General features: G+C 55.0%; 103 protein-coding genes and 3 pseudogenes (1 of these 106 only partly in view). 41 read left to right on the top strand and 65 right to left on the bottom strand.

What is annotated here, in order from left to right; genetic code table 11:
- Positions 1 to 69: 69 nt before the first annotated feature.
- The 20 genes and pseudogenes from ACZ500_RS04485 to ACZ500_RS04390 form a co-directional block, all read right to left on the bottom strand.
- Entirely contained in the window at positions 70 to 1,068 is a 999-nt protein-coding gene (locus tag ACZ500_RS04485; RefSeq protein WP_464231333.1) for a helix-turn-helix domain-containing protein, read from the bottom strand.
- A 502-nt stretch (positions 1,069 to 1,570) separates the two neighbouring features.
- On the bottom strand, positions 1,571 to 2,215 hold the full coding sequence (locus ACZ500_RS04480) for a class I SAM-dependent methyltransferase (RefSeq protein ID WP_464231332.1): 645 nt from the start codon (positions 2,213 to 2,215) through the stop codon (positions 1,571 to 1,573).
- Positions 2,216 to 2,233: 18 nt separating this feature from the next.
- The gene (locus ACZ500_RS04475; RefSeq protein ID WP_464231331.1) at positions 2,234 to 3,985 is read right to left on the bottom strand and encodes an ABC transporter ATP-binding protein; all 1,752 of its coding nucleotides are present in this window, start codon (positions 3,983 to 3,985) and stop codon (positions 2,234 to 2,236) included.
- A complete protein-coding gene (locus tag ACZ500_RS04470) occupies positions 3,982 to 5,796 on the bottom strand; it encodes an ABC transporter ATP-binding protein (protein WP_464231330.1) in 1,815 nt (604 codons plus the stop codon). Before ACZ500_RS04470 ends, ACZ500_RS04475 begins: the two co-directional genes overlap by 4 nt.
- A 32-nt stretch (positions 5,797 to 5,828) precedes the next feature.
- Positions 5,829 to 7,919, bottom strand: coding sequence for a TonB-dependent receptor (locus ACZ500_RS04465; protein WP_464231329.1), 2,091 nt, complete (start codon positions 7,917 to 7,919; stop codon positions 5,829 to 5,831).
- A 123-nt stretch (positions 7,920 to 8,042) separates the two neighbouring features.
- Positions 8,043 to 9,002 (bottom strand): helix-turn-helix transcriptional regulator, encoded by a 960-nt coding sequence (locus ACZ500_RS04460; protein WP_464231328.1) that lies wholly within the window; start codon positions 9,000 to 9,002, stop codon positions 8,043 to 8,045.
- A gap of 250 nt (positions 9,003 to 9,252) precedes the next feature.
- A complete protein-coding gene (locus ACZ500_RS04455) occupies positions 9,253 to 9,561 on the bottom strand; it encodes an isoamylase early set domain-containing protein (protein WP_464231327.1) in 309 nt (102 codons plus the stop codon).
- Positions 9,562 to 9,593: 32 nt separating this feature from the next.
- Positions 9,594 to 10,481 (bottom strand): DUF4198 domain-containing protein, encoded by an 888-nt coding sequence (locus ACZ500_RS04450; protein WP_464231326.1) that lies wholly within the window; start codon positions 10,479 to 10,481, stop codon positions 9,594 to 9,596.
- A gap of 29 nt (positions 10,482 to 10,510) precedes the next feature.
- Positions 10,511 to 10,960 (bottom strand): flavodoxin, encoded by a 450-nt coding sequence (locus ACZ500_RS04445; RefSeq protein ID WP_464232993.1) that lies wholly within the window; start codon positions 10,958 to 10,960, stop codon positions 10,511 to 10,513.
- Between the two features lie 412 nt (positions 10,961 to 11,372).
- Complete coding sequence (locus ACZ500_RS04440; protein ID WP_464231325.1) at positions 11,373 to 12,098, bottom strand: transglutaminase-like domain-containing protein; 726 nt, start codon at positions 12,096 to 12,098, stop codon at positions 11,373 to 11,375.
- Between the two features lie 380 nt (positions 12,099 to 12,478).
- Entirely contained in the window at positions 12,479 to 14,458 is a 1,980-nt protein-coding gene (locus ACZ500_RS04435) for a hybrid sensor histidine kinase/response regulator (protein WP_464231324.1), read from the bottom strand.
- 794 nt (positions 14,459 to 15,252) lie between these two features.
- Positions 15,253 to 17,106, bottom strand: a complete 1,854-nt coding sequence (locus ACZ500_RS04430; protein ID WP_464231323.1) for a heavy metal translocating P-type ATPase — start codon at positions 17,104 to 17,106, stop codon at positions 15,253 to 15,255.
- 104 nt (positions 17,107 to 17,210) lie between these two features.
- A pseudogene (locus ACZ500_RS04425) lies at positions 17,211 to 17,549 on the bottom strand (YnfA family protein).
- Positions 17,550 to 17,637: 88 nt separating this feature from the next.
- Entirely contained in the window at positions 17,638 to 18,117 is a 480-nt protein-coding gene (locus ACZ500_RS04420; protein ID WP_464231322.1) for a hypothetical protein, read from the bottom strand.
- A 19-nt stretch (positions 18,118 to 18,136) separates the two neighbouring features.
- On the bottom strand, positions 18,137 to 19,444 hold the full coding sequence (locus ACZ500_RS04415) for a vWA domain-containing protein (RefSeq protein ID WP_464231321.1): 1,308 nt from the start codon (positions 19,442 to 19,444) through the stop codon (positions 18,137 to 18,139).
- Positions 19,441 to 20,424, bottom strand: a complete 984-nt coding sequence (locus tag ACZ500_RS04410) for a MoxR family ATPase (protein WP_464231320.1) — start codon at positions 20,422 to 20,424, stop codon at positions 19,441 to 19,443. Before ACZ500_RS04410 ends, ACZ500_RS04415 begins: the two co-directional genes overlap by 4 nt.
- Before the next feature lie 537 nt (positions 20,425 to 20,961).
- Positions 20,962 to 21,225: a nickel-binding protein gene (locus tag ACZ500_RS04405; protein ID WP_464231319.1), complete on the bottom strand. Its 264-nt coding sequence runs from the start codon at positions 21,223 to 21,225 to the stop codon at positions 20,962 to 20,964.
- Positions 21,226 to 21,500: 275 nt separating this feature from the next.
- Complete coding sequence (feoB, locus tag ACZ500_RS04400) at positions 21,501 to 23,693, bottom strand: ferrous iron transport protein B (RefSeq protein ID WP_464231318.1); 2,193 nt, start codon at positions 23,691 to 23,693, stop codon at positions 21,501 to 21,503.
- Between the two features lie 4 nt (positions 23,694 to 23,697).
- Entirely contained in the window at positions 23,698 to 23,931 is a 234-nt protein-coding gene (locus ACZ500_RS04395) for a FeoA family protein (RefSeq protein WP_464231317.1), read from the bottom strand.
- 147 nt (positions 23,932 to 24,078) lie between these two features.
- Positions 24,079 to 24,378 (bottom strand): hypothetical protein, encoded by a 300-nt coding sequence (locus tag ACZ500_RS04390; RefSeq protein ID WP_464231316.1) that lies wholly within the window; start codon positions 24,376 to 24,378, stop codon positions 24,079 to 24,081.
- 138 nt (positions 24,379 to 24,516) lie between these two features.
- Between ACZ500_RS04390 and ACZ500_RS04385 the strand changes: the two genes are divergently transcribed.
- The gene (locus ACZ500_RS04385; RefSeq protein ID WP_464231315.1) at positions 24,517 to 24,726 is read left to right on the top strand and encodes a hypothetical protein; all 210 of its coding nucleotides are present in this window, start codon (positions 24,517 to 24,519) and stop codon (positions 24,724 to 24,726) included.
- Positions 24,727 to 24,817: 91 nt separating this feature from the next.
- On the opposite strand, the gene ACZ500_RS04380 is transcribed toward ACZ500_RS04385, so the two are convergent.
- The 26 genes from ACZ500_RS04380 to ACZ500_RS04255 all read right to left on the bottom strand — a co-directional run bounded on the left by ACZ500_RS04380 (position 24,818) and on the right by ACZ500_RS04255 (position 45,692).
- On the bottom strand, positions 24,818 to 25,126 hold the full coding sequence (locus ACZ500_RS04380; RefSeq protein WP_464231314.1) for an isoamylase early set domain-containing protein: 309 nt from the start codon (positions 25,124 to 25,126) through the stop codon (positions 24,818 to 24,820).
- 193 nt (positions 25,127 to 25,319) lie between these two features.
- Positions 25,320 to 25,538: a FeoA family protein gene (locus tag ACZ500_RS04375; RefSeq protein WP_464231313.1), complete on the bottom strand. Its 219-nt coding sequence runs from the start codon at positions 25,536 to 25,538 to the stop codon at positions 25,320 to 25,322.
- An 82-nt stretch (positions 25,539 to 25,620) separates the two neighbouring features.
- Complete coding sequence (locus ACZ500_RS04370; protein WP_464231312.1) at positions 25,621 to 25,824, bottom strand: hypothetical protein; 204 nt, start codon at positions 25,822 to 25,824, stop codon at positions 25,621 to 25,623.
- Positions 25,825 to 25,837: 13 nt separating this feature from the next.
- Positions 25,838 to 26,557 carry a FeoA family protein gene (locus tag ACZ500_RS04365; protein ID WP_464231311.1) on the bottom strand — a complete coding sequence of 240 codons (720 nt, stop codon included), beginning with the start codon at positions 26,555 to 26,557 and terminating at the stop codon, positions 25,838 to 25,840.
- 53 nt (positions 26,558 to 26,610) lie between these two features.
- A complete protein-coding gene (locus ACZ500_RS04360; protein WP_464231310.1) occupies positions 26,611 to 28,740 on the bottom strand; it encodes a heavy metal translocating P-type ATPase in 2,130 nt (709 codons plus the stop codon).
- 357 nt (positions 28,741 to 29,097) lie between these two features.
- Complete coding sequence (locus ACZ500_RS04355; protein ID WP_464231309.1) at positions 29,098 to 29,244, bottom strand: hypothetical protein; 147 nt, start codon at positions 29,242 to 29,244, stop codon at positions 29,098 to 29,100.
- 4 nt (positions 29,245 to 29,248) lie between these two features.
- Positions 29,249 to 29,452: a hypothetical protein gene (locus ACZ500_RS04350; protein ID WP_464231308.1), complete on the bottom strand. Its 204-nt coding sequence runs from the start codon at positions 29,450 to 29,452 to the stop codon at positions 29,249 to 29,251.
- A 10-nt stretch (positions 29,453 to 29,462) separates the two neighbouring features.
- On the bottom strand, positions 29,463 to 29,831 hold the full coding sequence (locus ACZ500_RS04345) for a YtxH domain-containing protein (protein WP_464231307.1): 369 nt from the start codon (positions 29,829 to 29,831) through the stop codon (positions 29,463 to 29,465).
- Between the two features lie 167 nt (positions 29,832 to 29,998).
- Entirely contained in the window at positions 29,999 to 30,406 is a 408-nt protein-coding gene (locus tag ACZ500_RS04340; protein WP_464231306.1) for a hypothetical protein, read from the bottom strand.
- A gap of 42 nt (positions 30,407 to 30,448) precedes the next feature.
- Positions 30,449 to 30,748 (bottom strand): hypothetical protein, encoded by a 300-nt coding sequence (locus ACZ500_RS04335; RefSeq protein ID WP_464231305.1) that lies wholly within the window; start codon positions 30,746 to 30,748, stop codon positions 30,449 to 30,451.
- A gap of 937 nt (positions 30,749 to 31,685) precedes the next feature.
- Positions 31,686 to 32,030, bottom strand: a complete 345-nt coding sequence (locus ACZ500_RS04330; RefSeq protein ID WP_464231304.1) for a hypothetical protein — start codon at positions 32,028 to 32,030, stop codon at positions 31,686 to 31,688.
- Positions 32,031 to 34,295 carry a heavy metal translocating P-type ATPase gene (locus ACZ500_RS04325; RefSeq protein ID WP_464231303.1) on the bottom strand — a complete coding sequence of 755 codons (2,265 nt, stop codon included), beginning with the start codon at positions 34,293 to 34,295 and terminating at the stop codon, positions 32,031 to 32,033.
- 55 nt (positions 34,296 to 34,350) lie between these two features.
- The gene (locus ACZ500_RS04320) at positions 34,351 to 35,265 is read right to left on the bottom strand and encodes an ABC transporter substrate-binding protein (protein WP_464231302.1); all 915 of its coding nucleotides are present in this window, start codon (positions 35,263 to 35,265) and stop codon (positions 34,351 to 34,353) included.
- Positions 35,255 to 36,046: an ATP-binding cassette domain-containing protein gene (locus ACZ500_RS04315; protein WP_464231301.1), complete on the bottom strand. Its 792-nt coding sequence runs from the start codon at positions 36,044 to 36,046 to the stop codon at positions 35,255 to 35,257. The genes ACZ500_RS04320 and ACZ500_RS04315 overlap by 11 nt, the downstream gene beginning before the upstream one ends.
- Position 36,047: 1 nt before the next feature.
- Positions 36,048 to 36,743, bottom strand: a complete 696-nt coding sequence (locus ACZ500_RS04310) for a GTP-binding protein (protein ID WP_464231300.1) — start codon at positions 36,741 to 36,743, stop codon at positions 36,048 to 36,050.
- A gap of 25 nt (positions 36,744 to 36,768) precedes the next feature.
- The gene (locus ACZ500_RS04305; RefSeq protein ID WP_464231299.1) at positions 36,769 to 37,509 is read right to left on the bottom strand and encodes an ABC transporter ATP-binding protein; all 741 of its coding nucleotides are present in this window, start codon (positions 37,507 to 37,509) and stop codon (positions 36,769 to 36,771) included.
- Positions 37,510 to 37,511: 2 nt separating this feature from the next.
- Positions 37,512 to 38,204: an ABC transporter permease gene (locus ACZ500_RS04300; RefSeq protein ID WP_464231298.1), complete on the bottom strand. Its 693-nt coding sequence runs from the start codon at positions 38,202 to 38,204 to the stop codon at positions 37,512 to 37,514.
- A gap of 79 nt (positions 38,205 to 38,283) precedes the next feature.
- Entirely contained in the window at positions 38,284 to 39,318 is a 1,035-nt protein-coding gene (locus tag ACZ500_RS04295) for an ABC transporter substrate-binding protein (RefSeq protein ID WP_464231297.1), read from the bottom strand.
- A 36-nt stretch (positions 39,319 to 39,354) separates the two neighbouring features.
- Complete coding sequence (locus tag ACZ500_RS04290; RefSeq protein WP_464231296.1) at positions 39,355 to 40,095, bottom strand: hypothetical protein; 741 nt, start codon at positions 40,093 to 40,095, stop codon at positions 39,355 to 39,357.
- Between the two features lie 147 nt (positions 40,096 to 40,242).
- Positions 40,243 to 41,103, bottom strand: a complete 861-nt coding sequence (locus ACZ500_RS04285; RefSeq protein WP_464231295.1) for a sensor histidine kinase — start codon at positions 41,101 to 41,103, stop codon at positions 40,243 to 40,245.
- A 555-nt stretch (positions 41,104 to 41,658) separates the two neighbouring features.
- Positions 41,659 to 42,030 carry a peptidylprolyl isomerase gene (locus ACZ500_RS04280; RefSeq protein ID WP_464231294.1) on the bottom strand — a complete coding sequence of 124 codons (372 nt, stop codon included), beginning with the start codon at positions 42,028 to 42,030 and terminating at the stop codon, positions 41,659 to 41,661.
- A 14-nt stretch (positions 42,031 to 42,044) separates the two neighbouring features.
- Positions 42,045 to 42,209, bottom strand: a complete 165-nt coding sequence (locus ACZ500_RS04275; RefSeq protein WP_464230172.1) for a hypothetical protein — start codon at positions 42,207 to 42,209, stop codon at positions 42,045 to 42,047.
- Positions 42,210 to 42,357: 148 nt separating this feature from the next.
- Positions 42,358 to 42,897, bottom strand: a complete 540-nt coding sequence (locus ACZ500_RS04270) for a hypothetical protein (RefSeq protein WP_464231293.1) — start codon at positions 42,895 to 42,897, stop codon at positions 42,358 to 42,360.
- A 108-nt stretch (positions 42,898 to 43,005) separates the two neighbouring features.
- On the bottom strand, positions 43,006 to 44,256 hold the full coding sequence (locus tag ACZ500_RS04265) for a DUF2325 domain-containing protein (RefSeq protein WP_464231292.1): 1,251 nt from the start codon (positions 44,254 to 44,256) through the stop codon (positions 43,006 to 43,008).
- Positions 44,257 to 44,860: 604 nt separating this feature from the next.
- On the bottom strand, positions 44,861 to 45,094 hold the full coding sequence (locus ACZ500_RS04260; RefSeq protein ID WP_464231291.1) for a hypothetical protein: 234 nt from the start codon (positions 45,092 to 45,094) through the stop codon (positions 44,861 to 44,863).
- Between the two features lie 259 nt (positions 45,095 to 45,353).
- Positions 45,354 to 45,692 carry a hypothetical protein gene (locus ACZ500_RS04255; protein ID WP_464231290.1) on the bottom strand — a complete coding sequence of 113 codons (339 nt, stop codon included), beginning with the start codon at positions 45,690 to 45,692 and terminating at the stop codon, positions 45,354 to 45,356.
- A 60-nt stretch (positions 45,693 to 45,752) separates the two neighbouring features.
- Here ACZ500_RS04255 and ACZ500_RS04250 point away from each other — a divergent pair, with 60 nt between their 5' ends.
- Both ACZ500_RS04250 and ACZ500_RS04245 read left to right on the top strand, forming a co-directional pair.
- A complete protein-coding gene (locus ACZ500_RS04250; protein ID WP_464231289.1) occupies positions 45,753 to 46,655 on the top strand; it encodes a PIG-L deacetylase family protein in 903 nt (300 codons plus the stop codon).
- 31 nt (positions 46,656 to 46,686) lie between these two features.
- Entirely contained in the window at positions 46,687 to 47,844 is a 1,158-nt protein-coding gene (locus ACZ500_RS04245; RefSeq protein WP_464231288.1) for a stealth conserved region 3 domain-containing protein, read from the top strand.
- Between the two features lie 250 nt (positions 47,845 to 48,094).
- Here ACZ500_RS04245 and ACZ500_RS04240 read toward each other — a convergent pair whose 3' ends face one another.
- From ACZ500_RS04240 to ACZ500_RS04195, 10 genes are all read right to left on the bottom strand, one after another.
- A complete protein-coding gene (locus tag ACZ500_RS04240) occupies positions 48,095 to 48,742 on the bottom strand; it encodes a hypothetical protein (RefSeq protein ID WP_464231287.1) in 648 nt (215 codons plus the stop codon).
- Between the two features lie 161 nt (positions 48,743 to 48,903).
- Positions 48,904 to 49,908, bottom strand: a complete 1,005-nt coding sequence (locus ACZ500_RS04235) for a uroporphyrinogen decarboxylase family protein (protein WP_464231286.1) — start codon at positions 49,906 to 49,908, stop codon at positions 48,904 to 48,906.
- A 25-nt stretch (positions 49,909 to 49,933) separates the two neighbouring features.
- Positions 49,934 to 51,082 (bottom strand): thiolase family protein, encoded by a 1,149-nt coding sequence (locus ACZ500_RS04230; protein WP_464231285.1) that lies wholly within the window; start codon positions 51,080 to 51,082, stop codon positions 49,934 to 49,936.
- Positions 51,079 to 51,495 (bottom strand): Zn-ribbon domain-containing OB-fold protein, encoded by a 417-nt coding sequence (locus ACZ500_RS04225; protein WP_464231284.1) that lies wholly within the window; start codon positions 51,493 to 51,495, stop codon positions 51,079 to 51,081. Before ACZ500_RS04225 ends, ACZ500_RS04230 begins: the two co-directional genes overlap by 4 nt.
- Before the next feature lie 23 nt (positions 51,496 to 51,518).
- On the bottom strand, positions 51,519 to 52,094 hold the full coding sequence (locus ACZ500_RS04220) for a TetR/AcrR family transcriptional regulator (RefSeq protein ID WP_464231283.1): 576 nt from the start codon (positions 52,092 to 52,094) through the stop codon (positions 51,519 to 51,521).
- Between the two features lie 244 nt (positions 52,095 to 52,338).
- Positions 52,339 to 53,940: an AMP-binding protein gene (locus tag ACZ500_RS04215; RefSeq protein WP_464231282.1), complete on the bottom strand. Its 1,602-nt coding sequence runs from the start codon at positions 53,938 to 53,940 to the stop codon at positions 52,339 to 52,341.
- A 66-nt stretch (positions 53,941 to 54,006) separates the two neighbouring features.
- Complete coding sequence (locus tag ACZ500_RS04210) at positions 54,007 to 56,058, bottom strand: hydantoinase B/oxoprolinase family protein (RefSeq protein ID WP_464231281.1); 2,052 nt, start codon at positions 56,056 to 56,058, stop codon at positions 54,007 to 54,009.
- 18 nt (positions 56,059 to 56,076) lie between these two features.
- Positions 56,077 to 58,266: a hydantoinase/oxoprolinase family protein gene (locus ACZ500_RS04205; RefSeq protein WP_464231280.1), complete on the bottom strand. Its 2,190-nt coding sequence runs from the start codon at positions 58,264 to 58,266 to the stop codon at positions 56,077 to 56,079.
- On the bottom strand, positions 58,263 to 58,610 hold the full coding sequence (locus ACZ500_RS04200; RefSeq protein WP_464231279.1) for an acetone carboxylase subunit gamma: 348 nt from the start codon (positions 58,608 to 58,610) through the stop codon (positions 58,263 to 58,265). The genes ACZ500_RS04205 and ACZ500_RS04200 overlap by 4 nt, the downstream gene beginning before the upstream one ends.
- Positions 58,607 to 60,577 carry a hydantoinase/oxoprolinase family protein gene (locus ACZ500_RS04195; protein WP_464232992.1) on the bottom strand — a complete coding sequence of 657 codons (1,971 nt, stop codon included), beginning with the start codon at positions 60,575 to 60,577 and terminating at the stop codon, positions 58,607 to 58,609. Before ACZ500_RS04195 ends, ACZ500_RS04200 begins: the two co-directional genes overlap by 4 nt.
- 567 nt (positions 60,578 to 61,144) lie before the next feature.
- Here ACZ500_RS04195 and ACZ500_RS04190 point away from each other — a divergent pair.
- Complete coding sequence (locus ACZ500_RS04190) at positions 61,145 to 61,387, top strand: hypothetical protein (RefSeq protein ID WP_464231278.1); 243 nt, start codon at positions 61,145 to 61,147, stop codon at positions 61,385 to 61,387.
- A gap of 22 nt (positions 61,388 to 61,409) precedes the next feature.
- Here ACZ500_RS04190 and ACZ500_RS04185 read toward each other — a convergent pair whose 3' ends face one another.
- The 6 genes from ACZ500_RS04185 to ACZ500_RS04160 form a co-directional block, all read right to left on the bottom strand.
- The gene (locus ACZ500_RS04185; RefSeq protein ID WP_464231277.1) at positions 61,410 to 62,777 is read right to left on the bottom strand and encodes a biotin carboxyl carrier protein; all 1,368 of its coding nucleotides are present in this window, start codon (positions 62,775 to 62,777) and stop codon (positions 61,410 to 61,412) included.
- Between the two features lie 150 nt (positions 62,778 to 62,927).
- Positions 62,928 to 64,253, bottom strand: coding sequence for a phenylacetate--CoA ligase family protein (locus ACZ500_RS04180; RefSeq protein WP_464231276.1), 1,326 nt, complete (start codon positions 64,251 to 64,253; stop codon positions 62,928 to 62,930).
- A 65-nt stretch (positions 64,254 to 64,318) separates the two neighbouring features.
- Complete coding sequence (locus tag ACZ500_RS04175; RefSeq protein ID WP_464231275.1) at positions 64,319 to 65,548, bottom strand: Tm-1-like ATP-binding domain-containing protein; 1,230 nt, start codon at positions 65,546 to 65,548, stop codon at positions 64,319 to 64,321.
- A 21-nt stretch (positions 65,549 to 65,569) separates the two neighbouring features.
- Positions 65,570 to 66,172 (bottom strand): helix-turn-helix domain-containing protein, encoded by a 603-nt coding sequence (locus tag ACZ500_RS04170; RefSeq protein WP_464231274.1) that lies wholly within the window; start codon positions 66,170 to 66,172, stop codon positions 65,570 to 65,572.
- Between the two features lie 100 nt (positions 66,173 to 66,272).
- Positions 66,273 to 67,952 carry a PEP-utilizing enzyme gene (locus tag ACZ500_RS04165; protein ID WP_464231273.1) on the bottom strand — a complete coding sequence of 560 codons (1,680 nt, stop codon included), beginning with the start codon at positions 67,950 to 67,952 and terminating at the stop codon, positions 66,273 to 66,275.
- Positions 67,953 to 68,018: 66 nt separating this feature from the next.
- A complete protein-coding gene (locus tag ACZ500_RS04160; RefSeq protein ID WP_464231272.1) occupies positions 68,019 to 69,038 on the bottom strand; it encodes a PEP/pyruvate-binding domain-containing protein in 1,020 nt (339 codons plus the stop codon).
- A 1,124-nt stretch (positions 69,039 to 70,162) separates the two neighbouring features.
- Between ACZ500_RS04160 and ACZ500_RS04155 the strand changes: the two genes are divergently transcribed.
- The 8 genes and pseudogenes from ACZ500_RS04155 to ACZ500_RS04120 all read left to right on the top strand — a co-directional run bounded on the left by ACZ500_RS04155 (position 70,163) and on the right by ACZ500_RS04120 (position 77,777).
- A complete protein-coding gene (locus tag ACZ500_RS04155; protein ID WP_464231271.1) occupies positions 70,163 to 71,317 on the top strand; it encodes a thiolase family protein in 1,155 nt (384 codons plus the stop codon).
- 8 nt (positions 71,318 to 71,325) lie between these two features.
- Positions 71,326 to 71,736 (top strand): Zn-ribbon domain-containing OB-fold protein, encoded by a 411-nt coding sequence (locus tag ACZ500_RS04150; protein ID WP_464231270.1) that lies wholly within the window; start codon positions 71,326 to 71,328, stop codon positions 71,734 to 71,736.
- Between the two features lie 57 nt (positions 71,737 to 71,793).
- Positions 71,794 to 73,221, top strand: a complete 1,428-nt coding sequence (locus ACZ500_RS04145) for an MFS transporter (protein WP_464231269.1) — start codon at positions 71,794 to 71,796, stop codon at positions 73,219 to 73,221.
- Between the two features lie 205 nt (positions 73,222 to 73,426).
- Entirely contained in the window at positions 73,427 to 74,302 is an 876-nt protein-coding gene (locus ACZ500_RS04140; protein ID WP_464231268.1) for a Druantia anti-phage system protein DruA, read from the top strand.
- Positions 74,295 to 74,510 (top strand): annotated as a pseudogene (locus ACZ500_RS04135) (DUF6444 domain-containing protein); the annotation flags it as partial. The gene ACZ500_RS04140 and the pseudogene ACZ500_RS04135, both read left to right, overlap by 8 nt.
- 364 nt (positions 74,511 to 74,874) lie before the next feature.
- Positions 74,875 to 75,261, top strand: a complete 387-nt coding sequence (locus tag ACZ500_RS04130) for an IS66 family transposase (protein ID WP_464231267.1) — start codon at positions 74,875 to 74,877, stop codon at positions 75,259 to 75,261.
- A gap of 19 nt (positions 75,262 to 75,280) precedes the next feature.
- Positions 75,281 to 75,679: an IS66 family transposase gene (locus ACZ500_RS04125; RefSeq protein WP_464231266.1), complete on the top strand. Its 399-nt coding sequence runs from the start codon at positions 75,281 to 75,283 to the stop codon at positions 75,677 to 75,679.
- Between the two features lie 565 nt (positions 75,680 to 76,244).
- Entirely contained in the window at positions 76,245 to 77,777 is a 1,533-nt protein-coding gene (locus ACZ500_RS04120) for a GNAT family N-acetyltransferase (protein ID WP_464231265.1), read from the top strand.
- 30 nt (positions 77,778 to 77,807) lie between these two features.
- On the opposite strand, the gene ACZ500_RS04115 is transcribed toward ACZ500_RS04120, so the two are convergent.
- A complete protein-coding gene (locus tag ACZ500_RS04115; RefSeq protein WP_464231264.1) occupies positions 77,808 to 79,235 on the bottom strand; it encodes an MFS transporter in 1,428 nt (475 codons plus the stop codon).
- Between the two features lie 132 nt (positions 79,236 to 79,367).
- On the opposite strand from ACZ500_RS04115, the gene ACZ500_RS04110 reads away from it, so the two are divergent.
- The 3 genes from ACZ500_RS04110 (at position 79,368) to ACZ500_RS04100 (ending at position 83,528) form a co-directional block, all read left to right on the top strand.
- Positions 79,368 to 80,540, top strand: coding sequence for an acyltransferase family protein (locus ACZ500_RS04110; protein WP_464231263.1), 1,173 nt, complete (start codon positions 79,368 to 79,370; stop codon positions 80,538 to 80,540).
- A gap of 772 nt (positions 80,541 to 81,312) precedes the next feature.
- Positions 81,313 to 83,307: an ABC transporter substrate-binding protein gene (locus ACZ500_RS04105; RefSeq protein ID WP_464231262.1), complete on the top strand. Its 1,995-nt coding sequence runs from the start codon at positions 81,313 to 81,315 to the stop codon at positions 83,305 to 83,307.
- 11 nt (positions 83,308 to 83,318) lie between these two features.
- The gene (locus ACZ500_RS04100; RefSeq protein ID WP_464231261.1) at positions 83,319 to 83,528 is read left to right on the top strand and encodes an STAS domain-containing protein; all 210 of its coding nucleotides are present in this window, start codon (positions 83,319 to 83,321) and stop codon (positions 83,526 to 83,528) included.
- On the opposite strand, the gene ACZ500_RS04095 is transcribed toward ACZ500_RS04100, so the two are convergent.
- Positions 83,511 to 84,236, bottom strand: a complete 726-nt coding sequence (locus tag ACZ500_RS04095) for a hypothetical protein (RefSeq protein ID WP_464231260.1) — start codon at positions 84,234 to 84,236, stop codon at positions 83,511 to 83,513. The genes ACZ500_RS04100 and ACZ500_RS04095 overlap by 18 nt on opposite strands.
- A gap of 197 nt (positions 84,237 to 84,433) precedes the next feature.
- Between ACZ500_RS04095 and ACZ500_RS04090 the strand changes: the two genes are divergently transcribed.
- The 14 genes and pseudogenes from ACZ500_RS04090 (at position 84,434) to ACZ500_RS04025 (ending at position 95,035) form a co-directional block, all read left to right on the top strand.
- Complete coding sequence (locus ACZ500_RS04090) at positions 84,434 to 85,309, top strand: Druantia anti-phage system protein DruA (protein ID WP_464231259.1); 876 nt, start codon at positions 84,434 to 84,436, stop codon at positions 85,307 to 85,309.
- Entirely contained in the window at positions 85,302 to 85,961 is a 660-nt protein-coding gene (locus tag ACZ500_RS04085) for a DUF6444 domain-containing protein (RefSeq protein ID WP_464231258.1), read from the top strand. Before ACZ500_RS04090 ends, ACZ500_RS04085 begins: the two co-directional genes overlap by 8 nt.
- The gene (gene tnpC / locus ACZ500_RS04080) at positions 85,882 to 86,703 is read left to right on the top strand and encodes an IS66 family transposase (RefSeq protein WP_464231257.1); all 822 of its coding nucleotides are present in this window, start codon (positions 85,882 to 85,884) and stop codon (positions 86,701 to 86,703) included. Before ACZ500_RS04085 ends, tnpC begins: the two co-directional genes overlap by 80 nt.
- 195 nt (positions 86,704 to 86,898) lie before the next feature.
- On the top strand, positions 86,899 to 87,249 hold the full coding sequence (locus tag ACZ500_RS04075; RefSeq protein WP_464231256.1) for a hypothetical protein: 351 nt from the start codon (positions 86,899 to 86,901) through the stop codon (positions 87,247 to 87,249).
- A gap of 52 nt (positions 87,250 to 87,301) precedes the next feature.
- A pseudogene (locus ACZ500_RS04070) lies at positions 87,302 to 87,949 on the top strand (transposase); the annotation flags it as partial.
- 92 nt (positions 87,950 to 88,041) lie between these two features.
- Positions 88,042 to 88,629, top strand: coding sequence for a hypothetical protein (locus tag ACZ500_RS04065; protein WP_464231255.1), 588 nt, complete (start codon positions 88,042 to 88,044; stop codon positions 88,627 to 88,629).
- Positions 88,630 to 88,726: 97 nt separating this feature from the next.
- Complete coding sequence (locus ACZ500_RS04060; RefSeq protein WP_464231254.1) at positions 88,727 to 89,500, top strand: FkbM family methyltransferase; 774 nt, start codon at positions 88,727 to 88,729, stop codon at positions 89,498 to 89,500.
- Between the two features lie 86 nt (positions 89,501 to 89,586).
- Positions 89,587 to 90,006 (top strand): VOC family protein, encoded by a 420-nt coding sequence (locus tag ACZ500_RS04055; protein ID WP_464231253.1) that lies wholly within the window; start codon positions 89,587 to 89,589, stop codon positions 90,004 to 90,006.
- A 176-nt stretch (positions 90,007 to 90,182) separates the two neighbouring features.
- A complete protein-coding gene (locus ACZ500_RS04050) occupies positions 90,183 to 91,841 on the top strand; it encodes an amidohydrolase family protein (protein WP_464231252.1) in 1,659 nt (552 codons plus the stop codon).
- On the top strand, positions 91,819 to 92,754 hold the full coding sequence (locus ACZ500_RS04045) for a hypothetical protein (RefSeq protein WP_464231251.1): 936 nt from the start codon (positions 91,819 to 91,821) through the stop codon (positions 92,752 to 92,754). The genes ACZ500_RS04050 and ACZ500_RS04045 overlap by 23 nt, the downstream gene beginning before the upstream one ends.
- A 229-nt stretch (positions 92,755 to 92,983) precedes the next feature.
- Positions 92,984 to 93,868 (top strand): restriction endonuclease, encoded by an 885-nt coding sequence (locus ACZ500_RS04040; RefSeq protein WP_464231250.1) that lies wholly within the window; start codon positions 92,984 to 92,986, stop codon positions 93,866 to 93,868.
- 209 nt (positions 93,869 to 94,077) lie between these two features.
- Positions 94,078 to 94,386 (top strand): HigA family addiction module antitoxin, encoded by a 309-nt coding sequence (locus ACZ500_RS04035; protein WP_464231249.1) that lies wholly within the window; start codon positions 94,078 to 94,080, stop codon positions 94,384 to 94,386.
- Between the two features lie 156 nt (positions 94,387 to 94,542).
- Positions 94,543 to 94,854: a BrnT family toxin gene (locus tag ACZ500_RS04030; protein ID WP_464232991.1), complete on the top strand. Its 312-nt coding sequence runs from the start codon at positions 94,543 to 94,545 to the stop codon at positions 94,852 to 94,854.
- A complete protein-coding gene (locus ACZ500_RS04025) occupies positions 94,808 to 95,035 on the top strand; it encodes a hypothetical protein (RefSeq protein WP_291319741.1) in 228 nt (75 codons plus the stop codon). The genes ACZ500_RS04030 and ACZ500_RS04025 overlap by 47 nt, the downstream gene beginning before the upstream one ends.
- Positions 95,036 to 95,265: 230 nt before the next feature.
- On the opposite strand, the gene ACZ500_RS04020 is transcribed toward ACZ500_RS04025, so the two are convergent.
- A complete protein-coding gene (locus ACZ500_RS04020) occupies positions 95,266 to 98,385 on the bottom strand; it encodes a sigma 54-interacting transcriptional regulator (protein WP_464231248.1) in 3,120 nt (1,039 codons plus the stop codon).
- Positions 98,386 to 98,742: 357 nt separating this feature from the next.
- Between ACZ500_RS04020 and ACZ500_RS04015 the strand changes: the two genes are divergently transcribed.
- The 12 genes from ACZ500_RS04015 to ACZ500_RS03960 all read left to right on the top strand — a co-directional run.
- Positions 98,743 to 99,777: a PEP/pyruvate-binding domain-containing protein gene (locus ACZ500_RS04015; protein WP_464231247.1), complete on the top strand. Its 1,035-nt coding sequence runs from the start codon at positions 98,743 to 98,745 to the stop codon at positions 99,775 to 99,777.
- Between the two features lie 75 nt (positions 99,778 to 99,852).
- A complete protein-coding gene (locus ACZ500_RS04010; protein ID WP_464231246.1) occupies positions 99,853 to 101,568 on the top strand; it encodes a PEP-utilizing enzyme in 1,716 nt (571 codons plus the stop codon).
- 320 nt (positions 101,569 to 101,888) lie between these two features.
- Positions 101,889 to 102,404, top strand: coding sequence for a response regulator (locus ACZ500_RS04005; protein WP_464231245.1), 516 nt, complete (start codon positions 101,889 to 101,891; stop codon positions 102,402 to 102,404).
- 93 nt (positions 102,405 to 102,497) lie between these two features.
- Positions 102,498 to 103,487 carry an electron transfer flavoprotein subunit alpha/FixB family protein gene (locus ACZ500_RS04000; RefSeq protein ID WP_464231244.1) on the top strand — a complete coding sequence of 330 codons (990 nt, stop codon included), beginning with the start codon at positions 102,498 to 102,500 and terminating at the stop codon, positions 103,485 to 103,487.
- Complete coding sequence (locus ACZ500_RS03995; RefSeq protein ID WP_464231243.1) at positions 103,484 to 104,278, top strand: electron transfer flavoprotein subunit beta/FixA family protein; 795 nt, start codon at positions 103,484 to 103,486, stop codon at positions 104,276 to 104,278. Before ACZ500_RS04000 ends, ACZ500_RS03995 begins: the two co-directional genes overlap by 4 nt.
- Positions 104,279 to 104,515: 237 nt before the next feature.
- Positions 104,516 to 104,647: a hypothetical protein gene (locus tag ACZ500_RS03990; RefSeq protein ID WP_464231242.1), complete on the top strand. Its 132-nt coding sequence runs from the start codon at positions 104,516 to 104,518 to the stop codon at positions 104,645 to 104,647.
- A 121-nt stretch (positions 104,648 to 104,768) separates the two neighbouring features.
- On the top strand, positions 104,769 to 106,406 hold the full coding sequence (locus ACZ500_RS03985) for a phytoene desaturase family protein (protein WP_464231241.1): 1,638 nt from the start codon (positions 104,769 to 104,771) through the stop codon (positions 106,404 to 106,406).
- 53 nt (positions 106,407 to 106,459) lie between these two features.
- Complete coding sequence (locus tag ACZ500_RS03980; RefSeq protein ID WP_464231240.1) at positions 106,460 to 107,269, top strand: SDR family NAD(P)-dependent oxidoreductase; 810 nt, start codon at positions 106,460 to 106,462, stop codon at positions 107,267 to 107,269.
- 392 nt (positions 107,270 to 107,661) lie between these two features.
- On the top strand, positions 107,662 to 108,771 hold the full coding sequence (locus ACZ500_RS03975) for an NAD(P)/FAD-dependent oxidoreductase (protein ID WP_464231239.1): 1,110 nt from the start codon (positions 107,662 to 107,664) through the stop codon (positions 108,769 to 108,771).
- Positions 108,772 to 109,450: 679 nt separating this feature from the next.
- A complete protein-coding gene (locus tag ACZ500_RS03970) occupies positions 109,451 to 113,194 on the top strand; it encodes a hypothetical protein (protein WP_464231238.1) in 3,744 nt (1,247 codons plus the stop codon).
- 175 nt (positions 113,195 to 113,369) lie between these two features.
- Positions 113,370 to 114,479 (top strand): HlyD family secretion protein, encoded by a 1,110-nt coding sequence (locus ACZ500_RS03965; protein ID WP_464231237.1) that lies wholly within the window; start codon positions 113,370 to 113,372, stop codon positions 114,477 to 114,479.
- Between the two features lie 4 nt (positions 114,480 to 114,483).
- Positions 114,484 to 115,343, top strand: the start of a protein-coding gene (locus ACZ500_RS03960; protein WP_464231236.1) for an ATP-binding cassette domain-containing protein. It continues 1,099 nt past the right edge of the window; the window shows 860 of its 1,959 coding nt (coding positions 1–860); the start codon lies at positions 114,484 to 114,486; its stop codon lies beyond the right edge, outside the window.

The raw sequence follows: 115,343 nt of genomic DNA, 5'->3' as shown, positions 1-115,343 counted from the left end.
GGAAGGACTCAGTGCGGAATGGCATTTCCTGACTTCTGATAATTTCCAACGACGGGGGAATCGGCCCTATTACCATCTGGAAAACGCTTTTCGCAGATAGTTGCCAGGGGTGATGCCATGATAGCGCTTGAAAGATCTGGCAAAGTGGCTGAGGCTTGAGTAGCCGACTGAATATGCGACTTCTGTCACATTCATTCTCCCTTCATCCAGAAGGGATTTTGCTTGATTAAGGCGCAATTCACGAAGATATTCAAAAATAGTGGTTCCATAGAGTTCACGGAAACAAAAATTCAATTTGGGATGCGGGAGGCCGACCATTCTGGCCAGTTCCAATAGCCGTGGTGGGGATTCAAGATCACGACATATAATCTCCCTTGCATGATGTACACGCTCAATGTCATCGGGCCGCAATGCGAATGTCTTCTGAAATCCTTTATTGCTTGATAACGACTGCTCCAGTTTACAGGCAATCAATTCATATGCCTTGCCTTCCAGATATAATTGTCTGGTCAGTCCGTGATACGGGCAATGCATGATCTGATGCAGCACTGCTTGCATCAAAGGGGTGATTACATCCGTGTACCGGTATGTTCCACTCGGAGAACCGGAAGCGATATCACCAAAGTCGTCAGGTATCCGGTCCAGCTCTCTTTCCAGCAGGGTGTTGAAGAAGTGGGGCGCCATCTGCAGATGAATGGTAATGACGGGATCTTTGGTTGCCGCCTTTCCCCAGATATTTGAAGCCGGACGGTAGTACAGACTGGTCTGCCCGCTATCCGAGAACCAGTCATCGCTTGCGTATTGCATCCTGTTTCTTATACTTCCGGAGATGGCGAAACCCAGTCCGATCACAGACGAACGGGATTCCCTGTCTATAACAAGCGGCTCTCGAAGCCTGAAATCCGTGATAACAATCTCAAAGCCGGTGCCAAGCCGCGTCTTTTGAATTGACCCGGCACCAATCTCTTTCGGCAGATCCCAAAACAGCTCCAAAGGCGTTTCCTGGTTGGTGGACCTCTCTGTTAGATCCAGGTCCTCAAAAATTTCTGCCATCTTCTTTGCTGACATTTTTGGCTTCGTATCGACCTCGATGGTCGGTCAATTCTATCTTGGCGATCATGGTTTTTTTCGAACAGGCAAGACGACCTTGGTGGGGGCCCCGGATTATTCCGAAAACAAAATGTTGATCATGGTCCCCCCTCATACACAACACCGCCATAATCTTGTGGGTTATCCTGAGACAAAAAAAAGGCGTAACTCAGGATAATAGCTGCGATCCAAGTTACGCCTTCACTTTCTCCCACTTATTCGCCGGATGGGAACCCGTAAGGCATCCCTTCGGGGATTGAATCTACTAAAGACTTTAGGAGCTTCTAACAAGTTATAAATGTGCTGTCAAGATGTTTTGTTCGGAAGCAGGATGGCAAGTTGGGCGAATGAAGAATAAGAGCAGGCAGAATAAAGACAAATATTTGAGCTCAAATCCCTGTCATCATCAGCTTCGTTTTTTGGGGACACCGGTAAAAATTTGATAAAGTTCTCTAGAATCCATGGTTGACCGGCAGATGATTCATAATTGTTTTCTTCCCTTTACACACACGACATGGGTTTCCTTTTCAATAAGCCTCGATTCCTCGACCAGAAAGCCTGCCGTTTCCAGCAAGTTGGCAACATCATGCGGACTCACGACACGGTTCTCTTTGGGCGGCATGCCGAATCTCCTCAAATAGCGCATCCCCATGGCGAGCTTTGACCAGAAGGGCATACCGAAAGAGGTGGCGTCTGCCAGCAGGATGCGTCCGCCGGGTTTGAGGACCCGCCCACCTTCGGTCAATGCCTTCACCGGCTCCCTGAGGATATGAATGACGTTCCCCAAAAACAGGGCATCAAAAAGGCTATCTGCGAAAGAGGTATGATAGCAGTCTTGCATCTGCACGATCGTATTGCCAAATGGAGACAACCTCAGCCTTGTCATATCAAGCATTCTAAGAGCGCCATCCGCGGCCGTCAGGTGGCGTGCCTTTCCGGCAATGACCTCGGAAAACTGTCCGGTCCCGCAGCCCAGTTCCAGGACGTGGTCGGTCTCCTGCAATTGGTTCAATAGCCAGGCCTTTGTCTCCCTCTGGGCTTCCTCACCGACCACGTAGGCCGTCCCCGCATCATATGTGGCTGCCGTATCGGCCCAGTATTCGAACTCTTTCTTGATTTTCGCCATTTCCCTCCCCGCACTCATTCAGAATTGCCACTGCCGCACTTCCTGCTGCTCACTCCACATGCTGTGATACAGTCCCCGGGCGCTCATCAAGGTCTCATGGGTCCCTTGTTCTACAATCGAACCGTTATCCAAAACCACGATATTGTCCGCGCCTGCAACGGTGTTGAGCCGATGGGCGATCACCACAACGGTCTTGAGAGTCACCAATTCGTTTATGGCTTCCTGAATGTGTAACTCGTTTTCGGGGTCAAGCGATGCAGTGGCCTCGTCAAGGAGGACTATAGGGGCGTCCTTTAATATAGCGCGGGCAATGGATATGCGTTGCTTTTCGCCGCCCGACAGGGTGGAACCGCCTTCACCGACGATGGTCTCATAGCCGTTGGGAAATTGCTCTATGAATTCATGGCACCGTGCCTTTTTCGCCGCCTGGATGATCTCATCCATCGAGGCCTCTTTTTTGCCGACTCTGATATTGTTGATGATGGTATCGTTGAACAGATAGACATCCTGAAAGACCATGGATACCGAAGCGAGGACATTCTCGGGATGATAGTCCCTGATATCGGTTCCTCCCAGCAGGATGGCCCCTTCGGTTACGTCCCAGAAGCGTGCGATGAGCCGGGTCATGGTGGTCTTGCCCGAACCGGAAGGCCCTACAAAGGCATTCAGCGACCGCTCTGGAATAACGATGCTGATGTTTTTCAGCACATCGGTACCATGGTCATGATAACGGAAGCGCACGTTCCGGAACTCGATGTCAAAACGTTCCGGCTTGATGCGAGGATGAGTCCCGCTAAGAACCGGGGTTTTCCTTAAATTCTCGAGCCGCTCAACGCCGATCTGCTGATAGTTGAGCTCTCCCAGAAACACCAGGGCCTGAATCAGGGGCTCGTACACCCGGATTCCGAGAATCAGGAACATGATATAAACGGGAAGGGATATGGTTCCTGCAAAGAGAAAGGTCAGCCCGAACAGGATGATCAGCGTTAATCCGCCGTGAAGGATAAAGCCGGACAGGAGGATGGTCGGACCGGCGCCTGCTTCAAGCTTGATGCTCAGGGACTTCAGATTCCGAAATGCCTTTTCCATACGTTCGAATTTGGTTCCGGTCATATTGAACGCCTTGATGAGGCGCATTCCCTGCAGATACTCGAGCATCCGGGACCCCGAGTCGATACGCGCCTTCTGATGCCTTTTCCCGAAATGAGTAATGATCGCCCTTGAGATGAAGGTGAACGGTATGGCAACGGGGATGACAAGGGCCGATACAAGGGCCATCCGCCAGTTCTGGGTGGCAAGGACGATCAAAAGAAACAAGGGCATTGCAGCCGCCCCGGCGATCTGGGGCACGATATGACTTAACAGAAACTCGACATTGGCGTAATCGTTGATAAGGTATGATCCGATATTGCCGGGGTCGCGTGAATTGAAAAACCCCATGGAGAGATTTCGCAGGTGATCGCCAATGGCCAGGCGGCCCTCGGCACAGATGTTGTAACTCTCATGATAGACTTCATTATAAGACCTCCGGCTCACCAAAAACAAGACCAACAGGGCGACAAAGAGGGCACCCGTCAGGCCTGTCAGGGCGACAAGATCAAGGGGGGCACCAGGGTGCTGCAACGGTTTGAAAAGCACCCATATCACGGCCAGGAGAATGCCGTACGGCGCACCCCGGAACACATACTCCAGTACAGTCCAGAGGATCATCGGGCGCAACCGTTTGATATCTCCGAGGGTCGCTGCACGCATAATGGAAAGGGTTTTCATCGGCTATGGCCTTCCTTCCTGGCAATCCGCCACTCACGGGCCCTGGAATACGTCCCCCACATATCTGAATACAAACCGCCTTGTCCGACGAGTTCAGTGTGGACGCCCTGTTGGACGATCCGGCCGTCGTCGACAACCAATATCTGATCCGCGTTAGTAATCGTGGACAGCCTGTGAGCGATGACAATGACGGTCTTGCCCCTTATCAGACGGGCCAGCCCCCGGAGGATTGTGCCTTCATTTTCAGGATCCACATACGCGGTCGCCTCATCCAGGACAACGATGGGCGAGTCTTTCAGTATGGCCCTGGCGATGCCGATGCGCTGCTGTTCGCCGCCGGAGAGATACGTGCCCCCTTCTCCCACAAGTGTCCGATAGCCGTTGGGGAGCCTTTCAATGAACTCATGACACTGGGCGGCCCTGGCGGCAGCGATGACCTCGCCCATGCCTGCCCCGGTGTTTCCCATACGAATGTTTTCCTCCACCGTATCAAAAAAGAGAAACCCATCCTGAAATACGAATGACAGACAGGACATGAGGGATTCCATGGTCATATCCCGGATGTCCACGCCGCCGATCCGTATGGCCCCCGAGGACACATCCCAGAAGCGGGCCGCGAGAAGGCCCATGGTGGTCTTTCCTGCCCCCGACGGGCCTACCAGGGCCGTGACCGTGCCCGGCTCTGCCACAAAGGAGACCTCATGGAGTACGGTCGTTTCGTTGTAGCCAAAGGTGACCCGGTCGAATTCGACGGTGGCGTCGGCCGGGTGTTTTCCCGAATCTCTGTCCTCGATTTCTTCCCTGTAAAGGATCTCATCGACCCGGTCCACACCCACGCTGATCTGATTGAGGTAACTGCCCATGAACATCAGCTTAAGCAATGGGAAGAAGAAGCCGCCGCCGATGATCAGGAACAGCAGGACTGTCGGGATCATCTGCTCCATTGGATCGCAATGACCGAGGATCACCACGGCAACCGGGACAATAAACACCAGAGACGAGGATGCCGCAGTGAGAAAGGCAGGATAGGCCGTTGAATAGTCCCTGCTCATCTTCTGGGACCAATCCCGGTGGGAAATCACGGATTCCCTGAGACGTTGAAACGAGTCCTGTCCCGTCCCGAAGACCTTGATCACCGGCATTCCCCGCACATACTCCACAACGGCAGCGTTCATCCGTTCCAGGGCATCGTGATATTCATGATAAAGATGCCTGGCACTCCTGCCCATCATGGACATCATCACCCCTATGGCAAAGGAAAATGGCATCAGGGCGGCAATGGCCAGTCGCCAATCCATGTAAAACAAAAAACCGATGATGATCAGCGGAAAAGCCACCGAGCTGATGATATCGGGCAGATGGTGGGCTACGAACAATTCGATTCTCTCCACATCTTCGGACATAACCTTCTTGATCTCGCCGCTCGCCTTTTGGGTAAAAAAGCCCATGGACAACTTGGTAAGCTTCTGGGCAATCTTCACGCGCATTTCATAAAGGATATTGAATGCCGCGACATGTGACAGCATGAGAGAGGTGTACTGCAACACGCCAAATGCGGCCACAGACCCAAGGCTGACAAATCCCAGCGTGAACAGATAATCGCGATCGACACCGCCGATGTCAGCGGCATGGACGGCAAGCTCTTTAATGATGAGATATATGGCCACAACCGGGACGAATTGCACCATGGTGGCGACGACCGCCAAAAAGCCGGCTGCGAACAGCCACCATTTTTTGGCCCCTGAGATTTGAAGCAGCCTGAGAATGCCGGTTGCTTTCTTCTTGCCTTTTGCTGAATCTTTTACACCCATGGCTCCTCGAAGCTGCCCCTTGCGGCCGATTATCAGAATCTGTACGTCAGTTGCATGCCCAGTTCTCTGGGATCACTGTAAATGACGTAATAACCGCCATAATAGCCTACGGCGTCGTAATTCGTATTGAAAAGATTTTTTGTATAGAGATACAGATCAACATGTTCCGTCTCATAGCCGATTTTTGAATTGACGATTTGGTAAGGGTTCCGCGAGTATTTATTGGCCTTGTCAAAATAGTTTTCGCCGTAGCCGATCATGTCGGCCCTGCAATAGAACCCGCTTCCATGCCGGTATTGAGCGCCGATATTAAACGTATATTCAGGTGCAAAGGGGTTTTTGTTGCCTTTGTAGTCTCCCAGTGCATCCTTGAATTCGTCAAATTCAATATGAGAAACCCCGAGACCCCCGCTGATTGTTAGGCCGTCAGCAACCCTTGCCATTATTTCGAACTCACCGCCCATGGCCGTCGCCCTGGCGGCATTGGTGGTATAGGACAAATAAGGTGACACAGCTTCTTCGACCTGCATGTCGCTAATGTCCATACAAAATAAAGCCGCGTTCAGTATCAGCCGCTTGTCCAAAAACGTGCTCTTCATCCCGATTTCGTAAGACCACAGACTTTCCGCATCATAAGTTTGATATTGGGGCTCTTCCGCGATTACGTTAAAGCCCCCCGAACGGTACCCTTTGGAAGCGCTTGCATATGTCATGAGTGCAGGCATCAACTGGTATTCCAAGGCAATTTTGGGTGAAACCTCACTCCATGAATCATCATTCTTTGTACCGAGAACATGGTCGCTGAAATCCATGCTCTGTTTTTCGTAACGCAACCCTCCAATGAGGTTAAGCCGTTCGATAAGCGCATACCCAATTTGGCCAAATGCGGCCCACGCATTGCCATCGAAATCACGATCAGTTGTCTTTGCCATCGATGGGTAAATTGATTTTACTTCCATATCAATTTCTTGATGGTCATCGTCACAGTAGAGTCCAACAAGCCATTTCAGCTTTTCTGAAGATGAATCCAATCGCAATTCCTGTGAAATTTTGTTTTGGCTACTGTTTTGAAAGCTATCCATCAACATAATATTGCTATAATCAAAGTCCGACGCGAAATCCCATTTGGTCATTCTCCTGGCAGTAATCGAGGTCAGAGTAAGATTATCGCCAATATCGTAAGCTATCTTAAGTGACTGGGAATCGTTGTCAGACTTTTTATACTGATCAACGTTGGAGGAGATTTTGCGATCCTCCGGTGCCGGAAGGCCAAATGCGGCGGCGCCAAGTTCCGTCAAATTGATGTCGGTTGCCCCATCATCATGGGAAAAGCGCGAAACAATCAACGACATGTCAAGATCCTGCACGGGCGTCCAACGGAGATGGGCACGCCCAAACCATCGGTTTCTGTCGTCCACGATATCCCCGGTCACCGTATTTTCTAGGAACCCATCTTTTTGGTAGTACTGCCCTGCAACGCCAAAATAGAGACTGTCCTCCTGAATAGGGCCGCTCACGTTGAGTGAAACCCGCCTTTCCTGATCTTCGCCGCCTTCAGCCAGCAGTTTTGCCTTCAATTTATTATCAGGTTGCCTGGTGATGATGTTGATAGCGCCTGCTTCCGCATTCTTTCCATACAGTGTTCCTTGCGGACCCCGAAGCACCTCAATCCGGTCGATATCGATAACTCCTTCCTCATATCCGAAACTTGACAGCATCGGCGCGCCATCCACATACAATCCGACGGACGTCGTAAAAGACATCGATTGTGCTGAAATCCCCCGCATCGTGGTTTGACTGACCAGGGACGTCATACCTGTATCGAAAACCATCATATTGGGTACAAAATCGGCCATCTCCCAAACGGACTCAATATTTCTATCCTCAATGCCCTGATCGCTCAAAACCGTCATACTCAATGGTACTTCCTGGGCCTTTTCCTCTGTTTTTTCAGCCGTGACGGTAATGGTTTCCAACTCGTATTCCTTTTTTGATTCGGGTCCTTCCGCCTCCTCTCCTCCTGCCTTTACCGCAGTATTCAAAAAGAGTACACAAATCGCCATCATCAGCATGTGCACAAATCCATGTTTTAGTCTCGTCATATTCGTCACGCCTCCCATCATTCTCAAGGTTTCTCCAGCTCTGGGAACCACAAGCCGCTTCGCCCAGACGATTTATGATGGAGATATAAATCACATACCTTGCGGAGACGCTAACGGTAGAGTGCATTTTCTTAGCGGGATCGTTTATTTTATAAAGAAGGTGGCATCCTTCAGGCACGTGGCGGGTGGAAAGCCAAAATGGTCCCTAAACGCCTTGGAAAAATGGCTGAGGCTGGCGTATCCAACCGCGCAGGCAGCTTCCGTTACATTCGTTTTGCCTTCATTCAGGAGGCTTGCGGCGGTTTCAAGGCGCCGGTTGCGCAGGTAATCGAAGGGAGTGATGCCGTAAACCGAGCGGAAACAGTGATGCAGTTTGCTGCGACACATGCCCACCGACCGTGCCAGTTTATTCAGGTCAGGTGGATCCTCCAGATCCTTGCCGAGTAAATGGGCCGCATGCCGGACACGATCAATGTCATCCGGTTTCATAACAGATGGCCTCGCCGAAAGGTTATTGTCGGTATCAAGCTGTTCTATCTTGTAGGCCGCCAGTTCCAGGATCTTGCTCTCCATGAAGAGATCGCGGGTCAATCCATCATAAGGACAATTCAGGATCTGGTGGAGCGTCATCCGCATAAGCGGTGTAATCACACCTGTAACCCGGCCGGGGCCTTTTGACAGATTCTCTAACGCGGTTGGCAAACGATCTATTTCCCCGCCTGTAAAAGCATGCAACAAGCCAAAGGGAATCATAACGGAAATTTTGACCACGTGTTCGCGGCCAACGGTTTCCGTGAAATCGACCTCAGTTGGGAAACTATACAATGCGCTTTGACCTGATGTTACTGAAAACGCCCTATTCAGGCACCCGGCGCACATCTCGACCTCCCCTGAAAGGCAGAAGCCAAAACCGAAAAAAGGAGCATTTGGAAAGTATTTCAGGACGGTCGGCTGATTCAGTTCATAGTCCGAAAGGGCAAGCCGGATGCCGGAATTCAGAAAAACGGTCTTTATACTCCCCGAACCAACGGATGTCGGGATTGTAAATCGGCCTTTGTTTGGAATGTCCTTTTGACTCATGGAAAACAGTAGTCTTTTCCCCATTGTCTGCCACCTGCTGTAGGACGATGGATTGCCGCATACCCACCTGTTGTCCGCTGGTTCTGTCGACCATGCCCCTGTAAGGCAACAATTTCAAAAGAGTTTGTTTTGGACCGGGGAGGCCATAGAAACGCCCACCATATACAGCGTAAACGCGGCCAAAACGGGGTGTCTCCAAGATGGGGAGCACTCCGTTTTCAACATAGAAGCCGGCGTTTCACAGATCAGAGCAATCCTGCGTCTGAAGCCGGGGTTAAACAACCACTACGGAATTTTCGGCATCCCCATAGGGCGTAGAAACATACCCATCGGCGTCGCAATCATTCAGCCAATCCGTGCCGTCAAGAAGATAGCGAAACTGATATTCTCTGCCCTTTTGAAGATCAATCACCACGTTGAATTCACCTTTTCCCAGTCTTTTCATGGGAGTGGAAGAGACATCCCAGTCGTTGAACTCGCCCACAACATGGACGGTCTTGGCGGATTTGGCCTGTCTTTTGTCCAGCCTGAACGTGACCCTGCACAGATGCCTTCTCTTGAGGTACTTTTTCTTGACACTCATGAAGAGATCTCCCATTCGAATCCGGTTCTTCGCTATGGTTTGACATCAAAGCTGATGGTTCCCGCATAGAACACCTTGGTGCATTTTTCAACCAGCGACTTCGGGTCCTTTGCCGGATCCACATCCCAGCTCGTGTATACGTTGACCACCCATTGTCCTGCTGTGGGCATGCGAAACGAGCCCTTGCCGTTATGGAGCATGGCGGCCAGGAAAAAGCCGTCCGGCCCCCCGAACGTGTTGCTGGTGGCGGTGATATATTCCAGGCCCTTTTCGGGCATAGTGGTAAGGGGCTTTCCCATGAGACTCACCTCAAAGGAAACCATGTCCCCCACATGCACACGGCTCAGATCGGTCAGGGGCATCAGCTCGAGGTCGTTTCCCAGGGGTTCGGGGGCCGTCCATTTCGCCCCCACCGTAAAGAAGGCCTTGGCATAGGATTTGTATTTCATGCCGGCCAGCACTTTCTTTGCCCCTTCCACCTGGTTCATGGGCTTGGGAGCCCACTTTTTCACACCCTTTTCATCCAGGTACGTTGAGTAGAAGTTGTCGGCCGATGCAAGGGCGACCTGGTATGTGCCGGGGGCAGCCTTATCGGTCAGGCCCAACTTCCTGAGTCCGGCATCTCCGACGGACACCCCTATCCCCGAACCGGTCTCGAGTGTTTCCCCTTTTGTCACGGCGGGCAGAGGCAGGGCCGTTCGATTCAGTTCAGGATCGATCAGTTCGTAAGATGCCAGGCTAAGCTGACCGAGCAGGTCATCCAAGGGAATCCGATGGCCCCATCCGATAGAGGCGATTGCATGCCCCGGAGGATGTGCAAAGGACTCATAGAGGTTAATCCAAAGGGTGTGTGCTGAGGCCGGAACGGTGATCAGCACGCACGCCAAAACCATGAACAGACTGACTGCAGCTCTTTTCATTTCTACCTCCTGTTTCCTTTCTAATGCACCTATCGGGCCTGACCCGCAACGGTCGCGGCCCAGTCCTTGATATCATCATCCGCATCGTTGGGATCGCCGTCTATTTTCAAGGATTCTATCACAAGACTGCCGCCGAGTTCCTCCACCTTTTCCTCTATGAGGTCCACAGCACCGCAAAAATGCGTAAAGGAGCTGTCTCCGCAACCAAAGGCCGCGGCCTTTTTGCCATTCAGGGATACCTCATCCATCTTTTCATAGAACTCGGCGAAGTCCTCTTGCATTTCGATCTCGTCATCGCCCCAGGTGGACGATCCCAGCAGGACAAGGTCGTAATCCCAGGCAAGCTCTTCGACTGCGGTCTCATCAACGTTTTTCATCACGATGTCCCAGCCCTTTTCCTCAAAAACGTCGCCGATCATTTCGGCTGTGGTTTGTGTGTTCCCGGTGGTTGAACCATAAACGATCAATGCCCGCATCATGTGCCTGTCTCCTTTCATACTTTCAACATGATTTAGCACCCATTCAGGCGCCTCCATTGAAAAATCATCTAACGGCCTCTTCTATGACGCAACCCACAAAAAAGACGCAACCTCTTTCACTTCAAAGAATTACGCCTTCACTTCCTCCGCGTCCAAGAACCGGATACCGTAAGGTCATTCTTATTTTATTTTGCATTTCTAATATTAATTTGCAGAACTAACTACTCCGAGAAATTTCCTTTGTCAAGCTTTTTTTAAACAACGATATATGGGATCGAGAATCAAATGCGGAAAATGCACGACTTTCCGTAGGTGCCTTTTAGTCGCTTAAAGGTATCAGATGGTTACAGTTGGAGCAAACGAGGCGTGCGCCAAAAGTGGACCGTAAGGCTGCAACAAACAGATAGGCGTCTCATGCCGCAGTCCCATGGTTACACCCCACGCGAGATGTCGATCTCAACAGCTCTACCCGATTGTTGACCTTTTTGATCATGAGCCTGTAAAGCAATAGCTTTATGTAACCGGGCCTGTTTCGGTATGCCTCGGTCCTATAGTAATCAGAAGGGTCCTTCCAGACGCCCTGGTCCGCAACAACCGCGTCCATCTGGACAAATCGCTCGTCATCGATATGGAAATCGGCACTGCACCGGCCGTTGGCGCATGATATGGAATAGCCCGTGTCCCATCCCTTTTCTTTGAGGACCAGCTTGGCTGCGGTGAAAAAGGCCTCATCATTGATATATGAATCCAGCCTGCGCCATTTCCCCTCGATCTTCACCTCAAGCCAGCTATGAGAGATCAGGGAAGGCATCAGCAGATAGCCGATCCCCGTAAAAAGGCCTCTTTGTATTTCCTTCCTGATAAGGGAGAAGTGCATCCGGCCGGGAATACCAGAGGCCCTGCACAACGCTAAAAACAGGGCGCCCTTGGTGTTGCACTGCCCCATCCGAAGCCGAATGGTGTCGGATGCCTTTACCAGATCCCCGCCCATGGGAAAGCCGAAGCGGATCCCGTCCCGAACATAGTAAAAGAGCTTCTCCAGCCTCCAGCCTGGGGATTCCTCTCCCCCTGCCAGTCTTTCCGCTGTCTCTCGAACCAGCGGATGGTCATCATCCGCCAATCTGGGTATTGATTTCATAGGGTGTCCTTCGTGGGCTGAACGGCCCAAAATTCTGCCCCGGGCGGACGGTTCCTGATGTGTCTCGCCATCAAAACAACCAGATCGGGGATCTGAATCAGAGACTCATCTTTTAGAGATGTTATCGTGGGGGTACCATCGGGGGCTGTAGACGCACACACGTTCGCGTCCCTCCTGTTTTGCCCGGGACGGTGCCATGTCCGCGCGGCCCTTACCAATTCTTCAGGGTCATGGATATCTCCGTTGAGGGTGCACAACTCGATGCTCACCGTTACCCTGATCGCATCATCGGCAATGTTTTCAACAATTTTTCCTGCTCTTCCAAAGTCACACGCATTTTTCGCTTGATGCAACATCATGGGAACCCATGTCCGGCCGGTTTATGGGGAATCGCGGCATTCATCCAGAATAGTCCGGACATGTAGGGAGAGCTCTTCGATGGAGAAAGGCTTTTGGATGACCCTGCTTCGCCCTGCCTGTACAATATGCTTCGTCCGATCGCTGGCGCCATACCCGGTAGAAAGCATTACAAGGATGTTCGGTCTGATTTCGCGGAGACAATTGAACGTCCTGCCCCCGTCCATGCCTGGCATAATGAAATCGAGGATAACGAGATCGATGTCCTTTCCCATAGTTTTTACCGTCTCAACAGCCTCTTCTCCACTCCTGGCCGTCACAACCGCATAGCCCAGGTGTTCCAGCATGGTTTGGGCCACATCGAGGACGATCTCCTCATCATCCACCAGGAGGATGGTTTCAGAACCCCGTTTCATCTCTGTCTTTTCAGAATCAACATGAACTGCCTTCGCATTGGATGCAGGGAGAAAAACCGTAAAGGCGCTCCCGTCGCAGGGTTCACTTTGGACCGTAATCACGCCGCCGTGGTTTTTGATGATACCGTAAGCGGAGGCGAGGCCCAAACCTGTCCCCCGGCCCTTCTCCTTGGTGGTATAAAAGGGGTCGAAGACCCGCTTGAGGGTGACTTCGTCCATGCCCACTCCGGTATCCCTGACGGTAACCGTCACATAGGGGCCGTGGGGTGTCTGATAGAGATCGCAAAAGTGGTCGTCCGGCGCAATGACTCGGGCATCCAAAAACAACTCGCCGCCCTCTGGCATGGCCTGCCAGGCATTGATGTACAGATTCAAAAGGACCTGTTCTATCTGATTGGCATCGGCTTCTATCACCATGGGGACATCATCCAATCGGGTATGTATCTGGAGTTCCTTTTTGGTCCGCCCGAACATGCTCGCAGTATTTTGAACCAGGTCCTTCATATCGACATGTTTCAACTCATATTTGCCTCCTCGGGCGAAACCCAACAGCTCATAGGTAAGTCTCTTTGCACTTCCTATGTGCGTCTCAATCACACGGATATGTTCCTGAGCGGGGTGGATCGCGGGCAGGTCAACGGAAATGAGCGATATGCGTCCCTGAATTCCCATCAGGAGGTTGTTGAAATCGTGGGCGACGCCGCCGGCCAGGGTGCCGACGGCCTCCAGTTTCTGCGACTCCAGGAGTCGTGCCTCCAGCTCCTTGCGCCTGGTGATATCCACCACGCAGCACAGGAGATAAGACGGCTTTCCTTTGGCATCGTGGATCACATTGACATCCAGAATTGCATGTACCACATGTCCTTGCTTGTGCACAAATCGCTCTTCCAGATGGAAATGAGCCCTCTTGTCGTGAATGAGTCCTTCTCCCTTTTGTAGCGTTTCCTCTACCATATCGGGATGGATGATGTCGCGCACGTTTCGGCCGACGAGATCCTCCTCGAGTGACCCTAACATCCGGCAATAGGCCGTATTGGCACTGAGAATGGTAAGACCGAGCGAGACCCTCGCCACCCCGACGCTCATTCCCTGGTAGATGCTTCGGTACAGGGCCTCCTTTTCCCGAATCTCCTCTTCTGCCTGTTTTCGCTTGGAAATATCGGTGAATACAAACTCAAAGTGTTTGGGTTGTTCCTTCCTGTCCAGATGAACAAATCCGCTCCCGATGACCACAGGCCATCGACGGTCTCGGGCTTTGCAGCAAAGCGTCGTCTCAAGGTTTTCGATCTTTCCGGTTGACAACAGCACCTTGAGCAATTGATCCAGGACAGTGGGATCGCCAAAGATGCTCTCTATGGGAATACCTCTCATATCCTTCTCCGAAAGGTATCCAAGCAGGCCAACGGCGGCCGGATTGGCCTCGATCAACCGCAATTCACGGTTGAAAACCACAATGGCGTCACGGGTGCTCTCAAAGAAATTGTGGTACTCCTGTTCCCGTTCAACCACTGCCGCATAGTTCCGTTTCAATGAATCGTTTTCGGCCCTCAAGGCCTCGATCAGCTCCATCATCTGCAAGGGGTTCATTGAATATCCCTCTCGTGCCGAGACCTTGGCCGTGTGCCTGCACTGACAATCCGCTATGCGAGGCCTCTCTTCAGATATGACCCCATTTCTGCCCCGGCGAACCCCTCCTTCGTCCTCGGCAATTCCCTCCTCTTCTGGATTCCCCCCATTGAGCCGGGTGCAATCGCCCTCGCCGACCGGCTCGGGCCTTCTGTTCATCGGCATACCCTGTTTCCTCCATGAACGGCACCTTCAGTCTTTTCAGCATCTGATCGAATTCTCCTTTCCGAACTCCTGAATCCTGCCTTTGCCTCTTGAACAAAAGAAATTGGCCAAAACCGAGAGTGCAGCAAGTGGTTCTGTTCATCGGGAGGGCACGTGATCGGCCGGCGGATAAACCGGTAGAAAGCCGGACCGGATGCCCCAAACCGCAAAAGGACAGAAAGGCCCGGCTCCGTGACCATAACCAATATCGTCCCATTAGCGTTGCGATGAGAAGGAGTATCCCCCCCAAAAAAAAGACGCAACCTGGCCGCTCATCCTCCAGAGAATTGCGTCTTCACTTCTTTCGCGCCTGAAAAAGGCCGAAAAACGTAAGGTGCACCTATTTAAATTTTAGGGCGCTAATCTATTTTCGAGTAGCTAATTATACCGCGAAATCGGGTTTGTCAAGCTTTTTCGGCACTAGGTGCAATTTTAAGCTCAACCTATTGTTATCAAGGCTAAATCATATACTGGAACCACGCAGCGGTTTTGTTCCGCGTTTCCATGAGGGAAGTTCTGGACCAACCCATTTGACTATTGTGAGGCGTTTGTCAGATGTTGACGATTTTGTCTTCGTCACGGACCAGCCGAGCGGAGTTGAGCACCACCAACACAGAGCTGATGTGGTGAAACAGGGCAGCGAGCCACGGACTCAGGAATCCCGCAGTGGCCAGGGCAATGCCCACGGTGTTGAAGCCGATGGCCCAGGCGTAGTTCTCCCGGATGATGCGAATGAGCTTCTTACCCTTGTGGATGATGGTCAGAAGGCTGGATACATCGTCCCTCAGTACGATGATATCGGAGGACTTTATGGCGAGGTCGGCCTTGGCGCGCCCCAAGGAAATACCCACATCCGCCTCGGCCAGCGATGTGGCATCATTGATCCCATCGCCCACCATCACCGTGACTCCTCGAGCGCTCAATTCCCTCACCAGTGTGGTCTTGTCCGCGGGCAGCAGGCCCCATCGGTGTTCATCTGCGCCTACGAGTTCGGACACCCGGCGGGCCTCGGCCTCTTCCTGATCGCCTGTGGCCAGAACGACCTTTTGTATTCCCATGCGTCTAAGTGCCGGACCAAGGCCCCGGGCCGAGTCCCGAAGCTCATCCTGGATGGCCAGGACACCCGCAACCTTTTTATCCAAGCCAATCCATATGGCACGCCCTTGCATCCGGATGTCCGAAGGTACAGCTATTCCCATGGCCTTCAGGGTCTCGGCCTGACCCATGACGACCTCACGACCGCCAATGGATCCCTTTACACCCAGGCCCGAGAGGTATTGGGCGCCTTCCACTCTCAACGGTGGGATGTTCCTTTCCGAGGCATACGCGACAATGGCGCCGGCGATAGGGTGGGTGAACACGGATTCAACGGAGGCTGCCGTCTGAAGCAGTTCGTCTTGGGGAATGCCATAGGACTTGATTTCTCCGACCTTAGGGTTGGCCGAGGTGATTGTTCCGGTCTTGTCCAGAACCACATAAGATGCCCGGCCCGCGAGTTCCAGGGGTGTTCCTCCGCGAACCAGGATGCCGCGGCCGCTCAGACCACCGATGGCCGAGGCAAAGGCCGTGGGCACGGACAGGGCCCACGCACAAGGGCATGCCACAGCCGTAACCGCAGCCATTCGCACAAGGCCTGTGATAAAATCCCCGGTCAGGCCCCCGGCAAAAAGGAACACGCCCACGGCATACAAAACGACAGCGGAAATGAAGACCTGAACAATTCTGTCCGCGGTCTGGTGCATTTTGGGCTTGATGCCCAGCGATGCCTCGATCTCTTTGGCCATGACATACAGGAAACCCTTGTCACCCGCCTTTGCGACCTTCACCTTGAGTGGCGACGTCAGGGTAACGGATCCGGACGTAACCGGGTCCCCGGGACTTTTGAAAACGGGAAAAGGCTCGCCCGTAATGACCGATTCGTCAACAGAAGAAGACCCCTCCGCGATCTCCCCATCTACCGGTATCATCTCCCCTTGCGGGACAATGGCCAGATCCCCGGGGCGGACATCTTCAACGGACAACTCCATGAGCGTTTCGTTTCTCACCACCCGGACTATCTTATCCTTGCTCTTTGTCAGGCCCTCGATTTTCCGCCTTGTTCTTTCAATGATGGTAAATGATATGGCAAGGCCCATGCTGATGAACCACGCTACCAGCGCCCCGCTGAGCGGCTGCCCGGCCAGGAAGGAGACCACCATGACCGTTACGACCAGAAGATCCGCGGTTACCCGCCGGGTTCGGAAAAGCGAAAGGACGAGCGCCTTCATGTACATGGCAAAACAGACGGCATAGGAGAGGAGGCCAAACCACTGGAGAACGGCAAAGCCCGTCCACCCGTGGCAGGCAAGACAGAGCACCGCCACCAGCGCCACCACACCCCTGATCAGGAACGTTTTTGCAGACATAACGCCTCTGTTTCTTCACTGCGGCATTCAGCATTCCCCGTATGCCGTCTCGTGCTGCAATCACCGGCCTGTGAAGAATTGGAAATCGCCACCTGAGTGACGGTCTAATCCCTTGGCCAGTCCATCATCATCCCGACACCCGCAAGCGCCACAATACCCCCGAGAATATCGAAGCGATCCGGCGCTATCCCGTCGATTTTCCATCCTCATAGAATCGAAAACGCGATGAACACACCGCCATACGCTGCGTAGACGCGTCCAAAATGAGCCGGCTGGAGAGTTGGCACCACCCCGTACAGCACAAGAATGATCGCCCCGAGACCCGCCCAGGCGATGGATTTTCCCTCTCGCAACCACAGCCAGACGAGGTACCCTCCTCCGATCTCGAACAGGCCCGCCAAAAGAAAGCAGCCGACGGATTTCGTCATGCTTATCGCGTCCATTGTCGCACCTTTTGTGCAATGCTCGGATCATTCGGGGCAGGGTATCCAATACGGTGGAAGATAGGAAATCCACCACTCAAATTCTGGGTCAAGGGCAAAATGGGGCCATGCCGCCAAAGCAGTTCAGGAGCTTTTCCGCCAGCACGACCGGCGCGATTTCCCGCTTTGTTTCCGGGCTCATCCCCAGTTCCCCCCTGATTTCAAAGGCGGTGTTTCGGTAAGCGGTCACCAATGCTTCTTCATAAGAGGCCCGCAGCAGTGAAAAGGACGATTCAACTTCCGGGTATGCGTTACTTTCACGAAAGGGAAGTGTCAGCACGTTTTTGAGGCGACCGTCCTTATGGTTCGGCGTGGTTAGCTCATAATGAATATCGGGGGACCAGTCCCTTCGTTCATCGCGGCCGGGGTACACATGGCTTTGCCAGGCATCCGGCGGTTTGGCGATGGTACTGATGACGGTCACACTGGGCACTGCCAGGCTGATTTCAAAGGGTTCCAGTTCAATGGTGTAGTGCAGTTTAGGCCGCAAGTGTCCCCGCTTTTTGATAATCTCCCACTGAATGTTCATATCGTTCTCCCACCAAATGTCATCTGATTTCGATCACTTCTCCAAAGGGAGGGGTTGTGTCTCCCTGGCCCGTGTGGGCCCACAGGACGGGAAAGTCGGGTTTCTCCGGGAAACGATTGCAGGCCAGGTCCGTCAGATAGATCATGTATCGCGGTTGCAGACCCTGCTCGCGGACCCATTGAAACGCCGGGCGGAAATCGGTGCCACCGCCACCCTTGTATGTCAGCCTAAATGGCAGATCCATTCGATGCAGTTTCCGGATTTCGGTCACCCGCGTGTCACAAAACAGGAGGTGAACGGTCATGGCACAATCGCTGACAATGGCCCCCAGTTCCGCGGTAAACTGCGCCAACTCCCGGTCTGAGACGCTGCCCGAGGTATCCACCGCCACGACGGCATCAGGCAGCTCTTCGCTGCGCATGGACGGCAAATACAGCCCCCGGTGGAGGTAACGCCTGTTGGGCGGCATCAGGGCATAATCGTTTCGCGCACTTGCATCGATGAACCGTCCCAGAAGCCTTCGCCAGTCAAGCTTCGGGCTCAACGCGCCATCGATCATTCTTGCCAGGGAGGCGGGCAGATCCCCCATGGATTTTGCCTGCATCGCTGCCTGGGCCAGGGCGATCTTCCACTGGTTCTCCACGTCCTCGGCAGCCTCTATGTTTCCCCCGGGGCTGTCCGTTTCGGGGGGATCGCGTATCTCACCGCAGCTTTCGAACTCCCCGGCGGTCCCTTGACACCTGTGGTCCTTCTTTGTGGCGTTTTTCACACGGGTGTCGAGTGATTTGGTCTTCTCACCCGCTTCATCACCGTCTCGGTCTTCCCCCTGATCCCCTGAATCGGCTTCGTGGGCCGCGGTTTTCGAACCCTCATGGGGTTCTTTCGCCCCCTCTCTTTGCTCCCACTTGGAATCGTTGTTTTGGGCAGATAGAAGGCCAAAAATCTCATCCGCTGTCTTGCCCCGCCATTCGGATTTGTCCAGGTAACCGTCCGGCAGGGTTAAACCCGCTTCCAGAAGGATCCAGTTAATAGCGTAATCACAGGCCGCATTCCACTGATCAGGGTCCCGGTCCCTTCGACGACGGTAATGCCCGCAGACGCCATGCATCACCAGGTGGCCCAGAAGGCCTTTCAGTTTATCCCGGGGCAAAACGCCCACATAAGCGGGATTGTAAGCCAGCGCACGGCCGTCGGACCAGGCGGTTTGGCACGATGGATCCGCTTTCAGGGGCATGCGAAGGGACAGGGACCCGAAAAACGGGTGATCCAGCAACAACAGGGATCTGCACTTCACCATTTTCAAGTGCGCTTCCATATGAGGGCTCATAAAAGCACATCCGAATAAGCGGTGGCCCATTCGTTAAAGGCCTCGGTATGGACCACTTCCCTGTCAGCCTTAATGGCGTCCCTCACCAGAAGGACACTGAATTCCGGGGGCAGCCGTTTGGCGTAGGTGACCATTTGAGACATGTTATGGGGCGCGGCTTTTCCCGCCAGCGCCTCACATACCGCGTACAGGATCGCGGGATCATCGGGGATTTCCGCGGTTTCCGGCCGGATCAAAAGGGCATCCAGGTCCGGCAGTTCGTGGAACAGGCGCTGGAACCCCGCAAATTCGGCTGCAGCCCCTTCCCCGACGGTCCCTGACAGCAGTTCATAATCGGCCGACACGGATGAATCGAACGAAAGGATGCCGGAGACAAATTCCCACGACCGGGGCGTTGGAAACGCCTTTTCTTCCTTCAGGGGGTCGAAGGCATGCAGCAGATTGGGCCGGAAGCGTATAAAGGCGATGACTTCCGGGGCCATCCGGCTTTCCGCGGCCCACGCGCACCAATCCTCCAGATCCACTTGAAAATTGAGATGTACGAATCGGTTGGCCAGGGCCGACGGCATCCGGTGGGTCACCGCCCGATCGGTTTCCCGGTTGCCGGCGGCCACGATGCACCATCCGTCGGGCAGACGATAGTTGCCCAGACGCCGGTCCAGCACCAACTGGTAACAGGCCGCCTGTACCAAAGGCGGCGCCGCGTTCAGTTCATCCAGAAACAAAATCCCTCTTCCTTCCACGGGAAGAAAGTCGGGCGGGCACCAGGATGCGCGGCCGGTGTCATCGATATATGGCAGTCCTCTCAGGTCCACCGGATCCAGAAGGACGGCGCGAATATCTCTCAATTCATACCCCTGCCCCTCTGCCACCTGGGCCACCACCTGGCTTTTTCCCACGCCCGGAGCACCCCAGATAAACACGGGCTGATTGATCTTGAGCAACCGGTTCAGGGTCTCCTTAATTCTGGAAGGTTTCATATGTTGCCTCTTCTATACGGACCGCTGGAAGCACGTTGTCATGAATAAGAATTTCTAATATCAATAGATGGATCTAATATATTTGTCAATTCTACTTGTCAAGGCGAAAAAAGCGCATCCTTGGAATTCTATGGGTGTTTTGCATCATATCAAGTTACGCCGTCACTTGCTTCACGCCGCCACACGGCCGGCGCACGTGAGAGACCCGCTGACGGGCCTACCGGTGGTCATTTCCACTTCTTTTAACTTTCTACGAAAGCTAGAAACTCCTATCTGAAAGCCCAAAAAAAAATTCCTTCACAATGATATCTTCCGGACCATGCCCTCTCCAGTGACCAGTCCCCGTTCATTGAGGGTCTTGAGTATGTCGCTCACTGCAGGGATTTTGACCGCGAGCTGCCTGACAACATCTTTCTCCCGGATCACGCTTCTCGTTATCCAGGTTCCAAAGAGACGGGCATGTTTCACTACAGCCCGTTTTGCTTTCCAGCGGGTGCGGCAAAAGATGCCGCACCCCGTAAAGCCTGCCGCTCCGTATCAAAGAACTTTTTCTACTGCTACGATAGCGTCATAGGTCCCGCCGGCACCGTCAATGAAGCTTTTCACTGCCTCGGCGTTCGGCGCTTCCCAATCGCAAATGCCTACGCCCTCTTCATTCACCCAGAGCCCGTTGAACTTGACCTCCGGGTTTTCTTTCAAATATTTCCCCATTGCTGCACCAACTTGTTGTTTAAACTCATCTGTAAGAGCAGATGGGGGAAGTTTCCCATTATTGTATCTTAGTACGAGAACCTTTGCCATTTTCTAATCCCTCCGTTCTTGTGATTATCATTATCTCCTTTGTATCCTTATCCAAGGCGGCTTAGAACCGCAACCCGCAATCCGAAAAACCACCGGAACCAAAAACCTTGGAAAGCCGCATTGGATGAGGATCTCCAGACCTACCCAAAAATCTTCCTGTTTTTGGTGTGCTCATATGTCGTGCCATTCTGGAAGCTGACAAAAAAATCTCCCGGTTTCACGGCGTTATGGATCTTCTTGAGCAAGGCATCCAGTTCCCATCCCTGGCCGAACCTTTAGAAGAACCGCATGCCCACCTGGTAGACGACGATGGCCAGGGTGAAGGCAAACGCCATGGACCCAAAAACGGAGAAAAGCGCCCACCGGATTCCCGCCTCCCGAATGATCATCGCGACCGTAACCATGCACGGGGCATACAGCAGCATGAACAGCATCATCGCAATAACGCCGGGCATAGTCCAGTTGGGATCGGCCGCGATTCGCCGGCTGAGGCTTTGGGCCTCCTCCGTATCCACATCCCCCATGGAATAGGCAGTGGAAAGGGTGGACACAAACACCTCTTTGGCCGCAAAGGCGCCGATCAGGGCGATATTGGACTGCCAGGGAAAACCGGCGTACCGGGTGACGGATTCCAGTGCATCGCCAAGCCGGCCGGCCATGGAGTACCGAAGCGCCGCCTCACCCTCATCATTCGCAATCTCCGCAAGGGTTTTCTGGAGGGCCGTTTCCCCTTCAGCGGCTGAGAAGTTTTTGTCCGCAGTCTGCCGGGCGATCTCCGTTTTGGCCGATGCTTCGAGCGACTCGAAATGCTCCGCCTGTTCTGCCGGCAGTTGTGGAAAGGTCATGAGCACCCACATGAGGATAGAAATCCCCAGAATGACGGTTCCCGCTTTCTTGATGTACTGCCAAACCCGGTCCCAGGTGTGAATGACCACATTGCGAAGGGTAGGCAACCGGTAGGGCGGCAACTCCATGACAAAGGGCGTTGAAGGACCGCGAATGACGGTGCTTCGAAGGATTCTGGAGACCACCAGCACGAAAAACCAGGAAGCCATCACCACGGCGAACATGGCTGTAGTAGGGTGGGTAGGGAAAAAGGCTGCAATGAGCATTACATAGGCCGTTGTCTTGGCGCCGCACACCGTAAAGGGGGCCGTGAAGATGGTGGCCAGCCGTTCACGGGGGCTTCTGAGGGTCCGGGCCGCCATGACGCCCGGCACGGCGCACCCGCCGGGCAGCCCGCCGGAAATGATCAGGGGCATAACCGAGGCGCCGTGGAGTCCGAAGATCTTGAACACCTTGTCCGCCATGTAGGCCACCCGGGCCATGTAGCCCAGGTCTTCGAGAAAAACCAGGAGAGAAAACATGATCAAAATGAGCGGCGTAAAGCTCAACACCGCGCCTACGCCATCGATAATGCCGGATACCACCAGGGATTGCACCATCCCTTCGGGAATCAGCCAAGTCCCAAGGTCGCCCAGAAGGCCGAATCCCGCTTCCACCCACCCCTGCGGATAGGCGCCGATGTTGAAGGTGACATAAAACAGTACCAGCAGAACGCCCACCATGATGATGGGACCCATGATCGTATGGGTCAGGATCCGGTCGGCCTTGTCCGATGCATCCAGGGAAAGCTCACTTGTCCTTGAAACCACGCCCTGATTCAAGATGGAGTTGATGAAGGCATACCGGCAATCTGCGATGATTGCCTCCGGATACATCCCCTTTCCCTTTTCCAGGCGTTCGGTCACCTGGTTCACGTAGGTTTCCAGCTCCGCGCCAAGGGGGCCGGCCTTTTCCCCTGCTTTGAGGATTTGTTCATCCTGTTCCAGGTATTTTACAGCCAGCCATCTGGCATTGTACCGGTCGGTCATGAAACCCGTCGCTTCGATGCGGCGGGTCAATTCCTCCACAGCCGGGTCCAGGTCCGGTCCGTAGGAAATCTTGAGCGGAGACCATTTCCCCCTTGTTTTTTCAGCAACGCTTTTGACCGCTTTCATCAGTTTGTCTTTACCCTCACCGATGCGCGCCACACACTCTATCACCGGGACCTTCAGCAGCGTTGCCAGCTTTTCGGTGTCGATCCGAATGCCCTTCTTCCGGACCTGATCCATCATATTCAACCCCAGCACCAACGGCACACCGATTTCAATAAGCTGAACCACAAGGTAAAGACTTCGCTCCAGGGCCGTAGCATCCATCATATTGATAGCCACATCCGGACGTTCATCCACAATCACGTCCCGGGCGACCACCTCTTCCATGGAATAGGCTGAGAGGGAATAGGTGCCGGGCAGGTCCACCAGCCTGAACCGGGTGTCCCCCATGAGATAAGCGCCTTCCAGACGATCTACCGTGATGCCGGGATAGTTGCCCACCCGGGCCGTGGAGCCGGTGATGGCATTGAACATGGTGCTCTTGCCGCAATTGGGCTGACCCGACACGGCCACTCGAATGGTTTCACTCACAGACCTAATCCTCCGTTTCGCATTCGATATAGTCCGCTTCGCTGTTTCTTAGGGTCAGGGTAAACCCCTTCATACGCACGGCTACGGGATCCCTCAAAGGAGCCCGTCCAACGATGGTGAAATCCGTTCCAGGGACAAGGCCCATGTCTCGTATCCGCCGACCGATTTCACCGCGTGCCTTCACCGCAGAAATGCGGCCTTTCTGCTGTCTTCGCATTTTTCTCATTGGCATATGCATCGCAAGTTCTCCTCGAGGTCTTCTTTCGTCTCAAAGTATGGGTATCTTAAGGAACCACCATTGTTCTGTCAATGAATATTTGTTAGATCTGTACAACTTTTATAGGATATTCTAAAAATAGAGGGTGTTTTTTTGATTTCGGTTCTGTTATAAACTACCCAACAAGGGCAGCGACGCCCCAAAGGTCGCATGGGTATCAAGAAAGAAACATTCATGCTCAAGACAGGCATCATCATCGGCGTCCATCGGGAGGAACTTTCTCTTGGTGAAAGAACAGTCAAAGGCCTCCCGAAAAGGGGCATGGAAATCGTTCGCATCGAAAATGGAATCAGCAACCAACGCAGCCTCCACCACCTTAAGTCCGAACGACTGGCCGATCTGTACGATCTCTATAAGGGCATCGGCAAAAAGGCCCGCGGCCGGTTCAATCTGCTGCTTGACCTTCATTACGGGTACAGTGAAGGAGTGTGGAGCGCGGATATTTTTTGCGCGGAAACGGCGTGCTTGAACGCGATGGAGAACGCGCTAACTCCGTCATCAGGAAAGAACCTTCGGTTCCCCCCAAACGTCCGTCTTTTCAAGATCATGCCGAATACCGAAGCCAAACCTCTCGCCTTCGATGAACGCTTTCCGGTATGTCTTTCGTTTGTGCCGGAGACCATCCTCAACGGCAGCCACTACCATTATGTGGGGCTGGAGTTCTACCTCACCTCCAAGAGGGGGGGGTGGACCGACCACCGACTCTCACGACGTGTCATCCTCGGCGTGCAGACATGTGCGGAAATATACCTGTAAACAGAGCCACCACAATCAGGCGGCCTGGCGATCCGCTTTCACAGTTTTCGCAGGATATCCGATTTCCGATGCGTTACTCCATAAAGGATCCTTAAACGACAATGACGCAGTTGTTCTCGTCCCCATAGGGCGTTGTCACATAGTGATCAGCCCCGGAATCATTCACCCAGTCTGTACCGTTTAGAAGGTAGCGAAACTGATATTCCCTGCCTTTTTCCAGGTCAACTATTACACTGAATGCACCCCTTTTGAGCTTCACCATAGGTGTGGCACCGGTATCCCAGCCATTAAAATCACCGACGACATGGACCGTCCTGGCATGCCTGGCTTGCTTCTTATTCAGCCTGAAGGTGACTTTGCACAATGGCTTTTTCTTCATGTACTGCTTTTTCACGCTCATGAACATCTTCCTTTTCAGTCCAAGCCCATCATTCCCCATGGGAAACCCGTACATCTCATCGCAGCCTTTCTCAGGGTTCCTCCGGCGGGATTCGGATTTCGGTATCGCGACCTCTCCAGATATGATCCAGACCTGTTACGCTCACGGTGCGTATGGCGAAAGGCAAAACCATCTGTGTGTCAGTCTGTAAGGCCTATTCCACCATCATCTTCCGGGCCATGCCGCGACCGATGGCCAGGCGGGTCTCCTTGACCTTGATTATAACGGGCCCACCACCATTTCCGTTGAGCACCGTGAAACGGGCGCCCGGCACCAGCCCCATGTTGCAGAGTCTTGCCCGCAACTGCCTCCCGCCTTGAATACTCACGAGGCTCACGGGTTTTCCAGAAACCACTTCCGTCAGCGCCTGCATTGCCTTTTCATCTCCATTCACGGGACTTGAAAAAACGGCCTATTGATATCTACTAGTAATGTACTGATTTCACATGCCAACGTTAGGAGGAGCTGCAGCAATGCAGACTTCCCCGACACCCTCCTAGATCATCCCGAAAAGATTTCCCGGTACAACCCGGTTTCCAATCCGGAAATGAGTATTTTTTGCCAATATCAAGAAAATCGAGCGTTTGCGCGGAGGCGACCTGGTGGTCGCCGCACAAGCGAATGTGCAGATTGACGCCGAGATTGGTAAAAAAGACCATTTCCGGATGGAAACTAGACTTTTTCGACATAAATCGTCTTGGCCTCATTGGGGCCGAGATGGATTCGCAGGCCGTCCATGGTTTCGATGGCGAGATGATCCTGAGGCCCGTAGGCAATGCGCTTGCCCGGCTCAATATCGATGAGAACCAGGCTTGTGCCGGGGCTGATATGGAGGTTTTCCAGATACCCCTTGGCCCTGGCGCCCCCCAGGAGCTTCATAACCGAGAATTCTTTCCATTTTCCAGCAGATGTGAACTGCTTTTCTGCGCCCTCTGAAACGCCCCATATCTTGGATGCAATGCCTTCCTGAAGGTGGACATGCTTCTGTTTGTCCACTACTGCAATGTACTCCATGGGGGGCAGCAAACGAATGAGACGAATGGTGTCTCCGATCGAAAAGCCGAGGGTCTTCAGGGTATTACGAAGCACGGGGCCTCCCGTGAGGGCGTCGATCTTGCCCTGCTCCCTGGGTTCCATCTGCGACAGCGGCGTCTTGGAACCATCCGACCTCTCGATAACGACCTTGGCGCTCATACCGCCTCCCAGAATCCGATGGTTTCCGTCGGGACATGCCACGCGTACCGATCGCCGCTCAATTTCCTCCTTTGGGAATTTGACCAGCTTGCTTCCCGGTTCCAGACCGATGCGACTCAGGTCATGTGCCAGATGGCTGTTCCCTATACGCACGAGACGTAAAACGTCACCTGCATCGGCTTCTTCAAGGTTCACCATGATTATGATTCTCCGTTAAAAAGCGCGTCCGGGTTTACACCCCCCCCACTGGATCAAATCTGCGCCATTGCTCGAAGTCCTTCCAATTCCCCTTGCGGCCTCAGAGTGGTCGCGCGCAGGGCATAGGCCAGAAGTCCAATGGTGCTGCCGTTGTGAAGGATCGCTGCTCCTAATGGAGACGCCACCCCGGAGAGCGCCATGAGCAACACCACGCTGTTGATTCCCACGGTCAAACGGAAGTTGTTTCGCAGGACGCTCATGACACGCTGGGAGATCTCCCGGGCAAAGGGAAGGGTCATCAAGTCCTCCTTCAACAGGAGCACCTGGGCCGATTCTCTGGCCAGGTCCGCACCGCCGGGCATGGAAACCCCCACATCCGCTCGAATCAGGGCCGGCGCGTCGTTGACGCCATCGCCGACAAACGCAATCGAGCGGCCTTCGGCCTTGAGCCTCTCAAGGATGACGGCCTTTTCCTCGGGCAGGAGGTTCCAGTGAATCTCTGTAATGGGCAATGCCCGTTCGAGGGCCTGGGCCGCCTCTTTCTGATCGCCTGTGAGCACTACCAGATGCTGGATTCCCAGAGATTTGAGCCGGCGAAGGGCCGCATCCGCCTCGGGCCGAATCACGTCGCGAATGGCAATCAATCCGGCCAATTCGCGGTCCTTTGCAACATAAAGGGTCGATTTTCCTTCGGCATGAAGCGCCCTGGCACTTTCATCGCCCACGTTGCAGTCAATCCCCTCGTCTTCAGCCACAAAGTGACGGTTTCCCACCAACACCTCGTGGGAACCCACAAACGCGGAAACCCCATGCGCAACGATAAAATCGCATTCGCCGGCTTCAATGAACGGCACGCCCCGTTCCTTTGCCGCCGCCGCAATAGCAGAGGCCATGGGATGCTTGTAGTGCGCTTCCGCAGAAGCGGCCAGGGCCAGCACCTCCTTTTGGTTGCACCCATTGAAGGAGACAATGTCCGTCACCTCCGGAGATCCCCGGGTGAGCGTGCCGGTCTTGTCAAACACAAAGGTATCGACCTTTGAAAAGGTTTCCAACGCGGAGGCACCCTTGATCACCAGCCCCCCCTGAGCAGCCGAGTTCATGCCGGTCTTGACCGCCACGGGACTGCACAGTTTCAGGGCGCAGGAGTAATCCACGGTGAGGGCGGCCGAGGCACGCCGGATGTCTCCGGTGACGCCAAAGATAGAAAGCCCCATCCCGAAGGTCAGCGGTACCAGGCGGTTGGCCAGGGTTTCCGACTCGGTCTGCACCCGGGATTTGATCTTGAGCGATTTTTCGATGTATTGGCTGATCTTGGCTGTCGTGGATTCGGGCCCGACCCGCATGGCCCTGATCTTGATGCGACCCTCTTCGATCACCGTACCCGAAAAGACCTCGGTTCCCGACGTCGCATCCACAGGCAGGGGTTCTCCTGTGATGGAACTGGCATTGACCGCGGCGGCCCCCTCCACCACTATCCCGTCCACGGGAATGAGTTCCCCGTGCCCGCAGACGACGATATCCCCCACTTTTACGTCCTCCATGGGAAACCGTGTCTCTACGCCGTCCACTTCAATCCATACCCATTCGACCTCATGTTTATAGAGGCTCAGGAGCAGGCGGTTGGATTTGTACTCGGTGAGTTCTTGCAGATAATCCCCGAAGGTCAGCAACAGGACAATGGCGGTGGGCGAGAAGTAGTCCCGCCGCAGCAGGGTAAACGTGACAGCCCCGGCATCCAGGACCTCAACCGTGATGCCCTTGTTGAGAATGGCGTCGGCGCCCTTGACCAGGATCGGCAGCGCCGTGAACCAGGTCAGGAGCGCCCGGAGGCGCATGGGTAAGAACGGCGCAAGCACCAGTGAGATGGCCACCCGGATGGTCTTGGTCAGGTCCGGGGGATGGGAAAAATCGTACGTTTGGCAATGGATCTCCCCGGGGGGACATTCCAAGACATCGAGAATCTTCTTCCGGGTGCTGGCCCCGTCATCATAACGAACCACCACGCAGGCGGCCGGTTTGTTCAACCGAACCCTTTCCACGCCGGGAACCGCCTGCAGGAAGGCCTCCAAATAACGCGTATCCAGAAACGGATCGCATAAATACGGGCTACGAATCCGTATTCTGCCCGGTACATCGTGAACGACTTGCAGTCGGTATCTTGGTAGGTGTTCTCCCTCTGTCATGGCCTTTCATCCTGTCCCTGCCCCGTGATGATTTCAGGTTCGAGATAAGTGCTAATCCGTCTGTATCGATCCATGGGCCACTGTTTGCACAAATGACGGGAAGACGGAGCTTCCCCGAGCAAATGGGTACCCAAGCTGCAGTTCGGGAATCAGACGTCGGCTGACGGAGTTCGGGAACTTGGGAACCAGAGGCCGGCTGATGACGCTTGGGAGGAACATACTCCAACACCCTGTAACCGGGTTACCACTCCTGAAAAAGGGCAGAGGACACCCACCGGCGCTCGATTCGAGCCTTCCGTCCTCACCATACGGCCGGCGCCCTCGCCTGTCGATCGACACGTGGACGGGAAAAAACAACTATGCGTCTTTCTGTTTCACCGGCTTGTTCTCATCCCTGTCTTCCACCCCTTTTCCTCCCGCCTTCTTGCCGGACCTGTAGATCAGGTACCCGACAGCGCCGAGGATCAGCCATCCAATCGGATGGGAAAAAAGCGGCACTGGCATGATCCTACTCCTTTCTGTGTGATGAATGTCCTTTTCCATGCGGCTGATAGATATTGTAATGCCACACGCAAAACCCGACCAGGGCAATGCCGGCCCAACTGTGCAACACCCAGTTACGGCGGCCTTTTCCCAGGGCCGTCCAGGCAAGGACACCCAGGGAGACGGCCATCCCTGATTTGGTGATCTCCTTTACCGCAGCCTTATCCATGGTTCTTCGCCTATTTCTTTTCGCCTTCCTGCTGCATTTCCGCCTGAACGTCTTCAAATTTCTCCTTGATCTCCTGAATGCCTCCCTGGACCGCACCATACAGTTTGGCAACGCCCTTGATGATCCCCTTCTGCATGGATTCACTGGTCAGCAGCAGGGTGACGGCTGCGCCCAGGATGGCCCCTTTCCAGAACTGCTGGTCCCGAAAATTGAGGCCCAGAAAGGTAGAAGAAGGATATGGCTGTGCCTGGGGATAGCTTGTGGCCGCATAACCGGCGGCCGGATACCCCTCAACTTGTCCGTAGGCGTCATAAGGGAGCGGCCCCTGTCCTGCAGCCTGGTGGTAAACGCCCCCGTCATAGGCGGCAGCCAGGTTCATCGGAGCGTCCGTGGCCCCCGGGTGAACGCCAGGACCTGAATAAGCGGGATGATGATGTGCTGACATAAAATCCTTCCTTTCTTTTCTTTGCGAAAAAAACCTGACGCGTAAACTCCTTTAAGGAATCCGTGCGTAAGCATTTGATGTTCCCTCGGGATATCGAGCCATTACATTTCTTTTGAAACAAACGTCCCCTTCTTTGCGGCCCCCGAGGCCTTTGCGGAAACGGACTTTCCAACAGAATTCAACACATACCCCACACCCGTGGCCGTGGCCACCATCAGGACGAAAGACGTGAACGAGCCGAGGCGGACGGATGAAACCACGGCGGTGGCTGCGGCTGTCGCAACCCCGGCGCCGGCGCCCTTGGCAAGACTGTCCACGAAGGCCTCCTTCATGGTCATTTCGTTGTCCTGGACCTTGTGCAGGTTCGCGGCAAGGGCCGCGCTGCCGCCCACGACCGTCCCGAGGATACCCGCGGACACGTAATAGTTGGGGGCCATATAGGCGGATGGGACCGCCGCGGCATATGAAGACTGCTGAAGGGCATGGGGGTGATTGGAATGATTTGGCATGGTGAACTCCTTTCTATGTTGAGGCGAAACGCGACTTCCTGTCTATTTGGATTTCTTCTGGGTGGTTTTCTCAGCAGGCGCACTCGCCACGTCGGTATCTGAAGACTTCCTCCCGAAAAACTTGCCTAAACCCTGATGAACCGCATCGCTGTCAAGAATGAAAACCGCTACGGCGCCCAGCAGGGCCCCCTTCCAGAACTGGTCATTCCGGAGGTTGAGGCTGAACAGGCCGTTGACCATATCTGCAGTGGTGGCCTCGCCCTTGAGGAAGCGACCGACCATCTCGGCCATCTGACCGAAACGGTTCTCGTCGTGATAAATATGATGGGCTTCCGCACCCATGTAACCGCCACCTTGACCCGGTATCATGGGCCCCGTGTGAGGGCCTGTGGACGGCCCGAATCCCTGTGGGCCCGTAGCAGGCTGGCTCCAAGGTTGATACGGTGGTTGATTCTGAGCTGCCGTATAGTGGGGTGGAAACGGGGGCTGTGGCCCCTGACCAGGATAGCCCCCGGCTTGAGGCCCCATCTGCCCTGGGCCCGGGAAGGACCATGGCGCCTGACCTGGCTGGAAAAACAGTCCCGCGGAAGGTCCGGGGTTTCCCATGGTCCCCGGTGAATAGGGCGGGTTGCCAGGATGCCACGCGCCCTGCGATCCAGGCTGTCCTGCATTCATGCCCGAAGGTCCCGGGTTCATGCCGGGAGAGCCCATGGCCCCGGGATTCGCGCCTGTTGGACCCGAAGGGCCTGGGTCGCCAGGGACCTGCCCCGATCCGGCCGGTGCATGGGTTTCATGTTCACTGCATGAGCATGACTCCTCAGCGCCGCCCGCCTGGCCGGGTGGATTCACAGCGCCCCCCCCGCTCATCATAGGCCCTCCAGACTGTGGTTGGCCCTGGGTAAAGGGGATTTGTCCCCCCTGGGCCTCGGCCATCGCCACGCCTCCGGCCTGGCTATAGGCAGGCGGGCCGCTCATCTGCCCACCATTTTGAGGTTGGATTCCAATGCTTGCTTCCATTATGACCTCCTCTCTCGTTTGGGGTTTTGTACACGTTCAAAGATTTTCAAGGGCATTTCCTGGAGCGTATGTAATCCTAATCAGGATCCATCCGGAAATGATTTCCCGGTACAACCCAGTTTCCAATCCGGAAATGAGGATTTTTAGCCAATATCAAGGAAATCAAGCGTTTGCACGGAGGACACCTGGTGGTCGCCGCACAAGCAAATGCGCAGATTGACGCCGAGATTGGCAAAAAAGACCATTTCCGGATGGAAATGAATCAGCCTTCATCGGCCAACACAGCCCTGAGTTGCTTCACCACATCGGCTGTCTCTTCTGTCCGTCCGCTGATATGACCCACACGCTCCCACAGGTCATACGGTATCCTTTTATCGTCATAATCGATGATGATGGATCGAGCGAACCTGTTAACCCGTGTGCTCAAGATGCCGGGAATCTGTATGGGATTGTCGGCTGTAAGGGTGCCGTTGACGGCCTCGAGGCCTTCCAGGGAGATCTTCAAACGGATCCTGCCGGGAATATGATGGGCAATGACCGCATGCGGCACAATGCTCATGAGACCTGCAATGATTAGTTCATCCTTCATGTCGTCAATGGCTTTCATTCATTCTCCCTCGGTCTCTGCATCCTGCGGCAACCCGGATGCTTTCCAGTTCAACAGCCGACTCGAATTGAGCAGAATCCCTAACGTATGCACGATATGCAGCATGCCGGCCATGACAGGGGTCAGCCGCCCTGCTGCGCCCAGGGCGATTCCCAGGACATTGGTGAAGGTGGCGAGATAGTAGTTCTGCTCAATGGTCCTCAGGGTCTTATGGCTGAGCTGCCGCAGAGTGACCAGACGCTCCAGTTCGCTGTCCACCAGGGCGATGTCGGCCGCCTCGATGGCCACCTCAGCCCCTCCAGCCCCCATGGCCACGCCCACCGTGGCCTTGGACAGGGCCAGGGCGTCATTGACTCCGTCGCCGATCATCACGACCCGTTTACCATCGTGCTCGAAACGCTCCACATAGTAGGCCTTGTCTTCGGGCAGCAATTCGGCCCGAAAGTCGTCGAATCCGAGGGATCGGGCAATCGCTCCGGCCACAGGCCGGGTGTCTCCGGTGCCAAGATACAGCGATGAGACACCGTCCTTCCGGAGCCAGTCCAGAACCGGCTTTGCATTGGGCCTGACCCCGTTGGCCACCACGATCATGCCCTGGAGCTTTCCATTTTTGGCCACATACAGGACCGTGTTTCCCTCGAGTATCTGCTTATGGGCCCTTGCCTTGAAATAGTTTATCGGTACACGATGCTCCTTCATGAAACGGTCGTTCCCCACCAGGATGACGTCCCCGTTGGTCCTGGCCGTAACGCCGCGACCCAGGACAAATTCACATTCCGCATGGGGTGCTGGCGTAATGCCATGGCGTTTTGCGGCATTGACCACGGCTCTGGCCATGGGATGCTCGTTGTGGATCTCGGCGATCACGGCTGTTGCCAGAACCTGGGCCTCGGTCTGTCTGGGCGCCCGTGGAATCACCTCGATCACCTCAGGGACCTCTGCGGTGATGGTGCCGGTCTTGTCAAAGCAGAAGCAGTCGGCCTTTCCCACTGTCTCGAGATGCAGACCGCCTTTGATCAGAATGTGGTTGCGTGCCGCGTTGGCCAGCGCCGCGCTCACGGCCGTGGATGCCGCCAGGACCGTGGCGCAGGGACAGGCCATGACCAGCATCACAGTAAAGGCGCGAAAGGGATCCGCAGTCAGCAGGAGGGTCGTCAAGGTGGCAAAGGTGCCCAACCGGAAGAGCCGGCCGGCCAGAATGTCCGCCTGTTTTTCAGCCGGGGCGCGGTTTTCGATGGCGTCTTCCACCATGTGGAGAATGCGGCAGAGATAGGTGTCGTCCCCCACCTTTTCCGCTGAAACAACAATGACCCCTTTTTGAACAATGGTGCCGGCAAAGACCCGGTCCCCGGTCCTGCGCAGCTCCGGTTCTGCCCTTCCGGTGATGTGGGCCTCGTCCACCATGGCCTCTCCATGCTCCACCAACCCATCCACCGGGATCTTTTCGCCGGTATGAACAGCCAGGAGATCTCCCTTTTGAACCTGATCCACCGGGACCTGAACTTCCACGCCGTCGACCAGGATATACGTATCTTTGGTCGCTACCTGGAGGATCTCACTGATGGCCCGGCGGGACTGCTCGGCCACATAATCCTCCAGCAGCATGCCTACACGAAGGATCCAGATCACCTCCAGGGCCGTCATGGCCTCCCCCAACCCGATAGCGAGGACACAGGTCCCGGCCAGAAAAGGGAAGAGGCTCATGGCTTTTCCCTGCCTGAGGTCTTCCAGGGCGTGACGGAACAGGGGAATGGCCGCGACCAGGGCAACACCGGCCACGAGTGACAGGGGACCCTGGGACAGGGGCAGTTTGAAGACCAATCGGCGGATGAGGGTGTAGCCTACAAAGGCGGTGATGGCCACCACCTCCACCAGTCGCCCTGTCAGCGACCGACGCTTTAAGGTCCTGGGTATCGGATGGCAAACCTTGCACTCCAGACCGCAGGCAGCGTGGTCAGACAAGGGAACGCTGTTCAAAGAAGCGGGGAGTGCCTTGAATAAAGTGGGCCGAAGGGCTCCAGACAAGGCTTTGGACACAAGATCCAAGACAGCGCCGGCTTCCACCTCATGAGGATCAAAGAGCAAGATGACGCTGCCGCTCCTGGGCCGGGCCTCCGCGCTCACGACACCTGGCTGCGCGCAAAGCCAGTTCTGCAAAGCGCCGCCGCGCTCCTGAGAGAACCGGATCGCCGGGACCCTCAGGCGCAGGCGTCCAGAGATATGGTGTCTGATTTTGAATTTGTTTCGCTCCCTGAGCATGAGCATGCATCCATCCTTTCCACTATTTTCTCAAGACCCCTTACTGAATTCAGATGCTGTCTCACGTATCGTCCCGGACCCTATCCGCAATGCCCAAGGCTTCAGGCCCCATGCCAAGAAACGTGTTCCAGTCCTTCCACAGGAGATTCATATGGTTTTTCTGGAAGTCGTCCGGGGGCTCGACACTGGGATTCACAGGAATGAACCCCGCGTTACGACTCAAGGCCTGCTGCGTTTTCTCTGAAAGCAAAAACTCCACGGCCTTTAAGCCGTCCTCCCCACAACTCTTTTTCAAGAGTATGACCTGCATGAGGGGAATCGCCCCGTCTTCCGGCCAGCAAAAGCCTGTGCTCTTGTCCCGGGAGAATCTGGCAAAGGATGTGGGCATAATGCCGATGTCATATTCGCCTTTTCCAACGGCCAGATTCACGTCCAAGGGCAGTCCCCGGTAATGAACCGCCTCATTGACAAAATCCCTGCCCTTGGCCCCAAGGGAATGAATGCAGAATTGTCGGAAAAGCGCCGCCGGAGGGGTCTGTTCATGGGTGCAGAGAACCCTGCCCTCGAATCGCGGCTCCAGGAGGGCTGCCCATGTGCTGGGCGGATTCTTGACCCGGGTGTTGTAAAAGATGATCAGCGGCATGATAAACACGGGTTTCAATGTCCAGGTTTTGTCAAGAAATCCTTTGAATTCCATAAACCCGTGCACAGGGTAACGATAGTCACGATCAAAATGGCCGGATTCCGCCAAGCAGGTCTTCTCCCAAAGTATCTCCGGCCGGATGGTGACCACCATATCCGGGACCTGATCCATTCGACCTCCCCTTATCGCCTGCAGATAGGTCAGGTCATCCGCATAGTACTTTTTGGAAGACGAAAAGACCTCCGAATTGGTACAGTGCTGCTTCAGCTCCGTAATCAGGGCACGGCTGACATTGACCGGGACTGAAATATAGAGCCTGCTTTTACTGGCCATCGGTTTCTCCTTGCAGTGTTTTCAATCTGTTCAAAGTCTTTTCATCCAGTCGTTTTCCCTGTCTCAGGTCCTGGCGAATTCCTGCCAGGATTTCATCTATTCTGAAAAAGTGTTCCAGATGCCTTTGCTCCCATTCATCGGAGTCGATCAGACTCGACATGGCTCCGTTCTTCATGATGATTCTTCTTGGGGCCGTCAGCATCAGGGTAGGATCGTGGGTGGCGATGAGAACCATCTTCCCTTCCGTGGAAAGGATCTCAATGCCCCGGCTCTTGTTGATTCCGGCGTTTTCGATTTCATCGATCAGCACCACCGGGGCATTGCTGATGAGTGCGGCATCCGATATCATGAGGGCCCTCGACTGTCCGCCGCTCAGGGAGGCCAGGTGCATTCCCGGGGACAGGGGTTCGCCGGCGAGGCTGTTGGCCAATCGGATGACCTCTGCCACGGAATTGTTGGTTTCCAGTCCCCTGCTTTTGGCGTGAAGATGGATAAAGCTGGCCACATCCAGGTCCATCACGAAATGCATGTTCTGAGACAGAGACGCGGTGATGCGAAGGCTGAATGGGTCCGCGATTTCACCGTTGACCCGTACTTGCCGTCCTGACGGGGAATCCCCATTTGCGAGTTGTTCGAGATCGGAAAGGAGGAGGCTCTTTCCCGAACCGGTGGGACCGGCGAGTACCAAGACATCCCCTTTCCGAATAGTGAGTTCCTTGACCGGCTCAGGGTGTCCCTGCTTGTCCGTTCCAGCCAAGACCGTGATCTCCCGTATATCCACCCTACACCTCTTGAACATCCATTTTGATGATATTGCCCATCTGAAAGTCGGCGCCGATTCTGGTCTCTCCCTCACAGTAGGAACAGACCGCGGCGGGCATGTCGTGCCGCAATTCTTTGCCTGTCAGGGTTTCCGTGTCCGGGGCCTCCGTCACCAACCGCCTCAAGTTCAAGGATCCCATTCCGGTAAGGCCATTCATCTCGACGATCTTTGCGTCCGGGTTGACTTTTGCCACGTTTCCCCTGAACACTTCCCGTTCCGCCTGCGACACCATATCGCCCTTGGTGATAACCACCACATCCGCGGTGGTCAGCATGGGGCCGATCTTTCGAGGGGTATCGATGCCGCTGAGGTTATCGACTACGGCAATGGCCATGCAGCCCTGGATGGCCGGGGCGCATCGGTGACACAGGCCCGCGGTTTCCACGATGGTGATATGGGCGTCATGGGACTTGCCGAATTTGAAGATCTCTTCAGCGTTTACCACGCCGTAGTGGTCCGGGCACACATAGTCGCTTCTGCCCACGACTACGGGGATTCCCAGCCTTTGCTTGAAAACCACTCCGTCCGCAGTCTCGTGGCAGTCGATCTTGCCCACCACCACGCGTAATGCATCCGCCTTTAGCAGTCGGATGAGATGGATGATCACCAGGGTCTTCCCCGAAGAAGGTGGGCCTGCAACCGTAATGAATTTCATTCGCCTCTCCGTTCGGTAATTGCCTCTATGCGACCGACCTGTCTGTTGAAGACGTATAAAAATCCCCATTCGATGGTGCTTCATAGAGATCCTTCCACCGGCCGTTTCCCTCGGCGTTCGACCGGCCGCATAACATATCTCCGTTCATGGGCAATTCCCGAATTACCCCTCCGTCGAACAACATGAACACCCTGTCGGCGATTCGGTTCACTTCTTCGGGATTGTGTGATACGTACAACACCGTCATGGAATCCCCATGGGTCACCATATCGCAGACCATGTTCAGCATCTGCTCCTTCAATCCCACGTCCAGAGCGCTGAAAGGTTCATCCATCAGCAGAATATCGGGCTTCAGCGCAAAGGCCCGTGCGATGGAGACCCGCTGGCACATACCGCCGCTCAGTTGCCCGGGATAGCGGTGTTCAGATCCTGTCAAGCCTACTTTGTGCAGATAACGCATGGCCGTGTTTCTTGCCTGTCGGACGGAATATCCCCAGGCCCTGAGTCCGAAGGACACGTTATCAAGGACCCGCTTCCAGGGGATCAGCCGGTGTTCCTGAAAGATATACCCCACCCGGGTGCTGCCGACCCGAACCCTTCCCTCATCCGGCGCCATAATGCCGCTGATCAGTTTCAGGATAGTGGACTTGCCCGTTCCCGAACGTCCCAAAAGGCCCGCAGTCTCGCCTTCATGGATGCAAAAAGAGGTATTTTTCAGCACCGTATGCCCGTTAAAAGACTTCCCGACATTCTCAAATTCAATCATGTCTATTTCCATTTCGTGAGATGTTTCCTGACCGGCTGAAGAATCGCCAAATCAATCACACCGACCATGGTCAAGCTGACGATAACCCACGCAAACAAGGCTGGTGTGTCCAGGTTGATGCGGGCCAGAGCAAACGCGTGCCCTATGCCGCTGTGGGCCCCGAGGAGTTCGGCCAGGATGACGATGCGAATCCCCAGGCCGGCCGCTATGGTCAACCCTGCCAAGACATGTCCTCCGATCCCCGGCAGATAGATGTCCTCCAAGAAGAGTCGCAAGTGCGCACGGTAAACGGTCCCCATTTCCAAAAGCCTGGTGTCTACCGCTTCGATCCCCTCGATGGTGTTGATATAGACGATGGGCATGATCAAGAGGGCTGTGACAAAGATGGTCTGGACGTTTCCCATGCCGAACCAGATCATGCCGACCACCACCAGAATAACGGGCGGCATGGTCATCAGGCACCATCGGAGCGGCTCCAGCAACCACCTCACCCCCGCATTCAGGCCAGCTGCGAGGCCCGCTGCAAATCCGCCAAGGCTCCCCAGGAAGAGGCTCACCCCAAAACGCTCCACGGTTATGAAGACGTTTTTCCAGAATGCCGAGGTCTGGACCATTCGGCCCAGGCTGTAGAACGTCTGAGACGGTGAGGCGATAACGATTTCATGGAAGACCCATGCGAGCGTCTGCCAGATCAAAAAGAATATCCCGATTCCTGCAAGGCCCCAAAACAACCTTGTCATTTTGGATGGGCCTTGCAGGCGCGGCATCAAACGTTCATTCATAAAACCTTGCATCGGGCAGCTTGCCGCCGATGGATTCGGGGTTCATTTCCAGAAAGCATGAGAACATGAATTCCACATCATCTCTCGCATCGTTACCGCTTACGGACTCAAAAATCGTATACTTCAATGCGTCCTCAAACGCCGGGGCATTGACACCTTGAACATGCTTGGCCGCCATCAAGGCCGCAGGTCCCGTATTCTGTTTTACCCATGCCACAGCCTCGTCATACGCCTTTGTAAAGGCGGCAACGAGGTCCGGATGTTTCAATGCACGCGGGGTGGCCACGACACCGGCGTTCGGGAACCTGGGACCCCGCCCGGTAGCCCTTCCCCATTCCTCCTGGATGTCCACTGCTCGCCTGAAATTCAGGCCCTTTTCCCTTGCCTTCAAGATCACGAGCGCGGCCCCCGGTTCGATCATCAGGGCGTGTTTTGCCTTGCCGGCGAGCAGACTCATGGTGGTGTCCAGGGGAGAACTGACGTATTCAATTTCAAAATCCGTAAAGGGCGTCAGCCCCTGTTTGACCGCGATGCTTCGGAAGATAAGATCCGGCTGGTCGCCTCGAAAGGGGATAAAAATCTTTTGGCCGCGAAGATCTTGTATCCCCTTTATATCGGGATCGGCACTGATAATATAAAACACCCCCCATACGGAAACGCGAAGCAACCTGAGTGGGATACCCTTATTATAAAATATGGCCCCCACATTGCTTGGGATAGAAACAAAATCCGCCTCTCCCCGTGTCAATATGGCACGTAGTTGATCCGGCGTGTTCCATATGACCAGATCCACCTCTTTCGCCACACTCTGGAGCAGGTTGTTTTCCACAATGTAGGCCATAGGCATTGCAAGAGGTGAAAAGGGACTTGCCAAAATGACTTTCTCTTGCAGGTTATCAGCAAAGCATGCGCTTGCCCAGATCAGCAATATACTGCCCATGAGCACCGCTCTCTGTAACCGCTTGGCTATAACATTCATTTTTGATTTCCTTTGGTTTTCAATGTCATCAGAGATTCCCCCGCCCATACGGGATATCCATATGAAAAGGGGGTTTCATCCAACTCAATTGACTGAAGCGGCATTTACAATTTGAAGATACCTACCCATAATTTTCAGCTCAATTTCATACTCTTTGCCGTCTACAAATAAGGATGGAACACGCAGAATCCCATTCTGTCCGAAGTAGGCCGTCTCTTGGATATCAAACCGGTCGATCAAGGGCAGGCTCTCCATGTTAGCCACGGCCTGGGCCCGAAGAGCATTTTGGAAGAACAACTTCTGCTCATTCGTCGCCTTTCCTGTCTTGACAAGCGTTCGGTAAGTGAAGAATTCCTTCGGATAGAGATGCTCATTTGCCTGTACCTTCCACGCCTTGCCTGTAGACTTCTGAACAAAGAAGAAGCAGGCGTCCTCAATGGTCAATTGGGTCGCATCCGTAGCGTCTATCATAAACATCAAATCCTCGTGAGCCCACCCCATCGTTTCCACAAAGAGTTCTTCAGCTCCATCGGTGGTCCATCCCGTGTAGATCTGGATATCATCCCTCGGAATGACGCCGTCATCAAACTGGATCGCCAGGAGTTGGAGGGCCCTGAAGCAAAGGCATTTGCAGATACACACCTTTGTCTTTCCGTCTTCCACCTCCATCTTGACCTGATCGAAATCATATGAGGTATCCACATCGTTGACGTTAACGACCACGTGATTCGTAGAGATGGTCCTCGCCTGGGAGACCGAGGCCATGCACACAAAAGCCAACAACAGCACGGGTACCAACCATTTACCTTTCAGCATCTTCCTCATAACGAACCTCCTCCTATTAGTCGATCGATTTGTCTGTAGTTTGATCTCCGCTTGCATCACACATAAAAAAACCACCATCATCCCCGCTTTTACAAAAACCGCGATCTCTGTCCCGCTTCGCATGCGAGGAGTCCTGTCCCGCAAGGATCAAACGATGCAGCCATCGCCTCGGATCAAGGGAAAGTAGACCGAGAATCGGGCACCGGCTCCTTCCTTGCTTTCCACATCAATCCATCCCCTGTGACGTTGAACGATGGCGTACACGATGGCCAAGCCAAATCCCGTATTGCCATGCCTCTTTTTGGTTGAAAAGAAAGGATCGTAAATCCTGGGCAGCAGATGCTGCGGGATTCCGGATCCGGAATCAGAGACCGTCAGTACCACAAATTCCCCTGGTCTCGCATTGGCATGCTTCAGACAATCCTCTTCCAAAAGAACCGCATTCTCGGTCCTGATGGAGATAGACCCGTCTTGGCACAGGGCCTCTTTCGCATTATTGATCAGGTTGGAGATGACCCTGCAGATCTGCGTGGCGTCGCCTGCAATGTGGGGGTTATCCGCAGCAAAATCAGTTTCAAGAAGGACTCCCTCGGGCATTAACTCTTTCAAAATATGCACATTGTTCAAAACCTCCTCGTTAAGATCTATCCGATTCTTGGGGTGCTCGTCGGTGCTCGCCAGGTTCATCATATTCTCGATGATCTCCGAGGCCTTAAGACACACGTCCACGATCTGCGACGCGCGTCGCAGGGTCACGGAATCCCCTGTCGAATCCTTGATCAAACTGGCATTTACCGCAATGACGTGAATGAAATTCCTGAAATCATGGGCAACTCCCCCGGCCATGAGCCCAATGGATTCCATTTTTCGATCATGGGTGTATTCAGAGAGGATATGGCCGACTGTATCCATATGGGCATTGAATTCAGACAGACAATTGCTGATCCTGTAGGAAAGCCTTTCCAGGTTGATCCTCATTTTACCGATATCATTATCTATGTACTCCATGGGAAAATCCCCTCTACCCGTACCCGACACTTCCGGAAACCATTTCATTCAATCTGACGGCACCATCTTTCCCCCACCCAGAAAAAAAGGCGCAACTCGATGATAATCCTCCCTCTCGAGTTGCGCCTTCACTTGACCCGCGCCAAGACATGGTCGGGACACGTAAGGCATGCCTTGTAGAGTTAGCTACTACTTACTTAGCATTGCGGCTCTAATCTATACGTCGAGAGAAAATTGTCAAGCATTTTTTCTAATAAAATTCCCGGCATCTCCGCAGAAATTCCGAGGGCGCGTTTCTTCCCATCCCCTCAATAGAATGCTGAAGCATCTTCCAATTGTAGGATTGGCCCTATGCTCTTGCCGAGGGTGGCCATTGCAGCTTTCAAGGCAGAGCCGCCAAAGGCACTGCTTTGACTCACCATCCAGGCAGTGAAAATCGGCTGCGCACACGTGTCCTGCGGTCAAAAGAGATTTCAGGGTCTTTTCGCTCATTTCAAGGCGGACTCTTTTTTCATCGGTACGCGCCATATCGAGGCCTCCACACATCAATCGATCTTAATTCTCTCTCCCTATTTTCAAGCGACAAAGGCAATTTTGGCAGTTGCCGTTGCAACGGCATGAGGGAACCTTGGCTGGGACGATGACACGACTCCCATTGGGTGCCATTTCAAACCCATTTTTGCCTTTAAAATAAAGGCGCTCGGTCGGCACGATGCCCTTTCGCAGCTCACACTTAAGAATACCGCAGCCAAAAGGATGCATCTCGCGCAAGTCCTGGGTGTCGATAAACACCCGGCCCTTGCCGTCGTAGCTCTCATATATCATGCGAATCAGCACCCAGGCCGAACTGCCATCCAAGTCACCCTTCGGGCGAAGATGAAGATTGCCGTTGCTCTTTCTCATCTGAACGCTGAAATAACCAGCCATAATTTATCTCCTAATTAGTGTCCATCCGGAAATGATTTCCCTATAGAACCCGGTTTCCATTCCGGAAATGAGGATTTTTGGCCAATATCAAGGAAATCAAGCGTTTGTGCGGAGGCGACCTGTGGGTCGCCGCACAAGCAAACGTGCAGATTGACGCCGAGATTGGCCAAAAAGACCATTTCCGGATGGAAACTAATTACTGCGCATCTATTCCAATGCATTAATCAATATTGAATTTTTCGATTCAAGGCGATAAACAGATTCCCTAATCCTCGATAGATATTCAGGATGATCTACTGGATTTCCCGGCTGATTGCATTGCCCGTATCATTTCTGAACCAACAATTGATACTCTCTATCCCTGTAATCTTGGGTTTTATTATACGCTCCATCAACTTTTGCGCGGACATCCATTTCGTATCTGATATCTTTCATTTTCGATATTCCCATGGGCTGCGCCCGCTTACTGTATTCCATTCTTATTCTCTCACGCTCTTCCCTTTTCCTTCTAGCCGCAGCAGTGTAAGGAATTCCATATATTTCCCTGTAGACCAAGCGGGCGTATTCCCTCGAAAAGCCGAAGGTGTTCCCTACATCAGCCAGAGATGTTGCCGGATTTTCGATCAGGTTTTTGAACTGAGCCACAGCCCCTTTACCATGTTTTCGCTCAAAACGGGCTTCAAAGCCGTCCTTTTTGCTAATACCCAATCCACGCCGGAGTTCTCCGATCCGCCCCCGGCTGACACCCAAAATCCCGGCGATTTCGTGGTCGTATAGCGCTTCGTCTTTCGCTTTCTTTTTGAGGAAGCTATAAAGAGTCAAACCAAAATGCTTCCTTGCATAAGCTTCCAGATCCCCTTTCCTCACCTGCGATTCCTCCTTTCAAATTTTTCGTTCCATCCGCGGAAATAATGATTCGCCTCATTGCAGATCCCGGTCATACATATCTCCTCATCCTTCCATAAAATGACTTTCTCAGTTGCCGCACACATAGACACCGCCATTTCCTCTCAGGGCCTGTGCCATAGCGCTCAAGCTGGAACTGGCCAGGATGCAGACCTGCTTATTGTGTTTCTTGCCCAGGCTTTTGACCAGCGAACAGGCCGCATGGCTGTTGCAGCTGGCTGGGCAAAGCACAATATCCGCCCGTCTAAGACTGCTTTCGAGATTCTTCTTACCGCTTTTCACGTAGCCATTATGGTATTCGAAGATACCACCACTATCCTCAACCATTTGGCGATAAAGGGCCTCCATTTTTGTCAGCCCTCCCACAATGAGGATGCGTCTTTTGCAAAGATCAAAGGATGGGCAGTTCGCGTCACACCGGTTGCTGGCGAGCATCACCTTTACGAGTTCATACGCCTCCTTTTCAAAATGGTTGCTCAAATCTCTGTGTCGAGCTAATTCGCACGCGAGATGATGATTTTCTTCCATGAGAGTAACAGTATGACCTTCCTTTTCGACGATTTGGGCAGACATCGCACTCAACTCTCCCCTGAGGAGCGTATTCTCCTTTTCAAATTCGTTGATGATCTGACTTTTTTTCAACGAGGAGAGTTCCATTTTCAGCCTTTCGTTTTCTTTTTCGAGGCCTGCTAATTGTTTTGACAAGGCAAAATTCACTTCTTGTTGGCGAAGGTTTTCATTCTGCAAAACCTTTCCCGCACGGGCGACCTCGTTGGCCTTCAGAGCCATCTTTCGTGACGCCTCCTCTTGAAAAGCCAATTGGCGCCTGAGCTTAGCGCCACGCGCCGCATTTTCGTGCATGGCCATGTGAATGGCGCCGAATATCGCTCTCCTCGATTGAATGGACAAATCCGCCCGTGTGGCGGCCACCCAGAAGACGCCGGCATATTCGCCGAAATGAAAGCTGGCTTCCCATACGGACATGAAGGCCTTTTCCTCCAAGTCTGTCAGAGACGCAATGTCCTTGGAAAACTTACGGTTCAGTAGACGATCCATTTTCTCGGAGAAACGGACTTTCTTATCCGCACCGGAAACCAGGATTTCATGGATTTCAAAGGCGTTCTTGCGCTTGAGCGATATTCCCGTCTTTTTTAGAATCTGTCGTTGTTCTGAAGCGCTCAAGCAGATACCTACAACCGGACATTTGAAGAAATATTCTATCTCCCAAAGCCTCAAGCGTTTAGGCATGTTGTCGGAACCCTGTTGCTCTAGCGGCAGATGAACGTTCGAATCGGTGTCGACAATTTCCGGTTCTTTCATGGTTCACAACCTCCTTCGCATCACTTCATCATCTGGTTTGAAAAAAACAGGAAAGGTGCGGCTCGATCGATCATCCAGCACAACGCTCAGTTCTAGTCTGGAGGCGCCTACAGTCGTTTGGCTGATACAATTCTTCGACGCTTCTTCGAAGCGCCTCCAGCATATCCCGCCTGTCTGCTGTTTCGATATGTTCATAATTTCTATAAGACTTAGGTATTTCTAACTTTAAATTCAAAAAAAAGTTCAATCCAGAAAAATTTGCTGAGCTATACCTCCGCCAATAGCCAATCTCGCGTTTTTTGCCCGGACCATGACCAAACCTCCTTTGTACTGGGTCAACGCGCTAAAAGCGGCGCGTGGAAAAATCTCACGCTGTAAAGTCTCGATCGAATGCCACAAATCGTTTCCTATTCTTTATGCTATTTCCCATGAAATCCAAATGTTTTCATCCCGTCTTTCCGTTTTGCACCCAAGGCGTTGCACTTGAACCGCGGAAAAAGCTCTATGGAAAAACGCCTTTTTGATACGTTGAGGACACTAAAAGTGTTTTGGGTATCTAACTACCACGTCGAAAAACTCAAGTCAAGCTCATTTTTTCGGGATTTCAATGGCCGCTCAACCCGAGTTCCGGCTCAGCAGGGACTTCCTGGCTTCCACATCCAAATTTTGTTAATAAGTCTCCATCCGGAAATGATTTCCCGGTACAACCCAATTTCCAATCCGGAAATGAGGATTTTTTGCCAATATCAAGGAAATCAAACGCTTGCGCGGAGGCGACCTGTGGGTCGCCGCACAAGCAAACGTGCAGATTGACGCCGAGATTGGCCAAAAAGATCATTACCGGATGGAAACTGATAAAAACAAACGGTACACCGCTTCGGTTCTTTCAGATCATTGAGTTCCCTTTTCCTGGGGGCGATTCTGGAACATCGAGTCCCTGATGCCAAACCAAATGAGGCTTCCCCCGGCGGCCCCACCCGCCAGGCTCCTCTCCGCTTCGAAAAATAGCCTGCCACCGGCTCCCGGGAAGCGGTTCCCGAGCCCAGATTCCGGCCAATGCAGTCTACTTCTCAATGATTCAGTACGACAAGAATCCTCTACTGCACCGTCGACGTACCAGGAGAACTTCCCGATATGGAACTCGAATCGTGCAGGCTGCACTCCTGAGGGATGCGCTCGAGTCTTTGCACAGGATACCCTTTCGCCTCAGCCGATTCCACCAGGGTCTCGTAAACGTCCTGGTCCATGCAGGGGATTTGGCTCAGGATGCAGAGATACCTCCCGGCGGATCCCTGCCTGAGCTTCTTGTTCTTTCCCCGGTTTTTTTGGTAGGATTCTCTATTACCTTTGTCCTGCCGCTTCCATACCCACACCTCATCCATCGTCCATCGAGGGGCCTCTTGCGGCGGATGCTTTGGAAGCGTGTCAGTGGACACGGGAAGCGCTCCCTTTTCTGATGCTTAGCAACCTGTTACGGGGGAAAGAAGGGAAAGGACTTGAACAGGGCTATTTTCGACGCACTCCTGGCCGGCTTGAAAACCTTCAATCTCGGCTGGAATCTGGCGAAGTCAGCAGTGCTTTGGCCTGCGTTCAGGTCCAGAGGCTATTCGACGGAGTTTCCACCTGTAAAGCGCATCATGGTCTTGGCGCCGCACATGGATGACGAAGTGATCGGGTGCGGGGGAGCGATTTATCGTCACGCGCGGCGGGGGGGAAGGACAACCTGCGTGTTCCTGACCAACGGGGCCGCCGGCCTGAGTGGGGCAGGACGGGAAAGCGTCTATGTCGCGCGCCGCAGGGAAAGCGGTCGGGCAGCGCTGGTACTCGGCATCGACCGGTTGGTCTTCTGTGGACGTCCGGATGGGCACTTGAAATCCGATCCGGACCTCGAACGCCGGATCCGAGACATCATCGACGAGGAAAGGCCGGAGATCCTATTACTCCCTTACCCCTTCGACCCGCACCCCGATCATCGCGCCGCTTTCGGGGTTCTGGCCGACGCCACCCGGGCAATGCCGGAATCTGAGATCCACCTCCTCCTTTATCAGATCCGGACACCCATCCCCTGGAGAACCATAAGTGTTGTTCTGGATATCTCCCATGAACTTTCTGCCAAACGCGAAGCATTCGCCGCGTTTGCATCCCAACCGGAGAAAACCTTCAAAACCGTTTTGCATCTGGGCAGCTGCCAGCGCTTTCTGATCGGAGTCAAACCGAGAGCTGTGGAGGTCTTTGCCTCGCTCAGCCTTTCAAACGCAGGCCGCGTCGGCTATAATCTGCCGTTCCAGGGCCCGCAGGTCAGCCGGATCCTTTGCGTCGGGCGGCATGCCCTGCGCCGGGGAAGGCTTCTGCATACGCATCCGGTGAAGGAACCAAATGGCTGGAAAAACATCGTCTGAACCCCCGCGGCAGCCCGCCGCCTGTGGGAACATGAAAAGAACGCGCATCCTCTGTCCGGAAAACCCGGGCCTCACGCTGCATCCGTTCAGCCACGACCAGATTTTTTCTTGCCAGAGGAAATCCCAAACCAACCTGGGACAAGTATTGAGGTGGGGATCTTCGGCAACGGAACCGCAAAAGGTCGACGCCGTCTACCTCTGGGTGGACGGCGAAGACCCGACCTTTCAGAAGCTGCGGAACTCAGCCGCACGACGTCGGACGTACAAAGAATCCCTTGCACCACAACGTTTCAGGGACAACGGCGAAATGCGGCACTCCCTGCGGTCTTTAGAATCCCACGCTCCCTGGGTCGACAAGGTCCACATCGTTCACCAGGACATTCTACCTTCATGGCTGGACATCTCCAACCCGCGCATTCGAACGATTCGGCACGAAGAGATCTTCCCTGACCCGTCAGTCCTCCCCACCTTCAATTCCTGCGCCATCGAATTGAATCTCCACCGCATTCCCGGCCTGTCCCGGCGATTCCTCTACTTCAACGACGATCTCTTTCTGGGGCGGGATCTACCCTTCCCAGACTACCTTGACCCAGAAGGCAGGCAGCGTTTCTTCCTCGAACCCAACCCCATTTCCCTCTGGACGTGGACAAAACCCATCCACGACAAGGCCTATGCGTACACCCTGAGACATATACGCCATTTTCTGGGAAGAAGACGCTATAACGAATGCCTCCAGGTTCTCGCCTCGTCCAGCCGCGGCTGGCGAAGGCTCCTGCCTCCTCGATGCCTGCTGCCGGCCCATGTACCCCAACTCTACAACCGAGATGCGCTTTCCGAACTCGAAACCCATTTCCCGGAGGAATACCGTAAAACCCGGGCTCACAGGCTTCGGTCCCCGGAGGATATCGTTTTCAGGATACTTTACGGCTTTTATCTCGTGGATAAGGATGCGCTGGAACCCCGCCTCCTGGACTGGGATTCCCCGGCTTACGTCTTTGTCAGACTAGAGTCCGATCCCGCCGGAATAAAAAGGGCCTTTGACCGCATCACGGCCATCGACCCCGCTTTCATCTGCGTCAACGACGACTTGGATAACGTCCCCGAAGAGAATTCTTCCCTTGGCCTTTGGCGCGAATTCATGGAGAAACGCTATCCGGTTCCGTCGAGTTTCGAAAGAAAGACTGTTTGACATTCCCGGGCCGGGCATGAAGCTGGAAAGAGAGGGGCTGAAGTTGCCGCCTCTCCTCTCGCTGATTAAACGGCTTAGCAGCGTGTTGAAAAATCCGTTGTGCGCGGGCCGTTGAAAAACGGCCGGATGCAAGGCTTGCCAAATCCTGTGGAATGAAGCGCACTTATAAATGCGCCGCAATGACACGGAATGAGCGTAACGCAGCAGACGGACGTTTTTCGACAGCCTTCTAGGCATCGACACCCAGGGTTCAAAGCCTCACCCATTTCATGTCGTCGAATCGCTCCGTACAGCGGAGAATCCTGGTGTGATAGTTGTCTACATATTCGTTCTTCAGCTTCATGGATACATCCCTGAAAGCTTCGTTCTTGATTAGTTTTCCTATATTTTCAGGATCTTTCACCGTAAATTCGGCGACAATCTGGCTCGTTCCGCCGAACAAGACGTTCCATCCCCCGGTCACTTCCACGTAGTCGATGGTCTGCATGACAGGCAAGTGCTCATGGATCACGAAATCATTGTACCGCTCCCTTTTTCCCGGTCTGATGTCATAGTATTGATTGAATTTCCACACACCTTTTTGAATCGCATATTTCTCCCGTTTTACATTGCCTGTTGGATATAAAACGTATCGCCTGTAGTTGATAACGAGCGATCTCAGCTCGTTGTTGAGGGCATGGAATCGGCGATTCCCTATGATCGCCACCATATCCTGCAGCGTTTCCGTTGAGTTCACGCCGATGATACGGGGACCGAAGCCGACCTCGACATAATATCCACCGACAGAAACCAAACCCATAGACGTCATCGTCGGTATATACACATCCGATATAAACCGGCCGTAATCCGACCCCTTTCCAGGCAACACATCCCATGTCTCACAATAAAGGATCGACATATGTCCTCCTCCTTATATCTCCCAGCTGTTGGATCGAACCCATCGGGAGAAGCAGGTGCATGCCCCGTGGTCCAGAGTGCGGCACTCCGCGGTCGTCATCGGGCAAATCCAGCGGCGGCCCGGGGGTGGCGCAGCCATCGCGGCCCGGGCGAACCAACCGATCAAGGTTCCGTTATCCGCTCCACCATTGCGCTGAGTGATTCAATCGGGGTGCCGGGAGCGACCTCCCAGGGCGTCGAAAGGAAAAAACCGCTCCCGGCGTCCATCACCTGTGACAGGATCGAATCAAGGCGTGCGGATCGATCCGCTGAATCCGGGAATGGGCAGGCCACCCCCACACACATTTCATAGCGGTCCATCAGAACGGAGAGGCTTTCCAATGCTATATCGAAGGCTTGCGCGCCTGCGAAAAAGACCGCATCCGGTCCGATCGTAAAATACTTTTCGAGTTCCGCGATGTCATAACGATGAAAGGCCATGATCGATCGGACATCGAAATATTCCAACACATTCCAGAAGGTTTGGTAAATAGGTCCGATCCGCTCTATCTCCGAGGGCGTAACCCCTTCCCAATCTTCCTCGATCAACCAGATCGCATCGACCCTCAGGTTGCAGTATGCCTTCACGAGATCGAGGACAATCCCCTGAATGTCATTCAGAAACGATTTCATTTCGGGAAAATCCGCCTCCGTGAGGCTGAAGCGATCCATCAGGATCGTGCGCAGCAACGTTACAGGGCTGTTCACCACCCCGATGACCGGGGTGTCCTGGCCGATCACCTCGCGCATTTCTGCAGCAGCATCGAAAATCAGGCTGACCGGGGGGACCTCCGCCGCGGTAATCGACCGTTCCGTAATGCCGCTCTTTCTACCCGACGACAGGACCATCTCCTTGATGTCCTTCGGCACCCAATCGAAGGAGCGCCCCAGAAGTTCCAGTTCGACATAAGGATCGCAGTGGCTCAACACCGCGTCATAGCCGAAGAGTTCCTGAGCCGACATGAGGGCTTTGGCAAAATGGGTGCTGTTCGAAAACATCTCCTGGATCGACATCTTGCCGATGCGGGAGGCGTAGCTGTAAACAAGAGGAACGAAGGGAGGACGCTGCCATTCCTTATGGTCAAAGAGGTCTTTCCACAACCGCTTCGGCGATTTCTTCTTTCCCATTTCCACGACCTCCTTCATTCTCCGGTCATCGGGTAAGGACATTGACCGTGCAGGTTCTGGCATCCGCGTCCTTGTCGCCCCCCATGCATTGGGCGAGAAAGGTTTTTGCATCGGGTATCTGACGGTCTCCGGCCTCGCCCCTCAACTGCCGCACCCCTTCGACCACCTGGGCGACGCCTGTCGCTCCCACCGGATGCCCCTTGCTGAGAAGCCCGCCCGAGGTGTTGACCGGGATGCGCCCCCCGAGGCGTGTGGCGCCGGATTCCACCAGCCGCCCCCCTTCCCCTGTGGGACAGAGCCCCATGGCTTCGTAGTGCATGATCTCGGCGATCGTGAAGGCGTCGTGGCACTCGGCGCCGTCGAGGTCCTCAGGCCCAAGACCCGCCTGCTCGTAAGCGGCCTTGCACGTGCGGTAATCCGTCTCCCAAGGTACGAGATCGAGCGGGTTTTCATAACTGCCGGTCCTCAAAACGGACGCAGCAAGCCGGACCGGGTCGAAACGATAGCGCTTCGCCTTGGTGCCGGCACACAGGATGACCGCCGCAGCGCCGTCGGCATTGGGGCAGCAACTGAGCCGTGTCAGCGGGTCGGCGATCATCGGTGCGTTGAGAACGTCTTCCACCGTTATCGGGTCCCTGAACTGTGAAAGAGGGTTGAGCCCCGCGTGAAAGCGATTCTTCACGGCCACCTGCGCCAACTGCTCCGCGGTCGTTCCATATTGCGCCATGTGGCGCAGGGCCCTCATGGCAAAACTGGCCGGCGTGACAAGCCCCTCCAGGATATCCAGTTCGGTGTCCCCACCGCCGAGCAGACCGAAATTCGGGACGACCATCTTCTCTGCACCGACCACGACGGCGACGTCGTAAAGCCCTGAAGCCACACCCGTCCAGGCCAGATAGAGGGCTGAAGAACCCGAGCAGCAGGCGTTCTCGACATTGATGATGGGGATGCGGTTGATCCCCGCCTGCCAGAAAATGGTCTGTCCGCCGGTGATCACGCCGTGCAGATCCCCGGCCAGCGCATACGAGCAGAAACCCGCTTCGATGTCGGCGGGCCGGATGCCGCCGTCTTTCATCGCCTCCAGTATCGGCAGCGTGGCCAGATCCATGAACGACGTTTCCAGGTGTTTACCGAATCGCGTCATTCCGACGCCGATGATATCGACCTCTCTCATGCCTTCTCCTTGGATTCTTCAGGAGTAAAGTAATAACGCAGACACGGCTGCTCGTCAGCCCCCAAGCCCAGGGGCGCCACCCGCAGTTCCATGGGCATGCCGATCGCCAGATCCTGGAGCCTTTCAGGGTCGAGGAGACTGATAATGCGCAGGCCGTCTGTCTGGAGGTCGACGTAGCCCACGGCATAGGGCTGAGGCAGCCCGAAGGGGGCCTTGGTCCGTACCAGCGCGAAGGAATAGAGGGTGCCCCTGCCTGAAAGTGGGACCGTTTCCACAGACCCCTGGCACACCGGACAGACGAAGGGCTTCGGGAAGTACCTGCGCTCACAGCCGGGACAATACCCGCCCAGAAGCCGCGGCGGCGGGCCTATCTCGAATATGCCTTCCAAGACCGGTTTCACTGTTTCACTCATGCGAACCTCCAGGATTCAAACCTCTATTGCTTGCTGATGCCGTGAAATATAAAACTCACGATCGTATCGCCGATGTCCTCAGGCCTGAGCCCACCGCCCTCTTTGTACCAGCGGAAAAACCAGTTGATCATGCCGAAGATGCTGAAACTGAGCACGGTGAGGTTGATGTCCTCCATCTCATTTTGTTCGATCATCTCCCTGAGGGTCTTCATGTAGATGGCGCGTATCTCGCGTTGATAATCGTCGACTATGGCTTTCCTTTTTCCTTTCAGCCAGTAATGATCTTCGACGACGATTTTCGTCTGCTTTTTGTTTCGTAAACCATGCGTAATCATGTGATGCAAAAGCATCTCTCGCAGCCTCTCCGCAGGATCGCTGATCCGAGCTTCGATGCTTTTCAGACTGGAAAGCAATTCCTGAGACGCAATCGATATGATCTGAAAAAGCATTTCTTCTTTATTTTTGAAATAATGATATAATAAAGAATTGCTAACGCCCGCCTTGACTCCAATCTCGCGAATCGATGTGCCGGAGTAGCCCTTTTTATAAAAAAGATCTGCAGCCGCTTTGAGCAGTAGTTCCTGAGTGCTTGCGGGCATTACACTACCTCCACTTTGGGCCGGCCCTCGCCTGTGACCATTACACTGTCCATTCCAAACCCAGTCATGGGCTTGACGGCACCTTCCAGCATTCCCCCATCAGGATACCGAACGGATCCTGCAAGACGATCATCTCATTCGGATTTTCCTTGACGGGGGAGCGTACACCATCAGAAAGACAGCCGAAAAATGCCGATCACAAGCAACCTGCAATCCTTTTCCCTCCGATGCCGCCTGGATCGTTTCACCGCTTGAGTTTGTATCCAACCTTATCCCTGTCCCATGTATCCGGTGTCACACCCTGCTCCCGCAGCAGGTTCTTCTGCACCCGCTGGGTGGGCGTCTTCGGCATCGCTTTCATGAACCGCACGTAGCGTGGGATCATGAAATACGCCATCCTGTCCTCGCAGTGGGCCATCAACTCCTCGGGGGAAAGCGCTTTTTCCGGCTTCAAGGTGATCACGATCATGACCTCGTCCTCGCCCAGGTCCGACTTTACCGCCACCGCAGCGGATTCGAGGACGGAGGGGTAGGAGTTGATCACCTTTTCGACTTCATACGAGGAGATGTTCTCCCCCCTCCTCCTCAGGGCATCCTTTTTCCGGTCGACGAAATGGAAATACCCATCCTCATCGTAATAAAGGTAGTCCCCCGTATGAAACCAGAGGTCCCGCCACGCCTCCACCGTCTTCTCGGGCATGTTGTAATACTCGAGGAATATGCAGTAGGGCTTGAGCGGACGCAGCAGCACCTCGCCGGGCGTGTTGGGGCCGACCTCGCTTTGATCGTCGTCCACGACCTTGACGGTGTAGTCGGAACGGCACCTGCCGCACGTGCCCGGCTTCCGCATGCCGATCGTATTCTGGAGCGGAATGCCGATCTCGCTCATGCCGTACCCCTCGAGAAGGGTCACCCCGAAGCGCTTTTCGAAGGCATCGAAGAGGTCCATGGGCGCCCCTCCGCCGACCATGATCCGGAGGGGGTTGTCGGCATCGGCAGGCTTGGGGTCGGCCTTGTAAAGGATCGGAAGGATTCCTCCGATGTAGTTGAACTCGGTGCAATGATACCGTTCGATATCGGCCCAGAACCGGGACGCCGAAAACCGTTCGCACAAAACCATACGTGCGCCGCTCAGAAGGGCCGGCAGGGTGGACAGGACCTGGGCGTTGCCGTGAAAGAGCGGCAAGGCATTGTAGAGACAGTCCTCTTCCGTATAACGGGTGACGTCGCAGATGCATTCGGCCATGTAAATCCCATAGTTCTGCGGCAGCAAAGACCCTTTGGAGGGGCCGGTAGTCCCCGACGTGTACATGATAATCTGAGGATCCGACCAGGTGACGTCCTGGGCTTCGTAGACACCGTCGTTGTTCACAATCGAACGCCAATCGACGAGCTTCTTGCCGGTATCCGTTTTCACCTTGTCTTCTCCACCCAACAGCACCAGCGTCTCGACCTTTGGCAGAACGCCGAGTATGGGCTGCACGCGATCGAGGTAGTGGGCATCCATCACCATCATGCGGCTGTCCGACTGATTGACCATGTACGTGAGGAGATCACCCTTGTGGGCCGTGTTCAAAGGGACTTCGATCGCGCCCAGCTTGGAAAGCCCAAACCACACCGAAAGGAATTCCGGTGAATTATCCATGATGATCGCGACTTTGTCCCCCTTCTGGATCCCCATTTTCTGGAGTCCTGACGCGGCGCGATTCGCCATCCCGTTCAAATCGTTGAAACTGTATTCCTGTTCTTTGAAATACAGGAACGTCCGGTCTCCGTACCTCGCCGCCTGCCTCTCGAGGAGCACATGCTGCACCCGTTCCCGTGCAATCCCTTTTGAACCACCCATTGCAGCCCTCCGCATCATCCGTCGTATGAAAATCCAGCCCTCGATCGATCAGGATCCTATCCAGCGCTACGCTGCAGCGGCCTCCGAGGGGTGGGGATAGTTGCCATAGTATTTCAGGATCTCGGCAGGCGGCCTCTTCTTCAGCCATTCCTTCTCGAATTCCCCGTAATCCTGCCCGAACCGCAGCCTCTCTGCCAGCGCCTCTTCACGCAAGGCTTGCGTCGCGCTCTGATCGACGCGGAACGTCGTCTCGTCGTAAACGACCTTGTAGACGTTCTTTGCCTGCCAGGCAGTCGTAATCCCCGCCTTGACATCAGAGGCAACCGCCTCGGGGTTCCTGTCGAGCACATCGCCGTATCCGGCCCCGCCCCCGGCCGCAACCAGGAGGATGTCCCCCTCTTCATAGGGTGCAAAAGGCATCGTGACCTGATGCATCTCATGGCTCCCCTGGAGGCTGCCTTCCCTTTCGAGCTCCAGAAGACTTGATGGGATTGACCTGCCTGTCTGCTCCCATAATTGCTTCAAACCGGGTTTCCGAATGGAGTGCACCGCCGGAGTAGCGGCCGCATAGCCGCCGAACAGCCCTGTACAGCAAGGGAATGTGGATCCGAAACCGAGAGACCCCATGAAAACGAGCGGGACCTTGTGCACGACAAGGCCGTATCCCAGGCCATTTCCACCGCGTTGCCTGCCCATGCCATGGTTCTGAAAGAAATTCCGGAAGAGATAGACAAACGGTCTGTCCGCCTCGGTCGTTTCCACATCGCTGCAGTCGCTCATCGTCGCAAAAAAGGACCCGGCGACGTCCACACCATCCGCGTCCGGACGCGCACCACATCCGGTTCCGTTCATCTCGGCGGCGATGTCGGCCATGGGCTCACCCCACTGGTTGAAACCGCCGTACAGCAAGAAACCGAAGCCCGTGTACCACGGCGCGACGGCATGCAAAGGGTCCTGGTTGTATGAGAGTTTCGCCCCGATATGGAAAAACGACTGGGAAAAGGCCGTCTGGATGAAAGGCGCCTGTCCCGTGGGCGTGTCCCCGGAGGCGTTTACAACGCTGTTATCGGGAAACTCCCATTCCAAAATATCGAGAAGCGCGTTGTTCGCCGGCAGACTGTGAAGAAACCAGCCGCACAAATAGACCATGGCCAGCCCGATCACTCCTTGAAAATAAGTATTCATCGGCCTGTCGGGGATCGTGGGCGAGCTGTCCTTCAGCCTGAGCTTCATGATCTCGCCCCTTTTCTCCACCTCCAGATTGAGCTTGATGAGGGTCGCTTCCGGGCCCACGCTGTCCATGAAGACCTGGTGGCGGAATACGCCGTCAGGCAGTTCCGCCACCTTCTTTCTGGCCGCCTCCGCGGTGTCCGCCAGAATCTTTCGAAGCCCACCGATAAAGAGATCCGTGCCCTTTTTCTCGAGCACATCGAGGATCCTGCGCTGGGCGATCCGACAGGCAGCCAGCCGCGCCTTGAGATCCAGTATGAAGGTGCGCGGGTCCCTGCCCGCGGTCGCGAACATATTCAGGATATCTTCGCGCAGGGTGTAGTTCTCACCGATCTTGAGAGGAGGCACGAGGAAGCCTTCGTCATATCGCGATCGTGACGTACTCGGTGCACCTCCCGGTTCGGTGGCGCCGTTCTCCCCTGTATGCACGACCGCTCCGGTGAAGCAGACAAGCTTCCCCCGGTAAAAGACGGGCACCGCAACACCCATGTCACCGCCGTGGACGCCGCAGTAGAACGGGTCGTTGAAGAAGAAAGAATCGCCTTCTTTGATTTGGACGGACGGTTCGTTCAGCCAGTGCTTCACAATATATTTGATCGGGATCTGGCCGAGCGCGGCATGGAAGAAAATGCCTGTCGCACACACCGCCAGATCCCCCTGAGCAGTGTAGATGCCGAATGCTACGTCCCCCCAGCGCATGCCTGCGCTGGCTCCCAGCTTCTGGGTGGTCTCTTTGCCCTCGAGGGCGATCATATTCGCCTTGTGGCTGAATATCTCCAGTTCGACCGGGTCCAGATTCTCCATGGCCCGGGCCTCTTCGGGCGTGATCGGCTCCGGCCGCAATCGTTGCACGACCTCATAATCCCTGCCGTATGTATTCACTTTCATACTCTCTCCTTCCCATCATCAAGAAAGTTTCCGGGCCGTATCTCTTGCGGGACTCTGACCGGAACCACCTGCTATCGGCTCCAGCAGCCCCTGACCGTAGGGGTCCATAGTGAATCGCCATCCGGGGTTGATGACACCCGTCGTATCCCTCGCCTCGATCACCGCTGGACCAGTGACAACATTCCCGGGCAGGAGTTCTTCGAGGATGTAGAGGTTCGTATCGATGAATTGGCCCAAATCGGCGAAATAGACCGGGCGCGTACCCTTGCCGGCCGCTGCCGGAGCTTGCAAGCCGGCGGCCTCTTTAGGGCTCATTTCGAGATGCCGGCTGGGGACGCTCGCCTTCAGGAAGAAATTCTCCACATTGATGCCACCCTGGGGAAACGCAGCCTCCGGCGAGTAGGTTTTTGCATAGGTTTCTCCAAAAGCGTCGCAGATATCCTTCACATCCCCGGCGGATTTGATCTCCAGGTGCGGGGATTCCAGCTTCGTGTAGTTGTATTGCATCCCGTAGCGCATCTCCAGTTCGAGGACGAATTGTACATCCCCCACCGTAGATCCCTCCATCTTCAAATCCCGGAGTGCCAGATCCTTCAACTCCCTCACGACGCTGTTGAAGGCCTCGTAGTCCTCTGTATAGGCCTGGGTGGCGTATTGGAACAACTTGATCGACCGTGTCCTGTCGAAAACCTGCATCACGTCGACTGTGGATGCCCCGAAGGCCCCGAAAACAGGTGAAAACGGCGACATAATGACCTTCTTGATTTCAAGATAGGGTGCGATATCGAGGGCATGACACGGGCCCGCCCCGCCGCAGGCCAGGAGAACGAATTCCCTGGGATCGTAGCCTTTCAGAACGACCTCGTTGAAAACCTCCTGCCCCATCCTCGCATCGATGATTCGCCTGATCCTCGCCGCCGCCTCCACGACCTCGATGCCGAGTGGTTCAGCTATCTTTTCGCGGATCGCCTTTTCAGCCAGCTCCTTTTTGAGGCGCATCTTTCCCCCCAGGTAATGATCCGGGTTGAGATAGCCGAGGATGAGGTCCGCGTCGGTCACAGTAGGCTCTGTCCCCCCTTGGTCATAGCATGCCGGCCCCGGCATCGAGCCGGCTGACTGGGGGCCAACCTCCAGCCTGTTGCCGAAAAGGGTGTTGATCCAGGCGATCGAACCGCCTCCCGCTCCGATGGATTTCACCTCGATGGCGGGGATGTTCGTACGCCAGCGGTCGATGACGGGAATAAAATCATAGGTCTTGATCTGACCGTCCGACACAACCCCGATGTCATAGGACGTACCCCCCATATCGGTAAAGATGAGGTTGTCCATGTCATGCATCTGACCGATGAACCGGCTGCCGTGCAGTCCGGCCACAGGTCCGGCGTTGTAGGTGAGGATGGCGCGCGTCCGGGTCACCTTCTTCATGCCGCCGACGTTCTGAACCAGTGTCAGCGGCCGCGTGTAACCGTTGTCCTTGAGTTCCCAGACGAGCCTCGTCAACTCTTCTCCCATGACACTGTGGATATAGGCGTTGACGATAGTCGTCGTGAAGCGCGTGTACTCGCCCATCTTTGGAGAAATGCTGTGGGAAAGAAAAACAGGCATCGAACCGAGGTAGTCTTCCGGATATTCCGCTTCGATGATTTCTTTCACCATCTTCTCATGGACAGGGTTGTAACAGGACCACATGAGACAGATGACATACCCCATCGCACCGTTTTCCATGAGATACTGGAGATTCTCGAGTACGTCATCGCGCTTCAGGGGCATGATCACATTTCCGAACGAATCGACACGCTCGCGCAAACCTGAAATCATATCCCTTGAAATGAGAGGTTCGGGTTTCTTTATCCGGGCAAGATCCTTGGTCTCATGACCGAATAGACCATCGGCCCAGGAGCGTCCGCGGCCGATCGCGATGGTGTCTTCGAACCCGGCCGTGGTGATCAGGCCAAGTTTCGGGCCTGTCCGTTCGATCAGGGCATTCGTCCCCAAAGTCGTACAGTAGCGAATCGACTCGCATTCATTGAGGAATTTCTTTAACGGCAGACCGAAATCCTTGGCCAACTCCCGCAGGCCTTTCATAAAACCGACAGAAAGATCGTAGTGGGTGGTCGGTGACTTTGCGATGGTAAAACGGCCGCCGTCCTGTTCTGCAAAAAAATCCGTGAAGGTTCCACCGATATCGACTTCAACTGTATAGCTCATCTTCCCCCTCCTGTCGGCAGGCCGTGTCTCTTTTTCAACGAATCGATGTCCAATTCTATGTCGTGTGTAATCGGATGACCTGGCGGGAGATATTGATTCTCGACCATCAATCCGCACTGCGGGCAATAGAATTCTATGATCCGGCACCATTCGGGGTTAGGGGCGTATGTAAAGGCCGTTCCCTTTGCCAGAGGCTCGTGAATCTCTTCGGGCGACCTTTCACGCACCAGGCAGCCCTTCTTGTAGTTTTCCCGGGCATTCACCAATTCCCGGTTGCACCGGTTGCAGCACCACATCTCTTTCTCGAGATCGATATCAAGCGCGTCGGTTATTCTGATCTTCATGCTGTCGCCTCCTCGAAAATCCCGTTGCAGTAGGCATCCACGGTGTAAGTCCAGCCTTCCCTCACAACATAGGTCGTATCGATGGCTTCGACGATTGCCGGCCCGCCGACAACATTGCCGGGCATCAGTCTTCCCCTGTCGTAGATGCGCGTCGCGGCCATTCCTTCTTCGCTCCAGCATACCTCCCGCATACCCATCAGGGCCGGAGAGGGGTCCTGAACACCCTGATTCTGTTCCGTGACCTCGTAGTGGGGAATCGCCGCGGTGGCATGAAGGAACAGGACAGGTGCAAAAACGTCCTCTGCCTCCCAGAGCTTAGGCGCCTGTTTCTCGAGGGCATCAGAAACACCGGCCGCCCAATCGAGCCCCCTGATCACAATCCTCCCCTCCGGCGAGTCATCCCCGCGGCTCAAGAAGAATTCCACCCTGTAGTGGACTTCGGATTCGCTGAACCCTTCCCCTCTCATGTCGCGGGCGGCACCGGCATGCATCTCTTTTACAATCTTGTCGATCCCTGCCTCCGGATCGATCTTTCCGTCCTTCTTGATCCAGTATCCCAGACGCCGCGAATAGATGTGCCATATATCCATGCTGGAGAGAGAACACGCAGAGAAAACGGAGGCAAACCGGGGGGCGATGATCTTCCTGATGCCGGCATGCCTGGCCAGGCCACAGCAATGCCCCGAGCCCGCTCCACCGTAAACGACGAGAACCGGTTCGAGGTCGGGGCGTATCGAGTCGGCCATCCCTTTGAGCTTCGTTCCCATGTGCTCGTCCACGGCATCCCGTATCGCCAGCGCCGCCTGAAGAACGCTTTGGTCGAGCTGAGAAGCGATTCTGTCCTCGATCGCCTGGAAGGCCTTCTGGGGATCGAGTTGCATCTTGCCGCCCAGGTAGTTTGCCGGGTCGATGTATCCAAGGACAACGTCCGCGTCGGTCACCGTCGCATGGGTCCCCCCGAGACCGAAACACGCGGGTCCGGGAAGCGCTCCAGCCGATTGAGGACCCACCTGAAGCCGCCCCTTGCGCACGCCTGCAATGGAACCCCCGCCCGCCCCGATGGCCTTGATGGCGACCATCGGCGTACTGAGCGTCAGGCCTTCCACGTCGGGTTTCAAGGTGAAGTTGGGCTGGCTGTTCAAGACGATGCCCATGTCGAAGGAGGTACCCCCCATATCGCCGGAGACGAGCTTCGGGGCCTTGTAGAGCCGGGCAAGCGCCGCGACGCCCATAAGGCCGGCTGCAGGGCCGGAGTTGTAGGTGTTGATCGCCTTGGTCTTCGACACCCGCGCAACCCCGCCTGTAGCATGCACGATCAGCAGGGGGCGGCTGTAGAAACGTTTTCTCAGATCCTCACCCGCCTTGTAGAGAAATTTGACGAGCCGCGCGTGGATGTAGGCATTGACGACAGCGGTGTTGACCCGCTCCTGATCGCCGGGCAGTTGACTGACATCCGAGGCGAGGAACACCGGGACCGACCCGAGATAGTCCCTCGGGTATTCTTCCTTGATCCAGCTGCGCACCTGCTTTTCATGAACCGGGTTGTAGACCGAATTTTTCAGACAGACCACCAGGCACCGGGCGCCTTGGTCAAGCAGTTCCTGGGCCGACCTGAGGGCCTCATCCCGATCCAGCTTCTCTACCTCAGCTGCATCTTCGTCGATGATCCCTTTCAAGGTTCGAACCATCTCCTGGTAGACAAGCGGCGAATCATCATCCTCATTCACGACCTCGAGGCCCCCGTCCTGCCCCTGACTCAGCAACAGACCGATCTTCGTGCCATTTCTTTCAATCAGGGTATTTGTGCCGATGGTGGATGAAAACCGGATCACGTCTGTCTGTGTCAGGAGATCTTCGACCCCGATATTGAATGCATCGGCTCCAGCTTGGATGCATTTCATAAAGCAGACGGTAAGATCGTGAGGTGTGGTCGGTACTTTAACGGTGTTTACTCCACTGTCTCCCATAAAAAAGCCATCTGTGAAAGTCCCCCCCGTGTCAATGTCGATCGTGTAGCTCATACCCATCCTCCCTGCCTGATTTTTTGTCTCAATTCCTTGTGACACCGCCTTCATCAAGCCCCGTATGCATCCATTGCCCTTTCCCCTTTTGCAACCGTTTTCAGACATCCCTCAAGTCATTCATCTTTTATCCGTGTCCCCTTGAAAACCCCGACGCGCGCATGGACTCCCGGTCTCTTTTCCGCATCCCTCAGCAGGCCTCCCTCATCAAACACGTCGCGCCACGCAGGGCCGGCTCGCTTCGCTTTGCGACGCCAAAAACAGAAAGTTCAAAAAGAAAATGCTTCCCACCCGGAAAGAGGCTGCCTTCGCCCATTGCTCGGGCAAAAAGGGAATCTTGATCGATTGATCTTTTTCAGATTTTCATCTTAAACAACTACTTTAACGTTATAATCGACATATATTTTGTTGATCGCTCGATCTATTTTCAACCACAGCCAAAAATTTTTGTCAAGCGAAATTTATTGAGCGACCGATCAATTCGGTCGGTTTTTACCTAGTTTCCATCCGGAAATGGTCTTTTTGGCCAATCTCGGCGTCAATCTGCACGTTTGCTTGTGCGGCGACCTGCAGGTCGCCTCCGCGCAAACGTTTGATTTCCTTGATATTGGCCAAAAATCCTCATTTCCGGATTGGAAACTTTGCCGCGCTGGATGCTCTTTTCCGGATGGACACTACTTAGAAAGGATTCTGGCTGAAAGGGGCTTTGGAAGGCGTGCAGTCAGTCATACCCCCCGGCCTGACCGGGGGGCATGACCTACGCCTGGGGGGAGAAAAACTAGCAGGCGTATTCGGGGTTGATGGGACCTGCAGCGAGCATGGCTTCGACCTCGTTCTGCTTGAGGGAATAACGCAGCAGAAACTCCTCGTCGGATACTTCGGGGCCCATGCCGCTGGCTTTGCGGATCTCTTCGATGGAGGGTTGGGGGAACGCTTCCTTCATCATCTTTTTTGTCTTTTCGAGGCTGTGGACCTTGTCCAGCACTTCGGGATCGATGGCTGCCGGAGACTCTCCGAAATACCCCAGGACGTATTGAATGATCCCGTCGGGAACGATCTTGTAGCGCTTTCCGGAGATGATGTTCATCGCCGCCTGGGTGCCGACGAACTGGCTGAGGGGGGTGACCATGATCGGGTAGCCGAGCTCCTTCCGGACCCGTTTGATCTCCTCGATCACCTCCGGCAGACGGTGCTCCATTCCTGCCTCGCCCAACTGCCGCTTGAGTGTGGAGACCATGCCGCCCGGAACCTGATGCTCGTAGTAGGCCGCATCGTAGGCCGCCGGCATCCCGGGTTTCCTCCCCTCCTTCTCCGCTATAGCGTAAAGCCGCTCCGAAATGCCCTTCAAAACGTCCATCGCCACATCCGTTTCGCACTCCAGCCCCTTCATTTCCTCGACGATCTGGAAGATCGACGGCTGAGACGTTCCGTCGGCCAAAGGCGGCATGGCCGTGTGAAGGATATCGATGCCCTGCCGGATCGCTTCCAGATACACCTGCGGCCCAAGCCCCGCGCTGCAGTGGGTGTGGATCTCGAGCGGCTTTTCGCCGATCGCCTCGCGGATGACGGGGACCAGTTCCCTGACGCGCTCAGGGGTCAAAAGCCCTCCCTGGTCCTTCAGGTAAACCGTATCGACCTCCCTGCACGCGACGATCTCCCTGGCCTTTTGCGCGTAGTATGCATCGGTGTGCACCGGACTGATGGAATACGAAAGCGCCACCACGAACTCCTCGATGCCGGCCTGCTTGGCCATACGGGCGTTCTTGGAAATCACATCGATGTCGTGGGCGGCATCGATCAGCCAGACCCTGCGGATCCCGTTGGCGGCCACGGTCTTCAGGACGAGTTCCACGATCGAATCCGGGGAGCGCACGAACCCGATGAAGCGCCTGCCGGTCGTGCCAAAGCTGAGCGGTGTATTGGGTATCGCCTTTGCGGCCAGACGGATCTTCTCGAAGGGATTTTCCTTGTGATACCTGACGGAAACACCCATATGGATGCTGCTGATAAAATCGATTGCCTTGAAGCCTGCCCGGTCCATATCCGCGGCCACGCTCAGGATCATGCCGGTCGTAAGTCCCGTGGCATCCCAGAGACTCTGGTTGCCGTCCCGCAGCGTCGTGTCCACAAAACGAATCTTTCTCATTTCATTCTCCAGGTGTTGGAAATCCTGTCGGCGGCATGCAATCACCGTCGTGGGCGAAGCCGCCAGCAAAACCGGCCTTCACGCCCCTCGCCTGCGCAGCAAAGGGGCCGCCGTTCTGCCTGCGGCGGCCTTGCCCCAGCTCGCTCCTGTCTACTCCTCATAGAGTTTACGGATCAGCTTCCCTTTGTATTGATATTGCGGCAGTTCCTGGACGAGTTCCACCTCGGCCTGGAAGATCAGCCTGGCCCTCAGCTCCCTTTCCAGGAGTTTCTTCAGCTCCTTCAGATCGCCTGGTTCCTCGCCGAGTTCGGCCTTGATCTTCAGGGGCGGTTTGACGGCCGTCCCGGGCGCTTCCAGTTGGACCTCGATCTGGCCGGTCAGGCGCGGCTTGAAGGTACTCGCCACATCCTTGATGGCGAGGGGGTAGACGTTTACGCCCAGGACAGTGAGCATGTCATCATAGCGGCCCAACACCTCGATCCGCATTCCGCCCCGTCCGCAGTCACAGGTTTCGACACCGACAACCCGCACATGATCCCGCGAGCGGTAGCGCAGCAGGGGCATGGCCTGATGGATCAAACCGCTGTAGACCAGTTCACCCGTGGCCCCCTCTTTGATCTCCACTGGCTTGTCGGTCTCCGGATCGATCAGCTCGACGTGGACGATCCCCTGGGCGATATAGTGCATTCCGCGCCCGCGGTTCTCGACGCATTCGCCCCAGATGATGCAGGACTGCTCCCCCATCCCCATCCCCTCGATGACGGTGGCTCCGAAGGATTCCTCGACCAGCGGCCTGACCGCTCTGGTCCCTCCCTCCGCACCGCCGATGATGCGCCGGATCCCCATTTTCTTCGGATCGATCCCGGCCTTCTCGACCTCTCTCAGCAGATAGCTCCAAAAGGAAACGGTGGAGTGCAGGGCATTCGCACCCTGGTATTTGAAGGCGCTGATGACCCTGTCCGTATTGAAGCCGGTCGGGAAGTTGACCGCCCCCATCTTCTCCAGGCCCTCGCGGAAGGTGTCGGCGATGAACGGGGCGGTCGGGATGTTGACGACGATGCTGTCCGGCCGGATGCCTCCGCCCCAGGCAAAACGGGCGATCCCCTCGGCGTGGACGTTCAGGATGTCGCTCTGCGTCAAACCGATGTAGGTCGGGATCCCCGTGGTGCCGCTCGAGGAATACACCCGTCTCAGATCCACGACATCCACCGCGCGGTGCGCACCCACCGGCGCATTGCGCATCTGTGCTTCACGCAGTTCGCTCTTGACGGTAAAGGGCAGTTGGTCGATCTGTTCGATGCTCTCGATGTCTCCGATTTCAAGGCCGGCGGCCTTGAATTTTTCCCGGTAAAGCGGCGAGTTCTTGCCTACGTGCTCCAGCTGTTTCAAAAACAGTGGGTTATGCAGGGCATTGATCTTGTCGACGGTGAGCGATTCCATTTTTTCGTTGAACAATCTGGGCCATTGATCCGCCATGATGTGTCTCCTTTCCCATTCGCCCGGGAAAAACGCCGGCGCGCTATGTTTCGTGGCCGCCTCTTTCAGCGGCCGCTTTTCATGAATTCATCGAGGATATCAACCATCCGTTCGGCCATCGGCGTATCCTCGAGATTGCAGTCGATCTCCTCGAGCGGGATATCCGCCCTGAGATGCCTCTTCAACTCCTCGACGAACAGCCGGTCCTCGGCCGGGTCATAGAGGATGCCGCCCTCCTGGTCGATCGATGACCAGCCCCTCAGAGGGATAACCATCTTGAGGGGGCCTTTCGCCTTGTTCATCTTTTCCGCATACATCCGCGCGCCGACCAGGAGTTCATCCACCGGGAAACGCGTCATCGCCCGCATCTGATCGATCTCCAGGACCCGGCCGGCGGCGACGTACTTCGGGCGGTTGTGCCGAGTGGGTCCGGCGCCGGTCAGATTCAGGCAGCACGGCGCCCAGACCTGCGGAATGCCCCTTTCCAGAGCGGCGTCCAGCCGCTTCAGCCCGGCTGCACGGTTGCCTTTGAACTGCTCTTCGACCAGACCCGCCGGCACGATCTCCACAACACCGTCGAAGAACCCCTGTTCGATGAGACGATCCATGGCACGGTCGCTGACCCCTTGGGCATGAAACGGAAAGACGTGGTATCCCTTCTCTGTCAGCAGCTTCTCGACGTTCTTCGCGCACTGATCCGAGAAGCCCAGCTCCGTGATGGCCACCGAGGGATAGGGCAGCTTGAGGAAGCGGCAATCCATCGACTGCTCCGCCATCCCGCAGATCGCCCCCGCGACCTGCGCGAGCGCGTTTTTCATGAGATCGCTCATCCCGGACACCTCCAGGATGATCTGCATCACGGCGAGGTCCGTCGCTTCGAACCAGCGGTTGATGTACGCGGGCATCGCCGCCGGGGTGGCGATCAGCTTCGGGACCCCGAAGGGCAGCCGGGCCATCACCCGGGCCCCGACCAGGGCGATCGTCGCGCCTCCCAGGGCCACGATACCGTCCAGTTTCCCCTCCGAGAGCAGACCCAGCGCGGTCTCGACTGCCCCGGCCGTCATGGCATCCGTCACCTCAGCCCTGTTCCGCGATTCTCTCAGCAGCGCGATATCTTTCCCGACGCGCGCCGCGATCTCTGCGGGTCCGATATCGGCATTGACCGAGGGCAACCTCCCCATGCTGATATCCATCAGGATGGGGAGGTTGCCCATCCCCTCGATCTTTCGCCGCAGGAATCCGAGCTGCTCCCATTTTGTGTCGGTTGTGCCTATAATGATGATGTTCTTTGCCATCCAGACCCTCCTTGCGGCTCATCACAATCGCTTGTAGTTGAACATCACTGCCAGGAGCTTCGCCTTCTTCTCCCCGACGCTACGGCCGTAATGCGGCACGCCCGCATCGAAATAGACGCAGTCGCCCTCTTCCATCATCGTGCTCTTGCCGTCATAGACAAACTCGTGGCGGCCCTCCAGCACGTAGAGAAGCTCTTCCCCTTCGTGCTGAAAAACCCCCTTTTCCTCGAACGCCGGTTCGATGATGTAGGGGAGCATGTTCTTGCCCGGCTTTTTCGAGGCCAGTGCTTCATACTTGTACCCGTAGAAGGCGCCTACGGTTTCGACGACCTCGCCCGCACCGCGCCTGGTGAACGTGATGCGCGGGTCGACGTCCTCTTCCCCGTTTCCTTCAAAAAGGAATCGGACATCGACCCCAAGCGCATTGGCGATCTTGTTGACCGTGGAATAAGGCGGAGCCTTCTTCGAGCGTTCGATCTTCGAGAGATAACTCTTGGTCAATCCCGTAAGATCCGCCAGTTCCTGAAGGGTCATGCCCTTCCTCTCCCGCAGATTCCTGATATTCTGTGTGATCCATTCTTCCTGCATACGACGCTTCTCTTCCAGATCATTGCCAGTTTCCATCCGGAACTGATGATTTCTCTCCACCGGCTTCGCCGCACAAGCAAACGTGCAAAATGACGCCGATATTGGCGAAAAAGACCCTTTCCGGATGGTAACGAATCTAAGCTTTGATATAAACGACGCCCAGGTCCCCGTCTATCCGGATGGTCATGCCGGTCCTGATCTTCTGGCTTCCTTCGACACAGCCTGCCACGCACGGAATCCCGTATTCCCGAGCCATGATCACCGGGTGCGACAGCGCGCCTCCTCCGTCCGTCACCAACCCTTTAATCACGCTGAAGGCAGCCGTCCACGCGGCCGATGTCCCCGGAGCCACGAGGATTTCACCGGGCTCCACCTCCGGAAGCTGGTCCGCGCTCATGATGACCCTTGCCCTTCCTTCGTAAACACCCGGGGCCGCCGCTGCACCGTAAAGGTCCGCCTTGAGTTCCTCCCTTACAATCGGGACCTGCGTCGAAACGGAAAGCGTGGGATCGCTCTTGAGGACATCCTGCGCCTGGGAAATGTCACCGTAAAAGGGAACCGGCTCGACCTTCGAGTTCTCTTCCCATGCCTCCTTGCGCCGCTGGACATATGGCCGCAAGTCGACCTTCCCCATAGGGATGGCGGCCTTGCGAATCTCATCAGGATGAAGGAAGTGAATGTCTTCCGCCGAATCGATGCATCCGGCAAGAGCAAATCTGCGGCCGAACTCGGTCACGATCCACCGCCCGAGCGCCCCGACATAAAAATCACAGAAGTAGGTGTGGTCTTCGCTCCAATACCCCGATCTCTGTGCCGCTTTCATCAGCACCTCGAAGGAATCCTTCACCTCCGCCGGCACTTTTTCGAGCACATTTTTCTCGGCCTGCTCCCTTTCCAATATGATGCGGCCCCGCTCGGTATCGAACGTAAACTCCTCATCCTTCATCAGCATCTTCACCCGGTTCAATGCCAGCGAAGGTCTTTCGATCCAGGCCGGGGTGTCATAGGCATGCATCCGCTCACACCGCCACCCATGACGGGTGAGGAACGCGTGATATTCTTCCAGCCACTCCCGCCCTCTTTCGTTTTCGTTCAACAGGCGGAGAATCTCCTCCCTGTCCGAACCTGCGAATGCCTCTTCGAGTCCCATCGAAACCGCTTTTCTGCTGAGCCGCCACAATTCCCGCATCACCTTGACATCCTGGTTTTCGAAACCGGACATGAGCTTGCCGAAATCCGGATCGATGGGGGCGTCGCGGCCGAAAAGATCCTTCCACATCAGCTGAAAGAGACCGTTGATATAGTAGGAGGCCATCATCATGATCATGTGGATTTCACCTTCCTTGCGGTTGATGGTATAGGTGAAGTCGAGGAAAAACGAAAGCAGTTCGATGTTGGTCAGCCTCTTGATATCACCCCAGTCTTTCAACCCACGGGATTCTTTGGCCTCTGTGTAAAGCTCGATCAGTTCCTTCTTGTACCCATCCCAGACGGCATCGAAATCCTGCAGAAACGGCTTGATCTTCTGCCTGAAATAGGGTTCCCTCTCCCTCCGCTCCTCCTCGGTGGTCCGAATGGCTGTGATGTAGGGGTATCCCTGAATAAATCTCGAATCCCACCCACGCGTCGTCGGCAGAAAGAGGGTTTCCGAGCCGTATCTGAATCCGGAATAGTACCAGTACCAGCCAATCCCGATATAAAGGGGCTTCATAGCCGGTTTTCCATGCACGACATCGCACAGCAGCACACCGTAGCTTTGGGGATCTTTCTCATCATCGAATTCGTAGAAAGACAGATCATAAGCAGGATGAAGCATAAAGGCCTCCCTTTGGTCAATGCGTTAAAGAAATGTGATTTGCTGGATCCCTTTTTCGTGCATGTCTCAGGTCCCCATCCTCGATAGCATCATATCGAGCACCTTGTCGACGGGGTCTTTCTGTTTGGCTACGACTTCGGCGCGGGTCTGAAGAAGGAGGATGCTCATCGGAAAGACGAGATCCTGATCGATGGCCCACTCGCAGTCTTGCGGAACATTGAAATGTTCTTCGAGAACCTTTCCGAGACGGCCCAATTCTGCAGCCTCTTCATCGCTGATACAGAACTGCCGGCGCATATTCTCAGGTGTTTTCACCTCTTTTGTGCCCAGGGCATCGAAGCCGATATAGCTCTCTTTGGTTCCCAGCGTTTTTTCAATCGGCTTCAGGTTGGCCTTGTCAAGGACAAGGAAATCAGGGCGCGCATTGCCGCTCACAACGCTCTCTCCCAATCCCCAGTTCGCTTCGATGATCATGCGCGATGCGTTGCCATTGTTCGGATCGACTGTAAACAGCACGCCCGCCGACTTTGCATGGACCATCTTCAAGACCGCGACGCCGATCGGGTCGCAGCCAAGCGGCAGACCGTGCCTGCTCCGCGAGGTCAACGAGACCATATTGAAGGTGCTCGACCAGACCTTTTTCACTTTTTCGAGCAGATCCGTCTCCCCCTTCACATTCAAGCAGGTTTCATACTGCCCGGGGTGACTGACCGCTCCCGCGGAACGGACCGAAACGGCCACATCCCTCATGCCCAATCTTTCGTTCAGCCCCCTGTAGTGCGACAGAATCGCATCCTCGAGTTCATCCGGAATCTTTTTCGACTCCACGATCCCGCGCAACACCCGACTGACATCCTTGAAGCCCCCAAGATTCTCGGGCCTCAGATCGATGCCCGCCAGATGCTTTTCGATCTCCTCCCCCGCCCCGGACAATTTCATGAAATCTTTATAAGCGTTTACACTCAGCGCAAAACCGGACGGAACCCTCAGACCCATCTGCGCCATCTCACCGAGATGAGCGCATTTTTTCCCAACAAGCTCTTTGTGCTCCTGACCAAGCTTTTCGATCCAGACTACCCCTTTCATCAAAATGCCCCCCTTCCTGTTACGTTTGTCCCTGTCATTCAGGAGACTGCATCGTTTCCCCTGGGACAGGCCTCACCGGCCGTCCTTCACATCGTCCCGCCGCCATTGGCGACGCGCCGGCCGGAAGGTCTTACGCCCGGAACCGTTCAATGCCCTCTCCTGGGAACAAGAGGAACATACCTCCTGCGGTGCACAGGACAGATGCCCACGAGGCGAAGAGGTCTGTGCTCCACCCGGTCGACCCTTAACATGCCGAAATATCCTTCGGGGCGCAGAAACGCATTCTGCATGTCCACTATCACCAAAGCACTTCGTGCGCGCTCCAATGAAGCAGCTTCCGGTTCGGCGTTCAGGGTGATCATGAGATACAGTCCTTGTGCGATTCCAGCCGGAAGGGGCGTTTGTCGGCCTGACTCGACCCCGATCCCGGTCACTGAGTCAAAAGTGGTCTGCCGTTTTTCATGATCTCTGGAACAGGTTTCAACAATCTGGACAGACAACGCTCCTCGAGATTGGACACCCGCCCCGTGGTTTCACCTGCTCTTTCCGATAGAGAGAAAACACGCGAATTCGTCTTGATATCGATCAAGCCATGGAACAGGGCATGATACGCAACACAAGCCCGCGTCGCGCGAAAACGGGAAACAGGAGACCGGTTTTCGATCTCAGGAAACATGCGATGTGTACATTTGGTTGACATGCTCCTCATTCTTACCGACAATCCCAGGATACGCATAGAGGGGAACGAAACCCAACATCAATAAATCAGTCGATATAGCAATATGTTATCAAGCGAATCAATCCGCATTTATTTGAATCTCATTCAGGCTCCATCTCTAGCGGACGGTGTCCTTTTTGTCAACTAAAAAGAAACATTGTTTTTCATCTTGCGGGATCTGAAAAATATTATATTATTTACTATCAAATATTTTACGTATATATTTAAAATAATTTTTAGGTTTCCAATTTCGAAACAGGCATCCAGTTCTTCGTTTCTTTTTGAAACGATGGTCGCGCGATATCCGCTCCGTCTCTTTCTCCGGCCCTTGAGCCGGCAGTTGAACCCCGGACCGTGAAAATGATATAAAGGAGTTTTTCGCAACCCCCGAGCGAAAGGTGAAAAAATGAACCTAAGGGACCGCTATGCCATCGTCGGCATTGGCTACACGCCCCAGGGGCGCTTCCCCGACAGGACGGCGCTCAGCTTTTACGTCGAATCCTGCGCCAACGCCATCCTGGATGCAGGGCTCGAGCGCAAGGACATCGACGGACTGATCTGCTACCGCCAGTTTCCCACGAGGCCGGGCGAAGAGGAAATATCGCCCTATCTCGTAGCACAGCACCTCGGCCTTTCGCCCAACGCCATCAGCCAGGAGGCCAACTGCGCCCGGTCCCATGTACTGCATGCCCTGGCGATGCTGGAGGCGGGTCTTTGCCGGTACGTGGTCTTGAGCTACGCGGACACCTCCCGGTTGGGAACGCTCGGCAGCCCGCCGCCCTATACTGACAAAGCGGTCTTCGGACATTTCGGGCTGGCCGCCGATTATGCCATGGCCGCCCGGCGGGCCATGCATACGCAGCATACCGGTCCCGAAACATGGAAAAAGATCGCCGTCTCCCAGCGAAAGTGGGCGAACTTGAACCCTGCCGCCGTGATGCACGGCCAAAGCATGAGCGCCGAGGACTACGACCGGTCCCGATGGGTGGTGGAACCCTTCCGGCTGGCCGACTGCTGCCTCATGAACGACGGCGGCCGGGCCTGCGTGATCACATCGCTCGAAAGGGCGCGCGACCTGCGGCATCCTCCCGCCGCGATCATGGGGATCGGGCAGCACAACCCCTCCCGCGAGATTCAGGCCTCGACGGCGATGGACGGCCCGACAGGCGCATTCTTCGCCGGGCAAACGGCCTTCCGCATAGCCGGTGTGACCAGGGATGCCATCGATGCCTGCCAGATTTACGACTGCTTCACCTACACCGTGGAAATCACATTGCAGGACTACGGTTTCTTCGCCCCCGGCGAGGGGGAAGAGTGGTTCGACAACGGGCGGACCGCCCCGGGCGGCAGTCTGCCCGTCAACACATCAGGCGGGCTTCTGTCAGAGGCCTACTTCATGGGCCTCACACCGTTGACCGAGGCCGCCATGCAGCTCATGGGGCGCTGCGGAGCAAGGCAGCTGGGGCCGGCTACCGGGACCAAAACGCCTGAGCTTATCCTTTGCAGCGACAACGGCGGTGTTTTTCAGACCCACTCCACCACGATCCTGAGGAAAGGATGAAACCAGCGATGCCCGGAAAGATCCTGCCACAGCCGAACGCCGACACCCGTCCCTTCTGGGACTTCTGCAGCCGCCACGAACTCCGATTCCAGCGATGCGCTGCATGCGGGCACCTCCGCTGGCCTGCCTCTTTCATCTGCCCCATGTGTTACGAGAAGGCCTCTGAATGGGTTCGGTCGGAGGGCAAGGGAACGGTCTACAGCTACGTCGTCTACCGCCAGGCCTTCCACCCCGCCTTCGCCCAGGAGATCCCGTATGTCACAGCGGTCATCGCGCTCGAGGAAGGCCCCCATTTTTTGAGCGGCATCGTCGGGTGCGCGCCTGAGGCGGTCCACTGCGGCATGCCCGTCGAACTGTCCTGGGAGGATGTCGGCGAGGGGTTCAGTCTCCCGAAATTCAAACCGGCATGCCAACCATAAAAAGAATTCAACCAACGGGATAGAGACATCTTTTCACTCCGTCTTCGATGAGGCCTTATGCCGTCTCTACCTTACAAGTGGAAGGCCCTCCTGACCGTCGCCATGGGGACGATGATGGCCACCATGGATGCCAGCATCACGACCATCGCCTTCCCCGAACTGACCCGCGTATTTCGGACCGATCTTTCAACGGTCATGTGGGTGGTAGTGGGCTATATTCTGGTCAGCAGCAGTTTGATGCTCATCCTGGGGAAACTCAGCGATTCGATCGGCAGAAGCAGGATCTACACCACGGGCATCGCGATTTTTACCGTAGGCCTCACTGCCTGCGGGCTTGCACAGAGCATCACCCAGCTTGTCCTTTTCCGAATCCTTCAGGCGGTTGGGGCGGCTATGTGCGTCGGCTGCGGCACCGCGATCGTCACCGAGGCCTTCCCGGCCGGCGAGACCGGGAGAGGACTCGGAATGCTCAGCATATCGGTCTCTTTAGGCTTCATCCTGGGCCCATTTGTGGGGGGAATTCTCCTCGAATGGCTGGATTGGCGCGCCCTTTTCTACGTGCGGATCCCTGTAGGGCTCTGCACCCTGATCATGGCCATCGTGCTCCTGAAAAAGGACACCATTCAGCCCGGCAAGATCCGATTGGACATCCTGGGCACGGTGATCTCGTCCGCCGCCATTTTCTGCCTGGTCTTCGGTATGGGCCTGATCAAAACCCATGGACCCGCCGCCTCCGCCGTGCTTTTTTTCGTAAGCAGCGGCGTCATTCTTCTCATCGTTTTCATTTGGGTCGAACGTCGGGCCGTGAACCCCATCGTCGACCTGGCGCTTTTCAAGAACAAGACCTTCTCCTATGCCATGGCAGGGCTTTTCCTCTTCTTCCTCGCCGGCCCCGCCTACGTCCTGCTGATGCCATTCTATCTGCTGGAAGCCCTCCGCTTATCCCCGCTCGAGACCGGGATGCTTCTGGCCGTGGTTTCGTTGACCACCCTGATCGCCAGCCCCATCAGCGGGGCCGTCTCGGACCGGATCGGCCGCCGCTGCCCGTCCTCCTTGGGGGCCGCTGCCGCCGGCGCCGCGTTTTTCTTCATGCTCGGATTCGACCTCGAGACACGCGTATGGGCGATCATCCCGGTCCTCGTGCTTCTCGGACTGGGCGTCGGCGCCTTCCAGCCTCCCAACAACAGCACCATCATGAGCGCCGCGGGATCCGATCATCTCGGCTCGGCCTCCGCCCTGATCGCCACCGAGCGGCAGGTGGGCATCTCGCTCGGGATGGCACTGGCAAGCGCGATCTTCTCCGCCAGGCAGGAGGTCCACCAGGACCTGCTGCGCCTCCAGGACATGGATGCAGCCCATGTGCTGAGGGCCTCCATCCCTCCTGCCTTCCGGGATGCACTACTGGCGGCCTTCATCCTGAGCCTGGGCGTGCTGGCTTTCGCCCTGTTTTCCCCGAGGCTCGACCATGATGATGAGCCGCGGTAGCCTTCGAGAAGCGCCCGCCCGCCCCATGCGGCGGAGGTGATTGACGGCGTCTTCGAAGAGTCTTTCAGCCTGCTGAAGGGGGTTCTATCCCACTACGAAAAGGGTGATGCCTATCCCCGCGAGTATTTGATCACAGGGGGTGTATTTTTCCCTGGCGTCCGAAGCTAAATTTTGCTAGGGTGCTTTGCCAGGAGGGAACAGCACCTTGGCAGAGACCCTGTATCAAATTCGCGGGCGTCAGATCAGAGAGGAAGACCTCTCGTTTATCCGCGATACCATCTCCCGGCATTGGGAACGCGGTCGAACCGCCATTTCCCGAGTGCTGTGTGAGCACTGGGACTGGCGGCAGCCGAACGGGCAACTCAAAGGGATGGCCTGCCGTGCGCTGCTGCTCAAGCTCGAAGAAAAGCAGGTTGTTAATCTCCCCCCGCCTTTGTCCACAACGAATCATCGGAAGCCCCGCAAGGCTGTTCGACACAGCTATAACTACGACACCTCGGAGATTCACGGAACGGTCTCCGAGTTTGGCTCTTTGAAAATCGACATGGTCCGGCGCACCCCGGATGAAGGCCTGTGGGATCACCTGGTCGATAATTGCCATTACCTGGGGCGCCCCCGAATCGTCGGTGCATACTTGAAGTACCTGGCCTACCTGGATGGACACCTGGTGGCTTGCCTCGGTTGGGGCTCAGCGGCCTGGAAGGTGGAGTGCCGCGACCGGTTCATCGGTTGGCAGCCCCGTACCAGGGAAGCGAACCTCTACAAGGTCGTCAATAACGTCCGGTTCCTGATTCCGGACTGGGTTTCGGTGGAACACTTGGCCTCGAAGCTCCTGAGCGCCAACATCCGGATGCTTCCCGGGGACTGGCAGGCGTTTTACCGTCATCCCGTTGCTCTGCTCGAAACCTTCGTGGACACCACCCGGTTCCAGGGCACCTGCTACCGGGCGGCCAACTGGGTCTATGCAGGACTGACCAAGGGACGTGGACGCTACGACCGCTATAACCGCTGCATGGAACCGGTCAAGGCGGTCTACCTCTACCCGCTTGGCAAGCGTTTCCGCGAGGCGCTCCATGGCTGAAACGCCTCTTTTTCCCGAAGGGATCACCTTGACCCAAGAGGGGCTGCAGGATGTCCCGCGCTCCGTGCTCATCCAGATCATCCTCGCCCTTACGGAGGAAAAAAGCGAGTTCCGAAAACGGATCGAACACCTCGAAGCGCGTCTGAACAAGGATTCCTCCAACTCGGATCGGCCGCCGTCCTCGGATCCGCCCTTCAAAAAGAAAAAATCCGGGAAGAAAAAGAAAAACACCGATCGACGGAAACTGAGCCATCCGGGGCACCGGCAGGAGATGCTCCCGCCGAAGGAAACCCGAGTCATCCTTCCGGAAATCTGCACCTGCGGCAACCGCCATTTTCCCGAAACCGAACCGTATTATACGCACCAAGTCATCGAACTGCCCCCGATCGAAATCGAGGTCATCCACTTCGAGCTACACCGAGGCAGGTGCCCGGTCTGCGGCAAGATGCAAAAGGCCACCGTCCCCAGGGAACATCGGACAGGCTACGGTCCCAGGCTTTCAGCCATGATCGCCGAGATGGCGGGCACCGGAGGCAGACAGCCGCTCAACGATTCAAACCTTCTGCGCTTCGGTGCTTGGGTTCCATATCAGCCTGAGCGCCATCCAGAAGATCATCGATCGGGCCTCGGCCGCGATCCAACTCCACGCAGCCAGACAGGCGCCGGTCAACCACATCGACGAGACCAGCCACCGCCTCAACGGCCTCCTGCAATGGCTGTGGGTCATGGCGGGGCCGGCAGTGGCTTTCTTCATGATCCATTCCAACCGCTCGAAGGAAGCCTTCGAAGCCCTGATCAAGGACTGGACCGGCATCCTGGTCTCGGATGGATACGGCGTGTACCGCAAATGGGTCGGACTGCGGCAGACCTGCCTTGCTCATCTGATCCGCAAGGCCAAGGAACTCTCGGAAAGGAAAGACCCGGACAATAAAACGGTTCGGTCTCTGGGCAACCCATGAACTCCAACGACTATGCCATATGGCCAAGGATCCCCCCGCCGTCGGAGAGTGGCAGGCCTTTTATGCTCGTTTGATCCGCTTGATCACCCTTCATGAGAAGCGCAAGGATGATGCCGGCAGATTTACACGCCGTCTCCGCAGGGAGATCGAAAGCCTTTGGACGTTCCTCTCGGAGCAGGGGGTGGATCCCACAAACAATCATGCCGAGCGGATGCTTCGATTCGCCGTGCTGTGGCGCAAGTCCAGCCAGGGTACGTCCAGTGAAAAAGGCAACCGCTGGGTGGAGTGTATCCTCTCACTCAGGCAGACCTGCCGGCTTCGGAAAAAGACAACCTTCCCCGTCCTTGTCGATGCCCTGCGCGCATACTTCCGGGGTCAAGAACCCGACCTCGCCTGGATCGCTCAGCCCACCGCCTGATCCAGATCCTGTGATCGCTTACCTTGCACGTATGCCGCATTCCTCGGGCGCGGACCTTCCCTCTGGGCATTTTTGCTCAGCCTGTCAACCGCGGATTTTTTCAACAGGCTGCTAAGATCATATGAATATTATAAATAAATTTTAGCCAATAAATTAAAAGAAACAAAATAAATTCCATATTGTTCATAATGTGAACAATTATAAGACCACCTGATAGTCACGCGGAAAAACGGGCTTCCCATTATGCAATTCGTGCTAAATGCCCTAAAACCTTTGATCTCTTCCAAAATGATTTGAAAGAAGCTTCATAACAATAAGGATACTTGACTTATAAAAACCTTCACTATTATCCCTTGAGGATAAGGTACCAGCATTTAATACTATTTCCGCCTCAAGAACGGGAGTTAAAAAAAAAGAATCAAAAGAATGGGAAAAACCTGAGGTACGAATTTTCGTATACAAGAAACCCTCCGTTAATTTTGGTTCAGTCAAACTTTGGGTGTCTCCCCGGCAAAGCCGGGGGTTTACTCGGATTAATTATTCTCTTGCATCCAACCCTATCTATTTGATATATTATACAGAATCTATGGTGACCCGATCCTCAACACTTACTGTCCCTAACGATATCTCTTATCTGTCTGCCATCCAGGCCTACACAGGAGAGATAGCGGAGAATCTTGGTCTTCAAAAGATGGATGTTCAGATGGTGCTCCTTGCGCTGGAAGAGGCCATAGTGAATGTAGTGAAGCATGCCTTTGAGCCCTCGGAGAAGGCCACCTACCAGGTCATCCTTGAGCCGATCTCATCGGGGCTCAAGATCATCATCAAAGATAAAGGTTTGCCCTACGCCCCAAGTCTGGTCCCGGATTATATAACCCCAACCGGTCTTGACGATATCCCCGTCGCCGGTCTTGGCTCCTATCTTATGAAAAAGAGCGTTGACGAACTGGCCTTTTACAACCTCGGGAGGGAGGGCAAGGAACTCCATCTCATAAAGCACTTTCCTTATAAGAGCATCGAGGAGTATCACGACAAAAGGGATCTCGAACCCTTTCCTTCTCCTCGAGTGGTGGGGGCAGGTCCCATCGAGAAGAGGCCCTTCAGCGTGCGTTTGATGAAGACCTCAGAGGCCCCTGCGGTCTCAAGGCTCTTCTACCGCGCCTATGGTTATACCTACAGCCTTGATGCGATTTATTATCCGGAGAAATTTGCCCGGCTTGTGCAGGAAAGAAAAATCATATCGGTGGTGGCCGTTGCCGATGATGATCAGATAGTGGGCCATGCGGCCCTCATAAGGGAGGATCCGGAAGAAAAGATCGCCGAGCTGGGCATGGCGGCCGTGCAGCCTGATTTCCGCGGGCAGGGATGCCAGAACGTCATGATGCGGAGACTCGTGGAAGAGGCACGCAAAGCAGGGCTGATGGGCATTTTCAGCAAGGCTACAACAGAGCATATCTACGCCCAGAAGGCCGGCCTTAGGGTGGGGTTCAGGAGATGTGCCATGGTGATCGGCGTTATCCCTGCGGACAGGACCTACAAGGGCATCCATGAGGTACTTAACCAGCGGGGAACCTTTGCATACGGCTTTCTCCCTATCGAAAACCCGCCCGGGATAATCCTCTTTCCCCCGGAACATCACAGGCCCTTTATCGAGAAGATCTACCGTGATATCGGTCTTGACAGGACGTTTAAGATGCCAGCGATGCCTTTGTCCACCGAAGGAATGGAGGAACAATCAAACATCGCAGTCAGTGTCCTTCCCAACTATAACAGGGCAATCATTGAGGTACACCGTTACGGGAAGAATGCCGTATCCGGTGTGAGAATGATACTGAAAGAACTATGTTTCAAAAAGATTGACGAGATCTTACTGCATTTGCGTCTAGAAGATCCTTGTACGGGAGCACTTTGCTCGCGGTTTGAAGAACTGGGCTTTTTTATAGCAGGGATCCTCCCCTTTTACCACATCGGGGATGCCCTTATTTTACAATATTTGAACAATGTTCAGATAGATTACTCAAAGATTCAGATTGCGTCGGAGAATGCACAGGAAATCCTTGATTATGTGAGGGCACACGACCCGAACATTGTTTTGTGACGGGAGAAATACCATCCTTCAATGTCTTGTTTATGTTTGCTTTCCGCGCTGCCGCCAGACCATAATAGAAAATCCAAAAGCAACGAGACACATCAACCCACCCAATATATAAGTGGACCTGAACCCTTTCAATAATATCTCGTGGGGAATATTGGTACTAAGCAGGTTTGCTTTTGTTGAATAAATACCCGGAATAGCATTGGCAAAGACCGTCTCAAATATGGCGACCCCAAAGACATAACTCAAATTTGTCGTAGTATTGAACAGGCCGGAGGCAACCCCGTGTTTATTTTCCGGCGCAAGGCTCATCACCTGGTTATTGTTCGGTGAGAAAAAGAGGACATACGATAATGCCAACCAGATAAGGAATATAAAGACAAATAAAAAGCCCTGGCACTGAAGGCTGAACGAAAATACAAATACGTTAACTGTTGCCGAAAGCATGGCAATAACACATAGGGTGCTTGGTTTTATCCTGTCGGAAAGCCTGCCGGCATACGGTGATATAAGGACATAAATTATTGAATATACCAGGAGCACCATGCCTGTCTTTTGGGGGTTCAGACCTTTTACGATCTCCAGATAAAAAGGGAGCAGAAAGGCATTGCCCGCGATGAGCAGATAGGCCATGAATGTTGCAGACAATACAAGCGTGAATTTGAGATCTTTAAAAACCCCTAAATCCAACAGCGGCGCGCGGCACCTCTTTTCGCGGAGGACAAAAAGCGAGAGCAATATAAGTGATAAAACGAAACTTACTATGATGGGGAAGGAACCCCAACCTGATTCCTTTCCCGTATTCAATGCACGCAGGAGTATTCCAAGCCCCAAAAAACTTAACACAGCCCCCAGGAAATCGAATCGCTCCGGTTCGCTTGTTTTTGGTTGAGGCCTTTCATCCGGTATGTTTTTGCTTGCAATGATATAGGCAATGATGCCGATAGGCACATTGACGAGAAAGACCCAGTGCCATGAGAGGTAGCCCGTTATCAATCCGCCGACGGGGGCTCCCGTTGCCACTCCAAGCGCGGAGGCCGTGGAGGTTATGCCGAAAGCCCAGCCTGTCCGATCGGAGGGTATGAATTTCGAGATGATGGCAAAACTCGTGGCAAGAAGCATGGCGCTGCCTACACCCTGAACCATGCGTGAGCCGATCAGCGTATGGATGTCCTGGGCAATGCCGCATAAGAGGGAGCCTGCGACAAAGACTATATAGCCGATGATAAATATTCTTCTTAACCCCACTTTGTCTGCCAGCTTCCCGAATAATAGAAGGGAACTGGTTATGATAAGGAGGTATGACATAACGATACGGGAGACCTCGCCGGTACCGACATTGAAATCACGGGAGATGGTCGGCAGAGAGACATTGACCGTGTAATTGTTCAACCTTGCCATGAAAGAACTGAAGGCAACGCTGATGACGATGAGGTATTGCTGAGATCTGTTTTCGATCATTAGCTGTTCAAGGTTCTCATTTTTACTGTTTCTTTTCAAACCGTTTTTTTAATTTACTTGTGTCTGAAAATTAACTACAGTTGCAGATAATTGAATAGAATCGGATAGAATAGAACGGAGGATCAAAGCAGAGTGTCCTTATCGAACGGATTGACCACAGGGGAGATACCGGCAAAAACCGGTTCGTCCTCGAGAATACTCTATTTCGACAATATGCGGCTCTTTTTCACGGTGCTCGTCATCCTCCACCATGTCGCCCTTACGTACGGCGCCCACAGCGGCTGGTATTACTATGAGAATAGCGACAATGCATTTACGAACCTTGTGCTCTCGCTGCTCATGAACGTGAACCGGGCATGGGTACTGGGGTGCTTCTTCATGGTATCGGGATACTTCACACCCGGCTCGTACGACCGCAAAGGTGCCGTAAGATTCCTAAAAGACCGGATCATCCGGATCGGCATACCGCTTGCGGTCTTTGCACTCCTGATACGACCTTCGATCGTATACATGATGAACAGAGAAGCCCTCGCCGCACAATACTCCTTCTGCGAGAACCTATTTCTTCTGAAGAACGTTGCGCCGGGACCTGCGTGGTTCTTAGAGGTGCTCCTGATCTTTTCGATCATGTATTCCTTGTGGCGCCGGTTGAGAAAACCCCCAGATGCACCGAAAAACAAGGGCATGTCGTTTCCCGGGGACAGGGCCATTGTCCTTTTCATCCTTGTCCTTGCCGCTGCGACCATTGTGATCCGCATCTATTTTCCCACAGAAAGGGAGATCTTTCATCTGCGGATCGGCAACTACACGGGATATGTAGCGTTCTTTGCCGCCGGGATCGCGGCGTACCGCAATAACTGGTTCCAGGGCATAACAGAAGCCATAGGCAGACGCTGGTCGATGATCACGGCGGCAGCGGTCTTCGCATACTGTATCATTGTTATCGTTGCATGGTCGTCGCATATGAGCCTTTCATTTCTCAGAGGAGGTCTCTCTCTGAGGACGCTTCTGGCAACGTGCGTGGAAACGGCTATCGCCGTCGGGAGCATGATCAGCATCTCCTATATCTTCAGGAAATTCTTCAATAAGCAGCCGGGTGTCGTGAAAGGGATGGCCCAGGATGCATACGCAGTCTTTATCTTTCATGCGCCCGTTATCGTCGCCTACACCTACCTCACGAGAGACATCCTCGGCAGCAACCCCTTCCTGAAGTTCATCACGGCGTTCATTGCCGGCAGCGCGCTCTGCTTTCTCGTATGCCATTACGTCATAAGAAAGCTGCCCTTTGCGAAAAGGATACTCTAAGGGATGGATACAGCCAATAGAGAAATTGCAACTGATAAGTCGGCACAGCGCTGAATGACTATCAGCATCGCCTTTGCCGCTTTCATGTCAAAGCTCGACAGTCCCATCGTGAATATCTCCCTGCCGGCTATCTCCCAGTATTGCAATGTATGTGATAAGAACTCGCGTATTGAGGTTGAATCTGATATGTGATGTGATAAGAACTCGCTTTTTGAGGCTGAAAGGATAGCGGAAAAGGGCTGGCCTGTCAACAGAAATTCAGCCACAAGATATTGGGGACCGGTGCGGAAAAATGACAAACGCTTCTTCGGCTAAGGGACAACGGCATGCCGGGAAGCTTCAACTGTGCGGCCTGTAATGGAAAAGTGTGGGATTTCGACGTCATTCAGACATGTACATCCATCCTCCGCAGATGGGTGTTTCTCAAGGGCCTGTTAAGCGGTTTGTGCATTCGCTTGCGCAGATCCGCTTTCACCTTCACCGGTGCCGCCCGAAGCCGCCTCTTTGCTGTCTTGCGCCGGATATGGAAGCACTTTCCGATTCTGGTCTTCGCATAGATTATGCCCCGAAAATGGAACCGCGCCGGCGGGCAAAGCCCTACGAAAAGTCGCCCGCAACCTGCCTTTCACTCGTAAAACGGTAAACAGGAAAATCACGCAAGACAATTGACACGATGTGAAAGATCTGATTAAAGAGACCGGAGCCCGGTGCAGAATACGAGATACCGGCTTTTCCGCAAGGGCTGGACCACATTCAGACGGCGGGACTGGACATGAAGAATTTTATCAAACAGATGTGGCTTGTCATCGTTCTCATCGCAGCGGCTTCCTTCGTTCTCCTCGTGTCGGACATGGGACAACGGGTGCGGGATACGAAACCCCGGGCGCAAGCCTATCCTGTGATCACCGTGATGCAGATCGCGTCAACCCCCCTCCTGGACACCCACGTTGCCGGCGTGCTCAGCCGGCTCGAAGAACGAGGCTTCCGGGCCGCGAACGGGAAAAATATCGAACTTTTCAATCCCCAGGGGGATTTCACCACCGCCAACACCATGGCGCGCAGTATCGCCGACGGGCCCTCTGCGCTGGTGATCACCTCGAGCACCGTCGCCCTGCAGACCTTCGCGAAGGCCAACCTTTCAAGGAGGAAGATTCACGTGTTCGGGACGGTCACGGATCCTTACGGCGCCGGCGTCGGCATCGACGGCCCTGAACCCGGGCAGCACCCGCCCTACATGGCGGGCATCGGCACCTTTCAGCCTGTAGGACGGAGCATCCGCCTGGCGCACGAAATGAATCCAGCGCTCCAGCGCCTCGGCGTGGTGTGGAACCCGGGCGAGCAATGCTCGCAGGCCTGTCTCGTGAAAGCCCGTGCGGCCTGCGGGGAGCTGGGGATTGAGCTCATCGAGGCAACCGCCGTCAATACTTCGGAGGTATCCGAGGCCGCGCGCTCCGTACTGGCCAGGAATGCGGATGCTCTGTGGGTCGGCGGAGACACGGTTGCCATCGCGTCCATCAGTCTTCTCATCGACCTGAGCGCAAAGGCGGGCATCCCCCTGTTCAGCAACGACCCCACCGACGCGGAAAAAGGGGCCCTGTTCGGGCTCGGCGCCGATTACTTCACCGTGGGGCGCTACACCGCTGATATCGCCGCCGACATCCTCGAAGGGAAAGCCCCCTCTTCCTTCCGCATCGAGAATGTCATCCCTGAAAAGCTGGGCCTGAACCGAGAGGTCCTTGACAGGTTCAAAGGCCAGTGGAGCCTGAGCCCATCAGTCCAGGAACTTCTGAATGCCCAGGAAGAGCGTCCCTTGACACAAAAGGCGTTAGGACCCGCCGAGACAGCGATTCCGAAGCCCGCCAGGCCCCTCAAGTTGCGCATTGTCCTTTACAGCGAAACGGAATTCGCGGAGCAGTGCCACGACGGGCTCAAGGACGGCATCCGGCAGGCAGGCTTTGTCGAGGGGCGGGATTACGACCTGCAGGTGTACAACGCGCAGGGGGATATCTCCACCCTGTCCAGCATCATGACCACCATCAAAGCGGACCATGTGGATCTGCTCATGCCCATCTCGACCCCAGCCCTTCAGGCGGCCCTCCGCCAAGCTGGCAGCGACACCAGGATCGTCTTCACAGGGGTCGGCGACGGCGTCGCCGCGGGGGCTGGAAAGAGTTTGACGGATCATCTCCCGAACGTAACCGGCGTCACCACCCGTTCGGATTTCGAAGGCATGGCGCGCATCGTCAAGGAAACCCTCCCGGGCGCCCGCACGGTGGGGACGCTTTTCACGCCTTCGGAAATCAACAGCGTTCTCTACAAGGACTGGCTCAAGGAAGCGCTGGAAAAAGAAGGCATCGAACTCCTGGCGATCCCGGTGACTGCCAGTTCGGAGGTGGCCCAAGGCGCCATTGACCTGTCCCGGCAAGAGATCCAGGCGGTCGTGCAGATATCGGACAATCTGACACGGCCCGGTTTCGCTCTCATCGCCCGCAAAGCCCTCGACAGAAACCTCCCCGTCTATGTCTTTGACAGCGCCCAGATGAAGCAGGGCGCCGTGCTGGCCCTTGCCACGGATTATTACGACGCCGGCCTGGAAGCGGCGCAGAAAGCCGGCCGTGTCCTCCGGGGCGAGGATCCCGGGGATATCCCGTTCAGCAACGTCCAGAAAAAGAAGCTGGTGTTAAACCCTGAACTCGCTCGGAACTGCAAACTGAAGATCAGCAATGAAATGATGAAAACAGCCTCGATTTATACAAAGAAAAACTGACGGGAGCCCACATGAAGCTTCAGCATGAGAGGCGGGGAAGGTATCTCCTCGTCCGCGCGGAAGGAAAGCTCGACGCATCCTGGGCGGATTTTTTTACCGAGGCCCTCCTCGGGCACATCCGGAACGGCTGCCACCAGATGGTCGTAGACGCCTCCGGGATGACCTTTTTGAGCTCGGCCGGTATCCGCTTCCCTTCTCCACGTTCACAAAGCCCTGAATAGCGTCCACGGAGAGTTCCGGATGATCAATCCGACCTCTTCATGGAACAGACACTGCGAACTGCCGGTTTCCAGGTTCTGCTCCATGACGTTCCTCCAGACATGGCCCCGTTCGAAACAACCGCTGCCGACGAGGCATCGGCTGACGAGGGGATAGAGCGGTTCACCTTGGAGGGAAACGCCTCGCTCACACTGCGCTATGCGGGCGGCTGGCGTCCATGGCGAAAGGTCCACAAGGAAGAGGCGTGCGTCCTTTCCTTTGGAAAGGAAACCTGTGCCCTGGGTATCGGCAGCTCGGCAGAGGATTTCCAGTCCGCCAGGGAGAGCTTCGGCGAGTTCCTGGCTGTTGCGGGAAACGTGGTTTATCAGCCCTCTGACCAGGATGGGCACCCGGACTATCTTATCTCCGAAAAGGAATATATTCCCCGGATGCATTGCATCCAGAGCTCGGGGTTCAGCGGGGAGATGGCTTTTCTCATCCGCTTCGCCCCCACGGAAAAAACACCCTTCTTTGCAGTTTCCGGATTGCTGAATCACCTCCTGGCCCAGACCGGCGGGAAAGCCGTTGGATTCGTCGTCCTTGGCGAGATAGAAGGTTTGGTGGGCACGGCCCTCATCCGCTCTCCCGGATTGCTCGAAGACGACCGCGAGATCCCCTTTCCCGAAATCCGGGACTGGCTCCCCTTCTGCGGTGAACGCTCCTATCCGCACCAGCAGGCCATCCTGGTCGGTCTTGCCTGCAAGGATGACCTATCCGGTGAACGCCTTGCACTGGCGCCCATGCCCTCCCGCCCGGACATCCGCACCCACGTGCATGCGGCCGTCGTATTTGATCACAGGGGGTGCATTTTTCCCTGGCGTCCGAAGCTAAATTTTGCTAGGGTGCTTTGCCAGGAGGGAACAGCACCTTGGCAGAGACCCTGTATCAAATTCGCGGCCGTCAGATCAGAGAGGAAGACCTCTCGTTTATCCGCGATACCATCTCCCGGCATTGGGAACGCGGTCGAACCGCCATTTCCCGAGTGCTGTGTGAGCACTGGGACTGGCGGCAGCCGAACGGGCAACTCAAAGGGATGGCCTGCCGTGCGCTGCTGCTCAAGCTCGAAGAAAAGCAGGTTGTTAATCTCCCCCCGCCTTTGTCCACAACGAATCATCGGAAGCCCCGCAAGGCTGTTCGACGCAGCTATAGCTACGACACCTCGGAGATTCACGGAACGGTCTCCGAGTTTGGCTCTTTGAAAATCGAGATGGTCCGGCGCACCCCGGATGAAGGCCTGTGGGATCACCTGGTCGACAAGTACCATTACCTGGGGCGCCCCCGAATCGCCGGTGCATACTTGAAGTACCTGGCCTACCTGGATGGACACCTGGTGGCTTGCCTCGGTTGGGGCTCAGCGGCCTGGAAGGTGGAGTGCCGCGACCGGTTCATCGGTTGGCAGCCCCGTACCAGGGAAGCGAACCTCTACAAGGTCGTCAATAACGTCCGGTTCCTGATTCCGGGCTGGGTTTCGGTGGAACACTTGGCCTCGAAGCTTCTGAGCGCCAACATCCGGATGCTTCCCGGGGACTGGCAGGCGTTTTACCGCCATCCCGTTGCCTTGCTCGAAACCTTCGTGGACACCACCCGGTTCCAGGGCACCTGCTACCGGGCGGCCAACTGGGTCTATGCAGGACTGACCAAGGGGCGTGGACGCTACGACCGCTATAACCGCTGCATGGAACCGGTCAAGGCGGTCTACCTCTACCCGCTTGGCAAGCGTTTCCGCGAGGCGCTCCATGGCTGAAACGACGCTTTTTCCCGAAGGCATCGCCTTGACCGAAGAGGGGCTGCAGGATGTCCCGCGCTCCGTGCTCATCCAGATCATCCTCGCCCTTGTGGAGGAAAAAAGCGAGTTCCGAAAACGGATCGAACACCTCGAAGCGCGTCTGAACAAGGATTCCTCCAACTCGGATCGGCCGCCGTCCTCGGATCCGCCCTTCAAAAAGAAAAAATCCGGGAAGAAAAAGAAAGACACCGATCGACGGAAACTGAGCCATCCGGGGCACCGGCAGGAGATGCTCCCGCCGAAGGAAACCCGAGTCATCCTTCCGGAAATCTGCACCTGCGGCAACCGCGAGTTCCCCGAAACCGAACCGTATTATACGCACCAAGTCATCGAACTGCCGCCGATCGAACTCGAGGTCATCCACTTCGAGCTACACCGAGGCAGGTGCCCGGTCTGCGGCAAGATGCAAAAGGCCACCGTCCCCAGGGAACATCGGACAGGCTACGGTCCCAGGCTTTCAGCCATGATCGCCGAGATGGCGGGCACCGGAGGCAGACAGCCGCTCAACGATTCAAACCTTCTGCGCTTCGGTGCTTGGGTTCCATATCAGCCTGAGCGCCATCCAGAAGATCATCGATCGGGCCTCGGCCGCGATCCAACTCCACTATGAAACGATCGGCCAGGCAGCCAGGCAGGCGCCGGTCAACCACATCGACGAGACCAGCCACCGCCTCAACGGGCTCCTGCAATGGCTGTGGGTCATGGCGGGGCCGGCAGTGGCTTTCTTCATGATCCATTCCAACCGCTCGAAGGAAGCCTTCGAAGCATCGATCAAGGACTGGACCGGCATCCTGGTCTCGGACGGATACGGCGTGTACCGCAAATGGGTCGGACTGCGGCAGACCTGCCTTGCTCATCTGATCCGCAAGGCCAAGGAACTCTCCGAAAGGAAAGACCCGGACATAAAACGGTTCGGTCTGTGGGCAACCCATGAACTCCAACGACTATGTCATATGGCCAAGGATCCCCCCTCCGTCGGAGAGTGGCAGGCCTTTTATGCTCGTTTGATCCGCTTGATCACCCTTCATGAGAAGCACAAGGATGATGCCGGCAGATTTGCACGCCGTCTTCGCAGGGAGATCGAAAGCCTTTGGACGTTCCTCTCGGAGCAGGGGGTGGATCCCACGAACAATCATGCCGAGCGGATGCTTCGATTCGCCGTGCTGTGGCGCAAATCCAGCCAGGGTACGTCCAGTGAAAAAGGCAACCGCTGGGTGGAGCGTATCCTCTCACTCAGGCAGACCTGCCGGCTTCGGGAAAAGACAACCTTCCCCGTCCTTGTCGATGCCTTGCGCGCCTACTTCCGGGGTCAGGAACCCGACCTCGCCTGGATCGCTCAACCCACCGCCTGATCCAGATCCTGTGATCGCTTACCAAGAATTTACAAAACCCCACGCATTGTTGACAATATCGTACAGCTTAGTGAGTATACTGGACCGATTCGTCAGATTGTAATCACTGACTTGGGTCATGAGGATCCCACGTTTCTTTTAACCAATTATTTAAAAAAATCTCCCTCCAGACTCATCGAACGATATGCCCAACGAATGATTATCGAAAACAACATCGCTGATGGTATCGACTTCTTTCATATAGATGCCCTGTCCTCTGCTGTCGCAATGAAGGTGAACTTGGATCTCCAGTTGACGCTCATGGCAAGCAGTCTCTACCGACTCTTCGCCCAACGAGTCGGGCAGGGGTACGAAAAAGCCAAGTCTCGGCACATTTTCAGAGATTTCATTGACGCCGTCGCCGAGGTTGCTATCCGCAAAAATGAGATCACTGTCCAATTTCAAAAACGGGCCCATAATCCACAGCTTCTCGCTGCAGGTTTTCACAATGCAAATCTAAAAGTCCCTTGGCTCAAGGATAAAATACTCCGTCTTCAGTTCGGATAGCATATTTTTCCTCGTATGGTGTTAACTCAAAAATCTAACATGGGAATCCAGGCTAGCTACAGGTCCGAATCAGGTCTACTCCTGGGATATTACTAAACTCAAAACATCGCAAAAATGGACTTATCTTTATCTGTATGTCATCATAGATATTTTCAGTCGCTATGTCGTTGGTTGGTTGGTAGCCCCCCATGAAAGTAGTGAATTGGCCAAACAGCTCATCGAGGAAACCTGCATCAAACAGAACATCGAACCTGGAACACTGACGCTGCACGCTGATCGCGGCTCCAGCATGAAATGTAAGGCCGTCGCTCAACTTCTGGCTGATTTGGGCATTACCAAGACCCACAGCCGGCCGTACGTCAGCAACGATAACCCCTATTCAGAATCCCAGTTCAAGACACTGAAATACTGCCCGCAATTTCCAGGCACATTCGGTTCTATCGAGGATGCCACGGCGTTTTGCCGGTTCTTCTTTAACTGGTACAACAAGCACCACCACCATTCCGGTATCGCCATGATGACACCGGAAAGCCTTCACTACAGCCATGCCCAGACCATTCAGAAACAACGCCAAGAAGCCCTCTTTGAGGCTTTCCAGCGCTTTCCCAATAGGTTCAAGGGCATCGTACCACAACCTACCCCTTTACCCGTTGCCGCATGGATTAACAAACCGACGGCGAGTGGTTCCGGGGTACAGTAATTTATCGCATGGCGTGTCTCATTTTCATTGACACATTCCGGACTGCGTTTCACTTCACCGGTTAAGCTGATCCGTTCGGAAAGGAGAGAAGAATGGGTGTAACAAGTCCACACATGTTCAGTCTGGAGGAAGCCGCAGCTGCATATGCACTGGCGGCAGAGAACATATTTGGTGGTGACGCCACCTTCCTCAACGCCAACCCGGCGGTTGTGCCCATCTTTGTCAGCATGCTATTCCAGTCACTTGAAATCTCGATCAAACACGCTGGAATCGAATCCGGGCTGTTTACCATGCAAGAGGCACGCAACCGACAGAAGCGTTCCGGTCACGGTATCAAAGAACTTGCCGCCCTTGCCGTCGAGAAGCTCGGCGGCGACCCGTTCGATCCGATCGTCATGGCAATGACCTTTTCCAACTCGGGAGACCGCTCGTCGCAATTCATCCGCGAGATGATCTGCGGAAATAGAATGCAGAAGACGAGAGACGCCTACGCCTCTCGATGCTTGGGTTACGGCGAAGTTCACGAGGGCGACTTTGCATTGATCAATCCCATCGCAGAATGGGTATCCGCTGTCAACCAAACGGCAGTGAACCTTCCCAAGACAATTGACATCCTCTCGCAGTGGCACTCATCGGCATCAAAATCGAAACACTTCGCCATTTGGCTCCAGGGGAGATGAGCCGAACCATGCCATGCACTCGGACGGGAATTACGCTGCGCTCCATTCCCGCCGGTGATGGCCGGCGTTATGTGGCAAGACAAAGGAGATCGTTAATATGCTGAAGGCAATCATAAAAAAGTCAGTCAAGGAAGATTATTGGTCGTTTATGAGCTGGTATAGAGAGCGTTTTGGTTTTCTTCCTGCTGTACTTAAATATATAGCGCTTCGTAAAAATGGGATTGGAACTGCCCCCAACCCGTTGACGGGAGGAGTCGTCTATCTTCGACCAGGAACAACAGATCAAAATGTTTATGACGAAATATTTGTTGCAAGAGAATATGACATTGACCTAGGCGCCCCGCTATTTATCGTTGACGCAGGCGCTCATATTGGGCTGTCGTCGGTTTTCTTTGCGAGCAAGTATCCAAAGGCAACAGTAATTGCTATAGAGCCAGAGCCGTCAAATTTCGCCGTTCTACTTAGGAACGTAAAAGACTATAGCAACATAAAACCAATACAGGCAGGACTTTGGAGCAGGAAAACTCATCTTAGTATCCAAGACTCTAATGTCGCAACTTGGAGTTTCCGGGTATCGGAGGATTCTTCAGGAAGTGGCATTCCGGCGGTTGGCATTCAAGATCTTATCACTGATTTTAATATGGATCGCATTGACGTCTTAAAGATCGATATTGAAGGATCAGAAATAGAGGTGCTTAATAACTCTAAAGCGTGGATAGATGCCGTGAAGACTTTGATTATTGAATTGCACGACAGATTTCGACATGGGTGCACTGAAGCTTTACAAAAATCCTTTTACAGTCATACCTATGATAAGTCGCGATCCGGTGAAAGCATAGTTATGACCAAAATCAAAAGAATTGCCACATAACAACCGCATCAACTCGGACTGGCAATTCCGCTGCGCTCCATTGTCAGCCGGTTATGCGTAGCGTTATGCCACAAAAGGAATGAGAAATGAAACCACGCATTAATATGATTACGCTCGGAGTTTCTGATATGGATAGGGCGGTTCAATTCTACGAAAAAGGGCTCGGCCTTCCTCGTATGCTTTTTGAAGGAGGCGCCGCTTTTTTCATGCTAACCGGGTCATGGCTATCATTGTATCCGTGGGATGCGCTCGCCGAAGATGCTACAGTTCCGGCTACCGGAACTGGTTTTCGTGGAACTACATTGGCTCAAGTTGTATCGAGCAAGGAAGAAGTCATGGAGGTTCTGGATCAAGCTGTTCGGTCTGGTGGAAAGCTTGTCAAAAAAGCTCAGGATGTGTTTTGGGGTGGTTACTCAGGATACTTCGCTGATCCGGATGGACATCTGTGGGAAGTAGCCTGGAATCCCCTTTTTTGGCCTGGGCCAAAAGACAGCGACAAGGCATAACAAGGGCATGAAGCCGATCGCCCAAAAAGCGGGGTTCCCGCTTACGCCCGGCGTTGGGCCAATATATACCAACCTCATACTTTATCGATTGATTATTAGGAGAATCAATGCGAATCAACTGCCACGCACACATTTTCAATACCAAGTTGGTCTTTACGTCCGAGACGCTTAAAATCTTGCTCCGCCGCATCACTGAAATGGACATTCCCTCGCTGATCAAAACCGAACTGACAGACCAGCTTGGGAAAGTTCTGTCAAAGGCGGGAGACTACGTTGATGAAGAAACCTTCTTCCGAAATGTGGTCAAAAAGGTCTCCTCATCCAAGGAGTTCAAAGACGTTCTGAAAACTCTTGCCTCCAACGACACTCTGAAGCTGGAACTGCAAGGAGGGGCGGCTCTGCAGGATTATGCGGTCGACGGGCTGGTCAGGCTGCTGGAAAAAGTCGGCGATGCGCTCACCCAGAAAGACAAGGACGCGGGAAAAGCTGACATTGGTGATGCCCTCGCGTTTCTGAGAATCGCCCTGCAGCCCAGTATCAGACACGTCACCGAGATCCTGATGGAAGAGCTGAGCCTGCAGGATGCTGTCATCCCTCTGGTGATGGATATCACCCACAATGGCGGCAACGAGAAGCTGCTGGAAAAGCAACTGGCCGATACCTCGGCGCAGATTCTGGCTTATCCCGGACGCATTTTTCCGTTTGTTGCCGTCAATACGAAACGCCCCGAGCACTTCTCCATCATGGAGATAGCCCTAAACGGGCGGGGCTTTGTCGGCGTAAAGCTCTATCCTTCGCTGGGGTATTCTGTTAACAGCCCTGAGATGATCAAGGTGTATGCCTATTGTGAGGAACGCGGCGTCCCCATCCTGATGCACTGCAGCGAGGGAGGGTTCTACTATTCAGACGAAACGCGGAACAATTCCGACCCGGCCCTGTGGGCTCCCATTCTGGAAAAATATCCGAATCTTAAGATCTGCTTCGGGCATTTCGGCGGGGCAAAGTACCTTGCCACCAAGGAAATTCCCGCCAGTTGCTGGACGCGCACCATCCTTGAGCTGATGACGAAGTTCAACGGGGTCTACGCGGACATCGCGTACCACAGCGAACCTATGGATGGTGGAGCTGGCGAACAGAACTATTTCAGGAATCTCTCCCTGCTGCTGCAGAACCCCGATTACCGCGACCGCATCCTGTTTGGCACCGACTATTTCCTGTCCCGGCAGCGTCTCACTGAAAAGAGCTACTGGAAATATTTCAGGAAGCATCTGTCCGAGAACGAATTCTTGCAGATTGCAGAGGATAACCCACAGCGCTATCTCGGCCTTCCTGGTGGAACCCAGAAGGCGAGCGTAGCGATGGCCAACTACATCCGATTCGTCTACCAGCAAAGGAGCTCTCTTCTCAGTGAATCACCCGCCTGGCTGAAGAGCGCGATCAAAGACCTTTTCGGGCCGACAGCGACTCTGCCCAAACCGTCCCTGGGACCGAAATGGAGTTGGAACAACAAGGTCCACGCCTACTTCTACGTATTTCTTGCCGAAGGGCAACTCAGTGACCAGCAGAAGGCCAAGGAATTCGACGCGGTCGGGCTGCTAAAACTGAGGGATCTAGCCTATTGGAACAAAGGGTTCGAGGCCAATGAGATCTGGAATCTCAAACTCAAGGCGATGGCGGAAAGCCTGGACTCCTTTTTCCACGCCAATGGCGGAAGCTACGAAAAGAAACAAGACTCGGCCAAAGCCATAGCCACCCTGCAGAAGATTTTCAACAATGCGTCAACCTACATCCACGAAGCCGCAGAGACATGCGATGCAATCTATTACTTTGCGTAAGATCACCGGGAAAACGATGTTGCCCCTGCGAAAAATCATTCCTGTATTGATACTTCTCCTCGTTATGAGCATCCCCGTCCTCGCGGCGGATTCCTGGGATCTCAATTATCGGTTTCAACCTGGTTTGCTTACAGCCGACAGTGAGTGGACCCCGGCATTGAGTTACGATGTCAAAGTCACGAAGATCATGTGGTCCCAACCCGGAAAACAGACTTTTCGCAAATATCTGAGCGCGCATGTTGGGATCCGGGGAACCCTTGCCGGCGATGTGGACCTGAATAGTGAGCCCTTGCTTGCAGACGCAGGCTTCACCACCGCCATCAACCTCTATCGTCCCCCCATCGTCAGCCTCGGCGATCAACCGGGTGAATACAGGACCGAGAGGGAAGGGTTCAGGTGGGGTCGCCTCAGCTTGAGTCTACTGGCCGGTTACGAAAGCGATCAGTCCTTAGACAATCGAAACTTCACCGGCGGTGGGGAAATCGGCTACGCACTTGTAGAGAATCAAGACTTAAAGGCGCTCATCCCTTCGATCTTTGTGGGGTATGACTTTGTATTCAACGATCACTCCGATCTGGAACAAGACCTTGGTGACAATGACGACTCCCGCCGGGCACGGGTATTCGCTTCATGGAAACTTCCGGTGGGGCAGTGGATTTCTGGTTCTCTCGATGGCTTGAATGTTCACTTCGACCTTCGCTATTTCAAAAGTGAAGGGCTCTCTAAGGCCTATCGGGACGCCGAACAGGATGAAGCCGTATATAAAGCCGGTGCGTTGAGCTACAGCTTTGGCGCCGAGCCGCTGTGGGGCGTCATCAATGCCGTTTATGTTCGGTTGGCCAACGGCAGAATCCCCCCGGTGACCGATAACGATACCACGGTAATGGTCGGCCTGACGGTTTGGGAAGAGTAAGGGAACTTCGTCGTGACAACCCTCAAAACCTAAATATGGTCGAGGATCGGACCATGAAAAATCATACATCGAGAAGGTTAAACAGAAAAATATCCCTGAAGCATCTTATACTCGCGCATCTTTGGTGCAAAAAGGACTATTTAACAAGAGGGATTGCCCAACAAGAAAATCCAGCGGACGCAAAAAACGCGCCGCTGATTTTGATGTTGTGCTGAATGGAGATAAATCTATGGAAGAAGTTCCTAAATTGCAGGACTACATGCTCCCAGTCTTAAATCTTTTCGCAGATAATGAGGAGCACTTGTACAAGGAAATCCCAGCATTCCTCGAAAGCAGATATGCATTACTAGAAGCCGATAAACCAAACAGATCTAAGGTCATGATAAATAGCACGATTGGATATTTTGTAAAGGCACTCATTTTGGGTAAAACGGGACACCAGAGGTTCAAAATAACTGATCGAGGTTTGGAGCTGCTTCGGAAGGCACCTGAGATTATCACCGTTCAAGATTTGAGACAGTTTCAAGAGTTCGAAGCTTTCATTCAGAGTCGGTACAAAAAAGCAGAAAAAGCAGATGCAGATGAGGCCGCAGGGAGCATAGTACCAGAAGATGCTATAGAGTCCGCTTATCAAGTCCATAAAGAGAACCTCGCCGACGAGTTACTTGAGAAAGTTAAACAAGGAACATGGAAGTTTTTCGAAATGCTAGTTAAAGATCTCCTTGTTGCTATGGGATACGGTGATCCCTATGACGAAGGACAGTTGGCACAGAAACCTGCGGACGGAGGGATTGATGGGATTATCCAGGAAGACAAACTCGGATTGGATATAATCTGCATTCAAGCTAAAAAGTGGGAAAACCCCGTTGGGCGTCCCGAGATACAGAAATTCACTGGAAGCCTGGAAAGTAAACATGCAAAAAAGGGGGTCTTCATCACAACATCGAATTTCACTGCCGAAGCCCAAGAATATGTGCGAGGCATTGAGAAGAAAATCGTCCTTGTTGATGGTAAACGACTGAGTGAATTAATGATTGACTATGACGTCGGTGTAGGGACATTGAAGACCTATAAAGTGAAACAGGTTGACAACGACTACTTCCTGATAGCTTAGACAAATGCACAACGAATAAGGATAGATCGTGTGAGTGCAGCGAACCACGATCTATCCTGTAGTTGGACGAGCCCGGCCCAGGCATGCCGAGAAGCGCCCCTTATATAAGCAAATATCTTTTTTAGAACGAGGGATGGCGGATTTGTTTTAAATGGCGTGATGGCGATACGTATAACGTTGAAATCACAGATTATCATTAGGAGAATCTTATGCAAAACAATAAGCTTCCTCCTATCCATCCAGGCGAAATCCTCATGGAGGAATTCTTAGAACCTATGGGACTCAGCCAGTATCGACTGGCTAAAGATATTAGTGTGCCCCCCAGACGCATCAATGAAATTGTGCATGGAAAAAGAGGCATTACTGCAGATACTGCACTTCGGTTAGGACGGTTTTTTGGTATGTCGCCTCAGTTTTGGCTAAATCCCCAGACGCGTTATGATCTTGAAGTTGTTGAGGATTTGCTGAAGGACCGACTTGATGATGAGGTAAATGCTCTTCAAGCGCAAGCGGGATAATATATTCTGCATTTATAACCTTTCTGCTAAAGATGGGCTGGAAAAAACCGGCTGGTTTTTCCCAGCCACCTAGTGGCCCGTTATAGATCAAAAAAGCCATATAAAAATCCATATTTTTATATTGACGTATTTTCCTTCCCTATCTATTATTACTTTATGGGCAAACGATCTGATTTTGAGTGGGATTCCAAAAAAGACGAGCAAAACCAAGGAAAACATGGGGTTTCTTTCGCTTTGGCACAGCTTGCTTTTCTGGACCCTGATCGTGTTATCCTCGAAGACCTTGAACATAGTGAAAATGAAAAGCGGTTTTACTGTCTTGGTAGGGTCTCCGACGGAACAATGACGGTTCGGTTTACATACAGAAAGAACAAAATCAGGATAATCGGCGCAGGATATTGGCGGAAAGGGAAAAAACTCTATGAAAGAGAAAATAAAATACACGGACGAACCAATGGGGAAAGTTAAGGTCATCTCTGACTTTCTTCCATCGCCGGAAGAACTTGCTTTAAAAGATGAAACAGTCAAGGTTACAATTACGCTAAGCAAAACGAGTGTTGATTTTTTTAAGAAGGAAGCAAAAAAATATAACACGCAATATCAAAAAATGATTCGCAGGCTTCTAGATGAATATACTGCCCATCAATAACTGCGAATCTATAAACACTGCATCAAGACGAACCGGAAAGCAGCAGTTTCGCGTTGCGGCTGTTTCCCGGCCCGTTATGCTTGGCGTTGGGTTTCTCTTACATGTGAGCCCTGCTCACTCTGATTCGCAAAAAGAGGTCGAAGCGGTCGAGGCTTCCCAATGGAGGCAGGTGTCGCCGCAGTGACACGGGATGAGCGTAACGCTGCAGGCGCGCGTTTTTCAACTGCCTGTCAGGCCGGGGTGATTTTCTTGCGGATGCCGAGCTTTTTCATCTTCGAATGCAGCGTGGTGGGCTTGAGGCCCAACAGCCAGGCTGCACCGCCCTCCCCCCCCACCTTCCAACTGCATCGATCGAGGGTCTTGATGATATAGGCCCTTTCCATCTCTTCGAGGGTGATGTTGCCCGGCAATTCCCCTTCCTCATCCGCAGGGTCCTGGAAGCTCGGGAGCATCAGGGAACTGCCCTCGCTGAGGATCACCGCCCGCTCGATGACATGACGTAATTCACGGACGTTTCCCGGCCAGGGGTAATCCATGAGATCGTTCATCCTGCGTTTGGAAACGCCGCGGATGTCTTTCCCCAGGTCCTTCTTGTACATTTCGAGGTAGTGAAGAACGAGCAGGGGGATGTCCTCCCGACGTTCCCTCAGCGGAGGGACCTGGATGGGGAATACATTCAGGCGGTAATAGAGGTCCGATCGGAATCCGCCCTCGGCCACCATGGCATGGAGAGGCCGATTGGTCGCCGCGATGAGCCGAAAATCGGCCTTCAGCAGGCTCGAGCCGCCGACCCTCTCGAACTCTTTCCCCTCCAGGACCCTCAGGAGTTTGGCCTGGATGTCGAGGGAGAGGTTCTGGATATCGTCCAGAAACAGCGTTCCGCCCTGGGCCAGCTCGAAACGGCCCAGGCGCGACCGCAGCGCCCCGGTGAACGCCCCCTTCTCATGCCCGAAGAGCTCGCTTTCGATCAGGCCTTCGGAGAGCGATGCGACATTCACGACGATGAACGGTCCGCCGGAACGTCTGCTCAGCCGGTGAATGCCGCGGGCCACCAGTTCCTTCCCCACCCCGGTCTCCCCGCTGATCAGGACCGTGGAGTCCATCGGCGCGACCTTCTGCATCTGCCGCTGGACCAGACCGATCGCCTTCGAACAGCCCACGATGGGCTTCAGTTGGGGGGACACCTCGGAGTCCATGCGGTAATACCGCGTCTCTTCCTCGAGCCGGTCTTTCAAGGCCGCGATCTTCTCGTAGGCCTGCACATTGTCGAGGGCCACCGCCACCTGGGTGCTGATGGCACGGAGCAGAGGCAAATCGTTTTTGAGGGATTCCGGAGTCACTTTGGCGGCCAGGTACAGAGCCCCCAGAATGCGATCCTGCAGAATGACCGGGCAGCAGATCATCCAGTTGACGCGCGATGCCTCGGGGCGACTGGATTCCTCAGACCCGACCGTCTTCTTGATGGCCTCTTTCCCCGTCCGGGCCACCTCTTCGATCTCGTGCAGATAGGGTCGGAAACGATCCGCTTGGAGCATCGGCAGATCCAGGTTGCGGCTGGCTACGAGTTCCAACCTGCCGTCTTTCCCGATCAAGAAGAACCCTCCGCGCTCGGCGAACGTAAAGCGCATCGTGAGCTGAATGATGAGCTGAAGCAACTTTTTCTTGTCTCTGACCGTCCCCAGCACATTGGTGATCTCGACAATCGTGTTCACCAGGAGATCTTCGTGGGTCTTTTCTTCGAGGTACCGTTTCAGATCCTCGGGGAAAAGGGCGATGTTCGACCGGGCCATGGCCTCCCACGCCTCTTCGAGCAGACCCCTCGCCCTTTCGGTGCTCCCCTCTTCGATCAACACCCGCGCCAGGGCGATCTGGGTCCGCGCCAGCTCCAGCCGGGCCCCGGAGCGTTGCAGCAATTCGAGGCTCGTCTCGTAATCCGCTTTGACGCAGTCTGCGGGTTGAGAAGACCGCTCGGCCCTCTGCCCTCTGAAGCGATGAGCCACGCCTCTCATAAAGATGTCCGGCCAGTCGACCAAACGTTCCAATTCGGACGTCAGACTCATCTCGGGATTGGCCAGCCCCGCGATTTCGAGACCCTCGAGGTATTCCATCACCCAGCCGCCCCGATGATGAGGGCGGCCGTACTGTTTGAGAAGCTCGCAGCCGCGGATATGTTCACTCAAACACTGTTCGAGATCCCCTCGGCAATAGGCCACGTAAGCGACACACCAATGCGTCGCCCAGAGGATGGACGGACCGGCGACGCCCTCCGGCAGGTTGAGGATCTTATCGAGATAGACCTGCGCCTCCGAGATCCGCCGGGCCTCCAGCAGGGTAAAAACCATCATGAGGTCGGCAAAGATTCCGATATCTGTGAGGCGATGCTCTTTCGCCTTGATCCGGACCATTTCAATGAGACCAAGGCCTCGGGAGGTCTGCCCGCACACCCCGTAGCACCAACCGAGGGTCGTGCAGCCCCTGAGCGTCGCCTCATCCAGAGAAAAATCCTCCAGATCGCCGATGACCTCCTCGTACCTTTGCACCGCTTCGGCTACCAGCCCCTGTCTGAAAAGGAAGTCGCTGGTCATGAGCGCCGCCTTTTTCAGCAGTTTTTCGTCACCCAGTGTCTGCGCATTTTCCCATGCCTGCTCCAAATGACGGGCAGCCTTCTCGTAGAAGCCCTCCTTTTCGAGGGTCTTTCCCAAGGCGAGCTGGACGGTGAGAAGCTGCCCCCGATCATGGATTTCCTCGGCAAACAGCCGGGCCTTTTCGAGGAAAGCCCTCTGCTCGGGCAGAAAGAGCATGTGCCCGTATGCGGCCGTGATCCCGACAGCGGCCTCGATATAGAGGTTCTTTTCCTCCAGAGATTCCAAGAGGCCCACCTCCTTCTCGAGGATCGCCCGGTAATAGGAAAGGGCCTCTGCGTGCATCTCCATTTTCTGGCAATAGGTCGCCGCAGCGAGGAAATAATCCAGCCTGGCGGGCGTAACCCCCGCCGTTCTGTGCAGATGCGCCAGCGTCAGGCACCGGTCCCCTTCCCCTCCGCCGTCCGCTTCGTAGTATGCGATGAGCTTTCCAGCCCCTGCCTCCAGATCCTCCCTGGGCGACTGCTCCAATATGAATGTCGCGATACCGGCATCGGAGAGAACATAGAATCCCTTTCTCGAGGAGGCATCCGATAAGAGGAGATCCGGCTCCGCGATATCTTCGAGGACCTGAAGGATATCCACCGCCTTCCATCCGCTCGCCGCTATCAATGCATCCAGCGGGAGGGGGTGCGGAACCATCGCCAGGAAAACCAGGATCTCTCTTTGTCTTGCATCCAGCCGCTTCCACCATTCGTGTTTGTTCATTGGGCGCCTCTGACCTTGCATGCAGGTTTACAGATGAACGTGTCAAACAGATCATTTGTGCGATAAATCGTATCTATACGAAATACCGTATCAGTACGATTTCGTCAAACAGTTTCTCATGTTTTTAATTCCAATAAAAACCATATGTTAGTCTGAATGATCCCAATGGTATGTCCTTTGCAGTTCATTGAATCACGATCCAAGACACCGAATTTCGGACACCGGTGCTGATTTTTTCTTTCCAGACATGATTTCACAGAGGTTCAGTCCAGGTCATTCAAGGAAGTGGCAGCATGATCCAGCGGGAAGTCGCCTTCGGATCGATCCGGCTTTCGGCGCAATCGAGGGAGGGGAAGCATGTCATCGGAAAAACAGATCTTCTGGTTTGAGGAGTTGGAGGAGAAGCACAACGACATCGTAGGGAAGAAATGTGCGAACCTCGGACAGATGGTCCATCTCGGAATGCCGGTGCCGCCGGGGTTTGCCATCTCCATCGAGATGTACCGAAGGTTTTTGGATCGCAGCGGCGCTTCCGAGCAGATGCGGGCGTACGTCGGAGGTCTTGGGGATCTCAAGGGAGCGGGGATTGGAACCTTCGACGAGGTGAGCCAAAGGCTACAGGCCATCATCGAGGAAAAGGACATGCCCGCGGAGGTGCGAAACCCGATCCTGCGCTATTACGAAGAGCTCTGCGAACGGCTGGGCATGCCGGATGCCGCAGTCTCCGTCAGGAGCGCCGGAACGGAAAGCCGGCCGGGGATGTTCGAAACCTACCTGAATGTCATCGGCACCACGGACCTGCTGGACAAGATCAAGAAGGTGTGGGCCAGCGCCTACACCCCCCGGGCCGTAGCGTTCCGCGTCAACAAGGGTTTCCCCCTGATCGGCGATGAGCTGGGCGTGGCCGTCCCCAAGATGGTGAATTCGAGGTCCTCGGGTGTGAGCTTCACCGTCGATCCCGTGACGGGGGACGACACGCGGATCATCCTCGAGGCCAACTGGGGCCTCGGCGAAGGGGTCGTCAGCGGCTCGGGCAGCGTCGACGGGTTCGTGGTCGAAAAGGAGACCCTCGCGATCGTGAACCGGCACATCGGCCAGAAGACCCGATGCGTGGTCAACAGGGAAAAGGGCGCCGAGTGGGTGGATGTCCCGGAGAAAATGCAGCGCATCCCGTGCCTTGGCGACGAGGAGGTCCTCGAGATCGTCAAGACGGGCATCACCGTCGAAAAGCGGCTCGGCTGCCCTCAGGATATGGAATGGGCGGTCGATGGCGATCTCCCCTTTCCTAAGAACATCTTCTGGCTTCAAACGCGCCCCGCCAAGGTGCAGGTGAAGAAACCCGTCTCGACCACGGATCAGATCATCGATCTCCTGGCGAAGCGCTATCAGTGAAATGGGCATGCGGAAAATTGGAATGCGGCTCGAACACCTGGGATGAACAAGCTAAGGATAAAAGGAGAACAGATCATGGGAGAAAACATTGGAGGAAGAACCGCGTTATGGGATGCCCTGCCGGGCTATGACCTGATCGAAGAGGTCGACCTTCCTGAGATGCATTCCTGGTTTCTGGATGCCACCCACAGCGTCCCTCCCTGGACCCCGCTCTTCGGCTGGTATTGGATCCGGTTCTGCTGCCACGGGATGAAGGTCGTCTGCGACGAACTGAGCATCCCCACCTGCAAGGGCTGGGAGATGCGGTACCGGGACGGAGGATCCTACAATGCCTTCCATATCGTCCGGGACAAGAAGGAGATCGCGGAGCGGGCCGTAAAATTCCGTCAGGCCCTTCGCCCCTGGATCGACAATTTCGACGGCCTCTGGGAATCCGGCAAACGGGAACTGCTCGGCATGTATGACAAGCTCAAGGCGGTCGATATGGAGAATGCATCCCATGTCGAGCTCTACCGACACAATTACGACCTGATGAACACCTATCGCCGGATGTTCGAGATCCATTTCCTCGGGATGTATTCGTCCTACAGCGCCTGGCTGCTCCTCGAAGACCTCTGCAAGGAGCGCTTCGGGATGAAGGACCAGGACCCGGAGTTCCAGGACATGCTGCGGGGCTTCAACAACAAGGTCTACGAGATGGACAAGAGCCTCTGGGACTTCTCGCAGCTGGCGCTCGATATGGGCCTCAAGGAGGTCTTTGTGCAAAACAAGCCTGACGAGCTTCGGACCAAGCTGGAGATGTCCGAAAGGGGGCGCGAATGGTTCCGAAAATTCATGCACTACCTCGAGACGGACGAGGTGGGCGGGTGGCGCATGAGACGGATGAACGACCTGACCGAGCCTTACTGGTTGGAGGATCCCTGCACGCCCCTCGGGGTCATCCGCAATCACGTCCAGAAGGAGACCGCCGATGTCTTCGGCAATGTGCACGCGGAGCTGAGCAAAAACCGTGAAGCGGCCGTCGCCCGGTTTCTCCAAAGGGTTCCGCCCCCCGAAAGACCCTTCTTCGAAGGGTTGATCAACCTGGCGGGCAAGGCCAGCTCCTACAGCGAAGAGCACGACCTCTACTGCGAACTGATCTCCCACGCCCTTCTGCGCCGGGGTTATCTGGGGATGGGGCGGCAGCTCGCCAAGAGCGGGACCATCGATCAGCCGGATGACATCTTCATGCTGAACCCGGACGAGATCGACCGGGTTCTGATGGTCCCGGACCGGCATGACCTGAGGTTCATCACCCGACGGCGCCGGGCGGAATGGCTGGAATGGCACACCCGGCCCAATCCCCCCGTCATCACCGACCGCTCCGGGATGGAAGAGGCCGTGGCCATGGACCTGCTGCCGTCGATGGACGCCGTCGCCATGAAGATCGTCGTAGGAGAACTGCCCGAGCACAAGCCCGAGTTGGGAGCCGACATGTTCGGCATCTGCGGCTGCGCCGGCGAGGTCGAGGGCCCGGCCCGCGTCGTGATCAATTACGAGGACCTGAAGGAGGTTCAGCCCGGCGATATTCTCGTCTGCCCCGGAACCAACCCCGCCTGGACGCCGGTCTACGGGATGGTGGCGGCGGTCGTCGCCGACAGGGGCGGCACCTTGTCCCACGCGGCCATCATCGGCCGCGAATACGGCGTCCCGACCATTGTCAACACCTTCGAGGGAACCGCGAAGATCAAGACGGGCCAAAGGCTGCGAATCCATGCAGCGGAAGGGGCCATCTTCATCCTCGACAAGTGACCCCACGGTCGCAATCGCCTGCTGAAAAGGAAAAAATCGCTGCGGGGGTCTTCGCCCCCTATGCGCCTCATGTGTAGCAGTGTTTAGAGTATCTATCCGGGAAGGAGCATCCAGCACGACAACGTTTCCAGTCCGGAAATGATTTCCCGGTACAACCCAGTTTCCAATCCGGAAATGAGGATTTTTTCGCCAATATGAATGAAAATCAAGTGTTTGCGCGGAGACGACCTCTAGGTCGCCGCACAGGCAAACCTGCAGATTGACGCCGAGACTGGCCAAAAAGACCCTTTCCGGATGGAAACTACTTAAGGAGCGAGGCCATGATGAATACGGATAGTCCGGTAAAAGGTAAACGGATCCTGATTGTGGATGACGAACCGGATGTATTGGAAACGGTCCGGGAAATTCTCGATGTCTGTGTGGTCGATCAGGCTGCTGACTTTGACTCCGCTATGGACTGTCTTTCGAATCAACCTTATGACGCGGTGGTATTGGATATTCAGGGGGTCAGGGGTTTCGATCTGTTGAAATTCTCCGTTTCAAAGGGCTTTCCGACACTCATGCTGACCGCCCATGCAGCCACTCTCGAGTCCTTGAAGAAATCGATCAACCTCGGTGCGGCAGGCTTTCTCCCCAAAGAGTACATGATGGAGTTGAAAGAACTGCTGGAGGAAGTCATGGGCGGAGGCGGCAAGCGTTTCTGGTGGATGAAATCGCTGGATCGGACGGACGCGTTCTTCACAGAACGCTATGGCTCCGATTGGAAGGAAAAGGATGCCTTTTTCAAGGAATTCCATGCATCCCTCCAAAAAGAGGACAAAAAACCTCGAGAATGAATCCTCTCGCCCCCTTCCACAAAGCGGCCGGGCTGACGCTCGGATACCGTCGGGCTACGATGAGACGACATGCCCTGCAAAAGGAGATGCGATATGAGTGACGTCCTGATTCTGGGAGAAATAAAGGAAGGGTCCATTGACACACGGACCCTCGAACTGGTGTCGGTCGGCAAGCGGCTGGCCGGTGAACGGGGCGGCGATGCCTGCGTCCTCATCCTGGGGGATGCGCCTCAGGGCGCCGCCGCTGAGGCGGCCTCGTACGGACCGGCCAAGGTGTACAGCGTGGGGCACCCCCTGCTGAAAGGCTTCCAGCCGGAGTTCTGGCTCGCAGCCCTGGAGCAGGTCTGCAAACAGATCAAGCCGGGGGTCTTCCTGATGAGCCATTCCTACAGAGGGATGGAGCTGGGGCCGCGACTTTCCTGCCGTCTGGGCGCGCGGCTGACGACGGATTGCATCGATCTGGCGATCGACCCGCAGGATGGGCTGCTGCTGCGGACCAAGCCGGTCTCGGGGGGAAACGCCATATCGGTCTTTAAGTGCCCCGGCGAACCGCAGATGGCGACGGTACGCGGAAAGGTGTTCGAACCGGCCGCAGCGGGCGAGGCCAAAGGCGAGATCGTCGAGATCGGCGTGGAGCTCGACGCCTCCATGGCCAAGGTCATCTCCCTCGAGGTGGTCAAGGAGGAGATCGTTGCGCTCGACAAGGCGGACGTGGTCGTGGCCGGCGGGGCGGGCCTCGGGGAAGAGGACGGATTCGAGGCCCTGGAGGATCTGCGCAAGGCGCTGAGCAAGTCTTTCGGCAACGTGATGATCGGGTGCAGCCGCGTGGCGGTGGACAAGGGGTGGATCTCCTCGGACCATCAGGTGGGTCTGACCGGGACGATGATCTCTCCGGATCTCTACGTGGCGGTGGGGATCTCGGGGGCAATCCAGCACCTGGTCGGCATGGTGCACTCGAAGAAGATCATCGCCATCAATACGGATGCCGGCTGCAACATGTTCAAGGTGGCCGACTACGGCGTAGTGGAAGACTATGGGAAGATCATCCCCGCCCTGGTCCAGAAATTGGAGGAGCTGTCATGAAAGAGATGCGAATCATCGTCTGCGCGAAGCAGATCCCCGACCCCGAAGCGCCCCTGTCGGATGTCCGCGTGGATGCCGAGAACAAGGAAGTGGTGGTCGATGCCCCTCAGGTGATCAGCCCCTTTGACGAGAACGCGCTCGAGGCGGCCCTGCGGATCAGCGAGGACCTGGGCGGAAAGATCACCGTCCTGAGCCTCGGCAAGAAGGTGTCGGACACGGTGCTCCGGAAGGCCCTGGCGGCCGGTGCCGATGAACTGATCCTGCTCCAGGACGACGCCTTCGACAAGCTCGACAGTCATTCCGTCGCACTGGCCTTGGCCGATGCGATCCGCAAGATCGGGGACTACGACCTGATCCTGACGGGTCGGCAGGCCGGGGACTGGGACTCCGGACAGGTGGGCCTGCTGCTGGGGGAGATCCTCGGGCTTCCATGCATCAGCATGGCCCGCGAGATCGGCATCGAGGACGGGAGCGTGGTGGTCAAAAAGAGCAACCCCGAAGGGTATGAACGCGTGAAGGCCGCCATGCCGGCGCTCGTCACCGTGAGCAACGAGGTGGGCGAACTCCGGTACATCTCGAGGACCCGGATGTTGAAGATGCTCAAGGGCGCGGGATCCATCCCGTCCTGGGGCGCTCAGGACCTGGGGACGGCCCCGGATGCCCTGAAGAAGATGTCCATTGTCGAACTGTCTTCTCCACCGGATATGCGAAGAGACTGCCAGTTTCTGGAGGGGGCGACTCCGGACGAGATGGCGAGCAGACTGGCGGCCGTATTCAAGTCTCTGCAATGAAGTTCTCATGTCGCTCAGATGATTTTCGGATGGCCGCGTGCGCACTGCTTCGTGGCTGTCGAGCCTCGAAGCATGATTTCGCGGACTTATGGAGCGGCCGGAGCATGAACACCCAACGGATTGTAAGAAGTAGAATGCTTTGTTTGCCGGACCGCTTTTTGCGCCGGACTCAAACGGTTTAGACAACCCGGCGGGTTCCCTCGTCAGCCCGGAGCCCTGTAAAGCCTACATCCGGAAATGCTCTTTTTTGCCAATCTCGGCGGCAATCTGCACGTTGGCTTGTGCGGCGACCACCAAGTCGCCTCCGCGCAAAAGCTTGATTTCCTTTATATTGGCAAACCGGGACCCGCCGCGAAGCGGTGGGACTGAGCACGCGAAGCGTGTGAAGAAAACATCCTCATTTCCGGATTGGAAACGGGATTGAACCGGGAAATCATTGTCAGACAGACACCATCTATAAATATTTCAACTGGGAGAGGAGGTACCTCCAGTGGCGGATAAATCATACGATGCGGTGGTCATCGGAGGCGGACATCACGGCACCATCATCGCCCCCTACCTGGCCAAGGCGGGGTTGAGCGTGGGGGTTTTCGAGCGTCTCGATCATTTAGGCGGCGGCGCTGTCTCGGAAGACGGGCCCGCGCCGGGCTTCAGGATGAACTTTTGCGCCCACTTCACCCGGTTCTTCGGGCATCCCGCCTACAAAGAATTCAATCTCCGGGACGAGGGCCTGGAGTATGTCTTTCCCGACACCAACGAAGCGATCGTGTTCGATGACGACACGTCTTACCTGGGATATGCCGCCTGGCGGGTCGTGGATCCCAAAACGGGTCGGGTGGAGTTCAGCGAAAAGAACGTGCAGAAGACCTACGAGCAGATTCGTCGGTTTTCCAAGAACGACGCGGAAACCTATCTCCGCCTGACAGAGCTGTACAAGGAGAAGTGGCGGCCAGCCTTCAAGAAATACCGCTACTCGTCCCCGACACCCTGGGGGAGTCCGGATGCCCTCGAGGCCCTCTTCTCGGACCCTGCGAGCGGACTGGACCCATCGATGCAGTTCATGAACTGCAAGCAGTTCGCCCGCTATTTCTTTGAAAGTCCGGAGCTCAGGATCCTGATGCTGAGGGGGTTTCTCACGTCTGGGGGGATCTTTCCGGACGACATCCCGGGGCTCGGCCTCATGATCGCGACGATCCACCTGGCCCTTGGGTGGGAGTCCGCGGCGATCGCCAAAGGCGGCACCCAGTCCATCACCGACGCCCTGGTTTCGGCGGGGAAAAAGCTCGGGGTCGAGTATTTCATCAACTCGGAGATCAAAGGGATCAAGATCGAAAACGGCAAGGCCAAGGGGGTGATCCTGGCCGACGGGACCGAGATCGAGGCCAAAAAGATGGTGGTAGGGGACGTCGGGACGCCGCAGCTCTTCGCCCGTCTGGTCGGTGAGGAGCACACCAACCCCGAGATGAAGCGCAGGCTCGACACCAATTTATACGACCGGGGCCACGTCTGGTGGGGGACGATCGGCGTGCACGAGCTTCCCCAATACAAGGCGGCCAAGGACAATCCGGACCTCAACGCCACCCCGCGGACCTACTGGGCGCCCAAGGATCTGGCTTACATGGAAAACAAATACATGCACGAGATCTTCCTCCTCGGCATGAGCAGCAAGCTCTTCTGCCTGTCGGCGCCCGACAGCATCTGGGATCCGACCCGCGCTCCGGAGGGAAAGCACTCGGTCCTCTTCGAGGAATACACCTGCCCGACCCCGTTTTTTTCCAGACGGGAATGGCGTCAGATGGGCAACGAGTTCATGGAGGAGCTCATGCAGCAGTGGGGGAAGTACGCTCCTAACATGAAGAAGGACAATATCGTCGCCTCCCGGATCATCACGCCCGTCGACGTCCAGGAAACCCACCTGGATATGCGGGACGGGTCCTGGAGCGAGGGGAGCATGTCGGGTTCGCAGAACGGGCGGTTCAGAGGGATGCCCGGCGGATTCCGGACGTTTATCGACAACCTCTACCTGTGCTCCTCCTCCATCGTCGGAGGGGGCGGAATCGGGCGCGGCTCCAGCTACAACTGCTACAAGGTGATCGCAGAGGATTATGGACTGCGGGAGCCCGAGTAGCCGCCCTTCGGGTGCAGCCACATACCTGTCAAAGCCGGCCATGGAGGAGCGGTATGCCTTCGACAAAGCAGCTTTTCGATCTGTCCGGGAAAACAGCCCTGGTAACGGGAGCCAGTTCAGGCTTCGGGCGAAGCTTCGCGCTGACGCTGGCGGAGGCCGGCGCCGATGTCGTCATATCGGCCCGGAATCCGGAGCGTCTCGCCGAGACCGAAGACCTCCTGAAAGCGACGGGCAGACGCGTCCTCAAGATCTTCGGTGATATGTCCCTTCCGGAGGATGTCTCCCGGATGATCGACGAGGCCGTCTCCGTCTTCGGTCATCTCGACATTTCGGTCAACAACGCCGGGCTTCTCACCCGGCCGGTCCGCTTCCATGAAATGACCCTCGAGGACTGGAACCAGGTCATCTCGGTGAATCTGACCGGGGTCTTTCTGTGCATGCAGAAGGAGATCGCGGCGATGCTGCGCCGGGAGAAGGGGGGGAGCATCATCAACATCTCCTCCGTCCTCGGCCTGGTGGGGCTGGACGCCGATCTGAACCCGCGCGTGAATTACATCGCGTCGAAGCACGGGGTGATCGGCCTGACCCGCCAGGCAGCGGTCGAGTACGCAGACCGCGGCATCCGGGTCAACGCCATGGCCCCGGCCTGGCATTCGGGCACCTCCCTCGCCAAGGCGCGCTCGGACATACAGACCGAGCAGGAGCAGGCTGAGCGGGAAAGGCGGATGCTCGCCCGCACCCCGATGAAACGGCGCGGCCGGTTGGAGGAGCTTCAAGGGATGCTGCTCTTTCTGGCTTCAGACGCCTCGACCTATACGACCGGGCAGGTCTTCGCATCGGACGGCGGATGGACGGCCCACTGAGCCGTTCTGCTCGCTTTCCCCGGCCTGCGAGCTTCAAGAGCCGGTCGTCGAGCAGGCGCTCCAGTCTTTGGAAATCCCCTCGCTTCAGCCGCCGGCCGCGGCCCGGCAGGATGCTTGTCCGCGTGAAAGGATACCTTCCCGGGATTGTGTTTTAGAAAAGATTCTTTTTGGATAGAATCATCGGCATCCAGGCTCGGAACGACACGGATCGCCCGGACCCCGCCCCCTGCCTGGGGCGAAGGGCTTTGATCTCGCGCAGCCGATCCGCCGCTTCTCCCGCCGCAAATGGAAGAACGGAATCGAGACGCCGGCCAGGAGCGTGGATCCCCCTGGAAATGCGGGTTTCTCGAAGGTGACTCTTGCCGCTTGTCCGGCAAACAGGAGGTCATGAAATGTCCGATCCTCAGGTTTTCGATGTCGTCGTAGTGGGGGCCGGCCCCGGTGGCGCAGCGGCTGCAAAGCAGTGCGCTGAAAAAGGGTTGAACACGCTGCTGATCGAAAAAAAACGGCTTCCCCGCGACAAGGTGTGCTCGGGGATGGTCATGGGGCGGTGGGCCGCACAGACCATCGAGCAGGAGTTCGGCGTAATCCCCCGCTCCGTGTTGACCGAGCCGCCCCTGCTCGCCGGACATCGCTTTTATGTAGGCGAGGAGGAACCGACGGAGCTGAAATGGCCCACCGCCCTCTCCTGGCGGAAGGACCTGGATTTCTGGCTGGTCCAGGGGGCGCTCGCAAACGGCGCGCAACTGAAGGACGGAGTGCGCGTCGCCGGCATGGAACGGGAAAAAGCGGGCTGCCGCATCCTCCTCGAAAAAGAAGGCCTCAAGGAGATCCTCCGGGCGCGCTGCGTCATCGGCGCCGACGGGGCCGTCTCCATCGTGCGCAGATCCCTCTTCCCCGACCTGAAGGTTCGATTCTCGGGCCCCATCCGGGAATGCTACGCGGGCGAACTCGATCTGGAAAAAAACCTCTTCCACTGGTTTTTCCCGAAGGGGCAGGCCCGCCCGCGCTTCAACGTCAATCACAAGGGGAATGTGTTCCTGATCGAGGGCTCCGGCCTCCGCGAGCTTCGGAAGGAAATCGAGGAGATCCTCTCGGCCCATGGCTTCAGATCGGGCAGCGAACCCCTGTGGAAGGACGGCTGCAGCATCGCGCTGCTTCATGAACCGCTCCTTGCGGGGCGGTTCACGCCCGCCCTCGAAAATGTCCTGCTGGTGGGCGATGCCGGGGGGCTCATCCTGCCGATCACCTATGAAGGGATAGGCTCGGCGCTCAAAAGCGGCCTTCTGGCGGCCGATGCCGTCATCGAGCATTTCGAACAGCCCGGCAAGATTGCACCCGCCTACCTGAAGAGCCTCAAACCGCTGCTCGATGTCATTGGGCGCCTCTTGGCCCTTCAGTCAGGGCTCAAGATCGCCGCCGAAGCGGGCCCCCGATTCCTGGCGCGCGCGCTCGCCGACGCCTATGAGGAAACGCTCAGCATACAGGAACGATTTTTGTAGAAAGAGCAACGCGCAGCCTTCCCTGTTTCAGGTGTTTCTCGGCCCCCAGATCCCTCCGCCTGAAAACAGCCCCGGAGCGTCCTGTTTTTACGCACTTTTTTCTGTGCATATATGCCCTGGTGTGCTGCACCTTTTAGCCTCCTCGAATGAAAACCACTCGACTCGCTCTTTAGCACTATAAAATCCAAACGCGGGTCTTCAGCCTCCGAAATTTTCCCCCAACCCGGCAACCGGCTTCCCCGTCAATCTTTCCGACCGAAACACGCGCCGCGTCGGGGATGCAACCCCTTTCAGCGGACTTGCGCCCGAGAAGCACCCCTTTTGCGGCCCGAAAATTGCTAAGCTCTTTGTAAGCCTGGAATCAGGTTTTCTTGACCATTTTAAGGTACGCCGGCACGTGCGCAGAAGCATCCTACAAACCACCTTACGGTCAACCCTGGAAAACCTGGCCGAGATGGGCAAAAAAACCTTTCCGGGTCGGAAATTTGGTCGTCCCGGTTAATCATTTCCGGACAGACACGGCAATCAACGGCTCTCACCAGTCGTTCAGCAAAAGCGCATCACACCTTTTCAGAGAAGCAATGATACACCCGGCTGCAGAGGTGGAGTCTTTCACATCACCTTCAGGAAGCCGGCTTCGACTCCGCCCCGAAAAGGGCCGTTTCCTCAGGAGGTTATCATGGGTGGAAATCGGACGGCACCTTACGTAGCGGCTGCCCGTCAAGGCGGCCGGATACTGTATTACAAACCCGCACCTGGTAAAGGAGCAGTTATCGGGTCAGGAACAGGCTTGCGCAACTGGTTCACCGAAAAGGCCATGGGCATGTTCTATTACTTCTCAAAGCCTTCCCAGCTAACGTTGGAATCCTTTCAACAGCAAAGAAACGCTCAACTCCGAACCATGTTCCGCTCTGCACTGGAAGAGGATTACAAAGGAATATTGAGCAAAGAGGAAGCGCAAGCTCTGGTCGATGAGGGAAACACGCCCCTTACGGATAAAGATATCACGGAGGCAATCCGACAAGCCGATAATCATATCGGGGAATGCAATCGTGGAGTATTAAGTTCATTGGAATCGTACATAAAATATTGGACATCTTTCGATTTAAATCAGAAGAATCCGTGTGTATTTCAGTGGAATCTAACAGCATTTTTTGAACTTTTCAATATCCAATTGCCGGTAACCAAGATTCCTGAGGGCAAGGATGTCGTTCAATTATTTTTAAATATCGCCGACGAGATTTGCGATGAAATGACATCACGATCTCAGAAAATACCATCCTTGCAAAATCTAATAGAAAAATCTGCTAAACAATTCAAATCGCACCTTGCTAGCGTTGAGAGGCATGTCTCCGGTTTGCCGGAAGATGCACCGATTCAAAAATCCCTCCTCGAAAAGATCCTTCTGCATCCGAGCATGGGGAACATCCCCGTAGCTGAAAGAGAACAGGCAATGCGTCTCCTGACCCGTCAGTACCAGACCGAGGTCTTACCTGAATGGGATTCGCCCGGTAACGAGCCCCTCAGGAACATAGCTCGAAACGAGGACGGGGACACGCCACTCGATCCGAATGAGGTGTTCGGATTTTTCTTCCCGAAGGAAATCGACAAGACATTTCTGAAGGTCGATGAATCCAACCTGCTTCCCGCTCTTTACAGGGCCTGCGCAGAAAACCGCATCCGTCAGGAAAAGGCTCAGGGACTCGAAGGCCTGCAGAAGACGCTTTTTCTAGCCCTGACGAGTGCGGAATGGTCCCGCAGACCTGCGTCGTTGGGTGACTTCCACAGATACACCGAACTCGTCGCACAGCATATCGAAAAGATCGCCCGGGATTATGAGAACTATAAGGATTCGCTCGGAAGGCCCGTATTGTCCATGCGGCGGGTCTGGAACATCATTACAGCGACAGATATCCCCGCCTCCGTAAACGATTCGAATTTCGCCGCCCGTCTGGTAAACCAACCGCTTCATAAGCCCGTCAGACGCTTGCCCAGAGATTCTTCACTGTCCCGCCTGATCGCTCTCCCCAAAGCCGAGCAAGCGCTTCCACCGATCGAGCGGTCTCCCCTTGTGCTGCAACCGGTGCAACACTCCAGCGGGATCGACGAGACTCCCGTACCCAAGCAGCAAAATATCGCTCCCCAAGAACCTCTAAAGTCTGCACCGATTGATATAGCAAACTCTCGGTTCCCTGTGATGGCGCAAACGACGGACAATGACCCAAATCAAGACTCCACCTCACTCATCGAGGAACAACCGCCGATCCAAACGCCGGCGGATCCCCAGTCGGGCGATGAGCTTGAACATCGAGAAAACACGAATCCATTCGACCTGACGCCCTCTCCGCACCAACCCCCGCTTACCGAAGAGCCTGTCCAGAAACTTATCAGGGCCCAAAACCTTCAAGATGATGCAATCCCCCGCACTCCCCCGACACTCATGGGGGGATGGTTTGAAGGCACGCAGAAAAACCTTCAAATTCCCCCTCTCAACTGGATACCCCTAACCGCGGATCCTATCCAATGTCCCATAGAGCTTTCCTCGACATATCAAAATCGACCCCGCAAAGTACCAAATAGCGACAGTTCAGCCTTTTCTCATTCCAATATAATATTTTCCAAGGGAGTTTCGCCAAACATACCCATTGTAACTCAACAGGAAGAATGCATAATTATTCCAGTTATCGATCAAGAAGAAGAAACCGCAACCTATACCATACCAATTTCAGAAAAGCTTACCTTTTCAGATCTGATCGACGACCTGGATAATACGGACGTAATACAGGATGGCAACACCTGCTATATTCAGTGTGTCCTTTCAGCCTTACTGAAAAGCGATTGGGGGAAAGAATTTTTAAAAGGGTTATGCCAGATATCTCCAATACCGGAAGATGGCATCGATCAATCAAAAAGAGATCGACACCTGTCCATTCGTCTAAAACTGGCTCATCAGACCGATCCAAACTCCTTCCAATTCAAATACAATAAACATCATAAAAATTTGCTGATTCCCTTCTTTGAATCGGTTGTTGCGGCGCACCTTCAAAGAGATCGAGCGGCATGGGGAACTCCTAACGAAGTGCTGAACAGTCTCGGATTAGAGTATGTTTCGCTAATCGAATCGGACGCAATCGCCGCAGAATTGAACAGATCGTTGGTCCTAAGACCATTGTCAGCAAGAAGCCCGGCGGAATTTTCAAGAGAGGAGAAGTCCAATATCCGGTGGATCAAAACGCGATTGATGCAGGAAGTAAGTTTCATCAGCGAAGCCACTGACCGCGAACATGAATATCTTTTACGTGAAATCCAGGACCTTCACAAGCAGATGCTTGCGCGATTATTCAACGATTCCGAGATATCCCCTTTGCTCACTGAGCAAAGGCTCGTTCTCTACCAACAAGATACCAATCAGTTCCTGCAAAACCATGTGAAACCGGATGTCGATCGGTTTTACACATCTTTGAATGACTCTGATCAAAAGGCGCAAAAAGAGAAAGCGTATTTTATCGACCAAAGCAAGAAATCCAAAAAAGCGTTCTTAAGGCGATTCAAAAAAGAAGCCACCAAGCGCGATAACAATTTTATTGAATCGTGCATTTCGGATATCACTACCTTTATAATGGATGAATCTATCTTATTGAGATATAACAATGAGGAACAACACACTACCAACATTATGGCTTTGAATGAAAACATAAAAAGAATTCTTATTGATAACCAAGAAATATTTTTTGGCTACAAAAATATTTTTTCTGATGGTGAACTGAATATTTTATCCGGTAATATCATAAAATATCTCCAAAAGCAGCGATCAATTATCTTTGATACACAAAAACAAATTCATTCATTTGCGGATATATTGATAAAAGCAACACAGATCAAACCTTCACTAAAAAATGCATGCAAAAAAAATCAACGAGAATTGATTCATCATACCCAATCGCAATTAAAAAAACCTGATAATCAACAGATAAAAGAATCCTATAACCAATTCTATCACTTATATTTTTTCAATCTAAAATTCAGTCAAATGCACACGCTTCTTTCTCACCTCAATAAGCAAACGCTTAATTTTTATGGAAGTCTGAACACCTTCTATATAAATGAGTTCAAAATCCTGAACAGCCGCTTCATTGATATTATGAAACCAATGTTACTAAGCTTTCTGTCCAATTCTGTAAAAACGGAGCCACCAATGGTTCTTTTTGCAAAAAATCACTGGATGCCGGTCATCGGCATCTCCCGCACCCACTTCATCTGCCACTCCATGCAAGGCGATTCAGACCGCCGAGAAATCTCGCAAGCGGAGTTTATTGACGATATGCGCCTCCCGATAGGCCAAGGTTATCAGGAGGCAGCAGGGACTCCAGTGGACTTGATCCAAATCAAACCACCTCGAACGAGTATCACGCAAGAGAAATAAGCGAAATTTTGCCGCCCACGGCTAATGCACCTAGTCTGACCGGTCACGAGCGCTTTGATGCCCGGTCCATTCTCCAGGCATAAAGGTTGAAGCCGAAGCGGTTATCCATTATGATGGCACGCGTCTTTTCATGCTGGTTCTAAAGTCCTTGCCCGGGAACTCTCATGAGGTTTTTATGAAAGGCCGCCCGTCCATCATCGTCCTGATCGTGGTTGCATGTTTTTTGGCTGTCGGAGGCTATGCCGCCTATTTTGACTGGTCACGAAGGCAGGGGCTGCCCGAAGGCCTCCTTCTGGCCAACGGGCGCATCGAGGGGGACCGCGTCACCGTCGCCGGCAAATTCGCCGGCCGCATCCAAACGTTGCTGGTCCATGAAGGCGACTGGGTGGAAGCCGGGCAGCCCATTGTCACCCTGGACGACACCCAGATCCGCGCCCGGGTGGATCAGGCCCGGAAAGGACTGGCCGCTTACGAGGCCAGGATCCAGGCGACCGCGACCACGCTCGGCGTCTTGAAGCAGGAGGTGCCGCTTTCGATCGAGATGGCCGAGGCGGATCTGACCCGTGCTGCAGGGGCCCTCCAAAAGGCGCAGGCCGCCGAGGCCCAGACGGAACGGGACGCCAAACGCTTCGGCAAACTGGCCGCAAAAGGGGTGGTAGAGGCACGGCGGAGCGAGGAGGCCGATCTGGCCTGGGAGGCAGCCCGAAGTGACCTGATCTCCGCAAAGGCATCCCTCACCCAGGCCCGCAAGAAATCGGCCGATGCGCGCCTTGGCTGGGAGCGCATCGCGGCGAAAGAGGATGAGCTGAAGGCCCTGCGGGCGCAGCGGGACCAGGCCGAAGCGGCGCTTGCCGAGGCGGACAGCGTTCTGGCCGACCTCACCATCACGGCCCCCTCCGGCGGCATGGTCACCCACCGCATCGTCAACCTCGGCGAAGTGGTCCAGGCCGGCAGCCCGTTGTATGAACTGGTCGATCTGGACAGCCTCTATCTCAAGGTCTACGTCCCGGAGATCCAGATCGGCAAGCTCAGGCTGGACCTGCCGGCCCGCATCTACACGGACGCCTTTCCGGACCGGCCATTCCCCGCCCGCGTCCGATACATCGCCTCCAACGCGGAGTTCACCCCCAAGGAGGTCCAGACCCCCGACGAACGGGTGAAGCTCGTCTTCGCGGTAAAGCTTTACCTCGATGAAAACCCGGAGCATCGCCTCGCCCCGGGCATACCGGCCGACGCCGTTATCCGGTGGGACCCGGAAACCCCGTGGACCGAGCCGCGGTGGTGATCGCATGCCCGGCGACTCAGCAGTCATCCGCGTCGAGGGCATCGAAAAGGCCTACGGCAGGACCCGCGCCCTTCGCGGGGTGCGTCTCGAGGTCCAGAGCGGCGAGATCTACGGGCTGATCGGCCCGGACGGCTCCGGCAAGAGCACCCTCATGAAGGTGCTTGCCGGCGTGCTAACCTTCGATGCCGGAGAGGTCCAGGTCTTCGGAACGGCCCTTGACAGCGAGCGGGCGGCTGAACGCGTCAAGGGGCGGATCGGCTTCATGCCGCAAGGCCTGGGCCTCAACCTCTATCCCGAACTCTCGGTCGAGGAGAACATCGACTTCTTCGCCCGCCTCCGACTGCTCCCCGAAGCAGACCTTGCCCACCGAAAAGAGGAACTCCTCGCGATGACGCGCCTGAAGCCCTTCCGCGGACGGCCGATGAAGAACCTTTCGGGAGGCATGAAACAGAAGCTCGGGCTGGTCTGCACCCTGATCCACGAACCGGAACTGGTGATCCTCGACGAGCCCACGACAGGCGTCGACCCGGTCTCGAGGCGCGACTTCTGGGCCATCCTGGCGCGCATCCTGCGGGACCGCGGCATCACGGCCCTCGTCTCGACGGCCTACATGGATGAAGCCGCCCGATTTCAGCGGAGTTCGCTCTTTTACAGCGGCGAGGTCCTGGCCGAAGGGACGACCACCGAAATAACCCGCCTCGTCCCCGGCACGCAGGTGAACGTCCGGCCCAGGGAGCGCCCCCTCGAGGCCTTGAGCCGTCTCCGCCGTTCTTTTTCGCAGGTCGAGGCCATCGGGCCGTGGTTCAAGGTGTTCGTCGATCGGGAAGCGCACAAAGACGCCGAGGAAAGGGTCCTGCAGGCGTT

It is taken from the genome of Desulfatiglans parachlorophenolica, assembly GCF_055394735.1.
This window is presented reverse-complemented; position numbering and strand designations above follow the sequence as displayed.

Coding starts and splice junctions, on each gene's coding strand:
- ACZ500_RS04485 (WP_464231333.1), bottom strand. CDS start 1,068: ATGTCAGCAAAGAAGATGGCAGAAATTTTTGAGGACCTGGATCTAACA.
- ACZ500_RS04010 (WP_464231246.1), top strand. CDS start 99,853: ATGGGAGAAAACATTGGAGGAAGAACCGCGTTATGGGATGCCCTGCCG.
- ACZ500_RS04235 (WP_464231286.1), bottom strand. CDS start 49,908: ATGGGAAAGAAGAAATCGCCGAAGCGGTTGTGGAAAGACCTCTTTGAC.
- ACZ500_RS04290 (WP_464231296.1), bottom strand. CDS start 40,095: ATGAGGAAGATGCTGAAAGGTAAATGGTTGGTACCCGTGCTGTTGTTG.
- ACZ500_RS04295 (WP_464231297.1), bottom strand. CDS start 39,318: ATGGGCGGGGGAATCTCTGATGACATTGAAAACCAAAGGAAATCAAAA.
- ACZ500_RS04000 (WP_464231244.1), top strand. CDS start 102,498: ATGAGTGACGTCCTGATTCTGGGAGAAATAAAGGAAGGGTCCATTGAC.
- ACZ500_RS04360 (WP_464231310.1), bottom strand. CDS start 28,740: ATGACAGAGGGAGAACACCTACCAAGATACCGACTGCAAGTCGTTCAC.
- ACZ500_RS04390 (WP_464231316.1), bottom strand. CDS start 24,378: ATGAAGGTCAAGCAGCAGATTGAACCGGCCGCGGGCCTTTTTGCCGAT.
- ACZ500_RS04395 (WP_464231317.1), bottom strand. CDS start 23,931: ATGCATATGCCAATGAGAAAAATGCGAAGACAGCAGAAAGGCCGCATT.
- ACZ500_RS04340 (WP_464231306.1), bottom strand. CDS start 30,406: ATGCCAAATCATTCCAATCACCCCCATGCCCTTCAGCAGTCTTCATAT.
- ACZ500_RS04330 (WP_464231304.1), bottom strand. CDS start 32,030: ATGAAAGCCATTGACGACATGAAGGATGAACTAATCATTGCAGGTCTC.
- ACZ500_RS04260 (WP_464231291.1), bottom strand. CDS start 45,094: ATGATCTTTTTGGCCAATCTCGGCGTCAATCTGCACGTTTGCTTGTGC.
- ACZ500_RS04445 (WP_464232993.1), bottom strand. CDS start 10,960: ATGATGCGGGCATTGATCGTTTATGGTTCAACCACCGGGAACACACAA.
- ACZ500_RS04320 (WP_464231302.1), bottom strand. CDS start 35,265: ATGGCCAGTAAAAGCAGGCTCTATATTTCAGTCCCGGTCAATGTCAGC.
- ACZ500_RS04165 (WP_464231273.1), bottom strand. CDS start 67,952: ATGCTTCATCCTGCTTATGATCTGTCTTTCTACGAATTCGATGATGAG.
- ACZ500_RS04385 (WP_464231315.1), top strand. CDS start 24,517: ATGCCGAATACCGAAGCCAAACCTCTCGCCTTCGATGAACGCTTTCCG.
- ACZ500_RS03970 (WP_464231238.1), top strand. CDS start 109,451: ATGGGTGGAAATCGGACGGCACCTTACGTAGCGGCTGCCCGTCAAGGC.
- ACZ500_RS04280 (WP_464231294.1), bottom strand. CDS start 42,030: ATGGCTGGTTATTTCAGCGTTCAGATGAGAAAGAGCAACGGCAATCTT.
- ACZ500_RS04245 (WP_464231288.1), top strand. CDS start 46,687: ATGAAAAGAACGCGCATCCTCTGTCCGGAAAACCCGGGCCTCACGCTG.
- ACZ500_RS04185 (WP_464231277.1), bottom strand. CDS start 62,777: ATGAGAAAGATTCGTTTTGTGGACACGACGCTGCGGGACGGCAACCAG.
- ACZ500_RS04100 (WP_464231261.1), top strand. CDS start 83,319: ATGAAGCTTCAGCATGAGAGGCGGGGAAGGTATCTCCTCGTCCGCGCG.
- ACZ500_RS04345 (WP_464231307.1), bottom strand. CDS start 29,831: ATGAACCTGGCTGCCGCCTATGACGGGGGCGTTTACCACCAGGCTGCA.
- ACZ500_RS04355 (WP_464231309.1), bottom strand. CDS start 29,244: ATGCCAGTGCCGCTTTTTTCCCATCCGATTGGATGGCTGATCCTCGGC.
- ACZ500_RS04380 (WP_464231314.1), bottom strand. CDS start 25,126: ATGAGCGTGAAAAAGCAGTACATGAAGAAAAAGCCATTGTGCAAAGTC.
- ACZ500_RS04435 (WP_464231324.1), bottom strand. CDS start 14,458: ATGAACCCCTTGCAGATGATGGAGCTGATCGAGGCCTTGAGGGCCGAA.
- ACZ500_RS04145 (WP_464231269.1), top strand. CDS start 71,794: ATGCCGTCTCTACCTTACAAGTGGAAGGCCCTCCTGACCGTCGCCATG.
- ACZ500_RS04420 (WP_464231322.1), bottom strand. CDS start 18,117: ATGAACATTCAGTGGGAGATTATCAAAAAGCGGGGACACTTGCGGCCT.
- ACZ500_RS04150 (WP_464231270.1), top strand. CDS start 71,326: ATGCCCGGAAAGATCCTGCCACAGCCGAACGCCGACACCCGTCCCTTC.
- ACZ500_RS04105 (WP_464231262.1), top strand. CDS start 81,313: ATGAAGAATTTTATCAAACAGATGTGGCTTGTCATCGTTCTCATCGCA.
- ACZ500_RS04170 (WP_464231274.1), bottom strand. CDS start 66,172: ATGGAAACTGGCAATGATCTGGAAGAGAAGCGTCGTATGCAGGAAGAA.
- ACZ500_RS03980 (WP_464231240.1), top strand. CDS start 106,460: ATGCCTTCGACAAAGCAGCTTTTCGATCTGTCCGGGAAAACAGCCCTG.
- ACZ500_RS04175 (WP_464231275.1), bottom strand. CDS start 65,548: ATGGCAAAGAACATCATCATTATAGGCACAACCGACACAAAATGGGAG.
- ACZ500_RS04335 (WP_464231305.1), bottom strand. CDS start 30,748: ATGGGTGCGGAAGCCCATCATATTTATCACGACGAGAACCGTTTCGGT.
- ACZ500_RS04230 (WP_464231285.1), bottom strand. CDS start 51,082: ATGAGAGAGGTCGATATCATCGGCGTCGGAATGACGCGATTCGGTAAA.
- ACZ500_RS04020 (WP_464231248.1), bottom strand. CDS start 98,385: ATGAACAAACACGAATGGTGGAAGCGGCTGGATGCAAGACAAAGAGAG.
- ACZ500_RS04045 (WP_464231251.1), top strand. CDS start 91,819: ATGCAATCTATTACTTTGCGTAAGATCACCGGGAAAACGATGTTGCCC.
- ACZ500_RS04015 (WP_464231247.1), top strand. CDS start 98,743: ATGTCATCGGAAAAACAGATCTTCTGGTTTGAGGAGTTGGAGGAGAAG.
- ACZ500_RS04125 (WP_464231266.1), top strand. CDS start 75,281: ATGGCCAAGGATCCCCCCGCCGTCGGAGAGTGGCAGGCCTTTTATGCT.
- ACZ500_RS04195 (WP_464232992.1), bottom strand. CDS start 60,577: ATGGGAGACAGTGGAGTAAACACCGTTAAAGTACCGACCACACCTCAC.
- ACZ500_RS04160 (WP_464231272.1), bottom strand. CDS start 69,038: ATGAAAGGGGTAGTCTGGATCGAAAAGCTTGGTCAGGAGCACAAAGAG.
- ACZ500_RS04065 (WP_464231255.1), top strand. CDS start 88,042: ATGGGTGTAACAAGTCCACACATGTTCAGTCTGGAGGAAGCCGCAGCT.
- ACZ500_RS04265 (WP_464231292.1), bottom strand. CDS start 44,256: ATGAAAGAACCGGAAATTGTCGACACCGATTCGAACGTTCATCTGCCG.
- ACZ500_RS04205 (WP_464231280.1), bottom strand. CDS start 58,266: ATGAGCTATACAGTTGAAGTCGATATCGGTGGAACCTTCACGGATTTT.
- ACZ500_RS04220 (WP_464231283.1), bottom strand. CDS start 52,094: ATGCCCGCAAGCACTCAGGAACTACTGCTCAAAGCGGCTGCAGATCTT.
- ACZ500_RS04275 (WP_464230172.1), bottom strand. CDS start 42,209: ATGGTCTTTTTGGCCAATCTCGGCGTCAATCTGCACGTTTGCTTGTGC.
- ACZ500_RS04190 (WP_464231278.1), top strand. CDS start 61,145: ATGGTCTTTTTGGCCAATCTCGGCGTCAATCTGCACGTTTGCTTGTGC.
- ACZ500_RS04210 (WP_464231281.1), bottom strand. CDS start 56,058: ATGAAAGTGAATACATACGGCAGGGATTATGAGGTCGTGCAACGATTG.
- ACZ500_RS04405 (WP_464231319.1), bottom strand. CDS start 21,225: ATGGCAAAGGTTCTCGTACTAAGATACAATAATGGGAAACTTCCCCCA.
- ACZ500_RS04430 (WP_464231323.1), bottom strand. CDS start 17,106: ATGTCTGCAAAAACGTTCCTGATCAGGGGTGTGGTGGCGCTGGTGGCG.
- ACZ500_RS04155 (WP_464231271.1), top strand. CDS start 70,163: ATGAACCTAAGGGACCGCTATGCCATCGTCGGCATTGGCTACACGCCC.
- ACZ500_RS03975 (WP_464231239.1), top strand. CDS start 107,662: ATGTCCGATCCTCAGGTTTTCGATGTCGTCGTAGTGGGGGCCGGCCCC.
- ACZ500_RS04450 (WP_464231326.1), bottom strand. CDS start 10,481: ATGAAAAGAGCTGCAGTCAGTCTGTTCATGGTTTTGGCGTGCGTGCTG.
- ACZ500_RS04030 (WP_464232991.1), top strand. CDS start 94,543: ATGGGCAAACGATCTGATTTTGAGTGGGATTCCAAAAAAGACGAGCAA.
- ACZ500_RS04115 (WP_464231264.1), bottom strand. CDS start 79,235: ATGATCGAAAACAGATCTCAGCAATACCTCATCGTCATCAGCGTTGCC.
- ACZ500_RS04365 (WP_464231311.1), bottom strand. CDS start 26,557: ATGGTGAACCTTGAAGAAGCCGATGCAGGTGACGTTTTACGTCTCGTG.
- ACZ500_RS04060 (WP_464231254.1), top strand. CDS start 88,727: ATGCTGAAGGCAATCATAAAAAAGTCAGTCAAGGAAGATTATTGGTCG.
- ACZ500_RS04180 (WP_464231276.1), bottom strand. CDS start 64,253: ATGGCGGATCAATGGCCCAGATTGTTCAACGAAAAAATGGAATCGCTC.
- ACZ500_RS04455 (WP_464231327.1), bottom strand. CDS start 9,561: ATGAGTGTCAAGAAAAAGTACCTCAAGAGAAGGCATCTGTGCAGGGTC.
- ACZ500_RS04225 (WP_464231284.1), bottom strand. CDS start 51,495: ATGAGTGAAACAGTGAAACCGGTCTTGGAAGGCATATTCGAGATAGGC.
- ACZ500_RS04215 (WP_464231282.1), bottom strand. CDS start 53,940: ATGGGTGGTTCAAAAGGGATTGCACGGGAACGGGTGCAGCATGTGCTC.
- ACZ500_RS04055 (WP_464231253.1), top strand. CDS start 89,587: ATGAAACCACGCATTAATATGATTACGCTCGGAGTTTCTGATATGGAT.
- ACZ500_RS04440 (WP_464231325.1), bottom strand. CDS start 12,098: ATGAAATCAATACCCAGATTGGCGGATGATGACCATCCGCTGGTTCGA.
- ACZ500_RS04310 (WP_464231300.1), bottom strand. CDS start 36,743: ATGAAATTCATTACGGTTGCAGGCCCACCTTCTTCGGGGAAGACCCTG.
- ACZ500_RS04305 (WP_464231299.1), bottom strand. CDS start 37,509: ATGATTGAATTTGAGAATGTCGGGAAGTCTTTTAACGGGCATACGGTG.
- ACZ500_RS04470 (WP_464231330.1), bottom strand. CDS start 5,796: ATGGGTGTAAAAGATTCAGCAAAAGGCAAGAAGAAAGCAACCGGCATT.
- ACZ500_RS03990 (WP_464231242.1), top strand. CDS start 104,516: ATGCTCTTTTTTGCCAATCTCGGCGGCAATCTGCACGTTGGCTTGTGC.
- ACZ500_RS04475 (WP_464231331.1), bottom strand. CDS start 3,985: ATGAAAACCCTTTCCATTATGCGTGCAGCGACCCTCGGAGATATCAAA.
- ACZ500_RS04410 (WP_464231320.1), bottom strand. CDS start 20,424: ATGAAACCTTCCAGAATTAAGGAGACCCTGAACCGGTTGCTCAAGATC.
- ACZ500_RS04075 (WP_464231256.1), top strand. CDS start 86,899: ATGATTATCGAAAACAACATCGCTGATGGTATCGACTTCTTTCATATA.
- ACZ500_RS04035 (WP_464231249.1), top strand. CDS start 94,078: ATGCAAAACAATAAGCTTCCTCCTATCCATCCAGGCGAAATCCTCATG.
- ACZ500_RS04375 (WP_464231313.1), bottom strand. CDS start 25,538: ATGCAGGCGCTGACGGAAGTGGTTTCTGGAAAACCCGTGAGCCTCGTG.
- ACZ500_RS04480 (WP_464231332.1), bottom strand. CDS start 2,215: ATGGCGAAAATCAAGAAAGAGTTCGAATACTGGGCCGATACGGCAGCC.
- ACZ500_RS04460 (WP_464231328.1), bottom strand. CDS start 9,002: ATGGGGAAAAGACTACTGTTTTCCATGAGTCAAAAGGACATTCCAAAC.
- ACZ500_RS04465 (WP_464231329.1), bottom strand. CDS start 7,919: ATGATGGGAGGCGTGACGAATATGACGAGACTAAAACATGGATTTGTG.
- ACZ500_RS04285 (WP_464231295.1), bottom strand. CDS start 41,103: ATGGAGTACATAGATAATGATATCGGTAAAATGAGGATCAACCTGGAA.
- ACZ500_RS04415 (WP_464231321.1), bottom strand. CDS start 19,444: ATGAGCCCTCATATGGAAGCGCACTTGAAAATGGTGAAGTGCAGATCC.
- ACZ500_RS04325 (WP_464231303.1), bottom strand. CDS start 34,295: ATGCTCATGCTCAGGGAGCGAAACAAATTCAAAATCAGACACCATATC.
- ACZ500_RS03995 (WP_464231243.1), top strand. CDS start 103,484: ATGAAAGAGATGCGAATCATCGTCTGCGCGAAGCAGATCCCCGACCCC.
- ACZ500_RS03965 (WP_464231237.1), top strand. CDS start 113,370: ATGAAAGGCCGCCCGTCCATCATCGTCCTGATCGTGGTTGCATGTTTT.
- ACZ500_RS04370 (WP_464231312.1), bottom strand. CDS start 25,824: ATGGTCTTTTTTACCAATCTCGGCGTCAATCTGCACATTCGCTTGTGC.
- ACZ500_RS04085 (WP_464231258.1), top strand. CDS start 85,302: ATGGCTGAAACGACGCTTTTTCCCGAAGGCATCGCCTTGACCGAAGAG.
- ACZ500_RS04200 (WP_464231279.1), bottom strand. CDS start 58,610: ATGAAGATCAGAATAACCGACGCGCTTGATATCGATCTCGAGAAAGAG.
- ACZ500_RS04350 (WP_464231308.1), bottom strand. CDS start 29,452: ATGGATAAGGCTGCGGTAAAGGAGATCACCAAATCAGGGATGGCCGTC.
- ACZ500_RS04025 (WP_291319741.1), top strand. CDS start 94,808: ATGAAAGAGAAAATAAAATACACGGACGAACCAATGGGGAAAGTTAAG.
- ACZ500_RS04040 (WP_464231250.1), top strand. CDS start 92,984: ATGGAAGAAGTTCCTAAATTGCAGGACTACATGCTCCCAGTCTTAAAT.
- ACZ500_RS04240 (WP_464231287.1), bottom strand. CDS start 48,742: ATGTCGATCCTTTATTGTGAGACATGGGATGTGTTGCCTGGAAAGGGG.
- ACZ500_RS04005 (WP_464231245.1), top strand. CDS start 101,889: ATGATGAATACGGATAGTCCGGTAAAAGGTAAACGGATCCTGATTGTG.